Raw genomic sequence first — 115343 nt, forward strand, 5'->3', positions numbered from 1 at the left:
AGTTCCCTTCCTGGTCAAGGGATCTGACGTCCAGTCCCCAGACCTCGCGCTTGCGGGGATGCCGGGACAGCGGCTCGGGCCGGTACGTGCGCCCGTTGGGCTGGGTTTCGACGAGGTTGCCGGACTTACCGTCGATACCGCCGTCGGGCAGGAACGTGAAGTCCAGCGATTGCAGGGCGTGCAGCGGCCATTCGCTGAACCCGACGGTGATGCCGTAAGGCCCGGCCTGCGCCCGTTCGGTGTGCGCGATGTTCACCGGTTCGTACGCGCCGGCGGTCCCGGCGGGGATGGCCGTCAGCCCGAGGACGATGAGCAGCGTGGCGGCCGCGGACAGCGCTCTGGTGATCACGCGCGTGCTCCTTCCGATGCGGTGAGGCGCAGCATGACCCCGAACCGCCAGCCCAGGAACCCACCGGCGGCGCCGAGCACCGCACCGGCGATCGTGGTGGCGACGATGACGGTCGCGGCAGGCAGCCCCCTGTCGTAGATGAGGGCGCTCTGCCACGGCGCGCAGACCGCGATGACCAGGCCGCCGAGCCCACCGGCCAGCGTGGGGACGAGCCGCGAGGCGCGGCCGGTGCGCCGCAGCAGCAGGTCGACCACGACGCCGACCGGGAGCAGGCACAGCGGGATCAGGGCCGGTGTGGACGGAACGATCTCGTTGTTCTCACGCATCGGCAGGCCCACGGCCTGCGCGTAAGTCTGCGCGGCCCACGGCGCGAACCACCAGAACACCCCCTGCATCGCGGCCGCGGTACCGGCCACTAACGTTGCGCCCCAACGCCGGAACCCGGCCCCGGTCAGCACCAGCATCACGACGATGAAGGCGGTGACCGCGGTGGTCCATCGGACCGTGCCGGTCGACAGCTGTTGTACGGCCAGTGCCGTGATCACGCTCGAGGTCACCAGATGCCCGAGGCACAACAGGGTGCCGAGCCATCCCCACAGGTGGTCGCGGGCGGCGGCGAAGACGATGACCGTGCCCACCGAGGTGACGGTGCTGGACAGGAACAGCCCGATGTGCGGCGGCGAGTCGATCACCGCGTCGAAGCCGTAGAGGGTGTGCCACCACAGATCCCACAGCCCGTACAGCAGGAACGACGCCGCGCCCAGGCTCGTGACCAGATAGCCGAGCGGGGCGGTGAAGGTGCGGCCGAAGACGCCGATCCCCGGCCCGCCGAGAGCCCGATCCACCGAGCGGCCGCGCCGTCCGGCGGAGGTGGTGGCGAGAATGACCGTGAGACCGGTGAATCCGGAGATGGCCGCGCTGGCGTAGATGAACAGGTGCGGCACCGTGAAGAAGGTGTCCGGGCCGACATCGCTGTGCCACTGGATATCCCAGGTAGCGCCGACGGCCCAGGTGATGGCGGCGAGCAACAGGATCGATGCGGGTACCCAGGGCCGAACGGCGCCGGTGCGGTCGGCCGTCGCGGTGGCGACGGTCGGGGGTGAGGCGGTCAAATCCATTGGGCTGCTCCTGGTTCCTCTCGATGTTCCCCTCGCGCGGCGGTCACGTCGCACCGACGGAGAAGGTGGCGGCGCCGGTCCCCGGCGGGCCCGACACATCGACGGTGATCTCCCACTGCCCGGACATGGGCAGGTTTACGGCGGCGCGATAGCGGCCCGGCGCGGTGGCCTCGGCCGGGGCCGGGGGTACGGCATGGCCCATCTGCGGCATGGCGGGCTCCACCAGCACCCGGGTCGGCGCGGCGGGATTCTCCTGGCGGTCGGTGATGTCGAGCTCGATCGTGTTGGCGCCCACCCGCAACGGCCCGGTCAACCGAACGAGGTAGGGACCGGCCGGGATTCGCGTCGCTTGCTCGTCATCGTCGTCCGGCCACCACAGCCACGCCGCGAGCCCGGCTATGACGACGGCGAACGCCACGAAGACGAGCACATCGCGCCGGTTCATCGCGCACCTCCGGTTCGGCGGGGCATCGCAGCGGAACGCCCTTCGCCGGGATCCGGCGGGTTCGTCGGCCTCGCGGCCACCTCGATCGCGGGGGTCATTGCGGCACCTCGGCTTTCACGTCTACAACGGCGGGGACGGTCAGCACCGAGTAACCCCGCTCGGCCTGCGCCCAGACCAAGTACCGGCCGGGCAGCGGGAAGGTGTAGGTGAACGCGACGTCCGGGCCGTAGGCCGCGACCGTCTCATCGGGCGCCTGCGCTCCCGGACCGAGCATCGGCGGCATGGCGTGGACGTGTGCCCAGACCGGCGCGGTGACGGCGGCCGTTCCGGCGGACGGTCCCTCCGGCAGCGGCCCGACGGCAATGAGGTGGCCCGCCATGCCCAGCCACGGCTGCAGATCCGCGTTGCCGCCGAAGTGGGCGGTGAGGGTGCTCGGAGCTCCCGAGACCAGTTCGGTCGCGGTAAGGGAGGGTTCGGTCGGCACGATGCCGGGCATCGAGGGATCCGTGGCGCGCGCAGCTGCGTCGCCAGGGTTTCGGGCAGCAGGTAGCCGCGGGTCGGACGGGGAGGGCGCACCGGCGACGCGAATGGCCGAGCGCAGCAGCTGTATCCCGCCGCCGCGCCTGCCGATCTCGGCGGCGATCGCGTAGTCACCGGGCTGAGGGAGGTGTAGGCGGACCTGGTAGCTGCCGGGGGCGGTGCGGATCGGATGCCGGTGCCACAGTTGTCCGGACGGGCCGACGACCATCAGATGCATCAGCGCGTCGTCGACGGCGAGTAGATCGTCGACGGGGCGGCCGGTCGCGCTGTCGATCAGGGCCAGCGTGAGTTCGGTCGGGTGGCTCGCATCGGTCGCCTCTCCCGTGTGCAATGCCAGATTGACCGGCGGGCGTGAGTAATTCGTGGTCGTGGGCAGATCGCGCTCGGGAAACGGGTCGTCGATGCTGTCCGAGGTGGGATCGAGCAGGCTGCCCGCGGGCCGGGGCGCCGGGGCGCCGCCCGACAGCACGGCGCCCGTGACGCCGACCGCCAGTGCCGCGACCATCGCGCCGGCGGGCAGCAGCGTCGGCCAGCCGCGTCGCGAGATCAGCGCGGTACCCACCGAGACCAGCAACAATGCGCCCGCCGCGACGAATCCGCCGTAGGCGGCCCGCTCCCACGGCGTGATCACCGGCGCCACGACGAGGAACGGAATTCGAGCGACCCGCTCGCCGTCGCCGACGGTGAGTTCCCACGGACCGGCATGGTCCACCCGCAGATTCACCGGATGGGAACCGGCGCGATCGGTGAGATCCACCGTGGCCGACGAGCCCGAACCGGCCCGGTCGACGGGAAACGCGTTGAGCGCCAGCGTGCCCGGACGGGTCCCGGCGTGGGTGACGATATCGACGCGCAGCGGGCCGGGCACGGGTTCGACCCGGCGCATGATCACGGTCAGCTCGCGGTCGCCCAGGGACTGCGCGACCGCGAGATCCGCGCCCGCCGGACCACCGTCGGCGCGTGCGTCCGGACCGCCGAGCAGCAGTGCGCCGAGCAGACAGAGGCCGATCGCCCCCGCCGCACCGCGAACGCCCCGCATGTCAGTGAGGTCTGAGGGCGGACGCCGATGCCGTAACGGCCGACTGCCGGTCCAGTCCCGCAGGCCCGGGAGCACGGGATTCGCGACGAACAGCGGCAAGACGAACAGTCAACGGCGACAACACCACACCGATTATGCCGTGTACGGGGACGAGGACGGTGGAGTTGTCGGGTTGGGTGATGTGCTGCTCGAGGGATCGGGGGTGCCAGGCGGGACGCCGCTACCGTGAAAGCCGTTGGCGGAGTAGGTCCTTGCCCTGCTCGGCGCCCTTGCGGCTCTCGGCCTGCGCGCGGCGGAAGAACTCCGACAGCTCCCGGTCGCCGGAGCGCTCGGCGTCGTCGGCGTAGTTCTCCATCCGCAGCGCATTGCTCAGGCAGGCCTCGGTGAACCAGATCAGGTTGTAGTCCTTGTCCGGAGTGCCGGTGACGTGGCCGGATTCGGTGGACTGTGTCATGACGCTGCTCCTTCGTGTCGCGCTGACGGGTTCTGTCCTCGCGCTACCCGGGTCGTGGTGTCCGAAACATTGGAAGCGTGGTCAGCCGGGCGACGACACCACCCGGATGGTCCGCAGGGTGCCGTCGGCGGCATCGGGGATGTTCATCCCGGCGGCGTGTCCGGACCGCAGATAGTCCACGACGGCGGCGGTAAGCCGCTCGCCCGGAACCACCGCCGGAATCCCGGGCGGGTACGGCGTCAGCTGTTCGGCGGCGATCCGCCCCGTCGCCTGTGCGGCGGGTACCGCCACGGTCGGGCCGAAGAACGCGTCTCGTGGCAGAAGCACGCTCTCGAGCTGGATCTCCTCCGGCGCGGGCAGCCGAATCCCGTGCGGCACCGGGTCTTTCACCTGTGCGCGCCAGTCGGACAACCCTTGGACGAGGGTATCGGTGCTCGTCTTGTCGTCGGAGAACGACAGGGTTGCCAGCACGCGCCGATGGTCGCTGAGCCCGACGTCGAGGCGACGGTGGGTGCGCAGCCAGTCGGCGGCGGCATAGCCGGTGGCGCCGGTGGCGGAGACATCGGTGAGGACCTGCATGCGGTCCAGGTCGTGCGACGCCTGCGCCCCCAGCAGCACATCCTCGAGCACCTGGATATCCGGGATGTCCGACAACGCGGTGCGGGTTCGGTCGGCCGTCCGCAGCGCGGCATCGAGCAGTTCGCGGCCCTGTTCGACCATCTGGCGACGCCAGCCGTCGAGCGCGGTGTAGATCAGCACGTTCGGGCTCGTGGTCATCAACAGGTCGGCGCTGGCACGCAGCCGTACCGGGTCGACCAGGTCGCCCTGCAGGTGGAACACCGAGCCCTGTTCGAATCCGGCGCCCATCTTGTGCACACTCACCACGCACACGTCGGCCCCGGCATCCATTGCCCACGTGGGTAATTCGGGATGGAAGGGCAGATGTGCGCCCCACGCCTCGTCGACGATGAGCGGCTTGCCCCGGGCATGGCAGACACGCGCGATGGCGCGGATGTCGGCGCAGGTTCCATACGGACTCGGGCTTACGATCAAGGCGCCCGCCGCGTCCGGATGCCGCTCCCACTCCCGCTCCACCTGCTGCGGCGACGGCGGATGCGAGAAATGCCGGTCGGCATCCCAGCGCGGGGTGATCCAGCGCGGCTGCACGCCGGAGAAGATCAGTCCGGCGACGATGGACTTGTGGCTGTCGCGGGCGACGAGCAGGCCACCGTCGTCACCGCCCGCGACCGCCATCATCGCCGCCTTCACCGACAGCGAACTGCCGCAGGTGGAGAAGAATGCCTGATCGGCCCCGACAGCATCGGCCATCAACGCTTCCGCGTCGGCGAGATGGCCGGAGCTGGCGAGGCGGTCGTCGAGCCCGGGAGCGGCCAGCACGTCGGAGCGGAAGGCGTCGAGACCGAGCACGTCCGACACCCGCCGGTCCACCCCGCGCCCCTGCCGGTGCCCGGGCGGGGTGAAGCCGTACCTACCCAGGCGGTGGTACTCGGCAAGGGCATCGATCAGCGGAGCTCGGGAATGATCCATACTTCGGCGCTACCCGCTGACGTGCCGGGCACACCTGCGGCTACCGGGAACATCGCCGGTGTATTCAGCGCCGGAAGGGTCCGGTGACCTCGTAGGTGATGCCGTCCGCGCTGTTGCCCGTGGTGCCGCGCTGTGAGGAGAAGTAGAGGCGGTTGCCCGCGGGGTTGAATGCGGGGCCGGTGATTTCCGAGCCGTCTGAGTCTGCCACCTGCAGGAACGGGGCGACGTTGCCGCCTGAGATGAGACAGATCTGCATGTCGCCGCCGTCCTCGGCGACGAACAGATCGCCGTTGGCGGCGCCGGTCACGTTGTCCACGCCCGACAGGTCCGCGTCGCCGTCGTAGGCGACGGCCAGCCTGTTGTTCGCTGCGTCGAGCGCCCAGACCCGATTGTCGCCCTTGGTGGTGAACCAGCAGGTTCCGCCCGCGTAATAGCAGCCCTCGCCGCCGTTGAAGGCCTTCGACTCCGGAACCTGGCGGCGGGTCGGCGTGGAGGCGCCCGAGCGGTCGGGGATCTCGCGCCAACTGACGGCCCCATCGTTCTCGACGAGCACCTCGAGCCGCCCGGCGACCAGTGCGGGCCAGACTGCGGGGACGAATCGGTAGAAGCGGCCGTCGGGACGGTCCTCGGTCATGTACACGACCCGGCGTTCCGGGTCCACGGCGCACGCCTCGTGGGTGAACAGACCCATCTCGGGCATGCGGACGGCAGGGCGCAAGCCCCACGGATCGGTTTCGAACACCGCGCCGCCCTCGAGTTCCTCGCAGGACAGCCAGGTATTCCACGGTGTGGCGCCGCCCGCGCAGTTGAGATTGGTGTTCGACAGGGTGCGGTGGGCCCCGAGGACGGCGCCGTCCGGGCCGAACTTGATCGCGCCGACCCCGCCGCTGCCGCTGACCTCGCTGTTGGACACGTAGATCCAGCCCGGGCCATCGGCGAAGCACGCGCCGCCGTCCGGCGCGGGGTGCCAGACGTAGTTGGTCCGCTCCACCGGCTGTCCCGACCGAGCGACGATCCGGCTGGTGAATCCCGCGGGCAACGACACTCCGTTGGCGTCGGGCCCCGACAGCGGGCCGTAGGGCGATTCACCGGCCGCGGCTCCGGCCCGGAAGGCCTCCAGCCACGACGCACCGCCGAACGCGGCGGCGGCCGCACCGCCGGCAACGCTGACTCGCAGGAAACTTCGACGATCCACCGGGCACCTCCGAAACGTGTCGACATTGCCGCACCCGCCAGCAGACCTTGCGGACAGTAGTGCAGTCGCGCCCACGGCGCTACCCGGCGTGCGGGCGTTTTGTGCACTCGAACAACCGGGGTCGGGGTATGTCGAATATCTGCCGATACTGCGCGGGGATCGGCGGCCGTACTGTGCATTCAAGCGGCTACGGGGGTCGCGGCTGGACAAACTGCCCCATCACGGGTGGCGAATGGAGTGTGTCTTCGATGATGACAGCGTTGCGTCGTCGAGTGGTACCGCTGGCGGCGGCGGTCCTGATGAGTGTCGTCGGCGGTAGCGGAGCGGCTTTCGCCGAACCCGCGTTCCCGCCGTCGTTCCCGCCGGATCAGAATCAGCTGCCGCAGTTGCCGCGCGAGTCGGATATCTATGACGCGCTGCCGATTCCGGTCCCGGACAACGACCCCTGGTACGCCGACCCGGAGAATCTGGCGGATTTGCGGCCGGGCGACATCATTCGCAGCCGGGTGGTACAGACGAGGCTGCTGGGCATCCCGGTTCCGGTATTCAGCAAGCAGCTGCTGTTCCGGTCCAACGACGTGCACGGCAATCCCATCGCGACGGCCACCACGGTCATCGTTCCGGGCATTCCGTGGGTGGGCAGCCCGCGGCCGGTGATTTCGTTCCAGGAGGCGATCGACTCCACCGACTCCTCCTGCAATCCGTCGCATACGCTGCAGGTCGGAACGTTCAAAGAGATTGCGCTGGCGCAGTATTGGATCGCGCAGGGTTTCGCATTCAACATTCCCGACTTCGACGGCAAGTTCAACACCTTCGCCACCTATGACGAGGGTCAGATGGTGCTCGACAGCCTGCGCGCGATGAAAAACGACACATCGCTGGGGCTCACCGATTCCGGAATCGGCATGTACGGCTTCTCCGGCGGTGGGTCGGCGACGGCGCGCGCGGCCGAACTGCGTCAGAGTTACGCGCCCGACGTGCGGATCCTCGGCGCGGCATTCGGCGGCACGCCACCGGATCTCGCCGCCATCGCCGATTACGCCACCGTATCGCGGCCCGGTGTCACCGGAACCAGCAGCTTCACCATGTGGCTCGGCGCGGCCTCGCTGGCGCGTGAGTTTCCGGAGGAATTCGATCCGAAGCGGCTGCTGAATGCCGAGGGGCAGCAGATCATCGCGGATCTGAACGGCCGCTGCGTGTACTCCGCGGCACTCACCGGAATGTACCGGCCGATCAGCGACTACTACGCGCCCGGGTCGATGGGGCTGAAAGATCCTGCTATTCAAAGGGTGCTGCAGAGCCAGAGCCTCGGTAAACACATTCCCGATATTCCGTTGCTGTGGTGGAACGGGGTGTGGGACGAGCTCATCCCGACCACGATCGTGACGCCAGGGGTGAACGACTACTGGCAGCGCGGCGCGGACCTGCGGTATTACACCATGCCGGTGCCCGAGCACATCACCAACGCGGTCGCGGGCTGGCCGCCGGCGGTGGCCTGGCTCAGCGCGGTCCTGCGCGGCCTGCCGCCGGGTCCGAAATTCAAGCTGGACTATCCGTCGCCGTTCCCGCCCGGATTCCCGGGGGCCTGAGGTCGGCTTTCCCCGACTACCCGGAGATCCTCTACGACCACGACGAGGGTGAGGTCTCCGCGAGCTTCCGTGCGGCCGACAGCCCGCCGGACTACACCTCGGGCGAGAGCACCTTCCACCGCTACCTCGCGTAGCTACGCGGGCCATTCCGGCCAGCGTGGGTTCCGGTGTTCCAGTACGGGATCGGTGATGCCGTTCCAGCAGGCGAGCCGGGCGAGATCCCACCCATCGAGTTCGGCGGCCGACGCGTAGACGGACTGGAAGAAGGCCAGCGCCGCGCGGATCGGGTCCGGGGCGCTGCGGGCCGCGTCGTAGGCGTAGTAGGCCGAATGCCCGGACCCCGCCGCCACCCAGCGCGCGCCCTCGGGCAGCGGCCGGTCGGCGAGGCCGGGCGGCTCCGGTGCGGCGTAGGAGTAGAAGGTCGGCTCGGGCACCTTGTCGTCGCCGAACCAGAATCCGGCGCTGATCTCCTCGCGCGAATACGACTCGCGAGTGATCGAGTCGACGTCCGCCGACAGTTCGACGTGCCGTTCGGAGAAGCGCTGCACCGCGAGATCGAAGGTGTGCCAGAACAATTGGACCGGGCTGACCTTCCCGGAGTAGCTGGCGCTGAACTCCTCCAGGATTCGCCCCACCTGACTGGTCACCCGGAACGCCGCGCGCGCCCGCGCCGGGTCGTAGTCGGCGTGCTCGGTATCGTCCTCGAAGGGGCGGTGCGCATCCGGGAGATCGAACGGATGCGGGTGGGGGAGAACCACATTCACGCCCAGGTCGGACAGGCCGCCCAGCACGTCCCGGTAGAACGTGGCCACCGACTGTCCGGGCAGGTCGATCTTCGCCTCGGTTCCCCGGTCGGTGGCGATCCGCAGCACATCGTCGAAAAGTCGAAGGCACAGGTGAATACGGGACCGTCGTGCGCGGTTCCTAGGGGCACGGTGGTCCAGCCGCGTGCGGTGAGCCGATAGGTCATATGCCACCAGTGATTGCGGCGGACGCCCTTGGCGAGCGCCACCTTGCCGACGATCTGCGCGTACCGGTGCAGCGTCTCCTTGGTGGGCCGCCAGAACTCCAGCGGCAGCGCGGGCAGCAACTCGGGAGAGTCGGTCATACCCAAACGGTACGGGCACGCCCGCGCGATTGCTACAAAATTGCTGCACTCGAGTCCGGCGGTCCCGACTCAGCGGGTCGTGCGGCGGCGGAACAATACCCCCGCCGCGAGGTAGCCGATCAGGGCGAATGCGGCGCACCACGCCACCGCGAGCACGGCGCTGTTGCCGATCGGCGTACCCATGAGCAGCCCGCGCACGGTCTCGATAACCGGGGTGACCGGCTGGTTCTCGGCGAACCGGTGCAGGGCGACCGGCATCGACCGCGGCGGTACGAAGGCGCTGCTCACGTACGGCAGAAACATGAACACCACGCCGAACCCGCTGGCGGCCTGCGGATTTCTCGCCAGCAGGCCGAGCGCGACGGCGAGCCAGGACAGCGCGAGGACGAACAGGGCGATGACGCCGATCGCGCCCAGCCACCGCAGCGGGTCGGCGGTGGGCCGGAAGCCGAGGGCGACCGCGATGACGATCACGATGCCGGTGGTGACCAGGTTGCGGATCACGCTCTCGGCAACATGCCCCGTCAAGACTGACGAGCGCGAGACGGCCATGGCGCGGAACCGGTCGATGATGCCGTTGGTCAGATCGGTGGCGATCGCCGGTGCGGTGGCCGCGGCCCCGAATCCCGCGCACAGCAGGATGATTCCCGGCACCACGTAGTCGATGTAGCGACCGTCGACATTCATCGCCCCGCCGAAGACGTAGACGAACATCAGCAGGATCATGACCGGCAGCGCGATGGTCATGATCATCGTGTCGGGGCTGCGCAGGGTGTGGCGGAGGTTGCGGCTCAGCATGGCCGCGGAGTCCGAAACACTCATTGTGCCACCATCTTTCGATCGGCCGGACGATCGGTCAGGGCGAAGAAGACGTCATCGAGGTCGGGGGTGTGGATGGTGAGCGTGTCCACCACGATGTCCCGGTCGTCGAAGCGTCGACCGCCGAGTACTGGCCGGTCACGCCGATGCACTCGCGCACCGCGCCGGGCGCGCGCGACACGTCGTGGCCGCCCACCCTGGCCGTGCCGCTGTCGGCCGTGGCCAGGGTGGTCAGGATGCGCACCATCGTCGTCTTGCCGGCGCCGTTCGGGCCGAGGAGCGAGAAGACGGTCCCCGGGGCGATATTCAGGTCGATGCCGGACAGCACCGGCCGGTCCGCGAAGGATTTGGTCAGCCCGGCGACGCTGATGGCGGGCTGGGGAGGAGCGGACATGGAGTCCTCGATTCAATAACTGTGTATGGGCTATATCAAGTGTATAGCGTACACAGTTTTAGGATCGTCGCAAGGGTTCACGACGAGAAGCGGAGGCACGATGGCGGCGCTACCCAGGACCGTCGAACTGCTCTGGGGTCTCGACGCGGCGGGGAGCCGGGGACCGCGGCGCGGATTGAGCCTGGATCAGGTGCTCGACGCGGCGATGGCGGTGGCCGACGACGAGGGCTTCGCGGGCCTGTCGATGAGCAAGGTCGCCAAGCGGCTCGGCTTCACCACGATGTCGCTGTACCGGTACGTCGACAACAAGGACATGCTGATCGAGCTGATCATGGACCGCGCGATAGGTCCGGCGCCGCAGATCCCGCCCGGCACGCCCTGGCGCGCCGCGCTGGAGCAGTGGGCGTGGAGCGAGTTCCACCAGGCGGCGGCGCACCCGTGGTGGACCGACATTCCGGTGTTCGCGCCGCGCGGGCCCAACAATGCCGCCTGGCTCGAGTCCGCGCTGTCCGCCTTCTCCGGCACTCGCCTGTCGGAGCCGCTCAAACTGCAACTGGTGCTGAACCTTTCGATGTACGTGATCGGGCGGCTGCGGCTGAAGCGGGAGATCGAGAGCCGTCCCGAAGAGGACTACGACGCCTCGATGTCTCGGGTCATCGATCCGGGGCGCTTCCCGGCCCTGTCGGCGGTCTTCGCGGCGCAGTCCTTCGAGAGTCAGGGCATCCACTGGGCAGACGCCGATTTCGCGTTCGGCCTGGACCGTCTGCTTGACGGCTTCGAACACTTCATCGACGGCGAGGAGTGACGGCCGCCGCCATCTCGAGCCAGGGGATTGGCCGCTGACCGTCGGGGACCTGCAGACTGGTCGGCAATGACACTGCCCGAACTACCCGATCTTCCCGTCCGCGCGGTGCTCGGCGACGTGGTCGGCGCGCTCGCCGATCGGGGCACGGCCGTGCTGGTCGCGCCGCCGGGTACGGGCAAGACGACGCTGGTACCGCTCGCGCTGAGCGCGCACGCTCGGGGGCGGGTGCTGGTGGCCGAGCCGCGGCGGCTGGCCGCCCGTGCCGCCGCCGCGCGGATGGCCGCCCTGCTCGGGGAGCCGGTGGGCGGCACCGTCGGTTACTCGGTGCGCGGCGAGCGGCGGGTGGGGCGGGCGACCCGGATCGAGGTCGTCACCTCCGGCCTGCTGGTGCGTCGCCTGCAGAGCGACCCGGAGCTGGCCGGTGTGGATGCGGTCGTGCTCGACGAATGCCACGAGCGGCACCTCGATGCCGATCTGTTGCTAGCGCTGCTGCTCGATGCCCGCGCGGGCCTGCGGCCGGATCTGCGGGTGCTCGCCACGTCGGCCACGGTCGCCGCGGACCGGCTCGCGGATCTGCTCGGTCCCGGCGCGCCCGTGCTGGCGGTGCGTGGTACCACCCACCCTGTGCGGATCGACTACGTCGCCCCGAACAAGGGAGAGCGGATGGAGGCGCACGTGGTCCGCGCCGTGCGGACCGCGCTCGCCGAGACCACCGGCGATATCCTGGTCTTCCTGCCGGGCGCGGCCGAGATCCGTCGTGTGGCACAGCAACTCGGCGATCTCACCGCCGTGGATGTGCTGCCGTTGCACGGCCGACTGTCCAACGCCGCGCAGGACTCCGCGCTCCGCGCGGGCGCGCGGCGACGGGTCGTATTGTCCACTGCCGTAGCCGAATCCAGCCTGACCGTGCCCGGTGTGCGCGCCGTCGTGGACTCCGGTGTCGCCCGGGTGCCGCGTACCGATCACCGCCGGGGGATGTCGGGCCTGGCCACGGTCCGCGTGTCGGCGGCGGTGGCGGAGCAGCGAGCGGGCCGCGCGGGCCGGGAGGCGCCCGGCCGGGTGTGGCGGTGCTGGCCCGAGCACGAGCACAGCACGTTGCCCGCCTATCCGGAGCCGGAGATCCGCACCGCCGATTTGACCAGGCTCGCACTGGAATTGGCGTGTTGGGGCACGCCGGACGGCCGCGGGCTCGCCTGGTGGGACGCGCCCGCGTCCGGTGCGCTGGCGGCCGGTCGCGAGACCTTGGAGGCGCTTGGTGCGCTGGATGTTTCGGGCGGAATCACCGAGCGCGGGCGCCGGATGTCCGAGCTGGGATTGCATCCTCGATCGGCCCGCGCACTGCTCGACGGTGCGGCGGAGGTGGGGGCGCGTGCGGCCGCCGAGGCGGTTGCCCTGCTCGATGACGACACCCTCGCTCCCGGTACCGATCTGATAGCGGCACTGCGTGCCCTGCGATCGGAGCGGCCCGCGCGCTGGCGGCGGGAGGCTGACCGGCTCGCTCGCCTCGTCGGCGAAACCGGTAGCGCCCCTGGGAATTCCGAGGATCCGGCGCTGATCGCCGCGCTGGCCTATCCGGAGCGGCTCGCCCGGCGGCGCGGGCCGGGCTCGGCGAGCTATCTCATGGCGGGAGGTACCGCGGTGACCTTGCCGCCGGGTACCGGTCTGGCCGATGCGCAATGGCTGGCGGTCGCGGTGGCCACCCGCGACCCGGGACGTTCCGAGGGGCGAATCCGCTTGGCCGCCACCGCCGATGAGGAACTCGCCCGCCGCGCCGCGCCCGCGCTGCTCGCGCGTGCCGACGAGGTGGACTGGATCGACGGCGATGTGGTCGCGCGCCGGGTGGAGCGGCTCGGCGCGATCGTGTTGTCGGAGAAGCCGCTGCCCGAGCCCGACCGGGCTGCGGTCGATCGCGCGCTACGCCGGGGTCTCGGCATGGTCGGACTCGGCCTGCTCCGCTGGGACGACGAGGCCCACGCGCTGCGTCAGCGGCTGGACTTTCTGCACCGCACGCTCGGCGCGCCGTGGCCGCCGGTGGACGATGCGGCGCTGCTGGAGAACCTCGACGACTGGCTGGCCCCCGAGCTCGCCACCGCGCGGCGCCGCGCCGACCTGGAGCGCGTCGACGCCGGGCACGCGCTGCGACGGCTGCTGCCGTGGCCCGCGGCCGCGCGATTCGACGAGCTTGCGCCGGAACGCATTCCGGTGCCCTCCGGTAGCCGGGTCCGGGTGGACTACTCCGCGGATCAGCCCGTCCTCGCGGTGAAGGTGCAGGAGATCTTCGGCTGGACCGACCCGCCGCGCCTGGCCGACGGGCGCATATCGCCCGTCCTGCACCTGCTGTCCCCCGCCCGGCGGCCCATCGCGGTGACCGCTGACCTGTCGTCGTTCTGGCGCACGGGATGGCCGCGGGTGCGCGCCGAGTTGCGCGGCCGCTATCCCAAACACGCCTGGCCCGAAGACCCCACGACCGTTCCGGCGCATCGGGGCACCGCCCGCAACGCGACCTGACCCGGGCTCGAGAAGGCCATGGCTGTACCCCTCCGTCATTCCGGCATGCTTCAGCCGGAATCCACCCCGAGAGAAGGGATCCCGGCCAAGAACGCGCCGGGAATAGGAGAGTGTCGGCGCGCTGGGAATAAGTGGGTGTCGGCGCGTTGGGTTGGCGAGGGTATCGGCGTGCTGGGTGATGGGGATGTGGTCGCCCAGTGGGCGGATCGGTTACCCGCTGGGTGGTTTCAGTGCTGGCCGTCGGTGGTGGGAGGGTGAAGGCGGCGGTGCGGACGGTGTTGCCGTGCTTGAAATCCAGGAACAGCCGGTAGGTTCCGGGGCCGGGCACGGCGGTGTGGAAGGTGATCTCGGGGCCGGGGGCGGTGACGCCGTCGCCCGGCTCGCCGTTCGGGTGCACGTGGACGTAGGAGGGGCTGGTCAGCGGCGAATGGCCGCGGGCCGGGTCAGGGGATGGTGAGCGGGCTCGCGGCCGGCGCGGGGCCGTCGGCCCAAGTGTGGCCGGTCTCGCGGGGTGTGACGCCCTCTTCGCCCCAAACGGCGAGCAGTTGCGCGACCTTGGTGTGCATGACGGTGCGGAGCCGGTCGAACGAGTTCTCCGGGTTGTCGTCGACCTCGCCGAGCAGCAGCCACCACGCCCAGGCCACGGCACCGGCGTTGGCGACGAAGTCCGGCAGCACCGGGACGCCGCGGGCGGCGAGCATGGCCTCCGCCTCCGGCGTGGTCGCGGCGTTGGCGGCCTCCACGATGACGCGGGCGCGGACGTCGTAGGAGTTGTCCGGCGTGATCGCGTACGAGATCGCCGCCGGGACCAGGATGTCGACGTCGGCGGACAGGACCGCGTTGCGCGGCAGCTGCTCGATGCCCTCCGGCAGGCGGGAACGGTCGATCTCGCCGTAGCCGTCGCGCAGGTCCAGCAGGGCCGGGATGTCCAGGCCCGCTGCGCAGTGGAGGGTGCCAGCCGCATCGGCGACCGTCGTGACCTTCATCCCGGCCTCGTGCAGGTAGTAGGCCGCCGCCCCGCCCATGGTGCCGACGCCCTGGATTGCGGCGGTCGTCTCGGCGGGCGGCTGTCCCCAGGAGACCGCGGCGGCGAGGCAGGCGTGCGCGACGCCATAGCCGCCGATCACGTCGCCCAGCAGGAATCCGCCCTCGACCGCGGCGTTCAGCCCGCTGCGGACGCGTTCCAGCGTCGCGGCCGGGTCGTCGGCGCGGCGGATCGCGGCGTGGTAGCTCTGGCCCAGGCCGAGCTTCTCGAAGACCTCGTCGATCAGGTGCTGCGGGACCCCCAGGTCCTCCGCGGTCACCCAGTGCGCGTCGAGCCATGGGCGCATCGCCTCGCAGAAGCGCTCCAGCACCTCGACGGCGCGCGGATCCTTGGGGTCGAAGTCGATGCCGCCCTTCGCGCCGCCGATGGGCAGGTCGAAGGTGGCGGTCTTGTTGGCCATGCCCCGGGCGAGGTCCTCGACCTCGGTCAACGTGCAGCCCGCCCGCATGCGGGTGCCGCCGGTGGCCAGTCCGGCCCGCAGGGTGTGCACCACGAGATAGCCGACGGCGCCGGTCTGGGAGTCGTTCCACTGCAGCCGCATATACGGCTCGGAACGGCGGATCACGGGGGTGGCGGCAACGGCCGCGGGGATGGTCGGAACGGTCTGCGCGGTCACCTGCGGGGTGCCCCCTGCCGGGTTCTGCATCGTCGTCACGGCGATCTACCTCCTCTGCGTCGTCGTTCCGGGCCACCACCGATCACAGGGAATCGCCTCCGATCGCGATCCCGTCCGGTCCCTGTCGTTCCGGTCGGTGGTTCGCGTCCGGTGCCACCAGCCTGCGGTTAAACCTGTCTTCGCGTCTATTTACGGTTCTTTCACGGACGTGTTCACCGATCCTGAACAACGCCTTCCCGTCCCACCCCGGCTCCGCAAGCTTCGCCTTGCATCCTCCAATTAGGCTCGGTGCCATGGATCTGTCGCTGCCTCGTCTTCGAATGTTGCGGGAACTGCGTCGGCGCGGCACGATCACGGCGGCCGCGAGCGCGCTGCACTACACCGCCTCGGCAGTCTCCCAGCAACTCGCGCAGCTGGAACGCGATGTCGGCACCCGGCTGTTCGAGCGGCGCGGCCGCCGGGTGCAGCTCACTGACGTCGGAGTGCTGCTCGCCGAGCATGCCGAGGAGATTCTCGCCTCGGTCGAGCGTGCCACCCAGGCCCTCGAGGAGGCCGGTGAATCGGTGACGGCGAAGCTCACCGCGGGGGTATGGGCCTCGGTGGCATCCGGCCTGCTACCGGACGCGCTGACCGCCCTCGCGCGCACCCACCCGGGCATCCTGGTGCGGACGCAGGAGCTTCCGCCGGAGGCGACGGCCGCGGCGGTTCGCGACGGTGCGCTCGACCTGTCCTTCGTCATCGACTACTCGAATTACCCGACGACCTGGGATCGCGGCCTGGAGCGCGCGGTCATCGCCGTCGAACGGATCTACGCGGCGGTCCCGGCCGGTGCGGTCCCGGCGGCCAGCGTGACGCTGGCCGAGCTGGCGGAGCACCCCTGGATACTCGCGCCCGCCCGGTCGCACTTCGGGCATTCGGCGCGGCTGGCGTTCCAATCCGTCGGGCTCGCCCCGCGGATCGACCACGCGGTGGAGGAACAGGCGACCGCGATGGCGATGGTCGCGGCCGGGCTGGGTGTCTCGCTGGTGTCGGACCTCGGGCTGGCGCTGCGCCCGCCCGGTGTGGACATCGTCACACTCGGCGACGTACTGACCCGGACCGTGTCGCTGGCCTACCGCACCAATACCGCGCGGCGTGCCGCGTTGCTGATCGTCGTGGACGCGATCCGGACCGCCGCGGCGGCGAAGGGGCTGGGCGCCGACATCGCGTTATCCGCGCCGACCGAGGTCGAGGTCGTGCCGCCCGCACCGGGCCCGCTCGGGATGGCCGATCGGGGACTGGGGCTGGGCTGACCGGGCATCGATGTCCCAGGTATCTCCGTCGGTTCGCACGTCGGTTCCTCGATTCCGGTGTCGGGCTCGATCGTTCGGCGGCGACCTGTCGGTTCGCGCGACGACTCAGCGTAGGCGTCCTGATGATCTGGGTACAGGGCCTCCGGATCGGCAAATCTGTAGCAGCCAAAAGAGATTCGAACAATCCGCACAAATGGGACGTCGCTGTTTCGGATGGCTGAAATTGCCAGTGCGGTGCGAGTGGGCCGCGGGTGCGGGCGTAGCGTTCGGGGGCCCGTGGACGATGAACCGGGAAGATCATCATGTCTCGCGGCGGACTGCGCGGCCATCGTGACCTGCGCATCCGCGTGAGGTCGTGACCGAACTGAAGGGTTGCACATATGTCGAAGAAGATTGGCACGGTGTCGGCGGTCGCCGCCGTCGCGATCGCGGCCCTGGTCGGCGCGAGCGCGCCCGCCGCGGCGTCCAACTACATTCCGGTCAGCCTGCCGATGACCTCCACGGGTGCGCACGGGCTCGGGTGTGCGGGCGAGGTGTGGGGCGAGGGCAATGTCTACCCCGACGGTGATGTTCCGGGGACGGTCGACCTGCAGCTGAAGGGCTGGCTGAAGGTGTTCGGCGTGCCCGCCCCGTGGTGTTCGGTCACCGCGGTGGTGGACTGGCACAACCTCGATACCGGGGCGTCCGGGTCGGGCTCGGTCTTCCTCGGCAGCGGCAACGGCTTCCCGTTCTGGTGGGGCGGTCCGCAACTGGGCAATGTGCGGCTGGTCACCGGGCCCGGCCAGGTGCGGTTCACCCTCAACACCGACCTTCCGCACACCGAGAGCGTGACTACGTTCGCCGTGTACTGACCGGCCAGACACCGAGAGCGTGACCACGTTCGCCGTTCGTGGGCGTCACCGGGACACCCGTTGCGCCCGTGGCGATCCTGCAGCGCCTAGGCCCCCTGGCGATCGGTATTGCGATAGGTGCGCGCGACCAGCGCGGCGCGCAGGTACCACAGCCCGTACACCTCCGCCGGGTCGAGACCGGTCAGCTGGCCGATCCGCCGGAGCCGATAGTCGACCGTATTGGTGTGCACGTGCATGGCGCGCGCGGTGCGCCGCCGGTTGAAGTTGTTGCTGATGTGCCGTTGCAGCGTTTCGAGCATCTCGGGATGCCGGTCGAGCGGATCCAGCAGCCGCGCAAGGCTTTCGCGGCCGGGGCCGGGCCGGGTCAGCTGGAACTCGAGCGCCAGATCGTTGAACCGGTACAGCCCGGGGGCGCACCGCAGCCGCTGCACCATGTCCAGGAGTTCGTGGGCCTGGTCGGCGGCGTGCGGAATTCGCTCGGGCTCGGACTGCGCGACCGTCACGGTCACCGGGGCCTCGGCCGCGCGGGACAGGTGACCCACCAGGTCGTCGAGATCGCAACCGGGCGCCGTGTCCGCAAGCAGCACCGTCCCGCCGTCGATCGACAGCAGCGACAGCGCGGTCTCGTCGCAGCGGGTCGCGAGCTCGGCCTGCAGCCGCCGGAGCTTGCGGCGGGCGACGACCCGGGCGTTCACCCGGAGGTTCTGCTCGTCGGCGTGCTTGCCGATCGCCAGCGCGAGCACGTGATACGAATGCGCGATCTCGATACCGCATTCGCGGGCCATTACCGTGGTGGAGCGGCCGCTCAGCAGCGCGGTGGTGAGCGTGTGCACGGCCGTGTGGTGTTCACCGGCCACGGCCCGCAATTCGTGGAAATACGCCGTCGACACTGTCGAGGTCATGGTGTCCAGCATGTCGACGACCAGCCGGGCGCCGTTCATGAGACTGTCGAAATCGGCGGTGGTGAGCGCGAGTGTCGACTCGTCCGCCGCGCTGCCGGGCGGGCGGAACTTCGACGCCGCCGCGGTGACGACCATATCGAAGCCGATCTTGAATCCTTCGTGAATAGCGTGGTGAATGGTGTGTATCGGGATGCCCTCCCGCGCCCACTGCCGGGACGCCTCCTGCAGGTATTCGATCTTCTCCGGGATATTGCGCCCGTCGAGCATGCTGGTCGCCAGCTCCAGGCAGGTGCGGGTGATCGCGGTGACGTCGCCGCGCAGGGCGTCGCCGGGCAGCGTCCCGCAGGGCGCGACATTGTCGATGAAATGACGGACCATCTGACGCGATAGTTTCGGCACGTCCCGCAGTGCCGACGACATCGGACTGCCCGAGATCGTCAGGCTCGATCGAACCTGGGGATAGACTCTCATAGCGTTTCCTTCCACCCCCGCTTTTCTCCAGCTATCGAACGTTAACCGCGGCGATCGATGCCGCGAGGCGCTCTCGAGGCTTGCTGGAATCTCGGTCGGGTAGCGCGATGAGCATTGGTGTTCACCACAATTCAGCAGCGGGTCGGCACCGGCTCGTTCCGGAAACGGGCCTCGATGAAGTTCCACGCCTCGGGCAATCCGGCGACCGCGGTGGTCATGTGTTCGGCGATGTCGTAGCGGGAGAACGACACCGGCGCACCCTCGCGGCAGTATCGGGCCGCGACGTCGGCGACGGCGTCGAACGGGGTCAACTCGTCGTAGACGCCCTGCCAGATGAAGGTGGGCGCCTGCGGCAGGCCCGGATATCTGCGCAGGCTGTTCTCGTGCAGGACCGCGCGGGCATCGGGGCTGTCCATGAGGCTCTTGGTCGCCGCGAGCTGCTCCGCGTTGCGGAACGCGCCGTGGAAGAGCAGGAAGCGACGGCATTCGTCGTGGGTGAAGTCCCGGAACCACAGGCCGGTGTCGTTGAGCTGATCCGAGATCGGCAGACGCTCCGGATATTCGCGTTCGAGTCCCATCGCGGCGGCGAAGGCCAGACCGAATCCGGGGTGCGGCCCGAATCCGATGCCCAGCGCCATCTGCTCGAGATCCGCCGGAATGCCCCCGGCGGCGACGGCGGCCAGCTGCAGGTCCGGGGCGTATGTCGGCTGCAGCGCCGCCGCCCACGCGCTGGCCATGCCGCCGCCGGAGTATCCGGCGAGCGCGATGAGCGATTGTCCGAGCCCGAGTTCCGGCGCGCGCTGCAGGGCTTTGACGCTGTCGAGTGTCACCATGCCGCTCAGCCGCGCCGCGCCGTAGGCGACGTTGGGGCCCAGATAGTCCGGCAGCGCGATGGCCCAGCCGCGGCCGAGGGGCAGCACGGCCCCCAGCGAATCCAGAGTTTCCTCGTTGATCAGCGAATGCGACGGATTGCATTTGGTGCCCAGCGAATTGATCAATGCCTGATAGGAGACCAGCGGCGGATTCCGCACCCCGGCGGGGATCAGGGCCGTGGTCACGGCCATGATGGGATTCCCCGCGGAATTGGTGGAACGGAACGCGACGTGCCAGATCGCGGTACCGGCGTACGGGCCGGTGTCGAGCTTGCGCATGCGGACGACGTCGCCGGGGGCGAGGTCGGCCAGATTGCCCGGGGGAGCGAAGAACGGGTCCGGATCGGGTGTGGGATACAGGGGTTGGGTGGTCGCAGACGGCGCGATCGCGCTGACCGACAGGGCGCACAGCAGCAACGCCAAGACGGTCGTCAACATCCGACGCATGGTCATCCTTCGGTGGTGTGAGGGGTGCGGATCAGCAGGTGCTGGGCGCGGGCTCGCCGCGGAACCGGGCGTCGAGCCAGGCCACGGCGGCGGGGAAGCCCAGCACGGCGGCGGCGAGATGGTCTGGGCTCGAATACAATTCGGACTGCACCGGGACGCCCGCCCGGCAGTACCTGTCCGTGGTCCGGTCGATCGCGTCGACGGGGATGAGCGGGTCGATCGGGGTGTGCCACTCGAAGATCGGCGCCGACGGTATGCCGTCGAAGACCTCGAGGCTGTTCTCTTCGCCCACCTCCCAGACCCGCGGGTCGTCGATCAGCGATGTGGTCGCCGCGAGTTCGGCGGCGCTGTGCATGGCGCCGTGCGCGATGAGTTCGACCGTGCAACCGTTGGCCATGGCGTCACGCACCGCCAGGCCGGTGGCGTTGAGCTGGTCGCTGATCGGCAGCCGGTCCGGGTACTCCCGCTCCAAGCCCAGCGCCGCGGCCATGGCCAGCCCGAACATGGGGTGCGGCGCCAGGCCGAGGGCACGCGCCATCGTCGCGATGTTCATCGGCACGCCGCCCGCCGCGGATCCGGCGAGGCGCAGCTCCGGCGCGTAGCTGGGGGCGAGCGCGGCCGCCCACGCCGTGGCCATGCCGCCGCCGGAGTAGCCGAGCATGGCGGCGGGACTGTCCGCGAGCCCCAGTGCGGAAACCCGTTGCGCGGCACGGATTCCGTCTAGGGTGATCTGGCCCCCGAGCCGCGCCGCGCCGTAGGCGACCCGTGGTCCGAGGTGGTCGGGGAGCGCGACGCTCCACCCTCGCAGCAGCATCGTATTGAGCAGGGGGACAGCCCGATAGAGCAGATTCGGGTCGTAGGCGTAGAGGGCGCGCGAGACCGCGCACTGGGTGCCCAGCCCGTTGATGATGTGCTGATACGACAGCAGCGGCGCGCCGGGCCGGTGGTCGGCCGGGGTGAGGATCGTGGTCGTCGCGGCGATCGGGGCGCCGTGCGAGTCGGACGACCGGAACTTCACCAGAGTGACTGTGGCCGTGGGGAAATACGGCAGATTCGGCTGTGTCCGGACGTCCAAAACGTCGCCGGGGTTGCGTGCGGCGATATCCGCGGGCGCGGCATAGAAGGGGTCCGGATCGGGGGCCGGGTAGATCGGCTGGGCGCCGGACAGCACGGGTGTGCCGGAGGCGGCGAGCAGGGCGGCCAGCACCGCGCACGCGAGGAGCCGGAGACTACTGGTCCTCATGGACGGCCTCCCGCGTGCTCGTCCGGTATCGGACGCCGGTCGCCCGCTCGGACATGCCCCAGAGCCGGAGCCCGTGCGCTCGATCCCGGGACAGTCGGCTCGACGGTGACGGCCCGACCGGGCCGCGGGTGTTGAACATCCGGGTCGGCCCCCAGTAGAGCTCGGGGTCCGCGTCCTTCGCCGTGGCCGCGAACAGGATGGATTGCGCCGCGGCAGATCGTGATTGGCCGATCAGCCGGATGAACGGCTCGGACACGAGGTCCAGCGGCGTCTCGGTCCTGGCGACCAGCTTCGTCGGTGCGATGCCGGGGTGTGCCGTGTAGGACCTCAGCGCCGCGGACGATTCGCGGAACCGGTGCTGCAGTTCGCGGCCGAACATCAGTGTGGCCAGCTTGGATTCGGCGTAGGCCAGCGGCCGCACGAACCCGCGGTGTTCGAAGCCCGGATCGTCGGTGCGCAGCGAGCGCGTCCAGCCGTGGGCGATGCTGGAGACCGAGACAATGCGATCGCGGAGGCGGTCGAGCAGTAGCCCCGTCAGCGCGAAGTGACCGAGGTGGTTGACGGCCCAGTGCCGCTCGAAACCGTCGGCCGTCCGCCCGAACGGAACGTTCATCAGCCCGGCATTGTTGATCAGCACGTCGAGGCTTCCGCAGTGCCGCGCGAAGCGCCGGACCGAGGACAGCTCCGCCAGATCCAGTGGCGCCACCGAGATGTCGCCTCCGAGACGGTCGGCGATCCGCTGGGCCGCCGCGGTGTCGCGGCACGCCATGACCACCGTCGCACCGCGTGCGGCGAGGGCACGCGTCAGCTCCGCACCCAGGCCGCCGTTCGCCCCGGTGATGACGAACGTCCGGCCGTGCTGGTCCGGTATGAGATCGGGGGTCCACGCCATGGCGACCGACCCTAACGAGCCCCGCAATCGCACGGCAATGAGTTTGGAGATTGTCAGACACCACTGCCGGATCGTTGGTCATTTCCCAAAGTGTCACTGCGGCAGGCGACTTCGCTCGCGTGGTGTCGTAGCGTGGCGCTGGTCAGTGTTCCGAGCATGTCTCTGGCCGATCGCCCGCGCCGGATGAGCGCGGGGTCTCGATAGGACACCGGTCGTTGAGCTGCTCCCTCTCCGATACCCACTGATGCAGGAGATGTTTGCGCAATGGCGAGTGAGAACGAGCTCCGCTCGTACGTGAAGAAGGCCGTCCGGGAGTTGCAGACCACCCGGAAACGCCTGGAGGACGTGGAGTCGCGGGCGAGTGAGCCGATCGCGATCGTCGGGATGGCCTGTCGCTACCCGGGCGGCGTGGCTACCCCCGAGCAGCTGTGGCAGGCGGTCGTCGAGGGCACCGACCTGGTATCGGAGTGGCCCGCGGATCGCGGGTGGGACATCGACGGTGTCTTCGATCCGGAGCCCGGGCGCCCGGGCAGGTCCTACGTGAAAACCGGCGGATTCGTCAGCGGCGCCACGGAATTCGATGCCGACTTCTTCGGGATCAGCCCGCGCGAGGCGCTGGCCATGGATCCGCAGCAGCGGCTGGTGCTGGAGACGGCGTGGGAGGCCGTCGAGCGGGCCGGGATCGATCCGGCGAGCCTGCGCGGCAGCGAGACCGGGGTGTTCATCGGCATGATGTCCGATTCCCAGGGCCCGACGGCCCGGGACATGGACGAGCGGGCGCGCGAAGGGATCCAGCAGTTCCTGATGACCGGCCAGGCCGCCAGTATCGCCTCCGGGCGGGTGGCGTATGTGTTCGGGCTCGAGGGCCCGGCGGTCACCGTCGACACCGCGTGCTCGTCGTCGCTGGTCGCGATCCACCAGGCCGTGCGCTCGCTGCGCTCCGGGGAGTCGGCGATGGCCCTGGCGGGCGGCGTGACGATCATGACCACCCCGGCCGCGTTCGTCGCGTTCTCCACCCAGCGCGCACTGGCGGCCGACGGCCGCTGCAAGTCCTTCGCGGCGGCCGCCGACGGCACGGCATGGAGCGAGGGCGCGGGAATGCTGCTGCTGGAACGTGTTTCCGATGCCCGGCGGCTCGGCCACCCGATTCTCGGACTGGTGCGCGGCGCCGCGGTCAACTCCGACGGAGCGTCCAACGGGCTGACCGCTCCCAACGGTCTGTCGCAACAGCGGGTGATCCGGTCGGCGCTGTCCGACGCCGGACTGTCGACCGAAGACGTGGCCGTTGTCGAGGCGCACGGCACGGGAACGACTCTCGGCGATCCCATCGAGGCGCAGGCGCTGCTGTCGACCTACGGCGCGCGGCGCGACGCGTCGAACCCGCTGCTGCTCGGCTCGATCAAATCGAATATGGGGCACACGCAGGCGGCCGCCGGCGTCGGCGGCGTCATCAAGATGGTCATGGCCATGCGGTACGGGCTGGTGCCGCCGACGCTGCACGTGGACGCGCCGACGCCACACGTGGATTGGTCCGCGGGCGGGGTGCGGCTGGTGACCGAGACGCGGGCCTGGCCGGAGTCCGACCGGCCGCGCCGCGCGGCGGTGTCCTCGTTCGGCATCAGCGGAACCAACGCGCACGTCGTCGTCGAGCAGGGGGAGCCCGCGGCCGAGGCGACCCGGAGTGTGAATGCCTCGGTGCCACCGGCTATTCCGTGGGTGATCACCGGGCGTTCCGCGGAATCGGTTGCCGCACAGGCCGGAACGCTGCTGGAGTGGATCGAGGACAACCGCGGTGCCGATCCGGTCGATATCGGTTTCTCCCTGGTGAGTTCGCGCGCGCAACTCGAGCATCGCGCGGTGGTGGTCGGGCGGGACGCCGAGGAACTGATCGCGGGCCTGCGGTCGGTGGCCGACGGTCCGGGTCTCCCGGGCGGCACCGGCGGGGCCGTCACGGCGGTGATGTTCCCGGGTCAGGGGGCGCAGCGGACCGGCATGGGCCGCGAGTTGTACGACCGATACCCGGTCTACCGCGATGCTTTCGACGAGGTCTGCGCGGAGTTCGGGACGCGACTCGATACCGCGCTGCGCGCTGCCGTATTCGCCGAGCCCGGCACCGCGACGGCGGAACTGGACCGCACGGCGGTGACGCAGGCCGCGCTGTTCGCGACCGAGGTCGCGATCTATCGGCTGGCCGAATCATGGGGTCTGCGACCGGAATTCGTGATAGGCCACTCGATCGGCGAGGTGGTGGCCGCCTATATCGCGGGCGTCTGGACGCTGGCCGACGCGTGCACGCTGGTGGCCGCGCGTGGCCGCCTGATGCAGTCCGCGCCCGCGACCGGCGCCATGATCGCTGTCGGCGCCGACGCGGACAGCGTCGCCGACCTGGTTCGCGGCCACGGCGACGAGGTCGGGCTGGCGGCCGTGAACGGCCCCGCGGCCGTCGTGATCTCCGGCGCGCGGATTCCGGTGGCGGACATCTCGGCCCGGCTGAGCGCGGGCGGTGTGCGGGTGACCCCGCTGCGGGTGAGCCATGCCTTCCATTCGCCGCTGATGGATCCGATCCTGACCGAGTTCGCCGAGGTCTGCCGGGAGTTGAGCTACGCCCCACCGGCGATTCCGGTGATCTCCGCGCTGACCGGAAAGGCCGCCGACGCTGCGGAGCTGTGTTCGCCGGACTACTGGGTGAGTCATCTGCGGGAACCCGTCCGGTACCTCGACGCGGTGCAGTGGGCGCGCGACGAGGGGAGCGTGCGGTGCTTCGTCGAGGCGGGGCCGGGCGGCACGCTGACCTCCCTCGTCCACGACATCCTCGACGATTCCGGCGACGCGGCGGACGCGGTCACAGCCACCACCCTGCAGCGCCCGGGCGTGCCCGGCGACCTGGCGTTCGTCTCGGGGATGGCGGCCGCGTACAGCCGCGGTGTGCCGGTGCGGTGGCGGCAACTGTTCGAGGGTGCGGAGGCCCGGCGAATCGACCTGCCTACCTACGCGTTCCAGCGCAAGCGCTACTGGCTGGAGGTGGCGACCGGCAGCAATGTGCGGGCCGCCGGGCTGGCGGCCACCGATCATCCGCTGCTGGGCGCGAAGGTCAGCGTCGCCGACGACGGCGGGCTGCTGCTGACGGGTCGGCTGTCGCTGCGGTCGCATTCGTGGCTGTCCGAGCACCGGATCGGCGGTTCGGCGCTGTTGCCCGGGACCGCGTTCCTCGAACTCCTCTGGTACGCGGGCGATCTGGTGCAGTGTCCCGTGGTCGGTGAACTCGTGCTGGAGGCGCCGCTCGTGCTGCCCGAGCAGGGCGCGGTGGAACTGCAAGTGGCAGTGGGCGGTTCCCGGGAATCCGGGCAGCGGTCGGTCTCGGTCTTCGCGCGGCCGCAGGCGCCCGCCGATTCGAGCGAGGAGGCGGCGTGGACCGGTCATGCCGCGGGCACGCTGCAGAGATCGGACGGCGGCCGTGCCGCGGCGGCCACCGACGACCCGTGGCCTCCCGTCGGCGCGGTGCCGGTTCCGCGGGTCGATGACCCTTACGAGGTCATGGCCGCGGCCGGATACGACTACGGGCCGTGCTTTCGCGGCCTCGGGCGGACCTGGCGTCACGGTGATTCGATACTGGCGGAGGTGCGGCTGCCCGAGCCGGGCCGGGCGGACGCCGCGCGTTTCGGCTTGCATCCCGCGCTCCTCGACGCGGCCCTGCACGCCCTGATCGCCACCGGCGCCGCCGGACCCGCCGAATCCGGTCGGGTGCGACTGCCGTTCGCGTGGGAGGGCGTATCCCTGCATGCCGTCGGCGCGACGGAGCTGCGCGTTCGGATGACGCCCAGCGGGCCGGACCGGATCGGTGTGGAGCTGACGGACACCGCGGGCGGTCCGGTGGCGCGGGCGGAAGCGCTGGTGCTGAGGGATGTTTCGCTCGATGCCCTCGGGACGCGCCCAGCGGTCGCCGATCACGGCCTGTTCGAGCTGACCTGGGCCGCGGTGCCGCCGCCTCCGGATATCCGACCCGCACAGTGGGATTCCCCGATCACCGGGTCGGTCGGCGACGAGATCCATTCGGAGCGCTGCGGTTACGCGGATCGCGACTTCGCGGTGCTGAATGTCTTCGAGGTCGCCTCGCGGCATGATTTCACCGAGGCGGTGCGGTCCCGGGTCGCCGTCGTCCAGCAGCGGGTACAGGAACTGCTGGCGGACGACGCCTCCGTCGTCGTCGTCACCTCCGGCGGCGTCGCGGTCCACGGCGGCGAGGACGCCGAGGACCTGGCGGCCGCGGCCGTATGGGGGCTGCTGCGCAGTGCGCAGAACGAGAATCCGGGCCGCGTCACCCTGCTCGATATCGACGATCGCGAGAACTATCGCGAGGCGGTGTGCCTGGCCGTTTCGATGTCCGAGCCGCAGTTGGCGATTCGGCACGGTGAGGCGTACGCGCCGCGACTGGCGCGTGCGGGAGCGGATACGGTCGGCTCCGCCGAAGCCGTCGCCGGAGACGGCTGGCGGCTGACCACCCGGGACCGCGGCACCCTGGACGGCGACAACATGATCATCGCGCCCCACGCCGAGGCCGCCCTGGAGCCCGGTCAGGTCCGCATCGCGGTGCGCGCGGCCGGAGTCAACTTCCGCGATGTGCTGATCGTGCTCGGCATGTACCCGACCCCGGACACGCCCGTCGGGGGCGAGGGGTCCGGCGTAGTGGTCGAGATCGGTGCCGGCGTGGCGGATTTCGCCCCCGGCGACCGGGTCATGGGGATCTTCACCGGCATCGGCGCCACCGTCGTGACCGACCATCGGACCGTGATCCGAATTCCGGACGGCTGGTCCTACGAACAGGCCGCGGCGGCGCCGATCGTGTTCGCCACCGCCTACTACGCGCTGGTGGATCTGGCCGCCGCGCGGGCGGGGGAGTCGCTGCTGGTGCACGCGGCGACCGGCGGCGTCGGGATGGCCGCGGTGCAGGTGGCGCGGCACCTCGGCCTGGACCTGTACGTCACCGCCAGCACCGGTAAGTGGAATACCCTGCGCGCCAACGGGTTCGATGACGAGCGCATCGGCAATACCCGGACCACCGAGTTCGCCGCCGAATTCCTGGCGGCCACCGGCGGGCGCGGCGTCGATATCGTCCTCGACTCGCTGACGGGCGACAAGGTGGACGCCTCGCTGGAACTGCTGCCCCGGGGCGGTCGGTTCATCGAGATGGGCCTCACCGATCTGCGCGACCCCGACGAGATCGCCGCGCGCTACCCCGGGGTCCGGTATCGCAACTTCCTGCTGATGGAGGCGGGGCCGGACCGGCTGCGGGCCATTCTGTCCGATCTGCACGCACTATTCGAAAACGGTGTGCTGCAACCGCTTCCGGTCACATCCTGGGACGTGCGGCGCGCGCCCGAGGCATTTCGGCAGCTGAGTCAGGCGCGGCACATCGGCAAGTACGTCCTCACCGTGCCCAGGCCGCTGGATCGCGACGGCACCGTCCTGATCACCGGCGGCACCGGCGGTCTCGGCGCGGTCGTCGCCCGGCACCTCGTCACCGAATACGGCGCCCGGCATCTGCTGTTGACCAGCCGCCGCGGCCGTGACGCCGAGGGTGCACCCGAACTGGCCGCCGAACTCTCGGCGCTGGGCGCCGAGATCACCTTCGCGGCTTGTGATGTCGGGAACCGGTCGGCCGTGGAGGACTTGCTCGCGGCGATTCCCGGCGGCCACCCGCTGACGGCCGTCGTGCACGCCGCCGGAGTCGTCGACGACGCCGTGTTCTCCGCCCAGACACCCGAGCACATCGATCGGGTGTTCCGGGCCAAGGCCGATGCCGCGTGGCATCTGCACGAGGCGACCGCCGACCGCGAGCTGGCGGTATTCGTCATGTACTCCTCGATCGCGGGTGTGCTCGGCGCTCCCGGACAGTCGAATTATGCCGCGGCGAACGGTTTTCTCGACGCCCTGGCCCAGCGACGGCAGCGCGCCGGGCTACCCGCTACGGCGATGGCGTGGGGGCTGTGGGAACACGCCACGGGCATCACCGGACATCTGGGCGAGCGGGACCGGCAACGCATGCGCCGCGACGGCCTGATCCCGCTCGGCGACGACGAGGGCATGGAGCTGTTCGACGCGGCGCTGTCACTCGGGCATCCGTTGACAGTCCCCGCGCGGCTGGACATTCCGGCCCTGCGGTCGCTCGGCGACCCCGACGACATGCCCGCCGTGCTGCGCGCTCTGCTGCGGACGCCGCGCCGGGTCGCCGACAGCGGTTCGGGTGCGTCGGCGCAACTGCTGGCCGGGCTGGCCGGTTTGGGCGCGGCCGAGCAGGAACGGGTCGTTCTCGGCGTCATCCGGTCGCACGCGGCCGCGGTACTGGGTCATGCCACGCCGGAGGAGGTCCCCGCCGAAACCGCGTTCACGGACCTGGGATTCGATTCGCTGGGCGCGGTGGAGTTCCGGAACCGGTTGAAGGCGGCCACCGGTGCGAAGCTGCCGACGACTGTCGTGTTCGACTACCCGAACGCGGCCGCCCTGGCCCGCCACATCCGCCTGGAGATCGCGCCCGCCGACGACCCCGCGGCGCGAATCGCCGGTCAGCTGGATGCGCTCGTGACCGGTTGCGCCGCAGTCGAATTGCCGCCACATCAGGTGAATGAGCTGCTGGCCCGCGTCGACACCGTCGTGCGGCTGCTCCGCGGCGGTACCACCGACGACTTGGTCGACAATATCGACGGCGCCGACGACGACGAACTGTTCGACCTGATCGACCAGGTTCGGCCGGTCTGAACCGAACGGGGAGGCACACCATGGCCGACGAAGCGGAACTGCGCGACTACCTCAGGCGCGCCACCCGGCAACTGCAGCAGATGCGGCAGCGCCTCGACGCGGAGCGGGAACGTACCCGCGAACCGATCGCCGTCGTCTCGATGGCCTGCCGGTTCCCGGGCGGTATCGGGTCACCGGAGCAGTTGTGGGACGCCCTGCTCGCGGGTCGGGACCTGATCGGCGACTTCCCACCGGACCGGGGTTGGGACATCGAGGGCATCTACGACCCCGACCCGGACAAGTTCGCGAAATCCTATGTGCGCGAGGGCGGATTCCTCGACGGCGCGGGCGACTTCGACGCCGGGTTCTTCGGGATCGGCCCCCGCGAAGCCGAGGCGATGGACCCGCAGCAGCGGCTGCTGCTCGAGATCGCGTGGGAGTCGGTGGAACGCGCGCGCCTGGACCCGAACACGCTGCGCGGCAGCGCGACCGGTGTCTTCATCGGCCTCAGCGAACAGGGCTACGGTTTCGGCGCGACCGAGGCGTGGGACGGTGCGGAGACCTACTACTTCACCGGGAACTCGGCCGCCATGGCGGCGGGCCGGATCGCCTACCTGCTCGGGCTGGAGGGCCCAGCCATGACCATCGATACGGCGTGTTCGTCGTCGCTGGTCGCGCTGCATCAGGCGGTGCAGTCGCTGCGGCTGGGGGAGTGCGATACGGCACTGGCGGGCGGCGCGACGGTGCTGTCGACGCCGGGACCGTTCGCGCTGTTCTCCCGGCAGCGCGCCTTGGCGCCGGACGGACGGTGCAAGTCCTACGCCGCCGGGGCCGACGGCACCGCGTGGGGCGAGGGCGCCGGAGTCGTTGTGCTGGAGCGTCTCTCGGACGCGCGTCGGCACGGGCATCCGGTGCTCGCGGTGGTGCGCGGATCGGCGGTGAACGCAGACGGCGCCTCCAACGGTCTCACCGCGCCGCACGGCCTCGCCCAGCAGCGGGTGATCCGATCCGCGCTGGCCAACGCGGGCGTGCGAGCCGACGAGGTCGACATGGTGGAGGGGCACGGCACCGGCACCCTGCTCGGCGATCCGGTCGAGGTGCAGGCCCTGCTGGCGACCTACGGTCGTCGCGGCGGTGCGGAGCCGCTGCTCCTGGGTTCGATCAAGTCGAATATGGGGCACACCCAGTCCGCGGCCGGAGTCGCGGGGCTGATCAAGGCGGTCCAGGCGATTCGCCACGGCGCGGTGCCGCCGACGCTGCACGTGGACGCGCCGACCCCGCACGCGGAATGGTCGGCGGGCGGGATACGGCTGGCCGTCGAGCCGCAGCCGTGGCCGCGAACCGACCGTCCGCGCCGGGCGGCGGTATCGTCGTTCGGGATCAGCGGCACCAATGCCCATGTCGTCGTCGAGCAAGCGCCGGAAACCGAGGAGGCGGAACGGGTTTCGGAGCCGACCTGCCCGATTCCGTGGGTGCTCTCGGCGAAGAACCCCGGCGCGCTGCGCGAGCAGGCGGAACGGCTGCGCGCCGCCTGCGAGACCGCGCCCGAGCGCCGGACCGTGGACATCTGCCACTCCCTGGCCACGACGCGTTCGACCTTCGACCACCGGGCGGTGGTCGTGGCCGGAACCCGTGCGGAACTGCTGGACGGTGTGGCGGCCCTCGCCGCCGGACGGCCCGCGTCGGCGGTGGTCGGCGGCCGTTCGGGTGCGCAGGGCCGGGTGGCGGTCATGTTCCCGGGCCAGGGCGCGCAGCGTGCCGGGATGGGCAGACGGCTCGCCGAGACGTACCCGGTATTCGCGCGGGCGCTGGACGAGGTCTGCTCGCACTTCGACGGTCACCTCGAGGCTCCGCTGCGTGCGGTGCTGTTCGCCACCGGCCACGATCCGGACCTCATCGATCGCACCGACTACACCCAGCCCGCGGTCTTCGCGCTGGAGGTGGCACTGTACCGGCTGTTCGAATCCTGGGGTGTGACACCGGATTACGTGGTCGGCCATTCGATCGGAGAATTGACCGCCGCCCACGTCGCGGGAGTGATGTCGCTGCCGGACGCGGCCGCCGTCGTCGCCGCCCGGGGACGGCTGATGCAGGGACTGGCGCCGGGTGCGATGGTCTCGGTGCGGGCGTCCGCCGACGAGGCCGCCGCATCGATCGCCGGGCGCGAGTCCGCGATGTCGGTGGCCGCCGCGAACGGGCCGAACGCCACCGTGATCTCGGGTGATACCGACGCGGTGGCCGAGGTCGCGCGGTATTGGCGGGGCCGCGGCAGAAGGGTCACGCGGCTGCGCGCCGATCGCGCGTTCCATTCGCCGCACATGGATCCGATCCTGGGCGAGTTGCGCGAGGCGGTGTCCGCCATTCGCCTGGAGGAGCCGCGCGTTCCGGTGTTCTCTACCTCGTCCGGCGCGGAATCGACTCCGGGACAGCTGACTTCAGCGGACCACTGGATCGGGCAGGCCCGCGGTACCGTCCGCTTCCACGACAGCGTGAGCCGGTTGCGGGAATCGGGTGTGACCACATTTCTCGAGGTCGGTCCGGGGGATGTGCTGTCCGGCCTGGTCTACGAAACGATCACCGACGCCGATGCCGCGGCCGTTCCGCTGTTGCGGCCGGGCGCCGACGAGGCCCTGTCGACGGTGAAAGCCGCTGCGTGTGGCTGGGTTCGGGGTGTGCCGGTGGATTGGCCGCAGCTCTACTCCAGCCATCCCGTGCGGGCGGTGGACCTGCCGACCTACGCGTTTCAGCGCCGCAACTACTGGATTCGCGCCGATCGCGCGGTACTGCAGGGTCTGCTCGGAGACGCCGGGGCCGAACTGGTCGACGGTGGTGGCCCGGCCGATTCGCCGGAACCGACGCGACCGCCCGAATGGCGTACGACGGTCCCGCCCGGCGAGCGCATCGATTTCGCACTGCGCCTGGTGGTTTCGCAGATTCGCGAGATTCTCACCGAGCTGCCCACCGAGGACATCGATCTCGACGCGACGGTTCTCGCGATCGGTCTGACCTCCCTGTCGGTGCTGGAGTTGCGCAGCAGGATCAATGCGGCCGCCGGTATCGGAATCTCCCTCGAGGACCTCTTCACGCACCCGACACCGCGGGCGCTGGCGCGGCTGGTCACCGATCGGATATGGAGCGACACACCGGAGGTGGCGCACGCATGAGCGATCTGTCGGCCGCCGCGGCGGGCCCGGGACTGGCCTTCGAGCAGCTGGTCCCGGCCGCCCTGGCCCACCGCCGCGCCCTCGCCGAGGTCTTCGTCGCCGATACCGCTCCCGTCGCCACCGACGAGTTCCTGGTCGCGGTGCAGATTCCGCGGGCGCATTCGCTCTGGTTCGATCGGCTGGCCGGTTACCACGATCCGCTGTCCACGGTGGAGGCGATTCGCCAGTCATTGCTGGTCGTGGGCCAGCGGTATCTCGGTGTCCCCGCCGATGCGCCGTCGAGCCTGCAGCGATTCGACTTCGTGGTCGAGGATCTGAGCGTCTATCGAGACGACGAGCGGACGCCGCTGGAGGGAGTCGTCCGGCTGCGGCCCGGCGGAAACGCTTGCGCACGAGGCTATTACGACGATGTCGCCTTCGAGGCGACGCTCACCGTCGGTGGCGCGCGGGCGCTGACAGCCGGGGGTGGCGGAGTCACCTTTCCCCGGGCGACATATGACGAGTTCCGACGTCTCCAGCAGCGGCAACACCAGGACGCGGAAACCGGACCGCCGTGTGTTCCGCTGTCTCCTAGCGAGGTCGGGCGTCGCGATCCGCGAAACGTGGTGCTGGCCAGGGCGAACTCGGCGGACCGGGGCCTGGTGGCGATCGTCGATCAGGGCCATCCGAGCTTCTTCGACCACCCCTACGATCATGTCCCCGGCCCGCTGTTCCTGGAGTGCTTCCGGCAGGCCGCCCTCGTCTGTGCCACGGAGCATGGCCTGCTCGACGCGCCGGTGGCGGCGGTCGTCGCGATCGAGTCCCGGTTCACCGGGTTCGGCGAACTCGGCGCCGAGATCGGTTGCGCGGCAGCGCACTGCGGGGGCATGGACTTCGGCGAGATCGCCATCGATGTCGAACTGCGCCAGTACGGGCGCCCGATCGCCTCCGCGCGCGTCGAGCTGGCGCCCTACCCGGATGCCGAATAGGACAGGGAGAACCACATCCATGACGAGGCCCGCCAAGCGATTCGCGGTCATCGGCGGCGGCATGTCCGGCCTGGCCGCGGCAGCCCAGCTCGAACAGGCCGGTCACCAGGTCGAGGTCATCGAGCGCGAGGCCGTGCTCGGCGGCCGCTGCGGCGTGGGCGTGCTCGGCGATCGCCCGATCATGCTGGGCGGCAAGAATATCGGCAGGCGCTATCGCGTACTGCGCGAGTTCCTCGCCGCCAACGGCGCGCACGCGTACGAGCCGTTCGGGATCAACAGCTCCCAGGTCATCGGTGGAAAGCTGGTGACGCTCGACAATCCGGGGGTCGCCGGACTGGTGCGCCATCTGGTCCGCAGCGGGTCGCGCCTGGATACGGTGAAGATGCTCTACTTCGGGGCCAGGGTGCGAGTGGACGAGCGAAACCGATACCTCGGCTCGGAGTTCTTCACCCGGACCGCCGCCGAAGCGGACCGGGTCTCGCTGGCCGCGCATTTCACGCCCGATTTCGCGGACACCATACTGCGGCCGATCACGTTGCGGCTCAACGCGGCCGAACCCGATGAGATGTTTCTCGGCACGTTCGGCGTCGGCCTCGGCATGGTCATGGACCGATACGACCAACTCGTGCACGGCATCCAGCCCGCCCTCGACCGGATCGCGAGCCGGGTGCTGGTACGCCTGCGCACGCGGGTGGACCGCATCGTGTGCCGTGACGGTCGGGTGACCGGGCTGGAGATCTCCGAAAACGAAGGCACGACAACGCGATTCGAGTACGACGGGGTTGTCCTGGCAACCCCGGCCCATGCGGCGCGGCTCGTGGTGGACGACGATATACCCGCACTCGGCAAGCTGCTGGCCGAGGTGAGGTACTTCCCGTCCACGGTGGCGGTGGTGCAGTACGACCGCCCGCTGTTCGACAGCGCCGTGCGATCGATCGCCTTCGACTCCGGACCGTGCAGCGCCGCCGGCGTGTACGGCATCAACGACCTGGATGTCGTCCGCTACACCTTCAGCGGCCGCGCCGCCCGCCCGCGACCGGACGACCGGCAACTGGCGGAGTGGATCGACGCCGCGGAGGGCCGGGTCCTGGAGCATCTGGGGACAGGCCCGGTCGCGAGACTCCGCATCGCCTCACGGAGTTGGCCGGAAGCGCACTGCGCCTACGTCCCGGGCCACGGTGACTTCCTTGCCAAGGTGCGGGCGCAGGCCGGGGCGATCGCGGGATTGGAGCTGGCCGGGGACTATCTGCTGGGCGCTCAGCTGGAGGCGTGCTATCGATCGGGCGTGGCCGCGGCGTCCCGGCTCGCGGGCTGATGTCACGCCGCGGGCCGGGAATGCGCGAGATCGTCCGCCAGCAAGGCGATCCGGGCGCGGACGATGCCCTCGGCGGTCGTGAGATCGAGACCGGTGACCGTCGCTATTCGGCGCAGGCGGTAGTCGATCGTATTGGGGTGCACATGCATTCGCCGCCCGGCCGCCTTGCGATTGAGTCCGCTGGCGACGTACGCCCGCAACGTGTCGAGCAGTTCCGGGTAGTCGGCGAGCGGTGCGATCACGGCGGTGAGCTGATCGCGGGCCGGACTCGGCCGGGTGAGCTGATATTCGATCGCCACATCCGCCAGCCGGTACAGGCCCGGGGGACGGCCGATGCTGCGGACCAGGTCGAGCAGCTCGTGCGCCTCCTCGGCTGCGGCCGGTATCCGGTCGGTGCCCGACGGCACGAGGGTGGCGGTGAGATCCACCCCGGCGGCGGCGTTCACGGCCGCGAGGACCGCGTCGGACATCCCGGCGGCATCGGGCGGATCGTCGGGTATCAGCACGGTGCCGCTGTCGGTGTCCAGCAGCGCGAGGGGCGGCGAACCCAGCGCCTCCGCCAGCGCGGCGCGGACTCGTCGCAGCTTCCGGCGCGCCGCCCGCTGTACCTCCGCGCGCGACCCGAACTCGTCGGAGTGGGACGGAATGCGCAGCGCCACAACTTGGTACGAATCGGCGATGCGGATGCCGGGCTGCCGGGTGAGCGCCGTGACGCCGTGCCCGCTGAGCAGTGCGGACACCACGGCGTGGGCACTGGTCCGGGACTCCCCGGCGAGCCGCTGCTCGTCGAGGTACGCGCTGACGACGGCGGTGTTGATCGACTCCAGCAACTGCAGCAGGCGGCCGCCCGCGACGACGTGCGGGAGGTCGCGGAACCCTTCGTGGACGGTCTGAATGATGCGCTCGATCGGGACGCCCTGCCGGGCCCACAGCGCCGCCGCGGAGCGAATGGCCGCGAGGTCGCTCCCGGACGGTGTCGCGTCCGGGTCGAGCAGTTCCATCGGAAAGCTCAGGCAGTGCCTGGTTATCGCAGCTGACATATCACGCCCGTTCGAGTCACTCCGTACCACCTGCGTCGGGAATCGAACCCGCTTCGATTCGGACGTTATCGACCGTCGAACATCGGCGCGATGGGCCCGCGCCGCCCTTGTTCGAGTCATCGTTCCCGCCGAACGGATGTTGTGTGCCTTCACAGCTGCCTGCCATTGACGCCTGGAGCAGCCGAAACGGCGGGGCCCGTGATATGTTGCGCCGATCCGTGCATAGATAGCCTCATCGGCACCGCCGTGGCCGCGGGCGGACGTCGAGTCGCGACCGTCACCGACACCGACGGCAACACCCTCGGACTGATCGAGGATCGATAGCGGCCTGTCCCGATCTCGGTGCCCGCCACCACATTCGGTGGCGGGCGCCGCGAGTGCCCGGACGGCCCTCGGGCGGCCCGCTCGGGACGGCCGTGTGCGACACTGACGCCGTGCAGCCAAAGCGCAGGATCCACTTCGTGGGCAGCTTGCCCGCGCAGTTGGACAACCCGGAGAAGGCAATGGCGTTCGCCGTCGACACGGCCGGTGAATTCCTGGACGGCGTGGTCCCCGGCGGGGAAGCGGATCCCTACCGCGCCCAGTGGTACATCAGACCCATCATCGACCGGCTCGACAAGGTCCCGGCGCTGGAGCCCGTGCGCCGCGGTGATTGGTCGACGCTGCGTTCCCGCAACACCTTTCGGCTTCGGCCGGGCCGGTCGCTGGCCGAGGCCGATATCGACGCCGCGCTCGGCTACGCGGAGGAGACCGGGCGGGCCCTCGAGGCGCTGGCCGACGTGCGGCGAACCGATCCCGGGCTGCGCCTGCAGGTGGGCATACCGACGCCGTTCGTCATCGGTTTCATCGCTTTCGAGGCGCGGATGCTCCGGTGGCGTCGACGCTCGGCCCGCCCCGGTGACCGCGCCTTCCCCTATTACCGCCCGATCGTCGACGCCACCGCCAGGGAGATCGTCCGAATCCACGAGACGTTGGGGGACAACGTCGTATTTCAACTCGAACTGGCCGCGGAGACGCTCATCTGCGCGCGGACACCCGGGATCGTTCGGCAGGCCGCGGCCACCGCGGCGGGCCGGGCGATCGCACGCCTCGTCGCACGGACGCCCCACGATGCCCGTTTCGGAGTGCATCTGTGCTTCGGAAGCCTCGACGACAAGCCGGTCGTCGCGCCGCGGTCGACGGCCGCCGTCGTCACGCTGGCCAACGCGGTGGCGCGATACTGGCCTGCGGGGAGACATCTCGATTTCGTCCACCTGCCCATCGGGGACGGCAGCCGGGCGCCGGTGCGGCCGCGGTACTACGCGCCCCTGGCACGCCTCGAATTGCCTGCTACCACGCGTGTTGTCGCCGGGCTCGCGCATCCGGCGCAGCCGCTGGCCCAAGCACGACAGGGCCTGGCGGCGGCGGAGTCGGCCTACGGCGGCCCGTTGGACGTCGCGGCTCCCTGCGGCCTGGGTCGATACAAGACCGTCGATCGGGCGCGGTCCGCGGTGGCGCACGCGGTCGCCTTGGCGGAATCCGATCTGTGAAGCGCGCCGGATCGCATTGTGTCGGAGCCTCGTTCGGTTGACGACTACTCACCACATCCACGTGGCGACAGATCCCCGGAGAAGCCACACCCGCGGTGGCGATCCGCTACGGTTACACCCGTGGTCGAAGGAAACGAAGGGCCCGCGTCGGAGGACAACCGGACGCCGCACCCGCTCGACACCGAACAGCTGACCTCCGCCCGGGTGTACGACTACCTGTTGGGCGGCAAGGACAATTACGACGTCGACCGGGACATGGCGCGCCAAATGCTGTCCAGCGCACCCGAACTCAAGACCTTGGCCTGGTTCACCCGGAGCTTCATGCGCAAGGCGGTCGAGATGGCCGCCGATGCCGGGATCCGTCAGTTCGTCGATCTCGGCTCGGGTATCCCGAACTCGCCCAACGTGCACGAGATCGCTCAGGAAATCGAGCCGTCGGCGCGGGTGGTATATGTCGATTACGACCGGGTCGTATACACCCATTGCGAGGCGCTGCTGGCCGGATCACCCGGTGTCGCGGCACTGCTGGGCGACGTACGCCGTCCCCGCGCCATCCTCGATCAGCTGAAGAACCACACCCTGATCGACCTCAACGAGCCGGTTGCCATCCTGCTCGTGGCCGTGCTGCATTACGTGATGGACCACGAGAATCCCGGCGACATCATCGCGGCCTTCCGCGACGAGATGGCGCCGGGCAGCTACATGGCGATCGCGCACGGTTCCAGTGATTCCGACCCGGAGATACTCCGGGTGCTCACGGGCACCAACGAGACATCGGGCCAGGTCTGTTTCCGGTCCACACCGCAGACGGAGTCGTTCCTCGCCGGGTTCGAGCTGTTGGAGCCCGGTGTGGTGCCGGTACAGCAGTGGCTGCGCCCCGACCTGCCGGAAACTCGGATGGTCATGCTCGGTGCGATCGGCCGCAAACCCTGAGTATCCGATAGGAACAGGAGTACTCTCTAACACGCCAATTTGTTGGCCGCCTGCACATTCGAGCGTGCATCAGGTGCTGTCCCAGTCGATCAGAGGATGAAAATATGAAGGCCCTCGAGTTTGTCGCTGGAGTCGTGTCGACGATCGCGACGGTCGCCGTGGTCACGACCGGCGCCTCGGTTGTCAATGCCCCTGCCGCCTCCGCCGCGCCCGGCGAATTCCTCATCACCAAAGAAGTCCCCACCGTGGAAGATCTCGACGCTCAGGTCGCGTTCCTGATCGAGACACCCGCCTCCGACGCGGCCAAGGCCGCCAATATGGAGGGCGGCATGCGGGCGGTCGTGGTCGCGCGCACCCTCTACAACATCGGGTGGTACCGGGCTCCGCGCGGGTCGAACGAGATCACCGGTCCCGAGACCCACGACGGCAACGTGCACACCGCCATGCTGCGCAGCAAGTCGGCGGGGCAGCCGGATCTGGTCGCGCGCGTGGTCTGGAAGCGGATCGACGGTGTCTGGAAGCTGTCCAACAGCTCCGTGTGCGAGGGCGTCAAGGCCGTCGGGCTGGCAATGGGCTGCGATTTCTGACCGGCTCGCAGCACCGTGATCGATATCCATGACCTCACCCTGAGCTACCCGGGCGTCACCGTCCTCGAAGTCCCTGAACTGACCGTGGCAGACGGGGCGCTGACCTACCTGATCGGCCTGAACGGCACCGGCAAGACCACGCTGCTGCGGTGTATCTGCGGCGTCATCGCCCCAGCCGCCGGTACCGTCCGGGTCGACGGGGCGCTCGTCCGGGCCCACCACAGCACACCGGAAACCCTCGGAATGCACCTCAACTACCGAGCTTTCGACCCACGGCACACCGCGCGTCGGCATCTACGCTGGATCGCCCGCGCTCGTGGACTACCCACCGGCCGAGTCGGCGACGTCCTCGAGATCGTCGACCTGGCCCGGGTCGCCGACCGTCGGCTGGGGCATTATTCGCTCGGGATGCTCCAACGTGTCGGCATCGCCGCCGCGCTGCTCTCCGAGCCGCGCACCCTGCTGCTCGACGAACCGCTCAACGGCCTCGACATCGCGGGCATCCGGTGGATACGCGAACTGCTACGCCAGCTCGCCGACGCCGGTACCTGTGTCCTGGTCGCCACGCACCTGCTCGATGAGGTCGAGCGCAACGCCGACCACATCGTCATCCTCGGCGACCGGCGCATTCTGGCCGACCAGCCGTTCGATCAGCTCATGGGCGCCCTGCAGCCCGGTGAGACCAGTCTCGAAGACGCATACCTGCGGATCGCTGGCCCGACAACCCATTTCGCGTCGGGCGTGGCCTCATGAACGGCCCCGGTCCAGCCACCCTCATCCGCCGCGGCATCGCCGCCGAATGGACCCGAACCGTTGGGCGCAGCTTCCTGTGGACGGTCGCCGTCCCGCTCACCTTGGTGCTGCCACTGGTCGTCACCTTCGCGATCGCCGCCGTGGCAGAACGACTGGCCGATCTTCCCGGGCAGAGCTACGTAGCCACGGTCTCCACCATCAACTCGGTGTACTGGGTGATCACCCTGTCCGTATCGATCATGATGGTGACCACCGCCTACGCCCACGCCACCCAATGGCGCGGTCAGACAAGCGATCTCAATGCCTTCCTGTTTCCCCGGTCCTGGACGGTCGCGACGTCCCGGTGGATCTACTACGGCGCCATCAGCGCGATAGCGACGACTATCCTGTTGGTCGTCGTCATGGTCACGCTGCCACACCAGTTCCCCAAGATCTATGGGGCGGTGGACATCACGGACTCCGCCGGTATCCGGTTCCTCTGGACCGTCCCGGCATACGCGTTCGCCGCATGCGGTATCGGTGTCGCGGTCGGTTCGGTGATTCGTACTCCGTCCGCCGCCATCGCGGTCCTGCTGTTCTGGGTCTACGTGGCCGAGAACTCCGTCAATCTGCTACCGCGCGGGCACACCGTGCAGGCCTACGCCCCATTTCTCAACGCCGTCGCCGCGACGGGCCAGGAGGTCGCCTTCCTGCCTCGTTTCGGCCGCAATGGATCTCTGCTCTACTTCGTCCTCGTCGCCGTCGGCCTCTTCGTCATCACGGCGGTCGTGCCCGTCCTCAGCCGCCGGGTATCCGGATATCGCAGGGCGACGCTCACCAAATCAGGCTCGGCCTGAGACCGGAAGAACCTCGAGCGGAAGCCGGCCGAATCCAGGGATCGGACCCATGACTCGCGGGAGCTTCTTCGTCGCGACCGGCTCGAACCGCCATTTCGACAGCAAACTGTGGATCGTCGTCTGCAGCGCCATCCAGGCGTAATTGTTGCCGATACACATCTGATTGCCCATGCTGAACGGAACGAAGCTTCGGCATTTCGACCCGGGGCCCGAGGTGGACCATCGATCGGGATCGAAAGTGTTCGGCTCGGCGAAAATATTCGGATCTCGGTGAATAGCGGCGATGCTGTAGCCGATATCGGTTCCGGGGGGAAATGTGAAGCCGTCGAGTTCGACCGTGGTGACGGTGCGTCTCGTTTGCAGTAGCGGCGAATGAATCCGCGTGACCTCGTTCAGGAACCGATTCAGGTAATCGAGTTCGTCCAGGCTTCGGGGGCCGAGTTCGCGCGCGGCGGAGACCTCGTCCTGCAGTCTCGAGGCCACCTCCGGGCGCTGGGACAACTCGTACAGCGCCCAGGTCAGCGTGGCGGTCGAGGCGTCGATCCCGCCGAAGAGAACGGTGACGGCCTGCTCTGCCAGGAACTTGTCGCTGCGGCTTTCGCTATCCGGCGAATTCAGCAGGATATCGAGAAGGTCGTTGCGGTGGTGGTCACCGCTGGCCCGGCGCGCGACGAGCAGATCCCGGCAGTAGTCCCGCAGTTGCGTCCCGGCCGAGAGGAATTTGCGGTTCACCGGCAACGGCAGGCTCGCCACCGGCTTGGGCAGCACGCTGCCCACTATGGCGCCGGCGCCTATGTCTCCGATCAGACCCGAGATGAATCGCAGCTCCTCGGCATCGGGTTCGTGCGAGAACATGGAGCCCAGCAGGTTGGCGATCACCACGTCCAGCAGCGCGGAGCGGGCCTCGACGATCTGTCCCGGCCGCCACGAACTCGCCAGCGCGTCCGCGTTGCGCTTTATGGTGTCGGCGTAGCTTTCCAACTCCGGTCGGTGGAACGCCGGTTGCAGCAGGCGGCGCAGACCCCGGTGCTGCTCACCGTCCGCAACGATCAGCGATTCCCCGAATATGAGGCGAATACGTTCGAAGAGGAGCCCTCGTTCGTAGGAGTCGGAATTCTCCACCAACACCCTGTGCAGTAATTCGAAATCGGTGATGACATAGACGGTGAGATTTCCGATATCGACACGCGCGATTTTCCCGGTACTGGCCAGATCCACCATGAACTGGACCGGATCACGCCACATTCTCCAACCGTGTCCGATGACAGGCAAACGGCCGGGACCGCGCGGGACGTCACGGATGTCCACTGTGTATCTTGCCCTTTCTTTCGGCAGGTCCGAGGTCGCGGACTTCGGAGTATCCGATCGGATCGCTGAAAGCCGTTGTCGAACCACACGTTACCTCAGCCGGGATTCCCGCGGCGGCGGGTTGACAAGCGAAAGCATCTGTCCCGCAGGGCATGATGACGCTCTGGCGCTAGGCGAGGCCGTCGAGGAGTTCCTGGAGGATCGCAGGGGTCTGCTCGGCGGAGTGGGCGTAACCGGCGCAGAGGATATCCATCAGCTTCCGGTAGCGCTGCAGGTCGGCGTGTTTGTCGAGATAGAGTGCGCCGGTGAGCTGTTCGAGGTAGACGACGTCGGGCAGTTCCTCTTCGGGGAAGCGCAGCATGCTGAAGGAGCCACCCTCGGCGGGGGTGGGGCCCGCGGATTCCGGGAGCACCTGCATGGTGATGTTGGGCCGCTCGATCAGATCGAGCAGATGGCGGAGTTGATCGCGGGCCATCTCCCGGTCCGGAGGCTGCCTGCGCAGCACGTGCTCATCGATGACGGCCCACACGGTGGGCGGGGTCGGTGTGCGGGTGAGTATGCGCTGGCGCCGCATCCGCATATCGACCAGGCGCTGGGCGTCCCCGCGGGAGTCCAGGCCGAAGATGTAGCGCGCGTAGTCGGCGGTCTGGAAAAGGCCTGGAATGTAGTGGGTCTCGTAGATGCGGATGCCGAGCGCGGCCTGCTCGAGCCCGACGTAGGTTTCGAACCAGGAGGGCAGCAGGTCGCTGTAGCGGTGCCACCAGCCCGGCCGGTTGGCTTCCCGAGCCAACGCCAGCAGGCGATCGCGCTCGTCGGCGTCGTTGACCCCGTACAGCGTGAGCAGGTCGCTCAGGTCGCGTTCCTTGAACCCGGTCTGCCCCAACTCGAGTCGGGTGATCTTGGTTTCGGATGCACGCAGCGCCTCGCCCGCGGTTTGGCGGCTGATCTCGCGTTCCTCGCGCAGCTTCCGCAGCTGGCCGCCGAGCGCGATCCGCAGAACGGTCGGACCGCGGTCGGCGGAGGCTTGGACCGCCACATTACTGTCGTGATCGGCCCTGGCTGTCATCGAGTCGACTCCCGTGTAGTAAGAATCCGTAGTCCCTTGCGGATGCACCGCCGAACTACTTTACAGCATGAGGCTGTCGAAGCGGCCGCCCTTGATGTCACGCATCAGGTCGGCGAACTCCGCGCGCGTACAGGTCAGCACGGAGCCCTGGGGGTCTCGGGAGTTGCGCACTCCGATGCGGTCGCCGGAAAACCGGGCCAGTTCAACGCAATTGCCGTTCGGCCCGCTGTACGAGCTTTTCCGCCAGGCGATTTCGCCTGGCTCTAACGGGGGCTCGGCGGTGGGGTTGGCCATGACACTCTCACTGTTCCTATCGACGAACGAGACTCGCAGTCCCACTGTACATGCAAACGCACGTGCAGTTGCATGTCTATTCGCAGATGCTTATGCATCTGCCGTTGCATCTGCGCCCGGAGTTTGGAACACTGTCATCAACCGGAAGCGCCTGTTGCGGGCGTGCAGCGTGGACAGTCGAATGCTGTTCTGCGACAGGAGGACGGGATGAGGGTCCGCGTTGGACGGGCGGTCGACACGCTGCCTGCCCCGGGTTCGGTAGCTGCCGTCCACCTTCTCTCGGCCGGTGCATGGTGTTGAGGCAGCTCGAGTCGTCCCGGTGCGGGGTGTCGAGTCCCCCGCACCGGGAATCACTAGCCGCAAGGGAAGCCGAATGAAGCGAGAAGGACTGCGTACCACGACAACCGCCGACGGCAAGAAAGCCGCGGACTGGTCACTGACGCGCAGGCGCCCGTGGATTCGGCGCGTATTGCTGCTCGACGACTCGAGCCCTGCGGTCCAGTGGCCCGACAAACCGCTGCCACTGGCGCAACGCGGAATGATCGTCTTCGCCGGGGATGCGGGCTCGCTGGATCTGGTAGATGCCCGTGAGATGTTGCCGCAGCATCAAGACCTGTGGGACGCGGTGCAGCAGGAGTTCTGGACGGCCCTGCTCGACGTGAGCCAGCCCCTGGGGTAGGACCGTCGCAGGCCGGGCGTCCGGGGATCAGGCCGAGGCGTCCGGGGCGGGAGCGTTGCGTCCGACCGCGGCCCACAGCCAGTCGGTGCGCATCTCTTCGGTCTCGTAGGGCGATTTCAGCCAGGGCTGCCACTGCCACGGATGGACCAGGCCGGGAGCCACCACGTCGAACCCGTCGAACATGCGCTCGATCTGTGGGCCGGAGCGGAACACGATCGGAGAGGTCGCCGCCTTGTACACCTCGACCACGCGCCGAACCTGGTCCGCGGGAACGATATCGGACGTCAGATGCGACAGGGCCAGGTAGCTGCCGGGAGCCAGGACGTCGCGGAACGCCGCGATCGAACCGTACGGGTCGGCGTCGTCGGGGATGAAGTGCATGATCGCGACGAACAGGATGGCGCAGGGGCGGTCGAAGTCGATCAACGCCCGCAGGTCCGGGTGCTCGAGGATGCTCCCGGGGTCGCGGATGTCGGCGGTGATGACGGTGGTGTTCGGATTGGTGGCCAGCAGGGCGCGCCCGTGGCTGAGCACGATCGGGTCGTTGTCGACGTAGACCACGCGCGCCTGCGGCGTGATCGCCTGGGCGATCTCGTGCACATTGCCCTTCGTCGGCAGCCCGGTGCCCAGGTCGACGAACTGGTCGATGCCCGCCTCGGCCAGATATCGGACGGCACGCTGGAGGAAATATCTGTTCTCCCAGACGATTTCACGAGTATTCGGCAGCGCCGCCTTGACCTGCTCGGCGGCCTCCCGGTCAACGTCGTAGTGGTCCTTGCCGCCCAGGAAGTAGTCGTACATGCGGGCAGGGGTCGGACGATCGATGGCCAGGCTCTGCGGGTTCGGATCGGTGCGCCGGGAATCGTTCACATTCGACAGCCTAACCTTCCCGACGGAAACGTTGCGCCGCTAGACCTTTCAGGCCGCCTCATTCGGCGCCCAGGCACGCTCCAGCGCGTGGGGCGGTCGCCCTCGGCGACGTAGCCGTTGACGCCGTCGAACTTCCGGCTCCTACCTTCCGGCCTCCGATGAGACCAATTGGTCGGTAGATTCGGGTGGGTGCATCGTCACCGCATCCGGACGTCTACCGCGGCGCCGGCCCCGAGATGATCGGCACCAGATACGTGCGCGCGAAGGCGGCCAGTTCCTCGTCGGTTTCGAGCGGGACCACCCCGTGCGGGGACAGGATCATCGAATGGACTATGTGGCAGACGATTTCGGCGCGGGTGATCAGGTCGCTGCGGTCGCCGACACGCACATGGTGAAGACGGATTCGCTGTCGGTGGTGAGCTTGGAGAGCACCCGCTCGGGTTCGAGGGCGAGCAGGCGGGCGGCGAGGGGATGGGTGCGCCACCGGGTGATGACGGTGATGAGGATGTCGGCCCCGAATCCGAACTGGTCGCGGACCTACGGCCGCCAGTCGGAGATCCTCGACTACATTCGCACCGTCGCCACCTAGCACGATGTGGTGCGGTCGATCCGTTTCGGCGTCGAGACCGATCTCACCGGCGAGCGGGTGGCGGTCCCGAACTTCTTCATCACCCCCGGCCCGTTCGGCGCGGCGGGTAATCAGTCCGCGCTCTACATGATCGAATCCCAGATCGCCTACATCGTCGACGCGCTGCGCTGCGCAGTTCGTCCACCGTCTGGCTCACCGGGGGATCGGCCGCGAACTCGCCACGGTCCTGCATCGACGTGGTGCGTCGGTGGCTGCCGCGGACATCGACGGCGGTGTGTGACCAGACTGGCCGACGACCTCGGTGAGCGCGTATTTCCCGTCACCGCAGACGTTTCCGACCGACACGCGATGCTCGCGGCGATCGATCTGATCGTGGCCCGGTATGGGCGACTCGATATCGTGGTCGCCAACGCGGGCGTGGTCCGTTCCGCGGTACGTCGCAGGAGCGGCGCAACACAATCTGCCGGATGGTGCACGAACTGCCGGGAGCGGGCCGCACCCTGACAGGGCATTTCATCCGGCAAACCGCCGTTGGACGGCTGCCTCGCGGTTGTGGGAGCGCCGCTCGATCCGTACCGGTAGGCGATCGGGAACCAACGTGGCCGAGGCCTTCGCTCGCGGCGGGCGAACCGGAACCAACCGGTACTCGCGGGAAATGGTCACGGCCACGGTCGCCATCTCCAGCAAGGCGAACCCTTGTCCGATGCAGTTCTGCGGGCCGGAACCGAAGGCGAGCCAGGCGCGGTGGCTCGTGGAGTCGGCCCGCTCCTGTAGCCAGCGGTCGGGATCGAAACTGTCCGGGGCCGGAAAATTTGCTGGATCACGGTGAATCGCGTAGGGGCTGAACAGGATCTGCGCACCCGTCGGCAGCTGCCACGGGCCCAGCTGGAGCGGGCGGGAGGCTTGCCGGGATACCAGCCACGCCGGCGGGTACAGGCGGAGTGTCTCCCGCGCGACCCGCATCGGGTAATCCAAGTCGCCCGTGGAAGCCGCGATGTGTAACCGCTGCTCCACTTCGGGGCAGGCTGCCACGGCATGCCACAGCCAGGCCATCGCGTTGCCGGTGGTTTCGGTGCCCGCGAGCAGGAAGTTCACCATCTCGTCGTGAATTCGGTTGTCGGACAGCGCGGCACCGGTATCCGACTCGCATGTCGAGATCAGCATCGCCAGCAGATCGTCATGCAGCTCGGGGCTCGTGCGGCGATGCGCGACGAGTCGGACGACGGTATCGCGAAGCCGCTGGTTGGCGATGTCGAATCTCCGGCCGGTCGCATGAAACAACCATTCGAACGTTTTGCCCGACAACAGCACACGTCGCCCGACGCCGCGCAACACCAGTGGCAGCTCATGCCGGATCACCTGTGCCGCATCGCTGGTCGGCTCGGTCGTGCACAGGCCGCGGGTCACGATCTGCAACGCCAGCGACCGCATCAGGTCGTCGACCGCGAGGATCGCGCCGTGTTCCCAATTCGCGATCAACCGCTCTGTCTCCTCCCTCATCATCGCAGCCTGGCGGCGCACAACGGCATGACGGAAGGCGGGCTGGATCGAACTCCTGCGGTGACGGTGTTCCACGCCTGTGGTGGTGGCCAAGGACTCACCGAGCAGCCCGGCGAGCCTGCGATAGTGCACGCCCTTGACGCATGCGTCCGCCTCCGAAACGAGCACGGTATGAACGAGTTCGGGATCGTTGACCAGGTAGGCGGGTAGGGTCCCCAGATATATCCGGGTTACGGGGGCGAACGCGCGGGATTCGCACACGAAGTCCAACGGTCGCCGGAGGAGTGCGGGAAGGTGGCCGAGTCCGGGCATCCGTCCCGGCACGACCGGAATCTCTGTGCCGTGCTCAGACCGCATAGTCGCCGCGCGGATCGTCGTATCGATGTGCGTACAGCGCGTGGTGGAAATCGACGAATCTCCGTGTGACTTCGGTTATTCGGTGGTCGGACAGTCGGCGATCCAGGTGGGCGAGCTGTCCGGCGAGGGCCGACCGCTGTCTCGTGTAGAGATCGGAGTAGTAATCGAGTCCCTCCCGGAACGCCGCCATGCCGTCCTCGACCGAGCGCGCCCGATACACGTCGTAGAGACAGATATTGAATTCGTCGTGGTACAGGTCTTTCCGGAAACGATTCAGCTCCGGCGCATAGGTTGCCGCACGGGTCAGGAAGTCGACGATCGTATCGCCGTCGCGGAGATGAGCTTTCCGCCATGCCCGCAACAGCGCCGCCCTGGCGGACGGTGTCCTACTCAGCAGCGGAGTGCCGATATCGTTCTGCAGCCGGACGAGAAGCGCCGCCGTGCCCAGGGCCTCCTCCAGCGAGCCGTCCCGCAGCGCGGTGCGATACCCGTAGTCGGGACCGCGGAACTCGTTGAACACAGCCCCGAAATAGGCGAGCGTCGGAACGACCAGAATTGCCCGCCTGCAGGTATCGATCAGCTCCGCGCGGGTCAGTTCCGTCCCGGTCAGTGTGCGATCCACTGCCCTGTACCGCTGTATCGTCCACTCACGCACGAGCGGTTCGCTGCGGGTCCCGGAGATCGCCGCCAGGACGTCTCGGCCGGATTCGACATTGGCCACCAGCCCGCTCCACAGTGCGGCGGCGGCTTCGTCTCCGGTGGCTCCCGCCTCGTTCGCCGCATAGCGACGGGTAATCGCGGCATGGAGATTCGGTACCAGGCTCCGCTCCGCGGCGTCGAACCGGGCGCACCGAGCGGCGATCGGGGCCAGCAGTTCCGCGGCCGGACGATGGTCCGGGCGATGAAGATCGTGGGCTGCCAGAGCGTTGAAATCCAGTAGTAGGTTTCGGCATTCGCTGTCCGCCCCGGGCCGCGACGGCGCCGCTCCCATCGCCAGATTGTCGGAGACCACCTCGAAGATCTGATACAGGTTGACGGGAATGGCATGGCGGAGCAGAGTCGGCCAGTCGTCTGGGCCCGGCAGGTCCGCGAGCATGGCCGCCGTGAGATTGCCCAATTGGGTCAGGCCGATGATCCTGGTGAACAGGCCCTGATCGGGGTTGTCGGTCGAAAGGGCCCAGCGGAAATAGGCTCGATAGCGGGTGCCGGGCAGATATCTGTCGAGTCGTTCGAGCAGAGCGGTTCGCACCGCCCGCACCGCATCGGTGCTCGAGGTCTGTGGCGCGGCACTCCGCACCGGGTCCAATAGCTCCCCCGGGTCGTGCAAACGCGTCATGTACTCAAATCCGTGCCGTGCGGGAAGTCCGACGGGTGCCTCGGCACGGTTGTCACGGCCCTCATCGGTCGATCGCCTCTATCCTCAATCGGTTTAGACTGTATAGAAGAAAACCACCCGAGGACAGAAGAAGGTTGGGGGCGACGCCGAGCACCGTCACCATCCCCCTGTCGAGGTGAGTCTCGTGAGGAGTTCGCGCTCTTCGCGGTCGGTCAGACCCGCGCCGTTCGCGATGTCGACGGAGCGTCCGGGGTCCCAGCGCAGCGAGTCGGCCAGCGTCTCGGGCAGGGGGCGGGTGCTCAGCCCGGCTTGCCGTGCGCGTGCGCTCGGTCTGGCGTTGAGGCCGTACCAGGAGCGGTCGGTCAGCCACAGGGGAAGCGACCGTGGTCCCGACCACTCGGCGACCCCGAGGTCGAGGAGGCGGTCCTGGGGAGCAACGAGGATCGGTCCGGTGTGGCCGGTCACGGTGCGGGCGGTCTGGATGTGGTCGGGAAAGGCCATGGGGTCCCCGACGGCGTCGAAGATACCGTGTGCTCGACCTTCGGCCAGGCGGACCGTCCAGGTGGCGAGGTCACGGACATCGATTGTCGCGGTGGGCAGTTCCGGTGCTTCCGGGACGAGCACCAGCCCCTCCGGGTTGGATGGATGTGCGAACCGGCGCGGCCAATAGGTGGTGCGGCCGCTCGGATCACCGGGCCCGCCGATCAATCCGGCCCGCACGATTGCCGTGCGCCGCACCCCGAACTCTTCGAGTACGGCGTGCTCGCAAGCGACCTTGGCCGGGCCGTAGTCGTCCGGTGACCCGATCGCGTCGGCGGCGAGCGGGTCGAGCACTGCCGCGCTCTCGTCGGCGCCTATCTCGGCCTGGGACGCGTACACGCTGACGCTGGAGACGAACACGAACCGGTCGGTAACCGATTCCAGGTCGCGGACGGCGCGTCGCACCTGGCCGGGCTGGCGGCTGACGTCGACCACCGCATCCCACCGCGAGGTCGCGATCTCGGCCAGCGCATGATCGTGATCGCGGTCGGCCTGGATCAGCGATACGCCGGACGGTGTCTCGGTTCCCCGGACCACGCAGGTGACCCGGTGACCGGAGTCGAGGGCCGAGCGAGCAATGGCCGATCCCAGCCACGCGGTACCGCCGAGGACGAGAAGGTTCATGGATTTCGTCACGGAGACCTACTCTGCCCAAAACAGCGCCACGACATCAGGATGCCTGTTCCTCGAGGTTGAGCAGTACGGCGCCGGCGATGACGGCGACCAGGGCGAGGGTCTTGGTGACAGTGACCTGCTCGCGGAGCCAGCCGATACTGATGACGGACACGGCCGCGGTCCCCAGCCCGAGCAGGCCGTAGGCGGTGGCGGGCGGGAGGTGGCGCAGGGCGAGGGTGAACAGGCCGAGCTCGGCCACGAACGCGGCGATGGCCGCGGGGACCAGGAGTGGACTGGTGAACCCGGCGGAGGCATCGAGAGCGAACACTTGCGCGACGTCCAGGACGATGGCGAGGTAGAGCGCGCCCCATGCCCGAATACTTCTTCGACCGCGCCGTCGATCCTGCGCGCCGCCGCTCGGGTGCTGCCGGGACTCAGCCAAGGCGGGCTCCCAGTCGGAGGACGACGACCCCGACAACGATCAGGACCAGCGCCACGGCCTTGCGCGCGGTGAGGGTCTCACCGAGTCGAGCCACGCCCACGACGGCGAGTACGGCGGTGGCGCCCGCGAAGAAGACCGCGTCGGCGACAGCGGTGGGAATCGACCGCAATGCCTGAGCGAACGCCCACAGGCCGGTCAGGTAGGCCGCCGCGGCGAGCACGAAATGGGCAACAGCGGCTCGGCGGCGTCGGCTGCCGGCGACGCGGGCGAGGGCGACGGTGCCGACGACATCCCCGCCGATCGCGAACATCAGCATCAGCCAGTTCATGGCGCGGCGAACGCGTCCGCGAGGTAGTCGACGATGGCGTGTGCGTGGCGCCGGTCGTGGTCGAGGTCGGGGTCGTATATCACGACCGACATGCCCAGACAGCCGGCCCCCAGCCCAGCGGCGGTGATGGCGCGCAGGTCCGTCCAGTCCAGGCCGCCGGGCTGGGGGTAGTCCACGGCGGGCATGGCCTCGGTGGACAGCGCGTCGAGATCCACATGCAGCCACCACGGGAGCCCCGCGCCGCGCAACCGGTGCACCGAGGCTTCGGTCGGAGTCGTGGCTCGCCCGCGGAGCTGCTCGTCGGTGTACAGCGTGATACTCGAGGCGAGGGAGGTGATGCGGTAGGCGGTGAGTTCCGCGCTGTCGCGGGGGCCGAGGGCGATCACCTGGTCGGCGGCGAGACGGGGCAGTTGGGCGCTCAGCGCGTCGGGTAGGCCGTCGCGGTGGTACCCCAGGGCCAAGCCGAGTTCGCAGTCGGCCGCCTCACCGGTCGTGCTGTGCCGGGGCGGCCAGGCATCCTCATGGCCGTCGGCGAACAGCAGCCCGGTGGCGCCGTATTCGTCCTGCGCGCCCTTCAGGGCGCCCAGCAGCACCGGACAGTCGCCGCCCAGTACCAACGGGAATCGTCCCTCCCGCAGCGTCTGCCGTACCGCGTCTCGCACCGCCGTGGTCATGGCGATCAGGGAGTCCTGGGCAAGCAGCCCGCTCGACGGGTTTCGGGCCGTGGATGGCTTTCCCACCTCGACGTCACCGGCGTCACGGACCGCCGTCCGGTCCCGCAGCCGCTGCACTAGGCCCGCGTCCCGCAGCACGGCGGGGGCGCGGGCGACGCCGTCGGTCCTACCGGCGGAGTTGAAGGGCGCCCCGATGACATTGATCATGGCCGTTGCTTCTCGAATCATGGCCGTTGCTCCTCGTCGTCGTGTCTGCGTCGTTCGACGGCGCACTCGACCGGGCAGATGTCCGGTGGACAGGCGCCGACGTCACACAGTCGGCAGATTTCGTCGCCACGCCGCGCGCTGGTGGCCAGCCGATCCAGAACGCGCTCCAGAACGGACGTCAGCGCTGTGCGCTCCGCGTCCCCCAACTCCTCCAGGAGGGGGTCGAGGACGTCTGCGCGTGCCTGCAGAACGCGCCGGGCGTGCTCCTTCCCGGCCGTCGTGAGATGCAGCGCCAGCGACCTCCGGTCCGGACCGGGCCCGCGGACCAGCAATCCGCGGGCTTGCAAGGCATCGACCGTCCGTACCGTGGCGGGCTGGCTGATGCCCAAACAACGCCGCAGCTCCTCGACGGTCAACCCCGGGTACTGGCCGACCGTGGCCAGCGCCGCCGCGGTGACCCCGCTGCGTCCCGCCGGGCCCTGGGTCACCTCGGACATGCGGTCGTGCACGCCGAGCGCGACCGCGCCCAACAGGTTCGCCAGCCGTAACTCATACCTCATGCATATATTGTAGCGCGGCTGGAGCCGGCTGTCGGCGGACTCGGCGCACGTTCACCTCAGTCGGCAACCTTTGTCGGCGGCGATGAGTTCTCGGAGGATGCTCCGTCCTATCCGTTGAACGCGCTACCAACCCGGCGCGACCGACCAGGAGGACCGGAAATGACTACCGCCAACCCCGCCGCCCACTTCTCCGACGACGCCACCTACCGTCCGGGCAAGGTGCGCAGCCGCGTCCTGTGGACCCTGCAGATCCTGCTCGGCCTCTTCTTCGTCATCGCCTCCGGTGGCCCGAAGCTCGTGATGCCGAACGCCTTGATCGACAGCGCTCCCGAGAATTTGACCTTCCCGTTCGGGCTGCTCATCTTCATCGGAGTGGTGGAGGTCGCCGGGGGCATCGGTCTGATGGTGCCGCGGCTGAGCGCCCTGGCCGCCGCGGGACTGTCCGTTCTCACCGTGCTCGCCGCCGGGACCCAGGCGTTCATCGCCGACAAGCCCGCGATGGCGATCTTCCCGCTGGTGCTCGCCGCGATCTTCGGCTGGATCGCCTACGAGCGCCGCGCCACCGTCACCGATCTGCGCAAGTCGCTGTCGCGATGAAGATCCCATCTTGTAGCCGGAACCCCACGCGCCGTTACGTTTTGCCGACAGGGCAGGCATTTCAAGGGTCGGTGACTGCATCGATTCTGAAGCGCTCACAGCACAGTTCACTCCCGCGATCGCCAATGCCATTGCCGTGGAAATGAATTCGCATTGCGCTCATTCCGTCAATCACGCGCAGAACACAGAGATCGGAAACCGGGGTGACACTTTCGCGAAGGACGCCATCGAGCCGTAAATATGTTCCCAGTAATGGGAAATTGTCATCGGCGCCGGAGAGCACACTAGATACGTCGGCGCACAGCCGAACGCTCCTCGGGCAGCAGGGGTGGATGAGCAAATTTGCTGCCGAAAAGTCGAAGAAGTTGATCTGCCATGTTTGAGTGGCACAATTCGTTCATCGTGGCCGCGTTTGCGGTCATGGCCATCGCCGTACTTTGCGCGATTCATATGTCGGCAGTGCGGTCCTGGGTCAGTATTCATACCTCCCGCATAGCCCGGCACACGGTCGCGGAGACCCAGGTGACACACCGGACAGGGGCTGGCCTCGACGGGCTGCTCCCGCTGTGGGTTCATACCGCTCCCGATGGGGAGCTCAATGTGGTCGAGGCCCACAAGGAAATGCAACGGCACTGTTACTGCACAGTTCCTGATTGCCCCCGCAAGACGGCAGCATTCACGACGCTTGTCCAGGCGGGCAAAATCAAGCCGGATTCGTCACGGCAACGGATGTAATCGACCCGAAGGATCCATGTCCGACGGCGGCACGGAACAGGTTTCCCACCCGGAGATAGGTCTCGCCGCGCCGTTGCGGGCCGGATGAGGTCGGACAGCTATCGGGATGCGGCGCCCGATCCGTCGTCCGAGGTTGAGTCCTTCAGTGCGCGCAGGTCGTCCGACAGCTCAGCCGCGAGGCGTTCGGCGTGCGAGCGCACGGCGGGATGGACATGGCGGAGATGCTCCAGATCCTGGCTCGTCCGTTCGATGGCGGCCGCTCGTTCCGCGGCACTGCCCTCCTCCGCGATCGCGCGGTTGGTGAGCACCCGCCATTTCGTCCCGGACCGGTCCAGCGCCTCTCGCAAGGCATCACCGGGCGGATGGTGCAACCCGATGAAATCGATGTCCGCGGTGGTGATATCGAACATCTGGGCCTCGATGAAGTGGTTGGCCCGAAAAACCGATCCGAGGTAGTCGCGATCGATAGGAGCGATCCCGGGCATCCCTGCGCCGTAGGAATATTCCGACGGGTCGTCCAGAGGGGAGGGTATCGCCCGATCCCGCTCCACCATCGAGTCACCGAACGAGATGGTCGTTCGTGACCGTACCTCCGGCTTCAGGTAGATCTGATTGTCGCCGTAGTTGAGTTCCGACAACGGATCGATCATGCCCGCCTGGGATGGACGCACGCCGTCGATGGCAATGTACCCGTAGACAGGTGGATTTTCGTGGACGTGGGCGCCGAACCACTCGGCTTCGGAACGGGCGCGATTGCCGTCGGGATCGCGGGTGCCCCTTATTCGCCCCTCCTCGAGGATGGTGATGAGTTTGTCGTCGCGGACACGGATAGCGATCGGCTTCCCGTCGACTGCGGCCTTCAGTTCTCGTCGCATCTGCTTACGCACCTCGGCGCTGTCCCGCCCGAGTGAAGCCGCTGTCTCATCGATTTTCCGGTCGAGGATGGCGTACTGTTCCAGCCGGGACAGCGGCCGTTTGGCTATGGATGCATACAATTCTTCGTCGGTCGGCCCCTTCTCACCGAATCGTCGCCTCAGGTCGGCGTCGAGTTGCTGTCGGGCTCGGGTCAATGCCGCTCGGTCCGGCGGCGGAGGGCACAGGTCCTGCCCGGGACCTGCCTTGCCGTCTTGCCGGATCGCGTGGGCCGGGTCGGTGGCGTGTCGCAGCTTTTCGGCGCCCGAGTGCTCAGCGTCGTCCACCGTACGGACGACTACCCGCAGACCGTCCGCGCCTATCGGGCCGCGGTAGGTCTCGGAGAAGTGCTCAGATACCTGTGGCATCTGGCGGCGGCGCAGTCCATCGGCTATTGCTTGGACGAGTCGCACCAACCGATTTCCCGACAACGGCCCTCACGCTCTACTACCCCGCGCACGGCTGGCGCCGTCACCGCTTCCCTGGACAATTCTGGACCGATTCATATATCTCCACCCTACAGCGAATTGTACGCGGAGTTCTCGGCGGCGGTCTGCTGTGACGGCGCTGCCGGCTTGATTAGGCGCATCCTCACCCCTTTCGACCGGCCGACGTAGACGGGGTGAATATTGTAAAAGGACGCAGCGAGCCGCACAGGGCGGAACAGGCGGTAACTGAGCTTCATGGGTCCTTTCTGTGGAGTTGCCGATCAGCGCTCGGCCGTTCGGTGGCTGTGGTGCCCTGGGGATCAGTACTCGCGACCGGTAATTCCGCGACGGTCGAAGGTCCGAACACTTCAGCGGGCGTGGGAAGTGCGCGGACATATGTCATAGGATCAGGCCCGTGCGTTCGGCGATGGGGACCGGGAGCCGGTCGCCGGAGTTCTGGCACGATCCGCGCTTTCCGCAGATCGAATCGCGGCGCTCCTGCCGGCAGAACTCCTGCTATCGGCCGCACACGCATGATCGCATCGCCGTCGGCCTGATCGACGAGGGGACCAGCGCGTTCGTAGGGCGGTCCGGATCGCCGGTGCGTCTCGAGCCGCGGGACGTCATTCTGATCCCCGCCGGGCACGTCCACTCGTGCAACCCGGTCGGTGGCGACTGGGTGTACCAGATGATGCTCCTCGACCCGGAGTGGCTTCGTGTGCGCGCGTGGGGGGACGACGCGGCATTCGACGGGGGGATCCAGGTGCATCGCGACGTCGACGCCCATCGCCTCTTCGACGATGTGAACGCCGCGCTGTTCGAGGGAGCGCCAGGTCTCCACGATCTCGAACGGTTGCTGCGCCGTGCGTTCGCGGGGCTCGGCGCCGCGAGCGTCCGGCGCGAGGACGCGGCCGGAGGATCGGCCCTCGCGGCGACGCTGCGTCCGGTCCTCGATGTGCTCGCTGAGCAGTCCGAGGATCCGCGCCTCGATGATCTCGCGGCGGTCGTCGGCATGAGTCGCTATCAGCTGATCAGGGCCGTCAAGCGCGCCACAGGTCTCACGCCGATCGCCTGGCGCAACAACGCGCGGGTCCTGCGGGCGCGGGCGATGCTGCGAGGCGGGGAGCCGATCACCTCCGTCGCGCATGCTCTGGGATTCGCCGATCAGAGCCACTTCCACCGCGTGTTCCGCGCCCACGTGGCGACCACGCCGGGCGCGTATATCCGCTGATGCAATTTCGTTCAAGACGGTGAGCGTGAGCCGGTCTCAAGATGGGGCCGTCTGCGCCGCTCTTCCGAACGAAAGTCTGATGGAACAGTTTCTCGCCGTCGCCGTCGCCCATTTTCTCGCGCTACTCATTCCCGGCGTCGATTTCTTCCTGATCGTCCGCACGGCCGCCGCCCACGGTTGGCGGAGCGCAAGCGGCGTCTGCGCGGGCATCGCGTCGGCGAACGGGGCGTTCATCGCGGGCGCGTTCACCGGGCTCACCCAGGTGGGCGACGAGCGGATTCTCGCGTGGTTCGAGCTCGCTGGTGGCACGTTCCTCATCTGTACGGGCATCGCCTGCTGGCGTGCGCGGGTCTCGCTCACCGTCGGCGCGGAAGGTGTCGTGGGACGCGCAGCGTGGGCCAGGAACTACGGCCTCGGGCTCGCCTCCGGGCTCCTGAACCCGAAGAATCTCCTGTTCTACGTCAGCCTCGCCGCCACACTGTCGTCGGCGATGACCGGGCAGCTCACGCTGTACGGAGCGTGGATGTTCTCCATCGTGCTGGCGTGGGACCTGTTCGTCGCCGCCGTCATGGGGGCCAAGCGAAGCCGCGCGATCCTCGCGCGGGCGCTTCCGTGGATCACCAAGGCCGCGGCGATCGTCGTGACGCTGTTCGGGATCGGAGCAGCGAGCGCTGCAGTGAGAGCGCTTGTCGGGTAAGGGGAACGCGGTCGGCGCGGTTTGTCGGCTGGACAAGATTTGCGGGGCAGTGCATCTGGGGGCCTGGTCAGTCCCTGGTTGGATGGGGTAGTGCGCCTCGGGGAGAGGTCGCTACCGTGCGGTGGGCCAGACCGCGCGAGCGGACCGTCGGTCGTGGCCGCTATTTGTCGGCGCGCTGGCGGGGATGTGTCGAACGACCACGCCCGACTCATGTGGAGGTTCGACGTGCGTACAGGCTGTGGAGTAGTACGCCGCATGCGGCGCCGAATCCGAGGCCGACGCCGATGGCGAGGGTCTGCACGAAGTACCGCATCCCGGATAGGTGGAACAGTTCCTCGACCAGTCCTTGGTACAGGGTCAGGCCGGGCAGCAGTGCGCCGGTCAGCCCGACCAGCATCAGCGCCGAGACGGGCAGGCGCAACCACTCGTAGGTCGCTGATGCGACGAACCCGAGAGCGATCGCGGTGATCGGCGCCGACCACACCGGTGGAATGTTCGCCAGGTGGACCAGTACCTGGTTGACGACGGCGGCCAGCAGCCCGGCCGCGGCGGCGGGAAGCAGCAGGTTTCGGCCGCCGTTGTTGAATACGGCGTTGCCGAGCGCGCCGAGGATCGAGAAGCACAGCACCAGCCAGATCGGCAGCTGTGGCAGATCCGGGTGTATCGGGGTCACCGAGGGGAACCGTTGCGACAGCGCCAGGACCAGCGTGGCACCGATGGCGATTCCGGCTACCGCCAGCAACGCCGACACCGCGCGGGCGGTGGCAGTGACACCAGCAGCACCCACACGGTGGCGATGGCCACCGCGGTGTCGGTCACCGAAACCAAGCCCACCGCGTACGCGGCCGCCGCGAGGGAGGCCGCGCACGGCGCCTGCACCGCCAGTCCGTAGTCCTGCGGCGCCCAGCCCGCGGCCGAGTATCGCTACCGGGGGCAGTGCCACGGCGGCCACGAGTGCTGCGGCGAGTGTTCCGCCGACCTGGGCGGCGATACACAGTGCCAGCAACGCGCCACCGAGAGTGGCGAACCACCACGGCCAGGGCTGTGGCCCACGGTCGGCCCGTTCGAGCGCGATGAGCGCCTCCGGCGGTTCGAGACCTGACACGACCACGGTGCGCGCCAGGTCCTTCAGGCGTTTCATCCGATCGCACTCGAAGGTGTCCAGGTTCGCCGCCGCGACGGCGGCACGTCACGGGTGTCAGGGTAGGTGCGCGCAGTTGGTGGGTGCTGGTGTGCCTGCGAGGCGTTGGGTGAGCCAGTTGTGGGCGGCGAAGGTGGCGGGCAGGTATTCCAGCAGGTGGCCGATAGCGAGGCTGGGAAACAGCGGTGGTAGCCAGGTGGTCGGCTCGAATTGCACGCTCGCGCCCTGTGCGCACCAGTCGACGGCGAGTTGGCGGACCTGCGGATAGGGCAGGACGTCGTCGTTGGTGCCCGCGGCGATCAGGACCGGTGCGACCGGTTTGCGTCTGCCGATGCGCTGTTCGTCGACGATGGCGGACAGTTCCGGCGAGCTGTCGAGAAGTTCGGCGAGTGTGCGGCCTCCGGCGGTGTACCAGGTCGGCGGTCGGAACAGGGTGCGCAGGGCCGCTTCGCCGATACAGGTGTTGGCCAGTTCGGCCAGCATCTGTTTACCGGCGGGGTTGGTGACGGCGTCGATAACCGGCGCGGTCTCCGGCTGGTTGGCGACGACGCCGTTGAGCACATAGGCCAACAGTCCGGTCGCGGTGCCACCGATCACACCGGGCATGATCCCGTTGAGCGCAGGGGAAGTGAGCATGGCCTCGCGCAGGTCGGCGGGGGTGGCTCCGGTGTAGGTGCCGCGCAGGTCGAGTTCGGGAGCGTATTCGCCCTGCAGTTCGGCGGCCGCGGCCGCCGCGCCGCCACCTTGGGAGTAGCCGAAGATCCCGGTGGGACGCGAGATTCCGGTCAGGGCTTCGGCGGCACGGATCGAGTCGAGGACCGCGTGGGCTTCGGCGGCGCGGTTGACGTAGTCGTGCACGGCCGGGGTACCCAGGCCGTGGTAGTCGGTCACCACTACGGCCATGCCGCGTGCGAGCAGCGAGTAGGCGGTGATCACCTCATAGCTGGCCCAGATGTCGAGGGGGAAGTTGTAGTGGATGAGCTGGGCGAACCCTTTCGAAGGTGCGCACTGGTCGCCTTGGCCCTGAGTACCCGGTGCGACCGCGACGAGTGGGCGCGGACGCGGTCCGCTCCATGGCAGCGTGGGTTCGAGATAGGTGCCGGTGACCGCAGCCGGGTCTCCGTGGGTGTCGGCGCTGCGATACATGATGCGGGTGGCGTTGGCGGGGACCTGCCCTTGCTGGCCGGGCAGCGCCAGGGCCAGGGAATATGGTTCGCTGCGCAGAATCTGCCCCGGCGCACCCGCCGGGAGCGGCGTGGGTGGCAGGTAGAAGTCGCTGCCCTGCGACGAACCCGATGCCGAACCGGAACCCGGTGCCGCGATGGCGGTTGCGGCGCCGACGGTCAGTGTCGCTGTGGCCGCGAGGACCACCGCCCCGGCCATCGTCAGCGGCCGTCTCCGCCCGCCGGCGCCTCGTGTTCGTCGCCACGTCCTCGTGCCTGTGGACATCGACTCCCCTTTTGAATCGAATTCAATATGAATCGGATTCAGATTCCCATGCACCTCGGTGCGTGTCAACGGTCACATTTGTGCCGGAACCGCATGACCGTGCTGCGGCCGAGAGACGGGCTGTGGGTTCGTTGTGTCAGAGGGTGGTCGTCGCCGTCGCCGCGGGGCTGTCCGCGGTCGCGGTGATCAGGAAGTCGCGGTCGTCGGGTTCGGCGAGCATGCCGGTCATCGTCTTGCGGTCGAAGGGCCACAGGTCGATGGTGTTCTGGTCGGTGAGGTACCAGGAGTTGCAGCCGGTGTTCCATACCGTCGGGCCCATCGCCTCGGTGACGGCGTCGTTGAACCGGGCGGTCGCCGCCTCGGTGACTTCGACGGTGTCGAGCTCACCGGCGGCGAATCGGTGTAGCCAGCAGGTGATGTAGCGGGCGGTCAGCTCAGCGGAGTACTGCAGCGAGATCGAGCCGGTCGGCGAGTTCGGGCCGAGCACGGTGAACAGATTCGGGAACCCGGGAATCGCTGTCATCCGATAGGCGCGTGGGCCCCTCGCCCAGGCCTGGTCGATGGTGAGTCCGTCGCGCCCGCGAAGGTTCATCGGCCGCATGTAGTTGTGCGGGTGGAAGCCCGTAGCGAAGACGATGACGTCGACGGCATGTTCGCGCCCGTCGGCGGTGCGGATTCCGGTCGGGGTGATCTCGGTGATCTTCTCGACGACCAACTCGGCATTGTCGGCCTGGATCGCCTGGTAGTAGGTGCCGGAGACGACCTGTCGTTTACACAGAGGCTGGTAGTCCGGTGTCAATGCCTCCCGCAGGCGCTTGTCGCGAACCTGGACGCGCAGAGACAGCCGCGCCAGCTGTTGCACCGCGCGCCGGCGCCAGGTCGGGCGCAAGGCGACGTCAGCGAGGATGCCCGAGGCCCACAGCGCGGCCGCGTAGACCCGCTCGTGCAGGGTCGGCGAGGCCACGAGTAGCTGGGCCACCAGCCGGGATTGGGGCAATCCCATGGGCGCCCACAGCACCCATTGCGGTGTGCGGGTGAACTGGATCAGCGTCGCCGCGTCCGGCTGCAGGGCCGAAACCACCTGCACCCCGGTCGAACCCGAACCGATCACCGCGATCCGTTTGCCCTCGGTGACGGTCGCCTCGTCCCAGCGGGCGGTGTGCACGACAGACCCCTCGAAACTGTCGAGCCCTGGCAGGTTCGGGGTGAACGGATGATGCAGGACCCCGGTCGCGGCGATCACGAAGTCGGCTCGCAACTCGGTACCGTCGGCGACGGTGACGGTCCAGCGTCGACCGTCGAAGACCGCGTCGGTGACTTCGCAGTTCAGGCGCAGGTGCTCGCGCAAACCGAAGCGGTCCACGACCTCGGCGTGGTAGCGCTGGATCTCCGGGCCGGTGGCCCAGACCCGGCTCCAGTCGGGTTTGGGGGCGAAGCCGAACTGGTAGAGCTGCGAGGGCACATCACAGGTCAGCCCGGGGTAGCGGTTCCAGAACCACACCCCGCCGACATCGCCTCCTTTCTCCAGGATCACGAAATCGTCGAATCCGGCCTTCTCGAGGGTGACCGCGGTCGAGATCCCGGCGACGCCGGCGCCGATGATGATGATCTTCGGTGCACGAATCGGCTTCGTAGCCATCAGCTTTCGCCTTTCGGACAGAGCGCAGGTGCGGGCCCGGCCGCGGCGTGCAGTTTCGCCCGCACGACCTTGCCGCTGGCGTTGCGGGGAATCTCGTCGAGCACGATGAACCGTTTGGGCACCTTGTAGCGCTCGAGGCCTTCGCGCACATGGGCTTTGAGCGCGTCCGCGCTCGGCATAGCGGCGTCGGGTCCGAGCACGACGAAGGCATTGAGTACCTGCCCGAACTCGGCATCCGGGACGCCGATCACGACCGCGTCGGTGATATCCGGGTGGGCGGCGAGACGGTCCTCGACCTCGCCGGGGAAGATGTTCTCCCCGCCGGAGACGATCATGTCGTCGGCGCGGCCGTCGATGAACAACCGGCGCGCGGCATCGAAATGCCCCATGTCCCCGGTGCTGACATGGCCGTCGACGACTTCTTTGGTCGCGACCCTCGCCGTGGGGTCGGGGGTATAGCCGGTGTATTCCAGGCCGCTGCGCACGAAGATCTCCCCGAGCTCACCCGGCGCGGCCTCGGTGCGGTCGGCGCGCAGAATCCGCACGGACACGCCCAATGAGGTCCGGCCGACCGTGTGGGGGGCAGCGACGAGATCGGCGGGGGTCGCGATCGTGACCAGACCGGCCTCGGTCGAGCCGTATCCGTTGACCAGGATCGGGCCGAAGGACTCGATCAGCTTCGAGATCGTGGTCGGTGAGATCGGTGCCGCTCCGGTCACCATGATCCGCAGCGCCGAACGCGCCGACCTGCCCTCGGCCAGTCCTGGCACGGCCAGTAGCCGCTGCAGCATGACCGGCACCGCCATCACCACGGTGACCTCGTGGCGGGCGATGTCGTCGAGTGCGGTCGCCGCGTCGAAGCGGCGACGGCAGATCGCTGTGGCGCCCAACGCCAGCGGACCCAACAGCGACAACAGCCCGAAACCGTGGAACATCGGCGGCGCGACCAGTACACGATCGGTCGAACGCAGGCGGAGGATCGCCATCGCGGTCACGGTCAGCAACACGATCGCGCGCGGTTTGATCGCGCGCGGGACACCTTTGGCCAGGCCGGTGGTGCCCGAGGTCAGTAACGTCAGTTTCACCGCGTGGCGCACCCGCGGTGGCCTCGGGTGGCGTCGGGCGGCGAGATCGTCCAGTGTCGGCAATCCGGCGTGGGTGGCATGCGGTTCATGCCATGCCAGCACCCGCAGGCCCGCGAACTTCGCCTCCTCGACGGTGGCGGCGTACTCGTCGTCGTAGATCAGTACGTCGGGGTTGTGCCGGGCCAGGATCGCATGTAGCTGCGGGGCCTGGAGTTCGGTGTTGATAAAGATCAGCTCCGCGCCCAGCTGCGCGCCCGCGGCCATCGCCTCGGCGAACCCGCGATGGTTGCGGCAGACGATGCCCACCGACCGCGGCGGCGTCGCGCACGCGGCATACAGGGCCGCGGCGATCGCTTCGGCACGTCGCTGCAGCTGCCGGTAGGTCAGCTGCCCGGAATCGTCGATGATCGCGATCTTGTCCGGGTGACGAATCGCGGTGGCGGCCAACAGCATCGCCGGTGTCGGACCGTACCGGTGGAAGCTACGCGCCAACGCCCCGGCCCGGCGCGGGCCGACCGGGGCCAGCATTCCCGAAGCGAGAACCGCCGGTATCGCCGCACCCCACTGGCGCAGGCTGTTCAGATCAGCGGGCATCGGCGATCACCTGCCCGTTGACGGTGGAATCGGTGGTCGCCGACAGGGGCGGAGCAGCCGGAGTGGGCGTCACCGGAGCAGGTGGCGCGAGCCGCGCGAGTGAGGCCTCGGTGTCGCCGAGGTTGCGGAAGATCCGCTCGACGAGCAGTTCCAGCGGCCACCGCAGTACCGTCGCGACGACCGCGGAGGGGAACCCGTAGAGCGGTGTCATCGTGCGCGGCTTTCGCACCACCGCCTTGGCCAGAACCTTCGCCGCATCCTCGGGGGTCTGGCCGGGCAGCACTCGCATCCAGCGGCTCGGTGCGCTCATCCGGGTATGCAGCAAACCCGCATAGAACGTGGTCAAGGTGACTCCGTCAGCACGGGCCTCCATCCCGACCGCACGCATCCACCAGTCGAACGCCAGCTTCGACGACAGATAGAAGCCCCACTTGGGTGCGTTCGGGAACATGATCCCGGTGGTGGAAACATTCACGATGTGGCCGCTGCCGCGAGCCCGCATTCCGGGCAGCAGGGCCAGGGTGAGCCGCATCGGACCGAGATAGTTCGCGCCCGTGGTGGCCGTGAGATCCTTGGGCCGATCATAGGACAGATGGATCGACCGGCGCAGCGACTTGCCCGCATTGTGGATCAGGACATCGACCTCGCCCAGGTCGTAACGCACCGACGCGGCGAACTCGGCGACCGACTGTTCATCTGTCAGGTCGAGGCGATAGGGATAGGCCTCCCCACCGGCGGCGTCGATCTCCTCGGCGACCTCGAGCAGCCGATCCATCGACCGCGCGGCGATCACCACCCGTGCCCCGGCGGCGGCGAACCACCGCGCGGTGGCCTCGCCGACGCCGAACGACGCACCGGTGATCACGACCACCTTGCCCTCGACCTCACGACGCAGCGCGGCCTGGCTGCGCAACCCGCGCGGCCCGATGACCCATGCGACCGCACGCGCCAGCGGTGTCTCGGCGATCCGCGCGGGACCGGTGGGCAGAACTTCAGACATCAGTGATCACTCCGTCGCCTTCGACATGGTGGACAGCGGGCCGAGGAAGGCCACAACCTGGGGATCCGACAGCGTGGCGTCGACGGCCCGCTGGGTCAGCTCGATATTCGGGTCGGTGCGCAGCGCGGCCAGGACCGTGCCGAACAGGTTGCCGACCACCAGCTCTTTGACCTGCTCACGGCTGATATCGCGGGTGCGTGTCCAGTGCAGCACCAGCCCTTCGACGAAGGACACGAACCCACTGATCGCCGCACGTAGCACCGACGAGGAGTTCGAGCCGGTGACCTCGATGAGCAGGGCATCGGTCAGTCGGGTTCGGTGCCGCTCACGGATCTGGCGCACCTCGGCGTCGGCCACGTCGGCGAACAGCGCTTCGAACGCTCGCGGCCCTTGCTCGGCCTCGTCGAGCAACCGGTCGATGCCACGATTCAACCGCTCCAGCGCGGGCCCGCGCAGGGCCAGCAGGTCCCCCCAGAACTCTTCGGCGGCGTGTTCGAGAACCGCGAGGTAGAAGCCCCGCTTCCCGCCGAAGTGATAGCTGATCGAGCCCGCGGCCACGCCGATCGAGCGCGCCAGATCGACGATGGAGACCTCCTCGTAGCGGTCATCGCTGAACGCGACCTTTCCCGCCGCCAGCAGCGCCGCACGGGAAGCCTCGCCACGCCGATTGCCGACCATCACGCCTCCAGGTTCTTGAATTGGATTCAAACTAGACCGTAAGGGTCGGACGCCGGAGCGGTCAAGGACGCAGTCGAATTGCCAGCGGCGCCGAGCACCGGGCGGGCGACAGCGCCTTGACAAAGCGAGGCGGCCTCCACAGTTGCGAACTGGTCATTGGTTACCGGCAGACCGATGAGTTCGGGCCTACCAGTACCGTCTACATGGTCGACAAGCCGCCGAGCGGCCAAGCGATACATCTCAGGAGAGAACTGATGACACGCGAACTGGTGTACACGGGTTTCATGTCGCTCGACGGTGTGGTGGACTCACCGGGCGGCACGGCCGAAGGCCACCGCAGCGGCGGCTGGGTGATGGACACCGAGTTCGTACCCGAGGCGTACTCGCTCAAGGGCGAGGAACTCGGCGACACGACCGCGTTGCTGTTCGGCCGCCGCAGTTACGAGGCGTTCGCCCCGGTCTGGCGCGATTCCGAGGACCACGCCGCGTACAAGGACCTGCCCAAATACGTTGTCTCGTCCAGCCTGTCCGCAGAGGCCCTCATCGACGGGTGGGGTCCGATCACGATCCTGCGATCCGACGACGATGTTGCCGAGCTCAAAGAGACCGAGGGTGGCGGCATCTACATTCACGGCAGCGCCGAACTGGCACGGCGGCTGTCCCGGGCCGAGCTGATCGACCGGTACAACCTACTCGTCTTCCCGGTGCTGCTGGGAGCGGGCAAGAGCCTGTTCGACCGATCCGACCGTGCCAAGCAGACGCTGCGACTGCGGGATTCGGCCGCCTATTCCAACGGTGTGTCCAAGCTGGTCTACGAGGTTGTGCACTGACAGTCCTGGCTGTCGGTGATGTTCCGGCGCGGTGTCGGTCCCGGCAACCCGACACTTCCACGACCGGGGCAGTGTATCCGCACGCATGTCACGGCTGTTCCCGATCACCGTTCAGCCGTGACAACGCGCGGCGGGCGAGATCGAGAAGGCAAGTGGCGCTTGTGATTTCGACAGCCGGTATATCGCAGTCGAGGCGGTTGCGCAGTGCCACGGCGAGTTCGGTGCCGAGCAGCGAGTCCATTCCGAGCTGGTCGAGACGACGGGTGGGGTCCAGACGCTCGGGCTCGGTCTGGAGGACGCCGGCGGTGATGTGGGCGAGGGCCTCGACCGTGAGCGGAAGCAGCTGATCGTCGGCGGCTGTCGCCAGAGTTTGCCGGAACTGCTGCGGGGTAGTGGTCGAGTCGGTGTCGCTGTCGGGCGTGATGTGGTCGAGGCGGGGAGTGTTCCACGCGGGCAGCATGCTGCGGGTGCGGTAGAAGTCGAACCGCCCGACGACCGTGACGGGGTCGGTGCCGCTGCCGGTCATCAGGATGTCGTGGACCGTGGCGGCCTCCGCCGGGGTCATCGAGTAGGTGCCGAATCCGCTCATGGTGTCACCCAGATTGCGAGCGACGTATCCGACCTCGCCGATGCGCCCCCAGGCCGGGGTGACTGCGGGGAGGCCGCGCCGCCGGCGTGCGCGGGCCAGCGCTTCGAGCACGAGGTTCCCGGCCACATAGCCGCCCTGGCGGTACAGGCCGATGGAGGCGACGATCGAGCTGTAGGAAACGAAGAAATCGAGTTCGTGGTCCCGGGTGAGGTGATCGAGAACGAGTCCACCGGTCATCTTCGGGCCGAGCACATTCCGTATCCGGTCCGGTGTGAGTTCGGACAGCGCGTCGTCGTCCAGAGTCATTGCCGCATGGATGATTCCCTTCAGTGGGTGGCCGGTCGCGTCGACGCGGTCGATGAGGATGTGCACGGCGGTTTCGTCGGCGACGTCCACGGCGTGCGGGGCGGCGTCGACTCCGTGTGCGCGGAGGTCTTCGAGCAACGCGGGCGCTTCGGGGGTCGCGGCGCCGCGGCGGCCGACCAGGGCCAGGTGTCGAGCGCCGAGTTCGGCGAGATGTCGTGCGACGACCGCACCCAATCCGGACATGCCCCCGGTGATCAGGTACGTGGCCTCGGGATCGAGTTGCGGCGCTGCTGTGGTCCGGGAGACCACGGGTGGTTCGTCGAAGGTGATGACGACCTTTCCCAGCTGGCGAGCGTGCCGCAGCGAGAGCAGCGCGTCGGCGCAGCGTTCGGCGGGATATTCCTGGTGGGGGAGGGTATGGATGGACTCGTCGGCGAGCCGCGCGGCGAGCCCGCGCAGGCTTTCGCTCACCCGGTCCGCGTCCGCCATCAATTCGATCGCGTCGACCGCGAACAGGCTGATATTCCTGGCCAGTGGCCGCATCGGCAGTGGGTTGTCGTCCTCGACATCGCGTTTGCCGAGTTCGATGAATCGCCCTCCCGGTGCCAGCAGTTCCAGGCTCCGCTGCAAGGCGGCGCCGGACAACGAGTTCAGCACGACATCGACACCGCGGCCACCGGTGCGGCGCAACACCTCGTCCGCGAAGGTCAAGCTGCGCGAGTCCAGCACATCGTCGACTCCGCACAGCCGCAGTAGGTCACGTTTGGCCGGAGTGCCGGCGGTGGCTATGACCCGCGCGCCGCGAGCGCGCGCGAATTGCAGTGCCATCAGGCCGATTCCGCCCGAACCCGCGTGGACGAGAACGGTTTCGCCGGGGGCCAGCCGGGCGAGGGTGCGCAGCGAGTGGTCGACAGTGAAGTACACCAGCGGCAATGTCGCGGCGTCGGCGTCGCGCACGTGGTCGGGTACGGGTGCGGCATGGGTGGCGGGCACCACCAGGTGGGAGGCGAAGGCTCCGGACGGGGTGAGGGCCAGCACCCGGTCACCGGGCCGGAATCCGGTATCCGGGGAACCGACGGCGGTGACCGTTCCCACGCATTCCAGGCCCGGGCGGTAACCGGTGCCGGTCTCCGCGGCGGGATCGTAGGTGAGCGTGCCGTTGGCTTGCCGAACATCGTGATAGCTGAGACCGGCCACGCGTACAGCGATGCGGATCTCGCCGGCGGCGGGAGCGACGTCTCCGATCGGGACCCATGCCAATTCCGGTGCCAGACTGGGGGTTCGGACCTCGAGACCGAAGCGGTCACGGTGGAGGTCGGGGGACGGCTGGGGTGCCGGCCGTTCTGTGAAACGCGCGACGAAGCGTCCGTGTTCGGTCAGGACGATCTCGTCCTCGTCGGTCGGAGCCTGGAGTTCGCGTAACAACCGCTGTGCGAGGTGGTTCGGTGTGCCCGACCGGTCGAGGCTGATGCGTCGAACGGTGCGGCCGGGGTGCTCGTTGGCCAGGCAGCGCGCCGCGCCCCAGACCGCGGCGTCCTCGGGGCGGTCCGGCCGCTCCGGCGCGGGCAGGGCGCCACTCGGGCAGGTCACCACCCACAGTTCCGACCGGTCTCCCGCGCCGGCCGCCAGCGCGCCGCACGCCGAAATACGCTGGATCGCTTGTTCCGTCACCGCGGCAGGGGTGGGCGCGCGATCGCCGTCGTCGAGCAGCAGCAGCGTGTGCGACCGTGGTGACCCGGCCGGATCCCGCGCCAGCGCGGACAGTTCCACCGAGTTCCCGCGATCTCGCAGTCCTGCCGCGAGCGCTCGGGCGAGGTCGCCCTCGGGATTCTCGGCGACGACGAGCCACCGCGCCGGGGTGTCCACGGCGGGGGCGCCGCGCACGGCGCCGACCGGCGTCGTGGGGCGTCGGCCGAGGACGAGCGAACAGGTCGCGTCCGTTCCAGGGAGTTCGTCTCCGATGGTTCGCACATCGGCGAAGCCGGAAGACCGCAGCAAGCTTTTCCAGGCGTCCTGCGGGAGCAACGGTGAATCGACACGGAGATCACTGTCGGTGAAAGCCCAGAATCCGTCGAGCAATCCGAAGATCGGGGCCAGCGCGGCCGTGTCGTGGAGTTCGACAGCCAGCAGGCAGCCGCCGGGCGCCAGCAATTCGCGCATCTGCCCGACGGTGGCGGTGAGGTCGGCGGTGGCGTGTAGGACATTGCTGGCTATCACCATGTCGAAACTGTCCGCTGCGATGCCCTGTTCGGCGGGATCGTGTTCGATGTCGAAGGTGCGGTAGGTGAGGTAGTCGTATGCGGCGAACCGGTCGCGCGCCTGCGGGAAGAACGCGGAGGAGATATCGGTGAAGACATAGTCGGTGCGTTCGGGCGGTAACAGCGGCAGCAGATGGGCGGTCGTTCCGCCGGTTCCGGCGCCGACTTCCAGGATTCGCAGCGGACGGTCGTCCGGCCAACTCGCGACCGTGGCCCGCAGCGTCTCCCGCGCGGCTCGCAGGGCCGCGTGGCCACCGGCAGGACCGGTGTAGACCCATTCGATCAGATGTCTGTCGGCATCGGAGAACAGCAGCTCCAACGGATCTCGCTCGCCGCGCAGAACTTCCGGAAGATGTCGGCCGCAGCGTCCCAGCATCGTGGTCTGGACGGCGTACTCGGGAAACTCGTGCAGGACAGCCCGGAACCGGTCGAGCGGGTGTGGCGCGTCGAGGACACGCCAGTGTTCACCGTCGCCGACGACCCGCTCCGCCAAGCCGCTCTCGCACGCGGTCGCGAGCAGAGCACGCATCAGCGGCCGATACTTGTCCGACATCCCGGCGCGGCACAGTTCATCCAGGGTGAATGTACTTGTGCCACAGAGCATTCGGATGATCGCATCCATTGTCAGGTGGGCGCTCAGATCGTGGTACCGCCCGATCAGATCGTGATCCCGGCGCACCCGCGGCGCGGTTTCGTCGGCGGCCTGCGGCACGAGCGGCAGGTCGTCCATGGCGGGAAGCGCGCTCTCGGCGACCGGTTCGTGCGGGTGCCGTGCGGCCCGGAGCACGGTCGAGTAGTAGCCGAGCGGGATCCGGCCGGCGGCATCGAAACGGCGCAGGCGGATCCGCTGGAGTTGCAGCGCCACGTTTCCACGGGCATCGGTGACGGTGATATCCAAGAACGCCTCCCACGCCGCGGACGTCCTGCCGCGCACGTGTATCCAGCCCGCTGCCGGCGGCTGCCGCCACCACCTCGCGACGGCGATGTCGACGGGCAGATAGGCCGCGCCGTCGGCGAGGGGTAGCAGCGCGGCCCCGGCCTGAGCGGCGGTGTCGAGTACCGCCGGGTGGACCGAGAATCCTTGGGCATCATGATGATTGGTGTAGGCGGCGAGCACCTCTCCGTCGCCGAGGCGGAGGTCGGTGAGCAGCCGGAAGGCCGGACCGTACTCCAGGCCGCACCGGGCCATCCGGGCGTAGTGGTCGCCGACGTCGACCGTCGTCCGCGTCCGCGACCGGGCCTCGTCCACGTCCAGCGGGTCCGGTCGATCGGCGAACAAGGGCCGCGCGCGACCGTGGACGTGCTCCTGCCACGCGGCGTCGCCGGTGGAACGACTCGAGACCGACAGTCTGCCGTCCGGGGACAGCACGGTCCGCACCTCCGCGGGCATCCGGTCACGGTCCACCGGCAACGCCCGCTCGATGACGTACCGCCGCAATTCGACCGGGCCCGGGTGGCCCTGCTGAACAGCGGCCCACCCGAGTTCGACCATGGCCGCACCGGGAAGCACCGCCGCCCCGCCGACGCGATGATCGGCCAGCCACGACAACGAACTCCTTTCCAGATCGGCGGACCAGGCCGGATCGGGCGCGGTCAGACGGCTGCCCAGCAGCACGTGTCCGCTGTCCTCCTCCCCGCGGTTCCCGCGCACCCACCACGACGGATCGCCGTGCCAATGCCGTTCCCGCTGCCATGGATAGGACGGCAGATCCGCCACCCTCCCCGCGTCGGGAAACCATGCGTCCCAATCGATGTCGCCCCCGCAGGCCAATACGCTCGCCGCGGCGCCGCGAACCTGCGCGGGACCGTCACCTCGCCGGACACAGGTCGATATCACCGCCGCGGGCTCGTCACGACCCGCCACGATCCGGGACAGATAGGGTTTGAGTACCGCGTGCGGGCCGATCTCCACCAGCACATCGATCCCGTCGGCCAGCATCGCCTCGACAGCCGCGGCGAAACGCACCGGCTCGCGCACATTGCGCCACCAGTAGTCGGCCGTGAGCTTCTCCCCGTCCGCGCGGGCGCCGTTCACCGTCGAATAGAACGGCACCACACATTCCTTGGGTCGCAGATCATCCAATTCGGCCAGCAACGGGCGTTCGGCCGGCGCCATCGCCTCGCTGTGGAAGGCGTAGTCCAAGGCCAGCTCGCGAGCGAAGACGCCGCGGCGATCCCACTCGCGGACCAGTTCGGCCACAGCGGCGCTCTCGCCGGCGACAGTGACATCGGTGTCGCTGTTGGTCGCCGCGATCTCAACGGGCACAACGGATTTCGTTAGCTCGGCTCGTACCTGCCCTTCGGGCAGTCCGATCGCCGCCATCCGTCCCGTTCCCGCTGTCGTGGCTTGCGCGCGGCTGCGCGCGACCACCACCCGGGCGGCTTGCTCCAGTGACAGGGCGCCGGAGAAATGAGCGGCCGCGGTTTCCCCCACGCTGTGGCCGGCCACAGCGTGGGGGTGTATCCCGTAGTCGGCCAGCAGCGCGAACAATCCGGTCTGCACGGCGAAAAGCAACGGCTGCGCGATCTCGGTGGCGGCGATGTCGGACTCGTCCGCCTCGGCCAGCCGCTGGGCCACGGACCATCCGAGGTGGGGCCGCAACGCTCGATCGGCACGGTCGACAGCCGCGGCGAAGGCGGGTTCGCTCCGCAGCAGATCCGCACCCATACCTGCCCACTGCGAACCGTTTCCGGTGCAGAGGAAACCGATTCGGCCCGACCGCACACCCTCGACCGCCGCCGCGGTCGTGTCGGCGGCGGTGTCGTCCAACAGCCGTGCCGCCTCGTCCGCGGTCGGGGCCAGCACCGCGATGCGGTGGTCCCGTCGGCCGCGCCTGCGGCAACTGGTGTAGGCGATATGCGGGAGATCGGATTCCGCGACCGTTCGGAGTCGGTCCGCCAAATCGTTTGCCGCCCGCCGAGCGGCCGCCACAGTACGCCCGGACACGACGACGGGCCAGCGGCCGCGGTTCGGGCTTCGCATCGGCGACGGGTTCGATATGGGCGCGCGTCCGAGGACGATATGAGCGTTCGTGCCGCCGTACCCGAACGAACTCACCCCGATCACCGACCCGGAATCCGGCAACGGCACGCACTCGTCGACGACCCGCAGGTTCAATCCCGCGAAGTCGATGTCGGGATTGCGGGGGTGGGTGTGCAGCGTCGGAGGGATACACCGATGCCGCAAGATCAGCAGTGCCTTGGCCACTCCGGTCATCCCGGCCCCGGCCTCCAGATGGCCGAGATTGGTCTTGACGGATCCGATCGGCAAGGGCCCCACCGTGCGACGACACGCAAGCGCCTGCCCGATCGCCGCGCATTCCATCGGATCCCCGGCGGCGGTGCCGGTCCCGTGCGCCTCCAGATAGCCGATCCGGTCGGGGTCCACACCCGCCCGCCGGTACGCATCCGACAGCAGAGCTTCCTGCGCGCGGGTGTTCGGCAATGCCAGTCCCGCGGTATGGCCGTCGTTGTTCACGGCGGAGCCGAGGATCGTCGCGTAGATCCGATCGCCGTCCGCCACAGCCCGATCGAGCCGCTTGAGCGCCAGCATGCCCGCCCCTTCGGACCGGACGAATCCGTCGGCGTCGGCCGAGAACGTGTGACACCTCCCGGTCGGCGACAACATCGACGCCGCTGCCAGTCCGATGTATTCGAAGGGGCTGAGCAACAGATGCACACCCCCGCACAGCGCCGCCGGGCCGCGGTCGTGCCGCACGAACTCGCACGCGTGATGCAGCGCGGTGAGCGACGACGAGCACGCGGTATCCAGGGCCACGCTCTCACCGTGCCAATCGAGGAGGTGCGAGATGCGGTTGGCGGCGCTGGTCGTCCCGACCCCGAACATGGTGTACGCGTTCACCGTCTCCAGCCGTGCCTGCTGGAGGCCCTCATAGTCGTGGCCCGAGATCCCCACGAACACACCCGCATTCGATCCCGCGAGGTCATCGGCGGAGATCGCGGCGTCGTCCAGGGCCTCCACGGCCATCTCCAACAGCAGCCGATGCTGCGGATCCATACGCGAAGCCTCCCGAGGGGAGAGCCCGAAATACTGCGCGTCGAAGCCCGCGACATCGGTCAGGAACCCGCCCGCGGCCGTATAACTCTTCCCGGGCCGCGGACCGCCGGAATCCACGAATCCGGCCACGTCGAACCGATCCGGCGGCACCTCCCCGATCAGATCGCGGCCGGCGATCAGTGCCCGCCACAAGTCGTCCAGGGCCGCGATCTCACCGGGCAGACGACAAGCCACTCCCACAATCGCAACGCCATGAGATTCGTCGTCGATATTGTTCGGCATGCACTCTCACCAACTTCGGAGCCGTCCGTGTTTTCGACATCGTCCGGGGGAACGGCAGAAATGGACAACGGCCGGAGCGCTCGAATGTCGAAATAAGCTGACCGTCAGTATCGAATAGCCCAGGGAGTCACGGAACGCCGTGCGGCGCATAGCCTTTATGCGTGGACGGTATGGCCGCGAAGATTGTTCCTCGGAGTTGTCCTTGTCCTCGAGGAACGGTCGGGATCGGCCTAGATGCCCGTGGGATTTTCAATCATTGACATGGCGCAGGGATCGACTGCCTCGGGCCGGGTGGCTCGAGGGATCACGCGAACATGTGTCGTATGCATCGACTGCTGGCGCGTCGAACTCAAATCGGCGGATCAGTGAACAGGTGTGGGTTGATTGCGGGTGGCCGCGGTCAGCGCGGTGAAGACGGCCGCGTGCACGATACGCCGTGGTTCGTAGAGTTCCTTGCCCTGCCACAACGGTGTTCGGGTGTCGGCGGCGGCGGGCGCGGTGCGGTTGCCGCGGAGGTAGGCGATGGCTCGGTGCCGGGTTCGCGCGTCGGCCCGCATGGCCGGCTGAAGTTGGTGCAGGGTGAGTAGGGCGAGAGCTGTCTCTTCGAGGGTCGGAGCCCATTGACCCCAAGAGCCGTCTGCGCGTTGTGTGGCGTGCAACCAGTCGCGGGCGCGCCGAATTGCTGGTTGTACGGTCTGCCCGCCGAAGCGGGCGAGGGCGATGACGACGCAGTAGGTGGCGTAGTGGGGTGAGACATGCCATTTGTCGTGCCATGCCCCTTCAGCGGTTTGGGCGTCGAGCAGGCGTTCGAGGAGTCGTGCCCGTAAACGACGGTAGTGCGGCTCGGGGGTGGTCTGTAACCAGCCGCTGATGGCTTCGAAGGCGTGTGCGGTCGTGGTGGTGGAACGGGTCCGTTCTCCCGGGTAGCTGGCGCAGCCTTGGTCGTTGACGAAGTCGATCAGCGGTGCGGGCTCAATGGGTCGGCCGAATTGATGCAGGCCGTAGAGGGCTGCCGCGGTGTCGTCCCCGTCGGGTGGCAGCCCCGGCCCGCCGCGGACGCCCTCAGGTTCGATCTGGCGGCTCAGCCAGCGCACCCAATGCTTTCGGAATGCCTCGGGCAGCGAAATGTGGCCGCGTATGGCGAATCCGAGAATCCACAGTGTTTCGAAGGTGGTCATGGCCATTATGTCGGGAACTCCGCCGTGCAGTCGCCGGACCTGGTCGACGATCATCCGGGTGGCAGCGGGCTGCGGGGTCGGTGACCAAGCGGCGTAGGCGGCGGTGGCGGCCGCCGAGCAGCCGATCGGCAACGGTGTTGCCAAGGTGCCGATACCCGGGTTGTCCGGCCCGGCGAGTTCAGCGGAGTAGGCGAATTTCGCGGGCACCGCCTTGCCGTGGGCGAGCGCTCGACGCAGCCCGCTGAGTTGTTCGTGGTGGCCTCGCCAGCCTGCCAGGGCGTTGTCGAGCGCGGCCCGAGCAGGGATGAGGGCGCCGCCGCTGCCCGCGAGTGCGTGGGTGAGTTGCTCCAACAACGCCGGGACGGTGAACTCGACTGCCATCAAGTCCGGCTGCTCGTCAGGTTTCGACAACCCGGGCTGCAGTGCCAGATAGTCGAGAGCAGAGCGCACGGCCGACGCGTGTTCGGGTGGGCAGGCTCGAGCCAGGGCGGTAGTCGCGGCCAGGCTGGGCAGTAACCGGTAGCGAGCTGGCCAGCACGATGCTCCCCAGCTGCCGTCGGGGTTTTGGTCGGCCACGAGTCTGTCGATGCCGCCCTGGAGGAGGCGGTCCGGGAAACGGTCTGGTCGACTCAGGGCACAGAGAACGAGCTGGGCGGTGTCGTAGCTGGCGGCGTTCACCCCACCGAGGGGATCGGTGACGGCCTCACGGGCGAGCCGATGCAGGACGGGAGTGTGCGCTTGGTTCTCCATCAGGTACCTCGACGGGTGACGGCATGTCGGTGGGCGACGTCGTCGCGGCGGGATCGGTGTGATTCCAGAACAGGTCGCCGCGCGAGTAGAACGCGTGGCAGAACTCCCATTGCCTGCGCATGTAATCGGTCAGTTCGGGGTTGCTGCGGCTTGCGGTGCGGAGCTTTGCGTCGGCGTCGCGTTCGAGGTCGCCGAGAAGCCGGTCGATTTCGTCGCGGCTCGTGGCGGCGAACAGAGCGTTCGTGTCGCCCGTCCGGATGTCGCGGGCGACGGTGGCGAGATCGTTGATGAGACGGATGACCCGCTGAGTCGCGGCGCTTGCCGCGACGATGGCGTCGATGTCGCCACCACCGCCGTTGGCGATCCAATGCGTGGTGAACACGAACGAGACCGCAACGCTGTCCGCGTTGTCCAGGTACGTTCGCAAGGAGGGTTGGCGGACGTCGGAATCACCGTCGGTGGCCCACTGGCGTTCCTGTTTCATGGCCGCGAGGAGGCGTCGCAGGGCCGCCGACCAGTGTTGTCGCAGGGTTCGGAAGGCGGGGGCGGCGATCAGGTCGTCGCGCAGCTCGGCAAGCAGTGTCGTCAGCTCGGCGGCTGGTAGCGGCAGTGGTGGCGGTGTGTCGGTCCGGTTGTCCGTCGCGACTCTCATACAGCCTTGCATGAGGTCGTGTACGGCGGCGTCTGGAAGTTCGGAGCTGTCCATCAACCAGTCGAGGCCATGGATCCACAGCGTCGCGCGGGCAGCCGCGTTCAGCCGATCAGGCGGTGAACGAGGGGCACTGAAGGCGATCGCCAATGCGGTCGAGCCGAACAGTGCGCTACCGAACGGTTCGTGGTCGTACAGGACCGGGTAGGCGGCGGCCCACCTTGTCATGGATTGCCGAAGTCGCACCGCGGTGGCGCAGGCGATCCCGCAGTCGGCGGTGGTCAGCGACTCGGTCATCGGGTCCTTCGCACCTCTTCCCCACTCGATCCGCCGTGCCCACGGCCCCGCAGGGATCCAGTTTCGAACAGGGAGCGCGACAACTGAACAACGTCGCCCGCATAGCGCCCATGCGCGCCGCGAATGGATTGGCCCCGCGAGGCGGCCAGGGCCGCGTGCCGCTCGAGCGACTTCAGGTCTCAGCGCGATCGATAACCCGTAGCCGTAGCCCGGCGGGCTTTGTCGGCACGGACAATGTGGGGCGGACTCGCAGACGGGGGATGGGCTGCAGACGCCAGCGGGATGCGATTATTGCCAGGGCCAGGGTGGCCTCATTCGTACCGAAGCTGTCGCCGATGCATTTGCGTGCGCCAGCGGAGAACGGGATAAATCCGCTGGGCGGCGGTTTTGTGCGTCCTGTCAGCCACCGGTCCGGGTCGAAGCGGTTCGGATCTTCGTACAGGTCGGGCAGGTGATGGATGAGATAGGGACTGTAGGCGATCGTGGTCCCGGCCGATAGGAAATGGCAGCCCAGTTCGGTATCGGTGGTGACCGAGCGTGTGAACAGCGATCCCGGTGGATACTGGCGCAGGGTTTCGGTGACAATCCTGCCGGTCAACTCCAGTCGGTCGAGATCGGTGTACTCGGGTCGCCGCCCGGCCAGGACCTCGTCCACCTCGGCATGCAAGCGCTCACGGACGTCGGGGTGTGTTGCGACCAGGTACAGCGCCCACGCCAACGTCGCGGCAGTCGAGTCGGTTCCGCCGCCGAAAAATGTCACCGCTGCGTCGATGAGTTCGGAGTCGGACATCGCCTGTTCGTCGCTGTCGAGGCTGTGGGCGATCATCAGAGCCGACAGCAGATCGCCATGGTCGGCTCCACTGGCGCGGCGTTCGGCAATGATACCGCTCAACGTCTGGCGCAGCCGCGTGTTGGCGCGGGTGAACCGGCGATTGCCCGGTGTCGGCAGCCGAGCCAGCGCGGCGGGCATCACCATGCGGCGGGTCGTGCCGGCAATGAGGGCAGTGAGGTCGACGAGCGTCTGATGCTGTACGCAGGACGGCAGGTCAGTGTGGAACATGGCGGTGCCGAATGTTGTGGACGTGATGGTCATCATCTCGGAATATATGTCGAGGACCTGTCCCGCACTCCAGTTGTCGACCACCGAGGCAGCGTGGGTCACCATGGCGTGCGCGTAATCGGGCATGCGTGCGTGGTGGAAGGCGGGCTGGGCCAGGCGTCGCTTGCGCCGATGCCGACTGTGCGGGCAGGTGCCGAGTCCGTCGCCCAGCCACTCCCGGGCCCGATCGAACATGAGACCTCCTTTGTCGAAGGTCCGGTCGTCGAGCAGGATTTGACGGGTCAGTTCCGGATCGCAGGCGATCACGATCTTCGCGGGGCCCAGGTGGATCCGTACGAGGTCACCGTGCGCCGGGAGGGAAGATAGAAACGCGAATGGTCGCCGGATGAGTGGTACCAGGTGACCGAGCAACGGTGACGCATCCGGCGCGGTCGGTATCGAATCTGAGAATTTATTCATCTTCTGGTCCGTGTCCGCCGATCAGGTCGACCGGAGCGATGGCAGGTTTTGGCGGCGCTGCTGGCAATAGCGCCCGGTCGTCGGTTCCACGTGCCAGCGCAGGGCTCCGCCGGTACTGAGCAGCAGGCTGTTCCACCAGGTGTGGGCTCGGGAGGTCTCACGGGGGTCGAGCCGCAGGGTTTCCAGCAGATCAGGGAGACGCGGCTGTCGAGCCAGGACGGTGTCGCACAGGTCGACGACCGTGTGATAGGCGATGTCGATGGCGGTCTGCAGTCCACAGGATCGGTCCTGTTGAATGCAGTAGACGATGTTGTTGTAGGGGTTTTCCCTGGCGAGACTGCAGATATCGTTCCACCAGGCGACGATCAGCGTGCAATCGGTGAGCGTTTGCTGGATGACGGGGTGGCGGACGAATCGCCGCGGCAGGAAAGGGGCGTCGGTGAGTTCGATGTACTCCCAGTCGAACGACATCTCGGACGCCCAGAATCGTTCCCGGCGTTGTTCGGTCACTGTTGCGATGCGCCGGTTACAACGCAGGGCGGTCTCCCAACGGTAATGGTCGAGCCATCCAAGCGTGTGGGTGACCATACGTTCCCACAGTTCCGCACTGGCGCGCTGGCGGATCTGCTCCCAGAGGTGCATCAGGGTGTAGTCGAACGGATCGGATGTCTGGTCGGGAACATAGCCGGCGAACACCCTCTTGGTGTTCTCCACTGTTTCGGCGGTGGCGTTTTCATCCCAGCCGAGGGGACCGTCGAATTGGTCGTCGTAGGCGAAGAAGAAGCCGAAGATGTCGGCGACCAGTTGAAGATCGACCAGACCGATCCGTGGATGCATCAACGATGCGACTCGCGCAACGCAGGCGCCAGTGGTTTCGTCCAAGGGGACACCCAGGCCGGCCAGCCTGTCACGAACCGGGGTGATGCGGTCTTGAAAGGGATTGGCCTCGAACGGCAGCCGGATTTCGAACTCCGGAAGCAACACCTGCTCTCTGCCCGCGAGCCTCGGATCTGTGAAACCATCGGCGACCGCCCCGGCACGCCGACCCGGAGGATCGAGGCTGTGGCTCCTCAGCTGCGTGTGATCCATTCTTGGTCCCGGTTCGGTTGTGTGCCTACAGTTTTGGGTCCCACCACCAGGCGATGGTGGAGGCAGGTGGTTCGGTGCTGTCGTCACTGGGCTGGTCGGCCCATCGGCCACTCGGTGCAGACCCCGGCACCTGGTAGCGGGGTGTACTGAAACCCCAGTCGAGGTTTCCTCGCACCACATGGCCCAAATCCGCGAGGTATCGGCGTGTCGGTGTGGATTGGCGTGGGGCCGTCTTCTCGCGCAGGTGCAGGAACCGGCACATGATCCGGTCGCGGGCGGCCATGGCGCTGTGCACGGCCTCGTTCGGGGAGCCGCGTCGCTGGTTGGCGAGCACGTTGACGATGTTCTGGTCGGCTTCGTCGTGATGGAGGTCTTTGGCGTAGGACTGGATGTCGTTGTCCAGTGAGGCGAGCATTCGGGCCATCTCCGTGCAGGCGCGCACCGCGGGAGACTCCAGTTCGTCCGCCGGAATCTGTGGACCGGTGACCAGCTCGATCATGGCGGTGACCGGTTCTCCGGCCGCGCTGTTGATTCGCATGGCCAGGTAGTCGTCCAGTGACGGCATGACCACGTCGGATTGATTCCCGATCTGCCAGAGCACGCCCGTCAGCCAGGCCCGCTGGGCCAGTACCCAGCGCCGATACTGAACGGGGGTGCCCACATTGGCGAACCTCCGCGCCAGGTCCGCCAATGGGCGCAGAGCGCCGTGGGGTTCGGGGATCTCCGAGCCCGGCGATTCCAGCATTCGCAGGAGGCGGCCCGCCAACCGGGCGAATTCGGTGGTTCGGGTGTTCCAGGGAGCGTTGTCGCAGTAGGTGTCGTCGAAAGCGAATCCCCAGTACGTCCATTCGACCGCGATCTGAATACGGCCGCGTCGCGCGTGTGGTGTCATCCGGGCGTAGAACTCGGCGCTGCGACTCTTGCGCACCCCGGCCGGGTCGTTGCCGAAATGATTCCATTCTGCCAGCCACGCACAGGCTTTCTCCTCGAGAGTGTCGACATCAGGGTGGATGGCCGGCTCGATCGGGCAGTAGAAGGCCGGCATCTCCTCGATCGCAGATTCGTTGTGAGTCTTCGTCATTCGGTCTCCCTTCGGTGGTCAGGTCCGAACGGAATTCACGTACTCGGCGAGTTGGTCGAGACTGTGGAGTTCGTCGGCGGTGGCGGTGGGGATGGTGATGTCGTAGGTCTTCTCGACGCGGGTCAGCAGTGTGGTCATGTCCATCGAGTCCACGCCCTGGTCTTCCAGGGGGACATGAGGTTCGAGGGTTTCGGTGCCGGTGTCGATACCGGTCATGAGGGCGCTGATGTCGCTCGCGGTGATCATGGGTTGCTCCGTTCCGGTGAGGTGTATCGAATGAGGCTCGTGCCCCAGGTGAAGCCGACTCCGAAGCCGGCGAGCAGGACCGTGCGAGGTGGCTCGGCGTGGAGGCGGGGAGCGAGCATGAGGGGTAGCGAGGAGGAGACGGTGTTGCCGTAGTCAGCGATCTCGAAAGGAAGCCTGTTCTCGTCGACGCCGAGTTCCTCGCGTACCACATCGATGATGCGTTTGGATCCCGGATGCGCCAGGAACAGATCGACGTCCTGCGGGCCGAGGCCGTTGCGGCCGAGCAGTCGTTCGATGCTGCGCGGCGCCTCGCGGGCGGCGTTGAGAAATACGCCGCGGCCGTCCATGGTGAGATGTTCTGTGCCGCAGCGCAGTACGGACGTGGTGCCGGGCGCGGTGCCGAAGTCACCGTCGACGATCCGGTAGCCAGGGGCTTTCGGGGTGAGGTAGGTGGCGGTGGCGGCGTCGGCGAACAGCAGCGCGGTGTTGCGGTCGTGGGGGTCGACGATGGTGGTGTAGGGGTCGCAGGTGCACAGCAGGACGTGCTCGAACCCGTACCGGTCGGCGAGGGCGGTGGTGGCGGCGAGGCCGTGGGTATAGCCGGCGCAGCCCTGCGACAGGTCGAAGGTCATGCATCCGCTCGGCAAGCCCAGCTTCTCGTGCACGATGGCGGAGGTGTGCGGTATCCGCTGGTCGGGATTCTGGGTGACGACGCAGAGCAGTTGTATCGCGTCGAGGTCCACGTTCGCGTGCCGGCGAAGGTCGTCGCAGGCCTCGACGCACAGGTCGCTGGTGCGCTGGCGCGGGTGTTTGACCGCGCGGGTACGGATGCCGATCTTGGTGTGCAGGGCGTTGTCCGCGACACCCAGCGCGGCCGCGGCGGGCTGGTTCGGCACTCGCGTTTCGGGCAGGTAGGTACCGATCGCGGTGAGGCGGATGCTGTCCGGTGTGGTCATGTGCCCGGCTGTCGTCTCCGTCGGAATGCGTTGTCAGCGAGTCTCGTAGATACGTTCGTGGCCGTCGACCGCCGCCAGCCGGAACGGGCCGCCGGTCTGCTCGGGCAGGATGTGCTGTCCGGCGTCGGCGGGGATGCGGAATTCGTGCAGCGCCCGGTACTCCTCGTAGGAGAGGGGTTTGCGGGCGGTGATCGCGCGGTCGTGGGCGTCGGCACGTAAAAGGTCGCGGTAGCCGGGAACGGCGGTGGCGCAGAAGAATTCGGCGACACAGCCGGAGCCGTAGCTGAGCATCCCGACGTGCTGGTCGGTGAGATCGCGGCGATGGTCGAGTAGCGACGCCAGGGCCAGATACAGCGATGCGGTGTAGCTGTTTCCGATGGTGCGGTTGTAATGCGTGCTGGCGGTCAGCGCGCTGTCTGCCTCCTGCTGGGAAGGGGTCCGTCCGTGCGCGCCGAGTAGATGACGGTGGGCCTTGTAGGCCATCTCGGTGAACGGCTGGTGGTAGCAGAAGGCGGTGAAGTCGTCGAGGTAGCGGCCGCCGCGACGCAGGTAGTCGGCATAGGCTTGCTCGGCGGCGTCGAGGTAGCTGGTGACCGATAGTTTGCCGTCGACCACAGGGGTGGTGCGATGGTTGGGCCGCCAGAAGTCCATCACGTGGCTGGAGTGCACACCGGTGACCGGTTCGAGCACCGCGATACCGGGATCGGCGGTGACCAGAATCGCTGCGGCTGCGGCGCCCTGGGTGGCCTCGGCGGGGGTGTCGAGGTCGTAGCGGGCGATATCGGTGGCGATGACCAGCACCTGCTGCGTGGGGTCGCGGGCGATGAGGCCGGCGGCGAATTGCAGGCCGGCGGTGGCGGCGTAGCATGCTTGCTTGAGTTCGACGATGCGGGTCGTGTGCGGCAGCCCCAGCAGAGGATGCAGGTACAGACCGGCGGCTTTGGATTGGTCGACACCGGTCTCGGTAGCCAGCAACACAGTGCGCAAGGTGCTGGTGTCGTGGCGTTCGAGGAGGGGCGCCGCTGCGGTTGCGGCGAGCGTGACGATGTCTTCGTCGGACGCGGGCACGCTCATGGCCTCCTGTCCGAGCCCGTGGTGATATTTGCCGACGTCTACGCCCTGGTGGCTGGCCAGAGTGCTGTGCTCGATCATGTAGTGGGTGGTGGCGATTGACAGGTCGCCGATCCCGATGTGCTGGTTGGCCATTGCCCGTTCTCCTTCTACGGTCAGCGGCGAGCGCGTTCGAGCTGGGCGTGCGCGCGCATCAATTCGCCGGGATTGGTCTGTGCCGCGAGCAGCGACAGTTCTCCGCACAGCACGGTGGCGGCGGCGAGAGCGGCGAGCCGGCGAGCGTTCGTGCCCGGCGGTCGCGGCTCGCGGCAGCCCAGACGCGTCAGGGCGTGCTCGACATGGGCGTGGTGTTTGCCGTTGCCGACGGTGCCGACGATCAGGTTGGGCAGCGTGCAGGAGAAATAGAGATCGCCGTCGCGGACCTCGGCCCGGGTGATGCCTTGCGAACCCTCGACGATGTTGGCGGCGTCCTGCCCGGTGGCGAGGTAGAAACCGAGCAGCATGTTGGCGTAATGGGCGTTCGCGGAACGGATTCCGCCGGCGACCAGGGTGCCGATGAGGTTCTTGCGGGTATTCAGCGTGGCGATGCGCGCCGCCGTGGTGTGTAGTCGACGCTCGACGACCTCGCGTGGGATCGTGATCTCGGTAACCACGTTCTTGCCCCGGCCCAGGATGCCGTTGACGGCGCTGGCCTTCTTGTCCGTGCAGTAGTTGCCCGACACCGACACGTAGCGCAAGCCAGGGAAGTCGGCGAGCAGGCGGACGGTGAGCTGGTCGGCGGCCTGGGTGGTCATGTTGTGACCGGCAGCGTCACCGGTGGTGAATTCGAAGCGCAGATAGAGCAGATTCCCGACGATCTGATGATGCACGTCGATCAGCCGGGCGTGGCGGCTGCCCGCGGCGACGACGTCGCGGAATTCGTCCAACCGGTTTCGGACATGGGCGGTGGCGGCGAGGGCGGTCTGCGCATCGTCGGCCTCCACCACGATGGAACGGGTCATCCGGTCGTCGAGAACCGTCGCCGATATGCCGTGATCGACCAGCATCGATATCGCGGCACCGCGTCGGACGGAAGGCCACAGCGGTGTCTCGAAAGTGGCCAGGGGAATGTCGAATTCGCCGGTGACCGTATTGCCGCCGAGGCGAAGTGGCCCGAGCCAGGCCATCGGCACCAAGGCGTGGTCGTCGGTGGCTGTGCCCTTCGGGGAGATCATGCCGGAACCCGCCTCTCAGTCGGTGCGGTCGGGTGCGCTGGCGCGGCACAGTCCCGCGTGAGCGCGGCGCTGCGGCGGGTGAACGGCCGGGTGTCGATACCTGCTGTGCGGCAATAGGTTTCCACTGGACCGCTCAACATCAGGTCGCATCGTGTGAGTGCGTGCGGGGTCGCGGCGCCGAGGACGGTCATGATCGAGAGGAGGTGATCGAGCCATTCCCGGATCGTCGTGACGAGCGCGTCGGTACCGCGGTCGAGCAGGATCGTGAGAAACGTCCCGGCCACGCCCGCGGCGCGCGCCCCGAGTGCGAGCGCGCGTGCGACATCGAGCGGTGAGCGAACACCGCCCGAGGCGAGCAAGGGGATACGGTCGAGGCCGGCGGAGTCGAGCAGGCAGGCCGGCGTCGATTGCCCCCACCCTTCGAGATAGGAGAAACCCGTGTCGTCGCGCCGCCGGTTCTCTATGCGCGCGAAGTCGGTGCCGCCCCGTCCGCCGACGTCGGCCACCGCGACTCCGAGGTCGGCCAGCCGGGCGACCGTGGCGCGGCTGAGGCCGAATCCGACCTCCTTCACGATCACCGGCACGTCCACGGTTGCGGCGATGGCTTCGATCCGCCGTGCCCGGTGCGCGAAGTCGCGGTCGCCCTCGGGCATCACGATCTCCTGGACCGCGTTGAGGTGGATCTGCAGCGCGTCGGCCTCGAGCAGATCGATCGCACGCCGAGCCTGGCTGGGCGTGGTGTTGGCGTTGACGTTCGCGAGGACCACGCCCCGCGGGTTGTGCGTGCGCAGGACGCGATAGGTGTCGGCCACCGCGGGGTCGCGCAGGTAGGCGCTCATCGACCCCGCGGCGATCGGCAGTCCGGTTTCGGCGGCGGCCACGGCCAAGGCGCGATTGATCTCGCCGGTGCGGGCGCTTCCGCCCGTCATACCGTTGATGAACAGCGGCGCCGGCCAACGACGTCCGGCAACGTCGACGGTCAGGTCGACACTGCGGCGGTCGATGCTCGCCAGTGCGTGATGCACGAAACGCACGCCATCGAAGTCGTTGTGCTCGGCGCGTCGTCGGTGTTGGTCGACCGCCAACCGCACATGATCGTCCTTGCGGTGACCGATCGAGTCCGGACGGGTCATCGTTCATGCCTCTTTCCACGGAATCGGTGACGGTGATCCCAGAATCTCCCGTTCGGCGTCCGGACAGAACCCACAATCGCGCATGCGTCGAATGTGCGGCGCGCATAGTCGCCGACGACGGCGGACCGTAGCCGCCAGTGGTGAGAGTCAGAACGGATGATGTTCGGAGGAGTTGGGGTGGTGGTACACCCGCAGTGGGATATGGGTGATCCCGACGGCGGACCAGCGGTCGATGACCGCGGTGGCCTGCTCGGGGCGAGTGCGGTCGATGACGGCGATGCCACAGTCCCCGCCGCCGGCGCCGGAGGGTTTGGCTGCGGCGCCGGCGAAATCGGCCGCGGCGCAGAGTGCGTCGAGTTCGGGTGTGCGGATCCCGAGATCGGCCCTGTCGTCGAGGTCGTCGAGAAGTCCTCGGGCTCTGCGTATCTCGTGCTGGACGCGGGTGACGTCATCGGCGCCCAACGCCCGGACGATGCGTTCGACGCAGGCTGTCGTCTCGACCAGAAACCGCGGATGCGCGCGGATACTCGCGTGGCCGGGGCCTGTGCGCCGCGTCAGCGCCGAGGTCGAGGCTGATTTTCCGGTCCATCCGACCAGCAGGCTGAGGCGGTGCGGCGCCGGCAGCGGGCGGACCGACAATCCCGGCCAGTCGGCGCGCACTGTCTCGGCCACGGTGCCGGTGGTGGCCAGTTCGGCGATGCGGGCACGGTCGGGACTGCGGTAGGCGACCCACCCGCCCCACGTGGCGGCCGCGACATCACCGCCCGACGCGCGCGGGTCGACGCCGACGGTGGCGAGCATGGCGAGCCGGTAGCGCTCGCTGCGGCCGAGTCGCAGGCGATACAGGTCGGCCAGGGCGGAGACGGTGGCGACCGTGATCGCGGCGCTCGAGCCCAGTCCGAGTTTGTGGCCGGCTCCGTCGGTCAGGTCGGCGCCGCTGGTGGTGGCGGCGAACGGCGCCGGCTGCCCGCCGGCCTCGGCCACGAGCCGTTCGACGATATTCGTGGCCGACAGGACGTAGCGGAAATTGTCCGGGGTGTGGCCGCTCTCCGGCATGAGAATGCCGTCGCGGCGTACGCATCGCAGCTGTGTTCCGCCACCTAGGTCCGAGGCGAATGTGGTTTCCGCGCTAGAGGTTTCGGTTACCGTGACTGTGACGCAACGGTCGACGGCGACAACGACAGCGGGATGCCCCGGTTGCAGCACGGCGTACTCACCGGCGAGGAACAGCTTGCCCGGAGCCGCACGGCGGATCATGGTTCGTCACCACCGGTTACGGTCACGCCCGGACCCGGGCGCGCGATGCGGATCGACACCAGGTCGTCGAGTTCGCGCAGCGCAACCACCACTTGTGCCGCATGGTGGCGCGCGCACAGGACCGCGACGTTGGGGCCGGCATCGATGGTGGCGTACGCGGGAATACCGTCTGCCCTGAGCCTGTCGACTCGGTTCAGAATCCGCAGCGACTGCGGCGCGAGGTAGCGAATCGACGGCTGCGACGCGAGCAGTACCGCGTGCATTCCCAGGGCGTTGTGCTCGGCGATTCGCCCGGCGCGCACCAGGTCTCCGGCAGCGAGCGCAGCCTGGACCTGTTCCAGGTCGGTCCGTGTCGCGGTGGCCCACGGCAGGTAGAACGGGGAACTCATCATCGAAAGGCGCATCGCCGTGCGGCTCGGCAACGGTTTGGGTCCGGTGTCGACGATCGCGACCACCAGAGCGGCATCCACCGCGTAATGGCTCGGTTCGGCATAACTGCTCTCGTCGGCCGCGGCCCCAAATCCTGTCCCGGCATGCCAGGTGACGAATCCTCCGAAGATCGAGCGGCACGCCGAACCCGATCCGCGTCGAGCCAACCGCGACAGCGCCCGGGCGTCCGATTCGATCCCGTAGGCTTTCGCCGCCGCCGCGGCGAGGGCGGCGAAACCGCTCGCGGAGGAAGCCAATCCGGCTCCAGTGGGTATGGTGTTGTTCGTTTCCACCCGCGCTCGTTCGGAGCGGCCCGCCTTGTCGCGCACCAGATCGAGGAATCGTTCGACCCGCATGCGAGTCTGCGGGGACGCGTCTCGCCCGTTCAGGATCACCGCATCGACAGTCGCCCTCGGCCGTAGCGTGACCCGGGTTGTGGTGGGGAAGATGTCCAACGTCATCGAGAGGCTTCCGGTCACCGGCAGGACCAGCGATTCGTCGCGCTTGCCCCAATACTTGACCAACGCCATGTTCGGATAGGCGATCGCGACCGGCCCGGCTCGACGTCCAGCGAAAGCGGCGGCGCTGTGGGCGGTTTCGGAGGTACTCATCGGCAATCCTGTGTCATCGGCACGGTCCACGTCCGGGCGGCGCCGGCCGCGACGAGCTCCTCGCGGACGGTCGAGGCGCGCTGCGGTTCGGCCAGCGCGATCAGACATCCGCCCAGCCCGCCGCCGGTCAGTTTCGCGCCGAGCGCACCCGCCCGCAGCGCGACATCTATCAGACGGTCCAACTGCGGTGTACTGACGTTCAATTCGCGAAGCAATCCTTGAAATGCGTTGAGCCGCAACCCCAGTGCCGGCATCTGTCCCGCCTCCAGATCGGCCGTGGCGGCGTCGGCGAGCCGACCCGCCGAGGTCAGGATCTGGTGGGCGTTCGCGTGGTCTGCCGCCAAGACGGCGCGCACGGAGTCGACCGCCGCCCGGGTACTACCCGCTGCACCGCTGTCTGCCACCACCAGGACGGCATCGACGGCCGATCGGATCGGCCGGGCAATGCCGGCGTCGAACCGGATCGGTCCCCGAGCGATTGCCGCGGCGGCATCGACACCGCTGGCGCGACCGTGCGCGACCGTTTCCCCGACCTGTACGAGGCTGTACAGGGAGCGCTCGTCGAGCGGGATGCCGTAGCGGTCGGCGACGGCGCGGACCGCCGCCGCGGCCGCCGCGGCGCTGGACCCCAGGCCCCGAGCGGACGGCACGTCACTGCGAATGCGTACCTCGACACTGTCGGCTAGCCGATCCCAGCGACGCAATGCCGCCGCGGTCGCCGCCGCCGCGCCGGACCCGGCCGGGATCGTGTCGGCGTTGCAGACGAACCCGCTCTCCGATGTCTCGGCCGACCGCGACACCGGGATCGCCGACAGCTGTGTCAGTGCTGAAACGCTCGAAGTATGAAGAACCGCGTCCACTTTCAGTTCGGTCACAGGAATGGCGATGGCCGGCATTCCATAGACGACGGTGTGCTCACCGAGCAGGATCACCTTGCCGTGCGCGTGGCCCGTCCCGAGTACCCGTTCGGGCGTCGTATCGGTGGAAGTCATGGCAGTGCTGTCCCTACCCTCCGCAGCCGTATCCGGCGTAGCGCCGGTGCGGTGGTTCCGGTGATACGGGCGATGCCGCGATAGCGGCATCTGGTGTTGTTCCAGAATGTCGCCCTCGCCGTATGAGTCGGAAGACTTTGCTGCGCATGGGTCCCATGCGTGGCTCGCATACATCGTCGGCCGCAGTGGGGAGCGCCGTTCGCGGGTATACCCGGCAGCCGCAGCGGGTCACGAAGGATTCGCGGGGCTGTGGCCGATACCCGGGAGGGCGCCGGGAGCTTGCGGCACGGCGGTGAGCGCTTTGTTGTTCATGGTGTCTCGCTCGTGGTGGTGCCTCGACCACGTGCATCCCAGGAACCGCAGAGGTGGGCCGCTGTGAGAATTTCTGCCGCGATGATTCTGCCGGGTCGGTAGAGGTCCTTGTCGTGCCAGAGCGCGGGAGCGGCGAGTGCGCCGTTTTCGAGGGCGCTCGCGCCGCGGGCGACCGCTCGGTGGACTTCGGGGTCCGGAGACGTAGCGGTCTGGATCAACATCTGCAGGGCGTAAGCGGTCTCTTCCGCGGACCCGGCCCAGATGCCCCAGGATCCGTCGGCTCGCTGTGAGTCGAGGATCCATCGCCGTGCGTGGCGGACCGCGTCCCGGGTTGCGGGATCGGTGAGTTCGTGATCGTGCAGGGCCAGTGCGGCTGCCTTGGTGGCGTAGTAGGGCGAGGCGTGCCAGCGGTCGAGCCAACTGCCGTCCGGGCGCTGTTGGGCGCACAGCCAGTCGATGAGTTTCGCGACCGATGGCGAGGGGAGCGTGCCCGAGTTGTTGTCGATGAGGGTGAGGGTCTCGAGGACGTGAGCATTGGTGGTGACCGAGGTGCCGTCTTCGCCCGGCCAGGTGCAGTAATTGTGGTATCGCTCGTACGGTCGCAACGGATCGGGGGTGTGGCGATAGCCGCTTCTGGCAAGGACATACAGCGCGGCGGCCGTGGTGTCGGCGTCTGCGGGCAGTCCCGGCGCGGTGGATAGGCCCTGTGGTCCGAGCTGGATGTCGAGTTCGTGGAGCAGTCCGGCGGGATCGGTGAAGGGAATCTCCGCGCGCGTCAGCGCAGCCAACACCCAGCACCGTTCGAACGTAGCGATGGGGGCACAGACAGGGACGGGGCCGCCATGGCGGTGCACTGTGCCGGTGAGGAATTCGTAGGCCGCACTGTCGCGGGCATTGCCGAGCCAGGCCGCGGTCGCGGCGGGGGATGCCCCGACCGCGCCGTTGACCGACAGATGGCCGCGTCTGCGGGCGTCGGGGCCGAGGACTTCGAGGGCGTGTGCGAGCTTGGTCGGCAATTCCGGCGTCGTACGAGCGGCTCGACGAACAGCCCTGAGGCGGCGGTCGGTGATCGTGGCAGGTATCGGAAGTGGTGGTGAGAGTCGCTGATTGAGCTCTTCGAGCAGGCTCGGCACGATCAGGTCGATTGCCGGAGTGTCCGGTGGTGGCGCGGTCGCGGAGAGCGCTCGCCGCAAGAAGGAGATTCCGGCATCGGCGGCAGCGTCCGCGTCGGACCGGCCTTCGACTCGCAGAAGCGCGTCTACGGCGCTGAGCGAGGGCACCAAGCAGTAACCGAGATCAGGTGGGCCCCAGCCGCCATCGCCGCGCTGCCATTCGAGCAGATACGTCACTCGCTGGTCGTGCCGCGGGAGCCACGGCGCCGTGGCGACGAGTCGTCCGGTCTCGTACACCGAGGGAGTCACCGAGCCCCACGGGTCCGCAGCGAGGTCGCGCAGGAGGACGTCCGCCGAGGTGGTCGACAAATTCTCCGACGAATGAGAATCGAAGGCCGAGCCCTGGTGTGCGTGAATTCGACGGGCAGGCCGAGACGTGCCGGTCATCGCGGGTTCCGTGTATCCGAGGTCCGATACCACCCGAGATCGAAGTCCAGGAGCCGGCCGAGAGACACAGCAGCGGGATGCGGCGAATGTGGACCGAGCAGTCGATGACAGGCAGCGGTGTGCCGGTCGATCAGGTCGTCGATCTCGCGCGGGCGGGCGCCCAGCAGCAGGGCGTTCGCGCGGCAGCCCTCGGCGCGCTCACGGTCAGCCGTAGCGAGATCGTTGGCGAGCCGGAGCGCGAGCTGGGCGTGTTCCAGGGCGTTCGACAACGTGGTCAGGCGGTCGGCGATATCCGCCTCGCCGATTATGGCCCACCATGCGACGATGACCGGCCCCAGAGCGAAACTGGCGCTGTGGGCGAGATAGTCCTCGAGCGAGACAGGGTCGTCGGTGTAGCGGAGGTGTCGTTCCCATACGAACGCATCCACAGTCGCGTGGATGTGCTGCCACCAGATCTCGGCGAACGCCGGCCATCGCGGTTGCCGGGCGAGGTCGGCGACAATGTCGCGGAGTGCGAGGGAGAGCGAGTCGTCGATTCGGCGCTCAGCGGCGCCGAACGCCGCGGGTACGAAGGTGGCGGCGTCGCAGGAGGTGTGGTCGAATACCGCTTCATCACCGTCGAAGACATCGTCGAGCGCGGTGATCCACACCGCGGTGTGCGCGGCCGGACCGAGAGCCGGCACGAGCGGGGGCGGGCTACACAGCGCGAGGCTGAGCACGGTTGCTTCGATGACATTGCTGTGCAGGTTCTGTGCGGCGGCCCAGTTTCGCACCTCGCCCATCAGGCGAGTCGCATGCGCGCAGCCGCGACCGAAGTCGAACGCGTTGGACGGCTCTCCGAACAGATCTGCCGTCGGGGGGAGGGTCGAGTTGGTCGGCATCTGTCCTCCTGTCTACGGCCGCGACGACAAACTCTCTGAGGCGGGCCGAGGGCGGGATCATTGCAGCAGCCTCGAATATCGACGCCGCGTGCGGAAGGTTCTTCGGCTCATAAGCCTGATGCCTGCCGCGCATGGCTCGCCCTCGGGATCACATCGCGACGAAGTCTGACGACGGTATGTGGCTCGCGCATGGTGTTCATGCGTGCCGAGGCGCTCGACGGCCCGGACGGTGGGTCGAAACTTGAACCGGCATCGGAATTTTCGAGGCGTACAACGTAACGAGTAGGGGCGGCGGCGAGTCGAATGACCGGGACATTGGCAACAGGCATCCAGATCGACGGCATTCTGGCTCGTGCCCGGCGGCTCTGTGAACCCGCTCTGCGCGAGGCGGTGAACGCTATGCCCGAGCCCTTACGACGCATGGGGCTCTACCAGTTCGGCTGGGCCGATCGGGAGGGTAAGCCGACACACAGCGGGTGGGGCAAGGGATTTCGGTCGGCACTGGCTTTCGCCTCGGCAACGGCGTGCGGGGCGGAGGCGGCCGCGGCGCTACCAGCAGCGGTCGCGGTGGAACTGTTGCACAACTTCACCCTGGTGCACGACGACGTGATGGATGGTGACCGGCTGCGGCGTGGTCGCGCGACGGTGTGGGATATCTGGGGTGCTCCGGCCGCGATCTGTCTGGGTGATGCGTTGCACGCCATGGCTGTTCGTGTGCTGGCCGGCGACCGCCACGCCGAAATCGCCGAAGCGGCAGTATCGCGGCTCGAGCTCGCGGCGGTGCACGTGTGCCGCGGGCAATGTCAGGACTGCGCTTTCGAAGCCGGCGGCCACGTCGGCATCGACGACTACCTGACCATGGCCACCGCCAAGACCGGGGTGCTGATGGGCTGCGCGTGCGCGCTGGGCGCGCTGAGCGCGGTCGGTGAAACGGCGCCTCTCGACGCGTTCGACACCTTCGGCCGAGACATCGGTCTGGCATTCCAGATCACCGACGACATCCTCGGCATCTGGGGGAATCCCGCACGGACCGGCAAGGCGGTCGGCGCGGACCTGATGCGTCGCAAGCGCTCGTTCCCCATACTCACCGCTATGGAATCGGAAACCTCGGCGGGACAGGAACTTTCGCGTCTGTTCCGCGGCAGTGCACCGATATCACAGGCCCACGCCACGCGGCTCGCGCGCCTGATGGAGTCGGAAGGGTGCCTGCGACGCTGTGAACGGCACGCCGACACGCTGGTGCGCACCGCCGTCTCGGCGCTTCCCGGCGATGTGATCAGCACCGACCTGGCCGCATTGGCCCACTCCGTCGTCCACCGGACGCGCTGACACCCCACCTGGCGCCGCGATGCGTGGGCTGGCGGCAATCGCCGCTTGTCGCTGGCCTGTTGGTGGTCCGCGCATTCCAGGGCACTGCGCTGGACGTGCGGCCGCCGGCTCAGTGCTCCCCGGGCAACACGGTCCACAGCGTCTCGGCCGTCTCGGCGGGCGGTCGTGAAGAGACATTCTATGCGTCGCGCGCTTGAACATTATGCGCCGCAACCACTTCGATCGGACGGGTTCGGGCGGCGATGCTGGATCCATGGCCGAGTCCGCCACAGTCGAGGAGACCGACAGCACGGTCATGCAGTCGATCGACGCGAGGAGATCACGATGCACGACATTGACGCGCAGAGAACTACGAACACGCCCATCCGAAGATACGACGGACTGAACGACAGCCACGACGATATCGGTGTCCTCGGTGTCGGTGGATTCGTGCCGGACCGGGTGCGTACGAACGAGGAAGTCGCGGCGCGCGCGGGCGTGAGTGCGCGGTGGATTGCCGAACGGACCGGTGTGCGTCGTCGCCATGTCGCCGAACCGGGCCAGGCGGCATCCGATCTCGCCCGTGCCGCTGTGGGCAGGGCGCTGTCGGCCGCCCGCCTCGGACCAGATGATCTGGATCTACTCGTGCTGGCCACGTCGACCCCGGACGAGCTGGGTCCGTCGACCGCATGCCGTGTGCAAGCCCAGTTGAACGCTTCGCGCGCTGTCGCTTTCGACGTCTCCGCCGCGTGCAGCGGCTGGCTGTTCGGCACCAGGGTGGCTGTCGACTGGCTGCGTGCCGAAGGTCAGGGAAGCGTCGCTGCGGTGGTGGGTGTGGAGGCGTATTCGCACTTCCTGAACGCCTCGGACCGCGCGACCGCCTCGCTTTTCGGAGACGGAGCGGGTGCGACCATCCTCGGTTCGGTCGCGCCGGGTTCGGGGTTCGGCCGAATCGAACTCGGCTCGGACGGGCGCCACGCCGGTGACGTACTGATCCCGGCGGGAGGTAGCAGACACCCCGCGACCGCCGAAACCGTCAGTGGCGGCCAACATTCGATCCACATGGATGGCAGGGCTGTCCGTGAGTTCATTCTCGAGGTCTTTCCCAAACTCGCCCACGAAGCGCTGGAGCGGTCCGGCCTCGCCGCGAGCGAGATCGACGTCGTGGTAGCGCATCAACCCAACCCGCTCCTGCTGCAGCAGGCATGTTCTCAGGCCGGGCTCGACACAGACCGGCTGGTAATCATCGGAGACGACGTCGGAAACATCGGCGCTGCCTCGGTGCCGTACGCGCTCGCAGCGGCGGAGGCCGACGGACGGCTCTCGCTCGGCGACCGCATTCTCATCGTAGGGTTCGGCGCCGGCTTGACCTGGGGCAGCACCGTTCTGACGTGGGGAGTCGACGGGCAGGAGCAGCAGCGATGAACAAGAACGCCGAAAAACATTCGAGCACAGCGGTTTTCCTCGTCCCCGGCCAAGGCGCAGACCCGCGAGGAGCGCTTGCGCGGGTCCATCGGGCGACCGCGGAACGGCGTGCCGGGATCGAGGAAATACTCGCCGAGATCGAGGAAGCAGCCGGCGAGGCGGGTCACGGCCTTCGCGAAGTGCTGCTGACCGAGACACGGGTCGCGCCCCGGCCCGGCCTGCCGCAGCTCGCCAACTACGCGATATCGGTGGTGCTGAACGATCTTCTCACGTCGATCGGTGTGCGACCCCGCGATATCGTCGGGCAGAGCTTCGGAGAAATCGCGGCATTGGTGTGCGCCGGAGTTTTCGACATCTCGGACGGGGCCCGCGCCGTCTGTGCGCTCAACGTCGCTTTCCGCGATGTCGAGGGCCTGGGTGCCATGGTGCTCGTCAATGCGTCCGAGCGCGACACGCGCCGACTGCTGAGTGCGGTGGGCCACCCCAAACTTGTTGTCGCCTGCGTCAATACGCCGAAGCAGACGATCGTCAGCGGCCCGACGGAGGCGATCGAGGCGTTGTTGGCCGCACCGACGGAGCGGCAATTGGTCACCTTGCCCGTTCCGTACGCCTCACATCACCCCGACCTCGGAGCCGTCGCGGATCGCTTTCTGATGGGCATTCGTGGAATCCGGCAGCGTCGGTTGCGGGTACCGGTCCACTCCCCGGTGCGCCGACGTGCTTACACCGATGCGGACGACCTCCACGAGGCACTGTCGGACTGCGTGATCAAGCCGGTACATCTGCCCGAGACTCTCCGAGATGTCGCCGCGCACGCGCCGACGATGTTCGTGGAACTCGGCGCGGGTGACGCTTTGTCGCGCTGCGCCGCCGCCACTGTGCCGCAGGCGCGCACCTTCACCCCACTCACCGGAGATGTCTCCTGGCTGACCGGTGCGCGAGCACGACAATCCATCGAGGCAGGTTCGAGGCAACGATCATGAAGACCGACGAACGACAACTGGACCCCACGCTTCGCCGATCCGATCCGAAGCGCTTCCTCTTGGGCCGCAAGCCCGCGGCGACGGCTCCGCCCTGGCTACACGACGCCGTCCCCGCCACCGCGTTCTATTGGCCGAGCGGCACCGCGTTGTACGACCGGCTGGACCTCTGTTACGCGAGAGCCCGGCACGCCGCCCGGGTCGCGCCGAGTGCGGAGCAGTTGCTGGCCGAGCCACGGATGTTGTCGGCCTTGCTGAGCCGGCTCGCGGTCGCCGATCCGGTGTTGTTCCATGTCTGCCTGGTGCATTACGCCCTGGTCCTCGCGCCCATCGTCGAGAACGATCCGAACAACGACCATGCCGGCTTGCGGGAGATCCGGGCTGCCCTCGAGTCGATGGAGACGTTCGGTGCCGCTCTGATGAGCGAGTGCTCGCATCGCAGCAGCAGCCACCTGCACCTGCGTACCCGGGCGACTTTCGATCGGGTGACCGGGGACTTCATCCTGGACACCCCAGACAACGCCGCCCGGAAGTTCCCGAACAACACCGCAAGCCCCGGGGTTTCGAAAACCGGTGCCGTGTACGCGCAACTGGTCGTCGACGGCGTCGAACGGGGCATGTTCGCTTTTATCGTCCCGCTGCGCGATGCCACCGGCGCTGTTCTACCGGGGGTCGAGATCGATCCCGCGCCGGACACCTTCGCGCTCGCGTCCGATTACGCCTACGTCGGGCTCCACGGCCTGCGGCTGCCACGGCACGCCTGGCTGTCGGGCGGCGCAACTCTCGACGCCGACGGCACATTTCGCGATCCTCTTCCTGGCACCGACGCCCGCCGGGCGAGCACTATGAGCGCGGGAGCGCCGCACGTGTGGCGCAGCATCATCGCGGCCGCCGCGGGTATCGCCCAGGGCGCCGCACGAATCCTCCACTCGCACACGGCCGACCGTCTCTCCATGGGACGACTCGCGCCCGAACAACCGCTACTTCGGTACCGCACCGTACGCGAAGCAGTCCTCGGCAGTCTCGCCACCGCCTACGTACTGGCCATCGTCGCCGAGCACGCTCACGGCGAGCGTCCCGCCGCGACCACAGCCACCGAATCGACCTGGGCGCCGTGGTCGGCGGTCGACCGCGAGCTGCCGCTGCTGAAAGCCGCGGCAACGCGATTGTGCGCCGAGGTCGTCTCGAGCTGTCGTGCCCACTGCGGTGCGAACGGCTTCGCCGGGCACGACCGCCTCAACGCCTTTCACGGGTGGGCGCACGTGTACGGGACCGCGGGCGGCGACAACGACCTCATCCTGATGGATACCGCGCACACTCTGTACGACGCGGCCGAGCACCAGCAGATCATCGACCGAGACATCGAAGCCGTCACGGACCTGACCGCCCCCCGGAGTTGGCTGTCGATGGCCCAGGCCGTCGAGCGCAGGTTCCGGCGCAAGCTCACAGTCGAAGTAGACGCCGCTCGCGCTGACGGATGCGATCCCTTCACCGCCTGGAACGACAACCTCCCGCTCGCGCAGGCTACGGCGGCAGCCCATTCCGATCGCATCGTCTTGCAGACCCTGGCCGACGCGCACGAGGCCGCGCCCGAACCGGTCGGTCTGCTCCTGTGTCTCCACGGGCTGTCCTGGGTCGAGAAGCACGCGGGCATCCTCGGCGAACTCGAGTGTGCGCCCAGGCCCCTGGCCGACCACATCTGGGATCAGCGCCACGCTCTGTGCGAGAGCCTCATGCCATACGCCGCCGACCTCGCTGCGGCATTCGACTTCCCGGACCTGGCTCGATGAGTCCTCCGCAGCCCGAATCCCAGCCACCGGATGTGCCTTCGCACTCGGAAGGAGAAACGAATATGCCACTGACCGAACTGTTCGGCCTGGAAGGCAAGACCGCACTCGTGACCGGCGCCTCGCGCGGCATCGGCCGAGCGATCGCGATCGGCCTCGCTGATGCGGGCGCCGACGTCGCAGTAGTAGCGCGCCGCCTCGATCCCCTGAAGCAGGTGGCCGCCGACATCGAGTCGCTCGGGCGGCGGGCGCTCGTATTCGCCTGCGACACCACCGAACCCGCGCCGACGCAGCGCATGGTCTCCGAACTCGTGGACGAATTCGGCGCTCTGGATATCGTGGTCAACAACGTCGGCGGATTCGCCCACATCGGACCCTTCCTCGAGTTGTCGGGCGGGGACTGGGCACACGTGGTGCACAGCAACCTCGACTCGACGGTGAACGTCTGTGCCGCCGCGGGGCCACACCTGGTGCGGCACGGCGGGTCGGTCATCAATGTCGCCTCCATCGCCGGCCTCGCCGGTGTCGCGGCGCTGTCGCCGTACGCCGCGGCCAAGGCAGCCGTCATCTCGCTGACCCGGACGCTGGCGACCGAATGGGCCGGTGTGGGGGTGCGGGTCAACGCCGTCGCGCCGGGCTGGGTCGACACGGAGTTGACACGGCAGTTCGCCGGGGATGCCGCAGCGTCCGCCGAACTGATGCGCGCGGTACCGATGGGCCGGTGGGGCGCGCCGGAGGACATCATCGGCACCGTGATCTACCTGGCGGGCAACGCCAGCCGCCTGGTGACCGGCAGTTGCGTCACTGTCGACGGCGGGACGACCTGCAACGCGGGCGGGCCCGCGATGACCGAACTCCTCGCGATGGGCCGCATACCTGTCTGAGAGCGACACCTGTCGTGGTTCGTGCTCTCGCTGAACTGTTCGACCCATGTCACGCCGAAAGGGAGGACCTGTCAGATGGTGTCGAAATTTCACACACCCTCACGCGCGAAGCGATCGTCGCTGTCGGCCGGGAGCCGCGTCGCGTACCCGGAACCGGTGCCGCTACCACATGTCGAGACTCTCGAAATGCCTACTGTCACAGAAGAACTGACGGAGTGCTCGGCGGAGTCGTGCAGGTGCGGCTCGTCGGTGTTCCACGATCGCCTCGAAGGCAGGATCGGCCCGCACCGAGGCTGGGGCGCGGCGATACCGGCGTGGGATCTACCGGGCCTGGCTTGGTTCCGATGGATCATCGGCCACCAGATCGCGTTCATCGCCTGGAGGTTGCTGGCAGACTCGCTACGGCGGCATCTCGAGGGCGCGGCGTGCTCCTGTGGCGCGACCGGGACCGACCGCGCGGCGGAGCGCCCAACGGTGCCGACGAGCGCCGCGGCGGGCGACTGTGCCGGCTTGGCCGACCTGGGCACGCTGATGTTCCTGTACACCGGAAGCTGCTCACCGCAGACATACCACCGGACCGTACGCCCGGCCATGTGCCGACAGCATCCGGCGTTCAGCGGCGAATGGGCCGTCGACTACCAGCCCCTTCCCCGCTTGGCCCGGCGAATGACCGCGCGCGATTCACGGTGCGCCCACTCCTGGACCGTGCGGTGGCGATTGCAGCAGCGGGTACACATGGCGGTCGCGGCCCGCTTGGTGCCCGACGGGCCGTCGCTGCTGCGCCGCGCGGGGCGCTCGCCCAGGCAGGGCCCCACCGGCGCAGAAACGACACTGTACGACCAGTTCTTCGGCACCCGGCGCCGCAGCATCTGCCGCCGGTCGGTGAACGCCCAGCTGTATCACCGGATCCGAGCGGTCCTCTACGACCTCGAGCGGCACGGGCTCTACCCGCACACCGTCCCGGTGTCGGCGAACAGCACAGACCGCGCCCACCAGGCCATCGCGGACCTCGAGTTCCGGGCCCCCGATCTGCTCACCGAACACGCCGAGGCGCTGCTCCCGTCCTCGTTCGGCATCCAGGCGGCCAGGAGGTCGTGGGTATGACCACGGGTGCGGCAAAAACGGTCGCGCTGACCGATGCCCTGCACGAGTACATGCTGGCCCATGGATGTCCACCGGACGAGGTGGCGGCCGATCTCATCTCGGAAACGGCCCGGCTGGGGGAGGTGGCGGAGATGCAGATTCCGCCGCAGCAGGGCGCGCTGCTGACCATGCTGGCACGGTTGGTGAAGGCCAGGACGATCATCGAGGTCGGCACCTTCACCGGGTATTCCACGCTGTGCCTGGCGCGCGGTCTGCGCGCCGGCGGACGGGTGATCACCATGGACCTGCGCGAGGACTGGACGGATGTGGCCCGGAAGGCGTGGGAGCGAGCCGGTGTCGCCGACCGGATCGACGTGCGCCTGGGCCGCGCGATAGACACTCTCGCGCTGCTGCCCCGGCAATCCGTCGTCGACCTGGCGTTCGTCGACGCGGACAAGGCCGGCTACATCGACTACTGGGAGCAGCTGGTCCCGAGAATCCGTCCCGGCGGAATTCTGGTGGTAGACAACGTCTTCTACGGCGGCGAGGTCGTGAACGCCGCCGCCGAGGGCAATGCCGCCGCCATCCGCGCCTTCAACGAACACGCGGCGGCCGACTCGCGCACCGACATCGTGATGCTCCCACTCGCCGACGGCGTCACCCTCGCCCGCAAACTCGACGGTCAGGAGAACCGATGACCACCGACACACAACCGCTCGTCACTCCGGTGCCTTTGATGGAGCTCACCTCCGGTGTCTACGCATTCAAGGCATTGGCGCTCGCCGACGAGCTCGGGTTGTTCACCTGGCTGTCCGGGCGCACCGCCACGATCGAGCAATTCGCCGCGTGGCAGGATATCGCCGCGCGGCCGGCCGAACTCCTGCTCACCGCCTGCACCGGAATCGGCCTGCTGGAACGCGATCCCGACGGCAACTACAGCAATACCGTGCTGGCAGAGCAGTACCTGGTGGAGGGCCGCCCGCACTACTTCGGTGGCTGGATCAAGGTGGTCGACCGCCACGAATACCCCGCCTACGAACATATCGCCGCCTCGCTGCGCGGCAACCACCCGACCAGCTGGGGCGTCGAGAAGCAGGAAACACTGTTCGCCCCGGACGATCCGATCATGGTGCAGACATTCTGGGACGGCATGTATTCACTGTCCCGCTACACCGCGACACTGCTCGCCGACACCGTCGATTTCACACCCATTACCAGGCTGCTCGACGTCGGCGGCGGAGGCGCGGCATTCGACATCGAACTGTGCCACCGATTTCCGGCACTGCGCGCCACCGTGTTCGATCTGCCGTTCGTCTGCGACCTCACCCACGCACCGGTCGCCGAGGCCGGACTCGCCGAGCGCATCGACATCGTCTCCGGCGACTTCTTCACCGACTCGCTGCCGGCGGACCACGACGCGGTGCTGTTGTCGAACATCCTCCACGACTGGGGTGAGACCGAGATCGAACAAATCCTCGGCGCGTGCGCCAAAGCCTTACCGGCACAAGGCTATTTGCTGATCTGTGAGTCGTTCGTCGCCGATGACAAGACCGGCCCGCCGCTGGCGGCGTTGATGAGTCTGAACATGCTCATCGAAACCTGGGGACGCAACTACACCGTGGCCGAGTACACCGACCAGCTGGACGCCGCGGGATTCGACACCGTCGAGGTCCACTCGTTCAACGGCCTGGGCGCCAACGGTGTTCTCGTCGCCCGTAAGCGCTGACCCCGACCACACGGCGAAGGAAGACCATGCACCCGACCTACCCACCCGAACCGTGGCGGATCAAGATGGTCGAGCCGATCCGGCTGCCCACCCCGGCGGAACGCCGGGAAGCGTTGCGCGATGCCGGATACAACACCTCCCTGCTGCGCGCCGCCGACGTCTTCATCGATCTCTACACCGACTCCGGCACCAACGCGATGTCCGACCGGCAATGGTCGGACATGATGATCGGCGACGAAGCTTACGCCGGTTCGCGCAGCTTCTACCGGCTCGAGAATACGATCCGGCAGTACTACGGCTACCCCCACGTGATCCCCACCCATCAAGGACGCGGCGCCGAGAACATCCTCTCCCGCATCCTGGTCAAACCCGGCAGCCACATCCCGGGCAACATGTACTTCACCACCACCCGCACCCATCAGGAACTCAACGGCGGCACCTTTCACGACGTCATCATCGGTCAGGCCCACGACCCTGCCGACGAACACCCGTTCAAGGGCAACGTCGATCTCACGAAACTGGATCGCCTGATCAAAGACGTCGGCGCCGAGAACATCCCGTACGTCTCGCTCGCCGCCACGGTCAATATGGCAGGCGGGCAGCCCATCAGCCTCGCCAACCTCGCCGAGACACGCGAACTCACCGCCGCACACGGAATCCCGATCATCCTCGACGCCGCCCGCGCCGTGGAGAACGCCTGGTTCATCCGGCAACGCGAACCAGGGCACGCCGACCACAGCATCGCCCGCATTCTCGCTGAAATCTGCGATCTCACCGACGGTGCCTGCATGTCGGCCAAAAAGGACAGCTACGCGAACATCGGTGGCTGGCTGGCCGTACGGGATCCCGACCTCGCCGAGAAGGCACGCAATCTCGTGGTCGTCTACGAAGGGCTGCATACCTACGGCGGAATGGCCGGCCGTGACATGGAAGCCGTCGCCCGCGGCATCGAGGAGTCGGTCGAGCACGACAACATCCGAGCCCGCGTCGAACAGGTCGCCTACCTCGGCGACAGACTCATCACCGCCGGTGTTCCCGTCATGCGGCCCCTCGGCGGACACGCCGTCTGCCTCGATGCCACCGCCACCCTCGAACACGTCCCTCGAACCGAGTTTCCCGCCCAAACCCTCGCCGCCGCCATCTATCTCGACTCCGCGACCCGTACCGCCGAACGCGGCACCGTCTCCGCCGGGCGCGACCCGGCAACCGGCGACCACTGCTACCCGAAACTGGAACTCGTACGACTGACCATCCCGCGCCGGGTCTATACCCGCGGTCATATCGACTTCGTCGCCGACAGCGTCATCAATGTGCACAACGCCCGCGACACGATCACCAGCGGCCTGACCTTCACCCATGAACCCTCGGTACTGAGGTTCTTCCAGGGAAGATTCGCCCCAGCGGACCGAATGGTCCAGTCTCGCACGTAGATTCGACTCGCCCCCCGCGGTTCGGCTCGGATGACGTTTCGATCGCTTTCCGGTTTTTCCGATAGATTTGGGCTATTACTCGTACGTGCACTCTTGTGAACTCAATACTGCGGGCGGCGGAGATCTCCGCACGCCGAGAAGGGGCCAGGACAAGATCGGTTCGGGAGATGACGCTATCGGAAACCATGCGCATCGGACACGCCGCGATGTCGGATCGTAGCGGTGCGGCAGAAGATCGGCCCGGCAACGGGTTTCGTTCCCACGCGCGACGCGAGTCACCTCTCGCGCAGGACGGAGTGACCGCACACCGGGCCGCATACGGCCGACCGCATCGAGTTCCGCAGCTGCCGGTGGCGGCGTGGCGCACCGACGAGATGCGTAACGCCTTGCATAGCAAGGACATCGGCGCTGTGTTGCGCGCGTGGCGGCACCATGAGATCCATGGTCTCCGGCCGGTCCCGCAGACGGTGCTCGCTCGCGCGCTAGGCATCACGCAAGGCCAGCTCAGCAGAATCGAGAACGGCCGCAATCGGGTTCGAGACCTCGACAAGCTCAGCCATTACGCGCGGGTACTCGGTGCCCCGGCCGAGTTGTTGTGGTTCGAACTGGACGCCGCCGCAGCACCGGCGGAACCGGCTGCGGAGCGGCTTCGATTACCGAACGGTGCCCTCGTCGCGACCTCTGTCCGCGCACCCGAACCGGTCCTCGCCGAGTCGCTGCTGTCCACGCTCGACCAGTACGTGCGTGCCGACCGGCTCGCGGGATCGTCCTCGCTGCTTCCGGTCGTGACGCAGCAGGAGCGGTTCATCGATGACCTCGAGCAGTCGGGCAGCGCCGTTGTCCGTTCGGGATTGCGCGCTGTGCACGCTCGATTCGCCGAATTCCTCGCGTGGTTACACCAGGATTCCGCAAACCTCTCCGCCGCGGCGGAATGGGCCGCTCGTGCCGCGGCGCTCGCCCGCGAAGCCGGGGACGACCATCTTCTGTCCTATAGCCGTCTGCGGCAGAGCAGCGTCGCCGCCGACGCGGGGGACGCGTACGAGGCGCTCGACCTGGCCCGGGTGGCACTGCACGATCCGGGGGATCTGACGCACCGGCACCTTGCGATGGCGCAGTGTCAGTTCGCCCGCGGATTCGCCCGTCTCGGTGATGTCGACAATTGCCGCCGTGCTCTGGCCCGGGCGACTCTGCACGCCGCGCGACCTGGCGAAGCCGCCGATCCCGCGCGGCACTGCACACCCGACTACGTCGCCATGGAAGCGGCGCACTGTCTGATCGATATCGGGCACCCTGTACAGGCGATAGATACGCTGGAACCGCGATTGCCGGGTTGGCGCCCGGAGAATCGACGCGATTTCGGCCGGAGCCTGGCTGTCCTCGCCATTGCCCTGGCTGCCATCGGCGAACCGGACAGGGCGGTCGAGGTCGCGCGGCACGCCCTCGTGGTCGTAGCCGAAACCCACTCCGCGCGAACCGAAATCCAGCTCTACCGGCTGGTCCGGCAACTGCACGCGACCGGAGCGCACGACCACGCGGCCGAACTTCGCATCACTCTGCACGGCGCTTTGTAGCCGTCGAGACAAGAGATTCCGGGTGCGTCCGTGTGAGCGGTGATTACACGGAGGGCGAGAGGCGAACTGCCGGTCGGTATTATTTGTCGCTTCGAACACGGCAATGGTATGCGTCCGTCGCATATTTCTTATACGTCACTCGCGATCTCGGGCATTCGCATCGTCGGCCGCATACTATTGAGTTGTCGGCCGAACAATATCGAGAACATAATAGGGAGAACGGGCGGCGCTCTACGACGATGGATATGAGTACCGGTGAGGCTGGTGTATCGATGTGACGAACCCAGGGACTGTCCGATCGACAACCGACACCGATTCTCGGACATGTATGCGCTGTGCGACGCGGCTGGCGCGGGACAACGGCGCATCATTCTGTGCTGCCTGTGGCCGGGCCGGTCGGGGGCTACCGCAACTGCCGGCAGCGGCTTGGCGGAGCGGCGAGATTCGTAATGCCCTGCGGGACAGAGATATAGGCGCCGTGCTGCGTGCGTGGAGGCGCCACGAAGCGCACGGATCTCGGCCCGTTCCGCAAACCGCGCTCGCGCACGAACTCGGGATCACGCAGGGGCAACTGAGCCGAATCGAGAACGGCCGGCATCGCGTCCGTGATCTGGACAAACTGACCCACTACGCACGCACGCTCGGTGTACCGGCCGAACTGCTGTGGTTCGAGCCCGACGATCCGGCACCGCCTCTGCAGGTAGTGGAACCGCTGCAACTTCGCAACGGCGCCGAGATCGCTACCGTCGCATCGGCTTCGGAACCTGGACTGGCCGATTCGCTGCTGGCGACTCTCGACGAGTACGTGCTCGCGGACCGGCTCGCTGGTTCGCGTGCGCTGTTGCCGATCGTCACCCAGCAGGCGAAGTTCATCGAACATCTCCAACACAGCGGCCATGCCGGTACCCGTGCGGAACTGCGGGGCGTGCGAGCGCGCTTCGACGAGTTTCTCGGCTGGTTGCATCAGGATGCCGGAAATCTGCCCGACGCCATCCGGTGGACCGCGCGTGCCGGGCGTCTGGCCCAGCGGGCGCGCAACTATCAACTGCTGTCGTATATCCGTGCGCGACAGAGCAGTCTGGCCGCGGACGCCGATGAAGGCTATACGACGGTGGACCTCGCCCGCTCTGCTCTGCGCGCCCCGGCGGAACTGACACACCGGCAGCGCGCTATGGCGTTGTGCCAACTCGCCCACGGGCATGCCCGAATCGGCAATACCGACGACTGCCTTCGTGCCCTCGATCTAGCGGCCCGGCACGCGGTACATCCCGACGCCGACAGCGGCGACCTCGCCCACCATTGCACAACCGACTACATCGCCATGGAAACGGCGGACTGTCTCATCGAATTGGACCGCCCCGCACAGGCCATCGAAATCCTCGAACCCCAACTACCGCATTGGCCTCCCGAAGACCGCCGCGCTCTCGGCCGCAGCCTGGCCCTCCTTGCCGTCGCGCTGGCGCGGACCGGTGATCTCGACCGAGCGCTCGACGTCGCCGAGCACGCGTTGGCGATCACTGCCGAAATTCGCTCGGCGCGAATCGAACGCCAGCTGTATCGCCTCATCCGCCAACTGCACATCGTCGGAGGACCGGAGAAGGCGGCCGTACTGCGCACCGCGGTCCAGAATGCACTCTGATTTCGAGTCGTCCGGACCGGCCCCCAGGTCGCGTAGCATTGATTGCCCTCCGATATGCGCGAGCGGAATTGTCCATATGCGCAGGCTGCCGTTCGTTCGGGCGGTTGCCGGACGACAATAGATTCGACAGACAGTGCGAGGCCGCACTCTTCGGCGCAGAAGCCGCAGCCGACTATCGGGCGCTGGCCGTCATATGCGCCACTCGGCAACGGCCGCCCACAGTCTCGAGGAGCATATAATGCCGGACCGGGCTCCCCGCGTTCAGCGCGGAATGTGTGAATCGCAGTTGTATGACATATTCGCCGACTTCCCACGGCCGAAATATCCCTTCCCCGACATTATCCCGGCCTACCTCGAACAGCTACGCATAGAAGCAGATCGGTGGATAGATCAGGACTGCCGGTTCAACGACCCCGTTGACAGAGGACGGCACAAACTCCACCGTTTCACCGACCTGTCCGCATGCTCGATGCCCTACCTGACCTACGCCGAACAGCTGCCGCCCAGCCGCTACACCTGCTTCGGGGCCATCCTCGACGACTACCTCGACCGCACCGGCCGCGACGAGACTCTCGCCGTCGCCGACCGAATCCGCGACTGCCTCCGCGGCCGAATCACCCCCGGCCCGGGCGAGCCCGGCTTCTACCGTCAATTCCGCGCTGTTCACGACGACGCCCGCACAGCCGACGTGCCCGAAAATATCTACGACCGTTTCGTCGCCGCCATCGACCACCTCGTCACCGCCTACGCCGACGAGAAGAAATGGAAAGCTATCGACACCCCGCCGCCGCTGCCGGTCTACACGGCCCTACGCATCCACACCGCCGGCGTCATCCCATACTGTGAGTACACCGCCCTCCAGCACGACTACCGCGACCTGCCCGAGTCCGTCCTCACCCACCCGCACATCCGGCGCCTACACGAACTCGTCAGCGCATTGGTAGGTCTGCAGAACGATTTCTACTCGTTTCCCCGCGAACTCACCCGCCATGGCGACGTCATCAACATCGTTGCCGTCCTCGCCCGTGAACAGGCGATCTGCTACGAAGACGCCTGGTACGCCGCAATGGAGCTGCACGACTGCACCCTGCGAGAATTCATTGTCCTGCAACAGAACCTGCCCGACTTCGGTCCGTGGCAGGACACCGCCGAACGTTACTCCACAGCGTTGAGCATCAACATTCAAGGCTGCAACACCTGGCACCAGCGGACCAGCCGACGCTACGCTCCCGGCTCCTACGTCGAGCCGCCCGATCGCCGACAACCAACCGCCGTGGGGGAGGAAAGTGATGCCTGGCAAGGATAATCGCACCCAGGGTGCGGCGCCTGCACTGGGCGAGCGGCTCCGCGCCGAGGGGCTTGGCCCCGGCGAGCACTCGGGCACGCCGTTCGACGACGCTCTGCTGGACGTGCTCCGGCCGCGAACGGCGGTCGAGGATTCGCCGTTCGGGGATCACCTCACCCGACTGCGGAAGGAGCTACGATGCTCCGGCGCCGGAGCAGACCATGCGCCGAAGTGCGGCTATGACCCGCAAGGTATCAGAATGGCCATGCGCACCGATCCCCGAGTATTCGGCCGGGCATTCGAGGCCAGAACCCGAGAATGCAGTGAAATCGTCGAAAATGGTTGCGCGGTACAAGAACACATCGACGGGATCCGCGCTCGCGGTGCCGCAGCCCTCGCCGGCGCCCCCGATCGAGGGCTGGTCCGTCCAGTCACTGTCACCGGCGAGGACGGAATCGTCCGCGAGATTATCGATCGCGCCCGGTACGGGGCCAACGCTGGGAGAAGCACGAAGTCAGCTGGCCTGGACAACTGTTCGCACCCATCGTGGCGGCGGGTGTCGGAAAAGTATGGGTTGCGAGGGGCCGCGGGCGCCCCGACGTTCGCCTGCGGCGCCTGGCTCGGCGGCCTCAGCGCCGGCGAGTACGGTGACTGGCGCCAGGATTACCTGTGCACCTTGATCTACGGATTTTATCTCGAGTACAACCTGGACACGATCGACAGCGACCATCCCAATCATGTTCTTCGTGATCTGGCGTGTATGTGGGACATGCCGGGCTTGCCCCCGGAATTACGTGCCAGGAAAGCGCACATGCTGTGCGATATGGCGTACTTCGACCGGAAGCGTCGAAGCGAGGCCGCCCTGCACTCACAGCCCACTACCGGAATGACGGCGTGGGTATTCGGTGACCGAGACCTGTGGCGCGACTACAAGGCTTGTGACTCAGCGCTGTTCGGTCACTACCTGTCTTTCCGACCCGGCACGGTGGGCCGTGATGATTTGATGGTCGCCGGGGTGGTCAACGACTGGATCGATATCGGCCCTGACCTCCGCAATGGTGAGTGCGCCCAGAGCGTTTTGGCGCTGACCGGGGGATCGATAGCCAGTTCCGACCTCCTGCGGTGCTACGAACGCTCGGTGTGGATGCTCAACGCGCAACTCACGCCGTCGGCCGACATCGAGCCCGAGCGCTTCCCGGCCTCCGCGCTGGCCATGTGCACCTGTGTGTGGGGCATGGCCAACCATCGGCACGACATCTGGCGCTATTACTCGATCGCCGCCGAAGCCCTGACGCACACCCGAAGCCTCGACCTCTACAGATCGTGTCAGCTCGCCGATTGTTATTCCGAGGATCTGCTACCCACGACTCCGGTCGCCGCGGCGCGAATCGCGGTGCCGCGCCGCGCCATACGCTACGACTGCACGATTGCGGGTGTACGGCACCACGGCGAAATCGAGGTTCACACCACCGTGGCGGACTCTATCGAGAGCGGCGTCTTTCCGATGAAGGCTCTGATGTATCAGCTGATCGCTCCGCTTCTGTTGTTCCGTAGGGCGATCACTCCGGCAGAATTCCTTGCCCACATGGACCGGTCGTACTGCGAACATCACACCGTCGTCATCGATGCCGCCCACCGCGCGCGTTTCAGCCGGGAATTCGTCACCGCGCTCATTTTGCTGGTGATGGAGCAGTGGTGGTCCGGCATCCTGTATGCGATCGGCGTCGGAAGCTTGGCGGAAGCACAGCCCGGAAGGATCGGCAACGATCGGATCCATCCAGAAGAGACACCATAGGAGGAATGTACAGGAGGACTTCGAGTGAATTCGGCTATCGATGCTGACGTCGCAATTCTCGGCAGGGTCACGAATTTGGATGCGCTACGCGCTGTCGCCGGTGATATTCTGAACAACCGTACGACGAACCCGCGGCCTGTAGCGCTGGTTGCCGGCAGCGCTTGCTGGCTGATCTGCAACGAAATGGACGCCCTGCGCGGCGGGGGCGAAGGATCGGGCGCCGCTTATGACACAAGAATCTATGGGCGCTGCGCCCGTGGCCAGACCTCGGCTTCTTCTCCAGATATGGAGACAGTGCTCGCCAACCTAATGGGTATTGCGGACTCCGCCGTTCGGTACGTGGTCGACATCGGCCTGTTCGATAAATTCGTTGATTTGCTGTCCGAGCTTTTGGATATTGCAGCGATCGAGACGGAATCCGACGATCTGCTACTTCATCGTTGCCTCCACGTATGGTATGCGGTCTCTGAGACGTATATGAGAGCGCTACTGGCGGATGTAGATACGGAGGACCAGGTGGATGGCTGGGGTGCTGGCGGATATCAGAAAGGCGATACCAACAAGTCCGTACTGGAGACAGCGCGTGGTCCAATTCTCGGCCACACGCAGTATATGTCGCCGCTGGTCGCGACCTGTTGGGTTACGGGTATCGATTTTCGCACAGCATTGCTGTCCTATGCAGATGCGGTGGTGACGTATATGCCCGACTGGGAGAGCCTTCCGCGTGAGCGTGGTATGACATCCGCGATGATTTCGTCTTTCGGTGCTCCGGTGGAACGTGTGCGCCGTGAGCACGCTGAGGATAATGATCCACAATGGATATGGCTGCGACGCAATGCGCTGGGCACGAACGTGCTGCGATGGTTCGCGAGTATGGATGAGGCCGTCAAAGAGGCTGGGAATGCTTCGCTGCTGCATACCGGAATTTTGTGCACTCTTCCGGAACCTGTGCGGAAAATTGTCCTCCTCTGTCTCGGATATGGCCAGTTCGGGCTGTGGCCGGTGCCCAAATCCTTGTCGCTGGCAGATTATGGCCGGTATGGCTGTGCGGCCCTGGGGGAGATGTTGCGCGGCTGGACGTCTGATCATGATAGTGAAGCGGCTATAGGTGAGCACAGTCCTTTGAACTGGGTGTGCGTCGAATGCGCACAACTAGCCAGTCGTGAGTGCATATCGCGTGAGAACGCGCTCGGTGCGCGCGCGGAATGGGAGATGCGCATCGCATGGTCGCCGCATCCATTCAATTTCCTCGGTGGCCGTCACCAAGGGCTGCGGCGGCGGACCGACAATATTCGTGCGAAGATATCCGGCCATGAGGAATCCGTGGTACGGGCGGCGCCGCCTTTGTGCGTTCCCGTGCGATCAGGGGATTCTCTCACTGATATTGTGACAAAGCTGTTGAGCCTCGCGGGTCTTGCTCCTGAGCCTGCGCTCGTGGACCGGTTAGGAATGCGTACATGGGATGTGCGGCCCCGGATGTGTTCTGCGTGTGATTTTCCGGGTAGCCAGGAACAATTGTTCATGCTTTCCGTAGGATGCGCGAGGCTTGGTGCGCTTTTACCGGAGCGTCTTGTAGATGCGTGGGTTCCATTGGTGGAGAAGTATGCGTACCGGCTGTTTCCTGCGTTGCAAGTGAGATTGTTGGTGCCGTGTGGCTGCACTCCGCTGTGGGTCGCTGATGTCCTCGCCGCAGGGTATGAGGACGCCGGGACGAGTTGTGGCCTCAGTCCCTGTTTGGTCACGCGAAACCCGGCGCCTCCTGCTGTCCTGTGGGAGCATCCGGCCGAGGATGAAGAGTATCGTGGAGTGTCGTTGCGGCAATGTTTACTGAATGAAGCGATTGCGGAAGCCCGACGATATGCGGATACTACGGGACGGGCTGATTGGCTCGCGCTGGTGACCCGATCCCTGAGTGATTTATAAGACGCTCAGCTTCTCAGCTTGTTCTTCAAGGTCGGGCGAGAGGGGAACCAGAATTTCGGGTAAAGCTCCTGGCACCGCTCGCTTCAGCATTTCCAGTCGTCGAGGAGGGACCCGAGGTCAGTGAGTTCGTCGATTGCACCGGTGGCGGCAGTGCACACGTCTTGTGCCACGTCGTCGGTATCGAGGGTCCATCGGCGGCGGCTTCCCTCTCGGTTCGCGGTAACGATCGCAGGATTGTTCGGATCGGTGCTGAATGCCAACGCATGTACATTGGCCGGGCGCGAGGTGAGGATGAGGGCAGGCTCGAAACCGGTGGAAGTGCGCTGCCAGATGCGGATCGAGCCATCATCGCCGCTGACTGCGATGCCGGCGCTGTCGGCACTGAATGTGATGGTGCGGTAGGTGAATCCCGCGCTGCCGGGTCGCCTGTCGGACGTTCCCGATGTGTTGAGAACGGAAAGTACCTGCGCCGCTGGTTTGTCGACTCCGGGCCGTAGGTCAGCAGCGAGGTAGACCGCGACTGTTCCGTTGTCGGCGGCGTAGGCGAGGTATTTTCCATCGGGGCTGAACGCCAGAGCCCGGATCGTACTGGCGATGGGAATGCTCACGGTGGGGGAAGTGGGTAGCACCGCAAGCGTGCCGAGCCCCCACAGTTCGAGATGATTCAGGTAGTTTCCGGTCGCCAACAGCGTGTTGTCCGGACTCAACGCCAGCGCGGGAGGGAATCTGGCCACGGGGATGTCGACGCCGAGGTTGCGGTGGTTGGTCAGATCTGAGATCCGGACGTGACCGGGCCGGCCGTTGCAGCTGAGGACGGAGTAGCGAGCGTCAGTGCTGACCGCGACAGCGTCGGCTGTGCCGGTGGAGGCTTCGGCGCAGCCGGGCGCGGAGTTCACCGGTTCTCCGGTCGCGGTGTCATAGGTCGTGACTGTGCCGTCGCGGGCCGCCGCCGCGAGAATGGTGCCGTCGACGGTGTAGGCGAGTGCGGTGGCGTCGGCCCACCTGTGGTGTCGCATGAGGGTGGGGTCGATACGCCACAGGGCGATGGTGCCATCGACACCCGTGGTGGCAAGCGTCGAGTAGTCGGGACTGAACGCCAAGCTGGTCACCATGTCGGTGTGGCCGACGAGGTCAGCGAGGGAATTATCGTCTGTGGCGGTGTCGAGCAGACGTACCGAATGGTTTTCCTGCGTCAGGGCGATCACGGTGTTGTCGGCACCGAAATCGATGCTGCGCGCAGCGGTATCGAGAGCGACGAATCGGCCGGTTTCGTCGCCGGTGTCGAGGTCCCACCAACGCACGGTGCCATTGTGATCCGCCAACACGAGTCGTCGGCCGTGCTGATCCAAGGCGATGGCTCGCAGCTCGTTGACCGACTCACGGATCGTGCGGGATGGTTTGCCGCCCCGATGGATTTGGACGATGCCGCTGTCGGCCAGAGCCATGGTTTGCCCGTCGCGACTGAACGCGACCGATTGCACCTTCGTGATCGTCCCGGCTGGTAGTGGGAGCGGATTCAGACTCTCCGCGTCCCACAACGCAGGCATTTCGGCCGCGTCGACGGTAGCCAGGACTGCGGTGACAGGGTTGTATCGCAGAGTTGCCGCACCGTCGTTGAAGCTGCCCGGCAGCACTGTCCACCGACCGGACCGATCCGCAGTGAGTAGGCGCTCATGAATGAACCTGTCCACCACTGCATCGACCACGTGCGGCGGAATATCCTTCCATTCGAGTTCGCGCAGTGCCACCGGCCGACGAGTCCAGATCTTTTCGCCTGTCACCGATCTGATCAGCACGCGCTCGATTGCGCGCTGTCCGTCGGAGTCCAAACTCTCGTACACGCTGTTCGCCAGCTTGGCGATAGACCCACTGATGCCGCGTGACTTTCGGTAGTGCGTGACGGTCAGCCGTTTTCCACCGGCGGCACGTTCCTTCCACGCCTCCTGCAAGGCATGGGAAAGGTGAGGCAGCGCGCCGGGATCATGCGCGCCGTCGCCACCGCTGACTGCCAACTCGGTCAGGATCAGCTCGACCAGGTCTTCATCGGCGGTCACACCACACAGGGCCGCAGGCCCGACGATGGCTCTGCGCACCTGTTCCCGAGTCATTGCTCCGACATTGACCGGCGCCCCCAGCCCGGCCACCAGAAACTCGTGGTTCAACGCGGATCCATAGAAATCCGCACGGATGACCACCACGATCACGGTTCCAGGCCGGTCCGCCACACTCTGCAACTGCTCGAAGAACGCCGAAGCCACCGCCGGCCGCCCGGAACTGTCAGGCTCGGCATCCTCGACAGGTTCGGGCCCCTGCAGAGTCCAGACCTCTTCGCATTGATCAGCGACCAGAACCTGTCCCGCCTCGGACCCCGCCAAGTGCCGCACCGCGTCCGAGAGTGCCTCGAGCGGGTTACTTCCGGGCGTAAAGACCTCTACCTTGACGCCTTCTTTGATCAAGGGAGCCAATCCGGCACCCACCAGCGACGACTTGCCTGAGCCCGAAACACCCACGACGACCACCAGGCGAGGACCCGAACCGGCAAAGCCTGCCGAGATTCGTTGTGCCAGGTTCTGTGCCAGATCCTCACGGCCGAAGAACTCCTCGGCGTGCTCGGGACCATAGGACGCCAACCCGCGAAATGGTGAGGTCGTTCGAGCGTCTCGAGCCTTCTGCTCGGCAGCGGCCTTCTCGCGCCAGCGTCGCCAGTTCGCCATCGGCTGACGGCCGAACGATCTGCCCTCGTGCTCGGCCGCGCGAGCAGCACGATCGGCAAGATCCTGCAGTACTACCTCGAGCGACTCGCTCCACGAACGAGGCACCCGCGGATCCGGATTGTTCGGACCCGGAAGCCAGCCCCGGATCGTCTCGATGTTGGTCAATCTGGTCGTCGACACGATCTCGGTCACCGTCGGTGACCCCGCCTGCTGATACAACCGCGCGAACCGACGGCCCCACTCCGATCGACCGGCCATCGGGCTGCCCGAGGTCACGATCCCCACCGTTCCAACCCGACTCGGGTCTCAAAAACCAAGGCATTACCGCAGATCAGGACCGGTCGAGCCGCCGCGTACGGACAAGCAGGTGATCCGACTCGAGGTCTAGTTGAACCCGAACAACACACACCGCCCCCCCTCGCGGTCGGAAAGAACTGGCGCCCTGGGTTGTTCACCATTCCACTCAATCAGAAGGAGACCCGAAATGGGTTATAAGAAGGGCGATGACGTCGTCGCCACGAAGGATCTCGGCGGCGTCGTCCGTGACTCCGTCCGTGCCGGCGGCAAGGGCACCGTGACCGAAACCAATGCGTTCGGCGAACCCACCAAGGTTGCCTTCCGCGACGGCAACAAGACCAAGGAGATCCGCGTCAACGGCAAAGAAGTCCGCTGACCACGTAGCTACTGCGGGGTGTGGTCATCGGCTGTGAACCGAACTAGCTCCAACAAACTCGAGGTTTTATGCCCTGCAGCGAATCGGAAATCGACCCTCCGACCACCCCACCTTCGAAAGGAACCACGATGAACATGCCATGGACCCGAATGACCCTGATGGCCGTAACGGCTTTGGCCCTTGCCCTCGGTACGGCCGGTACCGCACACGCGGACTTCTACGGTCCCTTCCCCGACGCCGCCGCGTGCGAATCGGCGCGCAAGGCTATTCAGTCGGGAACGCATACCGGGGAAGACGGCGAGACCGAGTTCACGGGCTTCTACACCTGCTCCCGGACCGGTGACGGGAACTGGTATGTCGACGGCCCGGCCTAGCCGCAGACACCTACGGGCCCTTCGAAAACGTGGAGGAATGCGTCGAAGGGAACGACCGCGCCCGGTGGAACGCCGAGACCGAAGAAGGAGCCCAGCAGGGTGAGGAGGGAGCCAACCCCTACTTCACCCTCTAGATCACCGAAACCGGCTGCCGCAGTTCGCGATGGCCCGATCGATCCGCGGCCCAGCATGGCCGGCGGCAACCGCTGAAGGAGCGAACATGATGAGACGAATGGCAGTGCTGTTGTCGGCGGCAGCCGCAGTGGGTGCATTGATCGCGGGAGGAGGCGCCGCCAACGCGGATGAAGGGCCGTATGCCTCGTATCCGACCAAAGAGGACTGCGTCCGCGGTGCCGATTCGTACAACCAGATGCAGCAGGAGCGTGGGAACAAGACCCTGCGCGTCATTCGGGACTGTTACCCCGCGTACGGCAGATGGTGGTTCGACGCCCGGTACTGAGGGCTACCGACCTGCACGAAGCACGAGTTCGCGACGGAACTGACACTTCGGGCAGGTCGGGCATTCCGCCGAAATGCCAGCCCGAGACCAGGTTTCAGGATCTGTCTCGGGCTCGGGTGCGTCCAGGGGTGGGAGAGTGGTTCGCTTCAGTCGGCGATGTGGGCCTGTGCGGGACGACTACGACCGCCGGACCACATATCTCCTCGACGGGATCCGCACGTACCCGTCCGCCTCCGGTGGACGTTGACGGCCCTGCCCTGACGTGGCGAACGTCATCGGACCGATCGAGTGCCGCTGCGGTACTAATCGAATCGGTCGATGATGTGGCGGCTGTCGGCGGCGAGAGTGGTGAGGCGGCGCCCGATGGTGTCGGCGCGCCGGCGGTCGATGCGGGCTGTCGGGGCGGCGACCGATAGCCCTGCAACGGGGCGGCCGGACGTGGTGCGCAGCGCGACTCCGATTGCGGTGACGCCTTTTTCGGTGTCGTCGGCGTTGACGGCGTAGCCCTGTCGGCGGGTGGATTCCAGGGCGCGCCGCAGGGCGGTCCACTGGGCGTCGGTGAGGTGGGCCTCGGCGTCGTCGGCGGGGGCGTGGCCGCGGTTGCGGGCGTAGAGCTTGGTGAGCTGGGCGGCGCTGAGGTCGGCGAGCAGGGCCTTGCCCGCCGAGACCGTGCGGGCGGGCATGATGGCGCCGCGGCGGTCGCCGATGCGCAGGGCCTGGCGGGATTCGACGGTACCGATGAAGCGGACCCATCGTCCGCTGCGGACGATCAGGTGTACGGATTCGCCGGTCTCGTCGCGCAGTTGGTGCATGAGCGGCCGGGTGAGCAGGTTCAGCTTTCCGGTTGCCCGGTGTTCGACAGCGCCGAGATACAGGGCGGGGCCGGGGAGGTATCGGCGGGTGGAGTCCTGCACGGCGAAGTCTCGGTACACCAGCATCGACAGCAGTCGATGCGCGGTCGAGGACGAGATTCCCAAGATCGTGGCCGCGTCCTTGACGGTGAGTTCGCCCTGGTCACGCAGGATGGCGATGAGGAGCAGGGCGTTGTCGACCGAGCTTTGGGGGTAGTGAGGGCGATCCCGCATAGCAGAATCCTAGTGCGTTTATGAAGTGGGTCACATTAGCGTCGGCTCCAGCTTCGCATCACAGATTGCTGGGAGGAGACGCGGTGGCCACGACGTCCGAGGCGGACGCTGCCGAGCAGGCGGCGTTGTCGCAGTTGTACCGAGATTTCGAGCACGAGCATCTGGTTCCGTTGTGGACACAGTTGGGTGATCTGATGCCGGTTCAGCCGAAATCCGATGCGCGCCCGCATCATTGGCGGTGGTCGACGCTGGCTCCGATGGCGGCGCGAGCGGGAGAGTTGGTGCCGGTCGGTCGCGGGGGTGAGCGGCGCGCGATCGCGCTGGCGAACCCGGGATTGGGTGGGGCGCCGTATGTGTCGCCGACGCTGTGGGCGGCGATCCAGTATCTGGGTCCCAGGGAGACCGCGCCCGAGCATCGGCATTCGCAGAATGCGTTCCGGTTCGTCGTGGCGGGCGAAGGGGTGTGGACGGTCGTCGACGGCGATCCGGTAGCGATGCGCCGCGGCGATTTCCTGCTGACACCGGGCTGGCACTTCCACGGCCACTACAACACCACCGACGCGCCGATGGCCTGGATCGACGGGCTCGACATCCCGTTCGTCCGGTACACCGATACGTCGTTCTTCGAATTCGGTGCCGAGAAGCTGGAAGACCAAGTGACGCCGAGTATTTCGCGTTCGGAACAGCTGTGGGCGCATCCCGGGCTGCTACCCGTGGCGCAGACGGGTGCGCGTCCGAGTTCGCCGATCGCCGCCTACCGGTGGGAGCACACCGATCGGGCGCTGGACGCGCAGCTCGACTTGGCGGACAAGGGTTTTCCCGGTGCGGTGTCGCCCGGCCATGCGGCGGTCCGATACGCCAACCCGACCACTGGCGGCGACGTGATGCCGACGATTCGCGCCGAGTTCCACCGGCTCCGTCCCGGTATCACGACGGGCACCGTGCGGGAGGTCGGATCGTCTGTGTACCAGGTGTTCTCCGGATCCGGTGCCGTTCGTGTCGGCGGCGACGAGTTCGCCGTGGGCCACGGTGATCTGTTCGTGGTGCCGTCCTGGCAGCCGTTGACGATCACCGCCGCCGGACGGGAGTCGCTGGATCTGTTCCGGTTCGCCGACACCCCCATCTTCGAGGCGTTGCACCAGTTCCGAGCGGAGGTGACGCGATGAAACTGGCGACACTGCGGTCCGGCACCGAGACATTCGCGGCCCGGATCGATGACGACGGAACGGTGTACAAGCTGGAATGCGGCGACGTCGGTCTGCTGCTGGCGCGGCCGGATTGGGAATCGGTAGCTCGGGCCGGTCGCCCGCGACGCATGGAGGTTCTCGATTACGCGCCCGTCGTACCGCGGCCGGGGAAGATCGTCTGCGTCGGCCTGAACTATCGCCACCACATCACCGAGATGGGTCGCGAGATCCCCGAGTACCCCACGCTGTTCGCGAAGTTTCCCGAAGCGCTCATCGGCGCCCACGACGACATCGTGGCGCCACCGGCGAGTTCACAGCTGGACTGGGAGGCCGAACTGGCGGTAGTGGTCGGCCGCCGCGTCCGCCACGCGAGCCGCCGGGACGCCGAGGCGGCGATCGCCGGGTACTCGGTGCTCAACGATGTGACCGCCCGCGACTACCAGTATCGGACACCGGAATGGTTGCAGGGCAAGACCTTCGAGGCGACGACACCGTTCGGTCCGGTCCTGGTGACGCCGGACGAATTCGATCCCGCCACAGCGCGGCTGGCATGCTGG

The 115343-nt window shown here is 67.7% G+C and carries 91 protein-coding genes and 2 pseudogenes (2 of these 93 only partly in view); 41 read left to right on the forward strand and 52 right to left on the reverse strand.

Annotated features, from left to right (window positions below):
* From ACYVLQ_RS13180 to ACYVLQ_RS13210, 7 genes are all read right to left on the reverse strand, one after another.
* A protein-coding gene (locus ACYVLQ_RS13180) for a hypothetical protein (protein WP_460697825.1) crosses the window boundary here: on the reverse strand, positions 1-346 show its 5' portion. 203 nt of this gene lie to the left of the window's left edge; the window shows 346 of its 549 coding nt (coding positions 1-346); the start codon lies at positions 344-346; its stop codon lies beyond the left edge, outside the window.
* Positions 346-1467 (reverse strand): hypothetical protein, encoded by a 1122-nt coding sequence (locus tag ACYVLQ_RS13185; RefSeq protein ID WP_460697728.1) that lies wholly within the window; start codon positions 1465-1467, stop codon positions 346-348. Before ACYVLQ_RS13185 ends, ACYVLQ_RS13180 begins: the two co-directional genes overlap by 1 nt.
* 43 nt (positions 1468-1510) lie before the next feature.
* Positions 1511-1912 carry a FixH family protein gene (locus ACYVLQ_RS13190; protein WP_460697729.1) on the reverse strand — a complete coding sequence of 134 codons (402 nt, stop codon included), beginning with the start codon at positions 1910-1912 and terminating at the stop codon, positions 1511-1513.
* A gap of 94 nt (positions 1913-2006) precedes the next feature.
* Complete coding sequence (locus ACYVLQ_RS13195) at positions 2007-3491, reverse strand: hypothetical protein (protein ID WP_460697730.1); 1485 nt, start codon at positions 3489-3491, stop codon at positions 2007-2009.
* Positions 3492-3711: 220 nt separating this feature from the next.
* Positions 3712-3945 (reverse strand): hypothetical protein, encoded by a 234-nt coding sequence (locus ACYVLQ_RS13200; RefSeq protein ID WP_460697731.1) that lies wholly within the window; start codon positions 3943-3945, stop codon positions 3712-3714.
* A gap of 81 nt (positions 3946-4026) precedes the next feature.
* Positions 4027-5493, reverse strand: coding sequence for an aminotransferase class I/II-fold pyridoxal phosphate-dependent enzyme (locus ACYVLQ_RS13205; protein ID WP_460697732.1), 1467 nt, complete (start codon positions 5491-5493; stop codon positions 4027-4029).
* Positions 5494-5557: 64 nt separating this feature from the next.
* Positions 5558-6688, reverse strand: a complete 1131-nt coding sequence (locus ACYVLQ_RS13210) for an alkaline phosphatase PhoX (RefSeq protein WP_460697733.1) — start codon at positions 6686-6688, stop codon at positions 5558-5560.
* Between the two features lie 248 nt (positions 6689-6936).
* On the opposite strand from ACYVLQ_RS13210, the gene ACYVLQ_RS13215 reads away from it, so the two are divergent.
* Positions 6937-8277 carry a lipase family protein gene (locus tag ACYVLQ_RS13215; RefSeq protein ID WP_460697734.1) on the forward strand — a complete coding sequence of 447 codons (1341 nt, stop codon included), beginning with the start codon at positions 6937-6939 and terminating at the stop codon, positions 8275-8277.
* A 134-nt stretch (positions 8278-8411) separates the two neighbouring features.
* On the opposite strand, the pseudogene ACYVLQ_RS13220 reads toward ACYVLQ_RS13215, so the two are convergent.
* From ACYVLQ_RS13220 to ACYVLQ_RS13230, 3 genes and pseudogenes are all read right to left on the reverse strand, one after another.
* Positions 8412-9385 (reverse strand): annotated as a pseudogene (locus ACYVLQ_RS13220) (DUF5996 family protein).
* Between the two features lie 69 nt (positions 9386-9454).
* On the reverse strand, positions 9455-10207 hold the full coding sequence (locus ACYVLQ_RS13225) for an ABC transporter permease (protein ID WP_460697735.1): 753 nt from the start codon (positions 10205-10207) through the stop codon (positions 9455-9457).
* A gap of 97 nt (positions 10208-10304) precedes the next feature.
* Positions 10305-10598: pseudogene (locus ACYVLQ_RS13230) on the reverse strand (ATP-binding cassette domain-containing protein); the annotation flags it as partial.
* A gap of 100 nt (positions 10599-10698) precedes the next feature.
* Between ACYVLQ_RS13230 and ACYVLQ_RS13235 the strand changes: the two are divergent.
* Together ACYVLQ_RS13235 and hrpB are read left to right on the forward strand one after the other, a co-directional pair.
* Positions 10699-11403, forward strand: a complete 705-nt coding sequence (locus ACYVLQ_RS13235) for a TetR/AcrR family transcriptional regulator (protein WP_460697736.1) — start codon at positions 10699-10701, stop codon at positions 11401-11403.
* A gap of 66 nt (positions 11404-11469) precedes the next feature.
* Positions 11470-13911, forward strand: coding sequence for an ATP-dependent helicase HrpB (hrpB, locus tag ACYVLQ_RS13240; RefSeq protein WP_460697737.1), 2442 nt, complete (start codon positions 11470-11472; stop codon positions 13909-13911).
* 443 nt (positions 13912-14354) lie between these two features.
* Here the strand turns inward: hrpB and ACYVLQ_RS13245 are convergent, their stop codons facing one another.
* Positions 14355-15602, reverse strand: coding sequence for a Glu/Leu/Phe/Val dehydrogenase dimerization domain-containing protein (locus ACYVLQ_RS13245; RefSeq protein ID WP_460697826.1), 1248 nt, complete (start codon positions 15600-15602; stop codon positions 14355-14357).
* A gap of 263 nt (positions 15603-15865) precedes the next feature.
* On the opposite strand from ACYVLQ_RS13245, the gene ACYVLQ_RS13250 reads away from it, so the two are divergent.
* Positions 15866-16864, forward strand: coding sequence for a LysR substrate-binding domain-containing protein (locus ACYVLQ_RS13250; RefSeq protein ID WP_460697738.1), 999 nt, complete (start codon positions 15866-15868; stop codon positions 16862-16864).
* 380 nt (positions 16865-17244) lie between these two features.
* Entirely contained in the window at positions 17245-17715 is a 471-nt protein-coding gene (locus ACYVLQ_RS13255) for a hypothetical protein (RefSeq protein ID WP_460697739.1), read from the forward strand.
* Between the two features lie 86 nt (positions 17716-17801).
* On the opposite strand, the gene ACYVLQ_RS13260 is transcribed toward ACYVLQ_RS13255, so the two are convergent.
* From ACYVLQ_RS13260 to ACYVLQ_RS13275, 4 genes are all read right to left on the reverse strand, one after another.
* A complete protein-coding gene (locus ACYVLQ_RS13260) occupies positions 17802-19088 on the reverse strand; it encodes a PucR family transcriptional regulator (RefSeq protein ID WP_460697740.1) in 1287 nt (428 codons plus the stop codon).
* Between the two features lie 131 nt (positions 19089-19219).
* Positions 19220-20407, reverse strand: coding sequence for a lipase family protein (locus tag ACYVLQ_RS13265; protein WP_460697741.1), 1188 nt, complete (start codon positions 20405-20407; stop codon positions 19220-19222).
* A 31-nt stretch (positions 20408-20438) separates the two neighbouring features.
* Positions 20439-21650, reverse strand: a complete 1212-nt coding sequence (locus ACYVLQ_RS13270; RefSeq protein ID WP_460697742.1) for a lipase family protein — start codon at positions 21648-21650, stop codon at positions 20439-20441.
* Positions 21637-22542, reverse strand: coding sequence for an SDR family NAD(P)-dependent oxidoreductase (locus ACYVLQ_RS13275; protein ID WP_460697743.1), 906 nt, complete (start codon positions 22540-22542; stop codon positions 21637-21639). The genes ACYVLQ_RS13270 and ACYVLQ_RS13275 overlap by 14 nt, the downstream gene beginning before the upstream one ends.
* 264 nt (positions 22543-22806) lie before the next feature.
* On the opposite strand from ACYVLQ_RS13275, the gene ACYVLQ_RS13280 reads away from it, so the two are divergent.
* The 4 genes from ACYVLQ_RS13280 (at position 22807) to ACYVLQ_RS13295 (ending at position 34721) form a co-directional block, all read left to right on the forward strand.
* The gene (locus ACYVLQ_RS13280; RefSeq protein ID WP_460697744.1) at positions 22807-29295 is read left to right on the forward strand and encodes a type I polyketide synthase; all 6489 of its coding nucleotides are present in this window, start codon (positions 22807-22809) and stop codon (positions 29293-29295) included.
* Positions 29296-29375: 80 nt separating this feature from the next.
* Positions 29376-32438 carry a type I polyketide synthase gene (locus tag ACYVLQ_RS13285; protein ID WP_460697827.1) on the forward strand — a complete coding sequence of 1021 codons (3063 nt, stop codon included), beginning with the start codon at positions 29376-29378 and terminating at the stop codon, positions 32436-32438.
* Positions 32435-33406, forward strand: coding sequence for an AfsA-related hotdog domain-containing protein (locus tag ACYVLQ_RS13290; RefSeq protein ID WP_460697745.1), 972 nt, complete (start codon positions 32435-32437; stop codon positions 33404-33406). Before ACYVLQ_RS13285 ends, ACYVLQ_RS13290 begins: the two co-directional genes overlap by 4 nt.
* Before the next feature lie 19 nt (positions 33407-33425).
* Complete coding sequence (locus tag ACYVLQ_RS13295; RefSeq protein WP_460697746.1) at positions 33426-34721, forward strand: FAD-dependent oxidoreductase; 1296 nt, start codon at positions 33426-33428, stop codon at positions 34719-34721.
* A gap of 2 nt (positions 34722-34723) precedes the next feature.
* Here ACYVLQ_RS13295 and ACYVLQ_RS13300 read toward each other — a convergent pair whose 3' ends face one another.
* Positions 34724-35761, reverse strand: coding sequence for a PucR family transcriptional regulator (locus ACYVLQ_RS13300; RefSeq protein WP_460697747.1), 1038 nt, complete (start codon positions 35759-35761; stop codon positions 34724-34726).
* A gap of 461 nt (positions 35762-36222) precedes the next feature.
* Here ACYVLQ_RS13300 and ACYVLQ_RS13305 point away from each other — a divergent pair, with 461 nt between their 5' ends.
* The 5 genes from ACYVLQ_RS13305 (at position 36223) to ACYVLQ_RS13325 (ending at position 40399) form a co-directional block, all read left to right on the forward strand.
* Positions 36223-37290 (forward strand): hypothetical protein, encoded by a 1068-nt coding sequence (locus tag ACYVLQ_RS13305; RefSeq protein ID WP_460697748.1) that lies wholly within the window; start codon positions 36223-36225, stop codon positions 37288-37290.
* 120 nt (positions 37291-37410) lie between these two features.
* Positions 37411-38223: an SAM-dependent methyltransferase gene (locus ACYVLQ_RS13310; RefSeq protein ID WP_460697749.1), complete on the forward strand. Its 813-nt coding sequence runs from the start codon at positions 37411-37413 to the stop codon at positions 38221-38223.
* A 104-nt stretch (positions 38224-38327) separates the two neighbouring features.
* Positions 38328-38810, forward strand: coding sequence for a hypothetical protein (locus tag ACYVLQ_RS13315; protein ID WP_460697750.1), 483 nt, complete (start codon positions 38328-38330; stop codon positions 38808-38810).
* A 15-nt stretch (positions 38811-38825) separates the two neighbouring features.
* On the forward strand, positions 38826-39563 hold the full coding sequence (locus ACYVLQ_RS13320) for an ABC transporter ATP-binding protein (RefSeq protein ID WP_460697751.1): 738 nt from the start codon (positions 38826-38828) through the stop codon (positions 39561-39563).
* Positions 39560-40399: an ABC transporter permease gene (locus ACYVLQ_RS13325; RefSeq protein ID WP_460697752.1), complete on the forward strand. Its 840-nt coding sequence runs from the start codon at positions 39560-39562 to the stop codon at positions 40397-40399. The genes ACYVLQ_RS13320 and ACYVLQ_RS13325 overlap by 4 nt, the downstream gene beginning before the upstream one ends.
* On the opposite strand, the gene ACYVLQ_RS13330 is transcribed toward ACYVLQ_RS13325, so the two are convergent.
* The 3 genes from ACYVLQ_RS13330 to ACYVLQ_RS13340 all read right to left on the reverse strand — a co-directional run bounded on the left by ACYVLQ_RS13330 (position 40385) and on the right by ACYVLQ_RS13340 (position 43067).
* Positions 40385-41794 carry a cytochrome P450 gene (locus ACYVLQ_RS13330; protein ID WP_460697753.1) on the reverse strand — a complete coding sequence of 470 codons (1410 nt, stop codon included), beginning with the start codon at positions 41792-41794 and terminating at the stop codon, positions 40385-40387. The two genes, ACYVLQ_RS13325 and ACYVLQ_RS13330, sit on opposite strands and share 15 nt — an antisense overlap.
* Positions 41795-41876: 82 nt before the next feature.
* Complete coding sequence (locus ACYVLQ_RS13335; RefSeq protein WP_460697754.1) at positions 41877-42773, reverse strand: helix-turn-helix domain-containing protein; 897 nt, start codon at positions 42771-42773, stop codon at positions 41877-41879.
* Between the two features lie 60 nt (positions 42774-42833).
* A complete protein-coding gene (locus tag ACYVLQ_RS13340) occupies positions 42834-43067 on the reverse strand; it encodes a DUF397 domain-containing protein (RefSeq protein ID WP_460697755.1) in 234 nt (77 codons plus the stop codon).
* A gap of 373 nt (positions 43068-43440) precedes the next feature.
* Here ACYVLQ_RS13340 and ACYVLQ_RS13345 point away from each other — a divergent pair, with 373 nt between their 5' ends.
* Positions 43441-43746 (forward strand): hypothetical protein, encoded by a 306-nt coding sequence (locus ACYVLQ_RS13345; RefSeq protein WP_460697756.1) that lies wholly within the window; start codon positions 43441-43443, stop codon positions 43744-43746.
* 27 nt (positions 43747-43773) lie between these two features.
* Here the strand turns inward: ACYVLQ_RS13345 and ACYVLQ_RS13350 are convergent, their stop codons facing one another.
* Entirely contained in the window at positions 43774-44616 is an 843-nt protein-coding gene (locus tag ACYVLQ_RS13350; RefSeq protein WP_460697757.1) for an SAM-dependent methyltransferase, read from the reverse strand.
* Between the two features lie 325 nt (positions 44617-44941).
* Here ACYVLQ_RS13350 and ACYVLQ_RS13355 point away from each other — a divergent pair, with 325 nt between their 5' ends.
* Complete coding sequence (locus ACYVLQ_RS13355) at positions 44942-45205, forward strand: hypothetical protein (RefSeq protein WP_460697758.1); 264 nt, start codon at positions 44942-44944, stop codon at positions 45203-45205.
* 9 nt (positions 45206-45214) lie between these two features.
* Positions 45215-45709 carry an SDR family oxidoreductase gene (locus tag ACYVLQ_RS13360; protein WP_460697759.1) on the forward strand — a complete coding sequence of 165 codons (495 nt, stop codon included), beginning with the start codon at positions 45215-45217 and terminating at the stop codon, positions 45707-45709.
* A 9-nt stretch (positions 45710-45718) separates the two neighbouring features.
* Here ACYVLQ_RS13360 and ACYVLQ_RS13365 read toward each other — a convergent pair whose 3' ends face one another.
* From ACYVLQ_RS13365 to ACYVLQ_RS13395, 7 genes are all read right to left on the reverse strand, one after another.
* Positions 45719-47062 (reverse strand): cytochrome P450, encoded by a 1344-nt coding sequence (locus tag ACYVLQ_RS13365; RefSeq protein WP_460697760.1) that lies wholly within the window; start codon positions 47060-47062, stop codon positions 45719-45721.
* Positions 47052-48398, reverse strand: a complete 1347-nt coding sequence (locus ACYVLQ_RS13370; protein WP_460697761.1) for a hypothetical protein — start codon at positions 48396-48398, stop codon at positions 47052-47054. Before ACYVLQ_RS13370 ends, ACYVLQ_RS13365 begins: the two co-directional genes overlap by 11 nt.
* 156 nt (positions 48399-48554) lie before the next feature.
* Positions 48555-49574, reverse strand: a complete 1020-nt coding sequence (locus ACYVLQ_RS13375; protein WP_460697762.1) for an NAD-dependent epimerase/dehydratase family protein — start codon at positions 49572-49574, stop codon at positions 48555-48557.
* 34 nt (positions 49575-49608) lie between these two features.
* Entirely contained in the window at positions 49609-49995 is a 387-nt protein-coding gene (locus tag ACYVLQ_RS13380) for a DMT family transporter (protein WP_460697763.1), read from the reverse strand.
* Entirely contained in the window at positions 49988-50323 is a 336-nt protein-coding gene (locus tag ACYVLQ_RS13385) for an SMR family transporter (protein WP_460697764.1), read from the reverse strand. The genes ACYVLQ_RS13380 and ACYVLQ_RS13385 overlap by 8 nt, the downstream gene beginning before the upstream one ends.
* Positions 50320-51225 (reverse strand): arginase family protein, encoded by a 906-nt coding sequence (locus ACYVLQ_RS13390; protein WP_460697765.1) that lies wholly within the window; start codon positions 51223-51225, stop codon positions 50320-50322. The genes ACYVLQ_RS13385 and ACYVLQ_RS13390 overlap by 4 nt, the downstream gene beginning before the upstream one ends.
* Positions 51222-51764, reverse strand: a complete 543-nt coding sequence (locus ACYVLQ_RS13395; protein ID WP_460697766.1) for a MarR family winged helix-turn-helix transcriptional regulator — start codon at positions 51762-51764, stop codon at positions 51222-51224. The genes ACYVLQ_RS13390 and ACYVLQ_RS13395 overlap by 4 nt, the downstream gene beginning before the upstream one ends.
* Before the next feature lie 159 nt (positions 51765-51923).
* Here ACYVLQ_RS13395 and ACYVLQ_RS13400 point away from each other — a divergent pair, with 159 nt between their 5' ends.
* A complete protein-coding gene (locus ACYVLQ_RS13400; RefSeq protein WP_460697767.1) occupies positions 51924-52361 on the forward strand; it encodes a DoxX family protein in 438 nt (145 codons plus the stop codon).
* A 375-nt stretch (positions 52362-52736) separates the two neighbouring features.
* The gene (locus tag ACYVLQ_RS13405; protein WP_460697768.1) at positions 52737-53096 is read left to right on the forward strand and encodes a hypothetical protein; all 360 of its coding nucleotides are present in this window, start codon (positions 52737-52739) and stop codon (positions 53094-53096) included.
* A 98-nt stretch (positions 53097-53194) separates the two neighbouring features.
* Here the strand turns inward: ACYVLQ_RS13405 and ACYVLQ_RS13410 are convergent, their stop codons facing one another.
* Positions 53195-54376 (reverse strand): hypothetical protein, encoded by a 1182-nt coding sequence (locus ACYVLQ_RS13410; protein WP_460697769.1) that lies wholly within the window; start codon positions 54374-54376, stop codon positions 53195-53197.
* A gap of 475 nt (positions 54377-54851) precedes the next feature.
* Between ACYVLQ_RS13410 and ACYVLQ_RS13415 the strand changes: the two genes are divergently transcribed.
* Positions 54852-55667 carry a helix-turn-helix domain-containing protein gene (locus tag ACYVLQ_RS13415; protein WP_460697770.1) on the forward strand — a complete coding sequence of 272 codons (816 nt, stop codon included), beginning with the start codon at positions 54852-54854 and terminating at the stop codon, positions 55665-55667.
* 19 nt (positions 55668-55686) lie between these two features.
* A complete protein-coding gene (locus ACYVLQ_RS13420) occupies positions 55687-56364 on the forward strand; it encodes a LysE family translocator (protein ID WP_460697771.1) in 678 nt (225 codons plus the stop codon).
* 208 nt (positions 56365-56572) lie between these two features.
* Here ACYVLQ_RS13420 and ACYVLQ_RS13425 read toward each other — a convergent pair whose 3' ends face one another.
* The 6 genes from ACYVLQ_RS13425 to ACYVLQ_RS13450 form a co-directional block, all read right to left on the reverse strand.
* Positions 56573-57505, reverse strand: coding sequence for a threonine/serine exporter family protein (locus ACYVLQ_RS13425; RefSeq protein ID WP_460697772.1), 933 nt, complete (start codon positions 57503-57505; stop codon positions 56573-56575).
* Positions 57506-57562: 57 nt separating this feature from the next.
* Positions 57563-58888 (reverse strand): lipase family protein, encoded by a 1326-nt coding sequence (locus tag ACYVLQ_RS13430; protein ID WP_460697773.1) that lies wholly within the window; start codon positions 58886-58888, stop codon positions 57563-57565.
* Positions 58889-59090: 202 nt separating this feature from the next.
* The gene (locus ACYVLQ_RS13435; RefSeq protein WP_460697774.1) at positions 59091-60593 is read right to left on the reverse strand and encodes a flavin-containing monooxygenase; all 1503 of its coding nucleotides are present in this window, start codon (positions 60591-60593) and stop codon (positions 59091-59093) included.
* Positions 60593-62272: an AMP-binding protein gene (locus ACYVLQ_RS13440; protein ID WP_460697775.1), complete on the reverse strand. Its 1680-nt coding sequence runs from the start codon at positions 62270-62272 to the stop codon at positions 60593-60595. The genes ACYVLQ_RS13435 and ACYVLQ_RS13440 overlap by 1 nt, the downstream gene beginning before the upstream one ends.
* Positions 62262-63272, reverse strand: a complete 1011-nt coding sequence (locus tag ACYVLQ_RS13445; RefSeq protein ID WP_460697776.1) for an SDR family NAD(P)-dependent oxidoreductase — start codon at positions 63270-63272, stop codon at positions 62262-62264. The genes ACYVLQ_RS13440 and ACYVLQ_RS13445 overlap by 11 nt, the downstream gene beginning before the upstream one ends.
* A 6-nt stretch (positions 63273-63278) precedes the next feature.
* Positions 63279-63950: a TetR/AcrR family transcriptional regulator gene (locus ACYVLQ_RS13450; RefSeq protein ID WP_460697777.1), complete on the reverse strand. Its 672-nt coding sequence runs from the start codon at positions 63948-63950 to the stop codon at positions 63279-63281.
* Positions 63951-64204: 254 nt separating this feature from the next.
* Here ACYVLQ_RS13450 and ACYVLQ_RS13455 point away from each other — a divergent pair, with 254 nt between their 5' ends.
* The gene (locus tag ACYVLQ_RS13455) at positions 64205-64780 is read left to right on the forward strand and encodes a dihydrofolate reductase family protein (protein WP_460697778.1); all 576 of its coding nucleotides are present in this window, start codon (positions 64205-64207) and stop codon (positions 64778-64780) included.
* 88 nt (positions 64781-64868) lie between these two features.
* On the opposite strand, the gene ACYVLQ_RS13460 is transcribed toward ACYVLQ_RS13455, so the two are convergent.
* The 16 genes from ACYVLQ_RS13460 to ACYVLQ_RS13535 all read right to left on the reverse strand — a co-directional run bounded on the left by ACYVLQ_RS13460 (position 64869) and on the right by ACYVLQ_RS13535 (position 89457).
* On the reverse strand, positions 64869-72233 hold the full coding sequence (locus ACYVLQ_RS13460) for an SDR family NAD(P)-dependent oxidoreductase (RefSeq protein ID WP_460697779.1): 7365 nt from the start codon (positions 72231-72233) through the stop codon (positions 64869-64871).
* Between the two features lie 362 nt (positions 72234-72595).
* Complete coding sequence (locus tag ACYVLQ_RS13465; protein ID WP_460697780.1) at positions 72596-74161, reverse strand: prenyltransferase/squalene oxidase repeat-containing protein; 1566 nt, start codon at positions 74159-74161, stop codon at positions 72596-72598.
* Positions 74115-75107, reverse strand: a complete 993-nt coding sequence (locus ACYVLQ_RS13470) for a terpene synthase family protein (RefSeq protein ID WP_460697781.1) — start codon at positions 75105-75107, stop codon at positions 74115-74117. Before ACYVLQ_RS13470 ends, ACYVLQ_RS13465 begins: the two co-directional genes overlap by 47 nt.
* 172 nt (positions 75108-75279) lie before the next feature.
* Entirely contained in the window at positions 75280-76626 is a 1347-nt protein-coding gene (locus ACYVLQ_RS13475) for a cytochrome P450 (protein ID WP_460697782.1), read from the reverse strand.
* Positions 76627-76647: 21 nt separating this feature from the next.
* Positions 76648-77715 carry a terpene synthase family protein gene (locus ACYVLQ_RS13480; RefSeq protein ID WP_460697783.1) on the reverse strand — a complete coding sequence of 356 codons (1068 nt, stop codon included), beginning with the start codon at positions 77713-77715 and terminating at the stop codon, positions 76648-76650.
* Positions 77716-77740: 25 nt separating this feature from the next.
* Positions 77741-78796, reverse strand: a complete 1056-nt coding sequence (locus ACYVLQ_RS13485; protein ID WP_460697784.1) for a terpene synthase family protein — start codon at positions 78794-78796, stop codon at positions 77741-77743.
* An 18-nt stretch (positions 78797-78814) separates the two neighbouring features.
* A complete protein-coding gene (locus tag ACYVLQ_RS13490) occupies positions 78815-79042 on the reverse strand; it encodes an acyl carrier protein (protein WP_460697785.1) in 228 nt (75 codons plus the stop codon).
* Positions 79039-79998, reverse strand: coding sequence for a ketoacyl-ACP synthase III (locus ACYVLQ_RS13495; RefSeq protein ID WP_460697786.1), 960 nt, complete (start codon positions 79996-79998; stop codon positions 79039-79041). The genes ACYVLQ_RS13490 and ACYVLQ_RS13495 overlap by 4 nt, the downstream gene beginning before the upstream one ends.
* Positions 79999-80031: 33 nt before the next feature.
* Entirely contained in the window at positions 80032-81204 is a 1173-nt protein-coding gene (locus ACYVLQ_RS13500; RefSeq protein ID WP_460697787.1) for a hydroxymethylglutaryl-CoA synthase, read from the reverse strand.
* 20 nt (positions 81205-81224) lie between these two features.
* Complete coding sequence (locus tag ACYVLQ_RS13505; protein ID WP_460697788.1) at positions 81225-82283, reverse strand: hydroxymethylglutaryl-CoA reductase; 1059 nt, start codon at positions 82281-82283, stop codon at positions 81225-81227.
* Positions 82280-83416 (reverse strand): type 2 isopentenyl-diphosphate Delta-isomerase, encoded by a 1137-nt coding sequence (gene fni, locus ACYVLQ_RS13510; RefSeq protein WP_460697789.1) that lies wholly within the window; start codon positions 83414-83416, stop codon positions 82280-82282. Before fni ends, ACYVLQ_RS13505 begins: the two co-directional genes overlap by 4 nt.
* A 147-nt stretch (positions 83417-83563) precedes the next feature.
* Positions 83564-84673 carry a phosphomevalonate kinase gene (locus ACYVLQ_RS13515; protein WP_460697790.1) on the reverse strand — a complete coding sequence of 370 codons (1110 nt, stop codon included), beginning with the start codon at positions 84671-84673 and terminating at the stop codon, positions 83564-83566.
* Positions 84670-85713, reverse strand: a complete 1044-nt coding sequence (gene mvaD / locus ACYVLQ_RS13520) for a diphosphomevalonate decarboxylase (protein ID WP_460697791.1) — start codon at positions 85711-85713, stop codon at positions 84670-84672. Before mvaD ends, ACYVLQ_RS13515 begins: the two co-directional genes overlap by 4 nt.
* Positions 85710-86705, reverse strand: coding sequence for a mevalonate kinase (gene mvk / locus ACYVLQ_RS13525; RefSeq protein WP_460697792.1), 996 nt, complete (start codon positions 86703-86705; stop codon positions 85710-85712). The genes mvaD and mvk overlap by 4 nt, the downstream gene beginning before the upstream one ends.
* Positions 86706-87013: 308 nt before the next feature.
* The gene (locus ACYVLQ_RS13530; protein WP_460697793.1) at positions 87014-88498 is read right to left on the reverse strand and encodes a hypothetical protein; all 1485 of its coding nucleotides are present in this window, start codon (positions 88496-88498) and stop codon (positions 87014-87016) included.
* 74 nt (positions 88499-88572) lie between these two features.
* Positions 88573-89457 (reverse strand): terpene synthase family protein, encoded by an 885-nt coding sequence (locus ACYVLQ_RS13535; RefSeq protein WP_460697794.1) that lies wholly within the window; start codon positions 89455-89457, stop codon positions 88573-88575.
* 303 nt (positions 89458-89760) lie between these two features.
* Between ACYVLQ_RS13535 and ACYVLQ_RS13540 the strand changes: the two genes are divergently transcribed.
* The 14 genes from ACYVLQ_RS13540 to ACYVLQ_RS13605 all read left to right on the forward strand — a co-directional run bounded on the left by ACYVLQ_RS13540 (position 89761) and on the right by ACYVLQ_RS13605 (position 108293).
* A complete protein-coding gene (locus tag ACYVLQ_RS13540) occupies positions 89761-90786 on the forward strand; it encodes a polyprenyl synthetase family protein (RefSeq protein ID WP_460697795.1) in 1026 nt (341 codons plus the stop codon).
* A 324-nt stretch (positions 90787-91110) separates the two neighbouring features.
* On the forward strand, positions 91111-92190 hold the full coding sequence (locus ACYVLQ_RS13545) for a 3-oxoacyl-ACP synthase III family protein (RefSeq protein ID WP_460697828.1): 1080 nt from the start codon (positions 91111-91113) through the stop codon (positions 92188-92190).
* The gene (locus tag ACYVLQ_RS13550; RefSeq protein ID WP_460697796.1) at positions 92187-93173 is read left to right on the forward strand and encodes an acyltransferase domain-containing protein; all 987 of its coding nucleotides are present in this window, start codon (positions 92187-92189) and stop codon (positions 93171-93173) included. Before ACYVLQ_RS13545 ends, ACYVLQ_RS13550 begins: the two co-directional genes overlap by 4 nt.
* The gene (locus ACYVLQ_RS13555) at positions 93170-94960 is read left to right on the forward strand and encodes an acyl-CoA dehydrogenase family protein (RefSeq protein ID WP_460697797.1); all 1791 of its coding nucleotides are present in this window, start codon (positions 93170-93172) and stop codon (positions 94958-94960) included. The genes ACYVLQ_RS13550 and ACYVLQ_RS13555 overlap by 4 nt, the downstream gene beginning before the upstream one ends.
* A gap of 62 nt (positions 94961-95022) precedes the next feature.
* Entirely contained in the window at positions 95023-95841 is an 819-nt protein-coding gene (locus ACYVLQ_RS13560) for an SDR family NAD(P)-dependent oxidoreductase (RefSeq protein WP_460697798.1), read from the forward strand.
* Between the two features lie 186 nt (positions 95842-96027).
* Positions 96028-96945 (forward strand): hypothetical protein, encoded by a 918-nt coding sequence (locus ACYVLQ_RS13565; protein WP_460697799.1) that lies wholly within the window; start codon positions 96028-96030, stop codon positions 96943-96945.
* Positions 96942-97622 (forward strand): O-methyltransferase, encoded by a 681-nt coding sequence (locus tag ACYVLQ_RS13570; RefSeq protein ID WP_460697800.1) that lies wholly within the window; start codon positions 96942-96944, stop codon positions 97620-97622. The genes ACYVLQ_RS13565 and ACYVLQ_RS13570 overlap by 4 nt, the downstream gene beginning before the upstream one ends.
* Positions 97619-98650, forward strand: coding sequence for a methyltransferase (locus ACYVLQ_RS13575; protein WP_460697801.1), 1032 nt, complete (start codon positions 97619-97621; stop codon positions 98648-98650). Before ACYVLQ_RS13570 ends, ACYVLQ_RS13575 begins: the two co-directional genes overlap by 4 nt.
* Positions 98651-98676: 26 nt before the next feature.
* Positions 98677-100080 carry a tryptophanase gene (locus tag ACYVLQ_RS13580; RefSeq protein WP_460697802.1) on the forward strand — a complete coding sequence of 468 codons (1404 nt, stop codon included), beginning with the start codon at positions 98677-98679 and terminating at the stop codon, positions 100078-100080.
* A gap of 296 nt (positions 100081-100376) precedes the next feature.
* Positions 100377-101651, forward strand: a complete 1275-nt coding sequence (locus ACYVLQ_RS13585; protein WP_460697803.1) for a helix-turn-helix domain-containing protein — start codon at positions 100377-100379, stop codon at positions 101649-101651.
* A gap of 478 nt (positions 101652-102129) precedes the next feature.
* The gene (locus ACYVLQ_RS13590; RefSeq protein WP_460697804.1) at positions 102130-103290 is read left to right on the forward strand and encodes a helix-turn-helix domain-containing protein; all 1161 of its coding nucleotides are present in this window, start codon (positions 102130-102132) and stop codon (positions 103288-103290) included.
* 193 nt (positions 103291-103483) lie between these two features.
* Positions 103484-104596, forward strand: coding sequence for a terpene synthase family protein (locus ACYVLQ_RS13595; RefSeq protein ID WP_460697805.1), 1113 nt, complete (start codon positions 103484-103486; stop codon positions 104594-104596).
* A complete protein-coding gene (locus tag ACYVLQ_RS13600) occupies positions 104580-106370 on the forward strand; it encodes a hypothetical protein (RefSeq protein WP_460697806.1) in 1791 nt (596 codons plus the stop codon). The genes ACYVLQ_RS13595 and ACYVLQ_RS13600 overlap by 17 nt, the downstream gene beginning before the upstream one ends.
* 24 nt (positions 106371-106394) lie before the next feature.
* Complete coding sequence (locus ACYVLQ_RS13605) at positions 106395-108293, forward strand: hypothetical protein (RefSeq protein WP_460697807.1); 1899 nt, start codon at positions 106395-106397, stop codon at positions 108291-108293.
* 83 nt (positions 108294-108376) lie between these two features.
* On the opposite strand, the gene ACYVLQ_RS13610 is transcribed toward ACYVLQ_RS13605, so the two are convergent.
* Positions 108377-111283, reverse strand: a complete 2907-nt coding sequence (locus tag ACYVLQ_RS13610) for a WD40 repeat domain-containing protein (protein ID WP_460697808.1) — start codon at positions 111281-111283, stop codon at positions 108377-108379.
* A 208-nt stretch (positions 111284-111491) separates the two neighbouring features.
* Between ACYVLQ_RS13610 and ACYVLQ_RS13615 the strand changes: the two genes are divergently transcribed.
* The 3 genes from ACYVLQ_RS13615 to ACYVLQ_RS13625 all read left to right on the forward strand — a co-directional run bounded on the left by ACYVLQ_RS13615 (position 111492) and on the right by ACYVLQ_RS13625 (position 112514).
* Positions 111492-111680: a hypothetical protein gene (locus ACYVLQ_RS13615; protein ID WP_460697809.1), complete on the forward strand. Its 189-nt coding sequence runs from the start codon at positions 111492-111494 to the stop codon at positions 111678-111680.
* Positions 111681-111808: 128 nt separating this feature from the next.
* Entirely contained in the window at positions 111809-112054 is a 246-nt protein-coding gene (locus tag ACYVLQ_RS13620) for a hypothetical protein (protein ID WP_460697810.1), read from the forward strand.
* A gap of 223 nt (positions 112055-112277) precedes the next feature.
* Positions 112278-112514 (forward strand): hypothetical protein, encoded by a 237-nt coding sequence (locus tag ACYVLQ_RS13625; protein ID WP_460697811.1) that lies wholly within the window; start codon positions 112278-112280, stop codon positions 112512-112514.
* A 302-nt stretch (positions 112515-112816) separates the two neighbouring features.
* Here ACYVLQ_RS13625 and ACYVLQ_RS13630 read toward each other — a convergent pair whose 3' ends face one another.
* Positions 112817-113599, reverse strand: a complete 783-nt coding sequence (locus ACYVLQ_RS13630) for an IclR family transcriptional regulator (RefSeq protein ID WP_460697812.1) — start codon at positions 113597-113599, stop codon at positions 112817-112819.
* Positions 113600-113682: 83 nt separating this feature from the next.
* On the opposite strand from ACYVLQ_RS13630, the gene ACYVLQ_RS13635 reads away from it, so the two are divergent.
* Both ACYVLQ_RS13635 and ACYVLQ_RS13640 read left to right on the forward strand, forming a co-directional pair.
* Positions 113683-114765 (forward strand): cupin domain-containing protein, encoded by a 1083-nt coding sequence (locus ACYVLQ_RS13635; protein WP_460697813.1) that lies wholly within the window; start codon positions 113683-113685, stop codon positions 114763-114765.
* Positions 114762-115343, forward strand: partial view of a fumarylacetoacetate hydrolase family protein gene (locus tag ACYVLQ_RS13640; RefSeq protein ID WP_460697814.1) — the 5' portion only. The gene runs 282 nt beyond the window's last position; the window shows 582 of its 864 coding nt (coding positions 1-582); it begins with the start codon at positions 114762-114764; its stop codon lies beyond the right edge, outside the window. Before ACYVLQ_RS13635 ends, ACYVLQ_RS13640 begins: the two co-directional genes overlap by 4 nt.

This window comes from Nocardia thraciensis, from assembly GCF_054782435.1.

Bases quoted from the DNA above. Each gene is read 5' to 3' on its own strand.
- ACYVLQ_RS13185 (WP_460697728.1), bottom strand. From the start codon at position 1,467: ATGGATTTGACCGCCTCACCCCCGACCGTCGCCACCGCGACGGCCGAC.
- ACYVLQ_RS13190 (WP_460697729.1), bottom strand. From the start codon at position 1,912: ATGAACCGGCGCGATGTGCTCGTCTTCGTGGCGTTCGCCGTCGTCATA.
- ACYVLQ_RS13195 (WP_460697730.1), bottom strand. From the start codon at position 3,491: ATGCGGGGCGTTCGCGGTGCGGCGGGGGCGATCGGCCTCTGTCTGCTC.
- ACYVLQ_RS13200 (WP_460697731.1), bottom strand. From the start codon at position 3,945: ATGACACAGTCCACCGAATCCGGCCACGTCACCGGCACTCCGGACAAG.
- ACYVLQ_RS13205 (WP_460697732.1), bottom strand. From the start codon at position 5,493: ATGGATCATTCCCGAGCTCCGCTGATCGATGCCCTTGCCGAGTACCAC.
- ACYVLQ_RS13215 (WP_460697734.1), top strand. From the start codon at position 6,937: ATGATGACAGCGTTGCGTCGTCGAGTGGTACCGCTGGCGGCGGCGGTC.
- ACYVLQ_RS13225 (WP_460697735.1), bottom strand. From the start codon at position 10,207: ATGAGTGTTTCGGACTCCGCGGCCATGCTGAGCCGCAACCTCCGCCAC.
- ACYVLQ_RS13235 (WP_460697736.1), top strand. From the start codon at position 10,699: ATGGCGGCGCTACCCAGGACCGTCGAACTGCTCTGGGGTCTCGACGCG.
- hrpB (WP_460697737.1), top strand. From the start codon at position 11,470: ATGACACTGCCCGAACTACCCGATCTTCCCGTCCGCGCGGTGCTCGGC.
- ACYVLQ_RS13245 (WP_460697826.1), bottom strand. From the start codon at position 15,602: ATGCAGAACCCGGCAGGGGGCACCCCGCAGGTGACCGCGCAGACCGTT.
- ACYVLQ_RS13250 (WP_460697738.1), top strand. From the start codon at position 15,866: ATGGATCTGTCGCTGCCTCGTCTTCGAATGTTGCGGGAACTGCGTCGG.
- ACYVLQ_RS13255 (WP_460697739.1), top strand. From the start codon at position 17,245: ATGTCGAAGAAGATTGGCACGGTGTCGGCGGTCGCCGCCGTCGCGATC.
- ACYVLQ_RS13260 (WP_460697740.1), bottom strand. From the start codon at position 19,088: ATGAGAGTCTATCCCCAGGTTCGATCGAGCCTGACGATCTCGGGCAGT.
- ACYVLQ_RS13265 (WP_460697741.1), bottom strand. From the start codon at position 20,407: ATGCGTCGGATGTTGACGACCGTCTTGGCGTTGCTGCTGTGCGCCCTG.
- ACYVLQ_RS13270 (WP_460697742.1), bottom strand. From the start codon at position 21,650: ATGAGGACCAGTAGTCTCCGGCTCCTCGCGTGCGCGGTGCTGGCCGCC.
- ACYVLQ_RS13275 (WP_460697743.1), bottom strand. From the start codon at position 22,542: ATGGCGTGGACCCCCGATCTCATACCGGACCAGCACGGCCGGACGTTC.
- ACYVLQ_RS13280 (WP_460697744.1), top strand. From the start codon at position 22,807: ATGGCGAGTGAGAACGAGCTCCGCTCGTACGTGAAGAAGGCCGTCCGG.
- ACYVLQ_RS13285 (WP_460697827.1), top strand. From the start codon at position 29,376: ATGCGGCAGCGCCTCGACGCGGAGCGGGAACGTACCCGCGAACCGATC.
- ACYVLQ_RS13290 (WP_460697745.1), top strand. From the start codon at position 32,435: ATGAGCGATCTGTCGGCCGCCGCGGCGGGCCCGGGACTGGCCTTCGAG.
- ACYVLQ_RS13295 (WP_460697746.1), top strand. From the start codon at position 33,426: ATGACGAGGCCCGCCAAGCGATTCGCGGTCATCGGCGGCGGCATGTCC.
- ACYVLQ_RS13300 (WP_460697747.1), bottom strand. From the start codon at position 35,761: ATGTCAGCTGCGATAACCAGGCACTGCCTGAGCTTTCCGATGGAACTG.
- ACYVLQ_RS13315 (WP_460697750.1), top strand. From the start codon at position 38,328: ATGAAGGCCCTCGAGTTTGTCGCTGGAGTCGTGTCGACGATCGCGACG.
- ACYVLQ_RS13325 (WP_460697752.1), top strand. From the start codon at position 39,560: ATGAACGGCCCCGGTCCAGCCACCCTCATCCGCCGCGGCATCGCCGCC.
- ACYVLQ_RS13335 (WP_460697754.1), bottom strand. From the start codon at position 42,773: ATGACAGCCAGGGCCGATCACGACAGTAATGTGGCGGTCCAAGCCTCC.
- ACYVLQ_RS13340 (WP_460697755.1), bottom strand. From the start codon at position 43,067: ATGGCCAACCCCACCGCCGAGCCCCCGTTAGAGCCAGGCGAAATCGCC.
- ACYVLQ_RS13345 (WP_460697756.1), top strand. From the start codon at position 43,441: ATGAAGCGAGAAGGACTGCGTACCACGACAACCGCCGACGGCAAGAAA.
- ACYVLQ_RS13355 (WP_460697758.1), top strand. From the start codon at position 44,942: ATGGACTATGTGGCAGACGATTTCGGCGCGGGTGATCAGGTCGCTGCG.
- ACYVLQ_RS13365 (WP_460697760.1), bottom strand. From the start codon at position 47,062: ATGCGGTCTGAGCACGGCACAGAGATTCCGGTCGTGCCGGGACGGATG.
- ACYVLQ_RS13370 (WP_460697761.1), bottom strand. From the start codon at position 48,398: ATGACGCGTTTGCACGACCCGGGGGAGCTATTGGACCCGGTGCGGAGT.
- ACYVLQ_RS13385 (WP_460697764.1), bottom strand. From the start codon at position 50,323: ATGAACTGGCTGATGCTGATGTTCGCGATCGGCGGGGATGTCGTCGGC.
- ACYVLQ_RS13390 (WP_460697765.1), bottom strand. From the start codon at position 51,225: ATGATTCGAGAAGCAACGGCCATGATCAATGTCATCGGGGCGCCCTTC.
- ACYVLQ_RS13395 (WP_460697766.1), bottom strand. From the start codon at position 51,764: ATGAGGTATGAGTTACGGCTGGCGAACCTGTTGGGCGCGGTCGCGCTC.
- ACYVLQ_RS13400 (WP_460697767.1), top strand. From the start codon at position 51,924: ATGACTACCGCCAACCCCGCCGCCCACTTCTCCGACGACGCCACCTAC.
- ACYVLQ_RS13405 (WP_460697768.1), top strand. From the start codon at position 52,737: ATGTTTGAGTGGCACAATTCGTTCATCGTGGCCGCGTTTGCGGTCATG.
- ACYVLQ_RS13410 (WP_460697769.1), bottom strand. From the start codon at position 54,376: ATGCCACAGGTATCTGAGCACTTCTCCGAGACCTACCGCGGCCCGATA.
- ACYVLQ_RS13425 (WP_460697772.1), bottom strand. From the start codon at position 57,505: ATGAAACGCCTGAAGGACCTGGCGCGCACCGTGGTCGTGTCAGGTCTC.
- ACYVLQ_RS13430 (WP_460697773.1), bottom strand. From the start codon at position 58,888: ATGGCCGGGGCGGTGGTCCTCGCGGCCACAGCGACACTGACCGTCGGC.
- ACYVLQ_RS13435 (WP_460697774.1), bottom strand. From the start codon at position 60,593: ATGGCTACGAAGCCGATTCGTGCACCGAAGATCATCATCATCGGCGCC.
- ACYVLQ_RS13440 (WP_460697775.1), bottom strand. From the start codon at position 62,272: ATGCCCGCTGATCTGAACAGCCTGCGCCAGTGGGGTGCGGCGATACCG.
- ACYVLQ_RS13445 (WP_460697776.1), bottom strand. From the start codon at position 63,272: ATGTCTGAAGTTCTGCCCACCGGTCCCGCGCGGATCGCCGAGACACCG.
- ACYVLQ_RS13450 (WP_460697777.1), bottom strand. From the start codon at position 63,950: ATGGTCGGCAATCGGCGTGGCGAGGCTTCCCGTGCGGCGCTGCTGGCG.
- ACYVLQ_RS13455 (WP_460697778.1), top strand. From the start codon at position 64,205: ATGACACGCGAACTGGTGTACACGGGTTTCATGTCGCTCGACGGTGTG.
- ACYVLQ_RS13460 (WP_460697779.1), bottom strand. From the start codon at position 72,233: ATGCCGAACAATATCGACGACGAATCTCATGGCGTTGCGATTGTGGGA.
- ACYVLQ_RS13465 (WP_460697780.1), bottom strand. From the start codon at position 74,161: ATGGAGAACCAAGCGCACACTCCCGTCCTGCATCGGCTCGCCCGTGAG.
- ACYVLQ_RS13470 (WP_460697781.1), bottom strand. From the start codon at position 75,107: ATGACCGAGTCGCTGACCACCGCCGACTGCGGGATCGCCTGCGCCACC.
- ACYVLQ_RS13475 (WP_460697782.1), bottom strand. From the start codon at position 76,626: ATGAATAAATTCTCAGATTCGATACCGACCGCGCCGGATGCGTCACCG.
- ACYVLQ_RS13480 (WP_460697783.1), bottom strand. From the start codon at position 77,715: ATGGATCACACGCAGCTGAGGAGCCACAGCCTCGATCCTCCGGGTCGG.
- ACYVLQ_RS13485 (WP_460697784.1), bottom strand. From the start codon at position 78,796: ATGACGAAGACTCACAACGAATCTGCGATCGAGGAGATGCCGGCCTTC.
- ACYVLQ_RS13490 (WP_460697785.1), bottom strand. From the start codon at position 79,042: ATGATCACCGCGAGCGACATCAGCGCCCTCATGACCGGTATCGACACC.
- ACYVLQ_RS13495 (WP_460697786.1), bottom strand. From the start codon at position 79,998: ATGACCACACCGGACAGCATCCGCCTCACCGCGATCGGTACCTACCTG.
- ACYVLQ_RS13500 (WP_460697787.1), bottom strand. From the start codon at position 81,204: ATGGCCAACCAGCACATCGGGATCGGCGACCTGTCAATCGCCACCACC.
- ACYVLQ_RS13505 (WP_460697788.1), bottom strand. From the start codon at position 82,283: ATGATCTCCCCGAAGGGCACAGCCACCGACGACCACGCCTTGGTGCCG.
- fni (WP_460697789.1), bottom strand. From the start codon at position 83,416: ATGACCCGTCCGGACTCGATCGGTCACCGCAAGGACGATCATGTGCGG.
- ACYVLQ_RS13515 (WP_460697790.1), bottom strand. From the start codon at position 84,673: ATGATCCGCCGTGCGGCTCCGGGCAAGCTGTTCCTCGCCGGTGAGTAC.
- mvaD (WP_460697791.1), bottom strand. From the start codon at position 85,713: ATGAGTACCTCCGAAACCGCCCACAGCGCCGCCGCTTTCGCTGGACGT.
- mvk (WP_460697792.1), bottom strand. From the start codon at position 86,705: ATGACTTCCACCGATACGACGCCCGAACGGGTACTCGGGACGGGCCAC.
- ACYVLQ_RS13535 (WP_460697794.1), bottom strand. From the start codon at position 89,457: ATGCCGACCAACTCGACCCTCCCCCCGACGGCAGATCTGTTCGGAGAG.
- ACYVLQ_RS13540 (WP_460697795.1), top strand. From the start codon at position 89,761: ATGACCGGGACATTGGCAACAGGCATCCAGATCGACGGCATTCTGGCT.
- ACYVLQ_RS13545 (WP_460697828.1), top strand. From the start codon at position 91,111: ATGCACGACATTGACGCGCAGAGAACTACGAACACGCCCATCCGAAGA.
- ACYVLQ_RS13550 (WP_460697796.1), top strand. From the start codon at position 92,187: ATGAACAAGAACGCCGAAAAACATTCGAGCACAGCGGTTTTCCTCGTC.
- ACYVLQ_RS13555 (WP_460697797.1), top strand. From the start codon at position 93,170: ATGAAGACCGACGAACGACAACTGGACCCCACGCTTCGCCGATCCGAT.
- ACYVLQ_RS13560 (WP_460697798.1), top strand. From the start codon at position 95,023: ATGCCACTGACCGAACTGTTCGGCCTGGAAGGCAAGACCGCACTCGTG.
- ACYVLQ_RS13565 (WP_460697799.1), top strand. From the start codon at position 96,028: ATGCCTACTGTCACAGAAGAACTGACGGAGTGCTCGGCGGAGTCGTGC.
- ACYVLQ_RS13570 (WP_460697800.1), top strand. From the start codon at position 96,942: ATGACCACGGGTGCGGCAAAAACGGTCGCGCTGACCGATGCCCTGCAC.
- ACYVLQ_RS13575 (WP_460697801.1), top strand. From the start codon at position 97,619: ATGACCACCGACACACAACCGCTCGTCACTCCGGTGCCTTTGATGGAG.
- ACYVLQ_RS13580 (WP_460697802.1), top strand. From the start codon at position 98,677: ATGCACCCGACCTACCCACCCGAACCGTGGCGGATCAAGATGGTCGAG.
- ACYVLQ_RS13595 (WP_460697805.1), top strand. From the start codon at position 103,484: ATGCGCCACTCGGCAACGGCCGCCCACAGTCTCGAGGAGCATATAATG.
- ACYVLQ_RS13600 (WP_460697806.1), top strand. From the start codon at position 104,580: ATGCCTGGCAAGGATAATCGCACCCAGGGTGCGGCGCCTGCACTGGGC.
- ACYVLQ_RS13615 (WP_460697809.1), top strand. From the start codon at position 111,492: ATGGGTTATAAGAAGGGCGATGACGTCGTCGCCACGAAGGATCTCGGC.
- ACYVLQ_RS13620 (WP_460697810.1), top strand. From the start codon at position 111,809: ATGAACATGCCATGGACCCGAATGACCCTGATGGCCGTAACGGCTTTG.
- ACYVLQ_RS13625 (WP_460697811.1), top strand. From the start codon at position 112,278: ATGAGACGAATGGCAGTGCTGTTGTCGGCGGCAGCCGCAGTGGGTGCA.
- ACYVLQ_RS13630 (WP_460697812.1), bottom strand. From the start codon at position 113,599: ATGCGGGATCGCCCTCACTACCCCCAAAGCTCGGTCGACAACGCCCTG.